This is a genomic window from Rugamonas rivuli, assembly GCF_009380165.1.
Lineage (GTDB): Bacteria > Pseudomonadota > Gammaproteobacteria > Burkholderiales > Burkholderiaceae_D > Rugamonas > Rugamonas rivuli.
The window spans coordinates 738307-850463 of the sequence record NZ_WHUF01000003.1 but is presented as its reverse complement, the minus strand read 5'-3'; the positions used below and the strand labels follow the sequence as shown (position 1 = coordinate 850463).

Annotated in this window: 108 protein-coding genes and 1 other RNA gene (2 of these 109 only partly in view); 63 read left to right on the top strand and 46 right to left on the bottom strand. The window is 63.6% G+C overall.

What is annotated here, in order from left to right; all coding sequences use genetic code 11:
- Positions 1-598: the 5' portion of an aromatic ring-hydroxylating oxygenase subunit alpha gene (locus tag GEV01_RS14190; RefSeq protein ID WP_070267118.1), read on the bottom strand. It extends 503 nt beyond the left edge of the window; 598 of the gene's 1101 nt are visible here — the first part of the coding sequence; it begins with the start codon at positions 596-598; its stop codon lies beyond the left edge, outside the window.
- A gap of 212 nt (positions 599-810) precedes the next feature.
- Positions 811-3741: a heparin/heparin-sulfate lyase HepB gene (hepB, locus tag GEV01_RS14185; RefSeq protein WP_175023048.1), complete on the bottom strand. Its 2931-nt coding sequence runs from the start codon at positions 3739-3741 to the stop codon at positions 811-813.
- Positions 3742-3949: 208 nt separating this feature from the next.
- Between hepB and GEV01_RS14180 the strand changes: the two genes are divergently transcribed.
- The 4 genes from GEV01_RS14180 (at position 3950) to GEV01_RS14165 (ending at position 7825) form a co-directional block, all read left to right on the top strand.
- On the top strand, positions 3950-4207 hold the full coding sequence (locus GEV01_RS14180) for an exodeoxyribonuclease VII small subunit (RefSeq protein WP_152805265.1): 258 nt from the start codon (positions 3950-3952) through the stop codon (positions 4205-4207).
- Positions 4204-5094, top strand: a complete 891-nt coding sequence (locus tag GEV01_RS14175) for a polyprenyl synthetase family protein (RefSeq protein WP_152805263.1) — start codon at positions 4204-4206, stop codon at positions 5092-5094. Before GEV01_RS14180 ends, GEV01_RS14175 begins: the two co-directional genes overlap by 4 nt.
- Complete coding sequence (dxs, locus tag GEV01_RS14170) at positions 5095-6966, top strand: 1-deoxy-D-xylulose-5-phosphate synthase (protein ID WP_152805260.1); 1872 nt, start codon at positions 5095-5097, stop codon at positions 6964-6966.
- 106 nt (positions 6967-7072) lie between these two features.
- Positions 7073-7825, top strand: coding sequence for a M48 family metalloprotease (locus GEV01_RS14165; protein ID WP_152805258.1), 753 nt, complete (start codon positions 7073-7075; stop codon positions 7823-7825).
- A 19-nt stretch (positions 7826-7844) separates the two neighbouring features.
- On the opposite strand, the gene GEV01_RS14160 is transcribed toward GEV01_RS14165, so the two are convergent.
- Complete coding sequence (locus tag GEV01_RS14160) at positions 7845-8399, bottom strand: cob(I)yrinic acid a,c-diamide adenosyltransferase (RefSeq protein WP_152805256.1); 555 nt, start codon at positions 8397-8399, stop codon at positions 7845-7847.
- Positions 8400-8422: 23 nt separating this feature from the next.
- Positions 8423-8977 carry a suppressor of fused domain protein gene (locus tag GEV01_RS14155; protein ID WP_152805254.1) on the bottom strand — a complete coding sequence of 185 codons (555 nt, stop codon included), beginning with the start codon at positions 8975-8977 and terminating at the stop codon, positions 8423-8425.
- Positions 8978-9102: 125 nt separating this feature from the next.
- Here GEV01_RS14155 and GEV01_RS14150 point away from each other — a divergent pair, with 125 nt between their 5' ends.
- The 3 genes from GEV01_RS14150 to glcF are packed head-to-tail and all read left to right on the top strand — an operon-like array spanning position 9103 to position 12924.
- On the top strand, positions 9103-10602 hold the full coding sequence (locus GEV01_RS14150; protein ID WP_152805252.1) for an FAD-linked oxidase C-terminal domain-containing protein: 1500 nt from the start codon (positions 9103-9105) through the stop codon (positions 10600-10602).
- Between the two features lie 9 nt (positions 10603-10611).
- Complete coding sequence (gene glcE / locus GEV01_RS14145) at positions 10612-11697, top strand: glycolate oxidase subunit GlcE (RefSeq protein ID WP_152805250.1); 1086 nt, start codon at positions 10612-10614, stop codon at positions 11695-11697.
- Between the two features lie 3 nt (positions 11698-11700).
- Positions 11701-12924, top strand: coding sequence for a glycolate oxidase subunit GlcF (gene glcF, locus GEV01_RS14140; protein ID WP_152805248.1), 1224 nt, complete (start codon positions 11701-11703; stop codon positions 12922-12924).
- On the opposite strand, the gene GEV01_RS14135 is transcribed toward glcF, so the two are convergent.
- From GEV01_RS14135 to GEV01_RS14120, 4 genes are all read right to left on the bottom strand, one after another.
- Positions 12907-15411, bottom strand: a complete 2505-nt coding sequence (locus tag GEV01_RS14135; RefSeq protein ID WP_235914354.1) for a putative bifunctional diguanylate cyclase/phosphodiesterase — start codon at positions 15409-15411, stop codon at positions 12907-12909. The two genes, glcF and GEV01_RS14135, sit on opposite strands and share 18 nt — an antisense overlap.
- A gap of 172 nt (positions 15412-15583) precedes the next feature.
- A complete protein-coding gene (locus GEV01_RS14130) occupies positions 15584-16069 on the bottom strand; it encodes a glutathione peroxidase (protein WP_152805243.1) in 486 nt (161 codons plus the stop codon).
- Positions 16070-16073: 4 nt separating this feature from the next.
- Positions 16074-17210, bottom strand: coding sequence for a PilT/PilU family type 4a pilus ATPase (locus GEV01_RS14125; protein ID WP_070267129.1), 1137 nt, complete (start codon positions 17208-17210; stop codon positions 16074-16076).
- An 11-nt stretch (positions 17211-17221) separates the two neighbouring features.
- Positions 17222-18265: a type IV pilus twitching motility protein PilT gene (locus GEV01_RS14120; protein WP_152805241.1), complete on the bottom strand. Its 1044-nt coding sequence runs from the start codon at positions 18263-18265 to the stop codon at positions 17222-17224.
- Between the two features lie 79 nt (positions 18266-18344).
- Here GEV01_RS14120 and GEV01_RS14115 point away from each other — a divergent pair, with 79 nt between their 5' ends.
- From GEV01_RS14115 to GEV01_RS14105, 3 genes are read left to right on the top strand one after another with little or no spacing between them, the layout of a single operon-like run.
- Positions 18345-19049, top strand: coding sequence for a YggS family pyridoxal phosphate-dependent enzyme (locus GEV01_RS14115; protein ID WP_152805239.1), 705 nt, complete (start codon positions 18345-18347; stop codon positions 19047-19049).
- A gap of 2 nt (positions 19050-19051) precedes the next feature.
- Entirely contained in the window at positions 19052-19876 is an 825-nt protein-coding gene (gene proC, locus GEV01_RS14110) for a pyrroline-5-carboxylate reductase (protein WP_152805236.1), read from the top strand.
- A gap of 13 nt (positions 19877-19889) precedes the next feature.
- Complete coding sequence (locus tag GEV01_RS14105; protein WP_152805235.1) at positions 19890-20855, top strand: alpha/beta hydrolase family esterase; 966 nt, start codon at positions 19890-19892, stop codon at positions 20853-20855.
- A 9-nt stretch (positions 20856-20864) separates the two neighbouring features.
- Here GEV01_RS14105 and GEV01_RS14100 read toward each other — a convergent pair whose 3' ends face one another.
- Both GEV01_RS14100 and GEV01_RS14095 read right to left on the bottom strand, forming a co-directional pair.
- On the bottom strand, positions 20865-21998 hold the full coding sequence (locus GEV01_RS14100) for an SO2930 family diheme c-type cytochrome (protein WP_175023069.1): 1134 nt from the start codon (positions 21996-21998) through the stop codon (positions 20865-20867).
- Positions 21998-23245, bottom strand: coding sequence for a parallel beta-helix domain-containing protein (locus GEV01_RS14095; protein WP_152805231.1), 1248 nt, complete (start codon positions 23243-23245; stop codon positions 21998-22000). Before GEV01_RS14095 ends, GEV01_RS14100 begins: the two co-directional genes overlap by 1 nt.
- Before the next feature lie 132 nt (positions 23246-23377).
- On the opposite strand from GEV01_RS14095, the gene GEV01_RS14090 reads away from it, so the two are divergent.
- Together GEV01_RS14090 and GEV01_RS14085 are read left to right on the top strand one after the other, a co-directional pair.
- Entirely contained in the window at positions 23378-23677 is a 300-nt protein-coding gene (locus tag GEV01_RS14090; RefSeq protein WP_152805229.1) for a high-potential iron-sulfur protein, read from the top strand.
- 1 nt (position 23678) lies between these two features.
- Positions 23679-24026: an MmcQ/YjbR family DNA-binding protein gene (locus tag GEV01_RS14085; protein WP_175023046.1), complete on the top strand. Its 348-nt coding sequence runs from the start codon at positions 23679-23681 to the stop codon at positions 24024-24026.
- Positions 24027-24036: 10 nt separating this feature from the next.
- On the opposite strand, the gene GEV01_RS14080 is transcribed toward GEV01_RS14085, so the two are convergent.
- The 3 genes from GEV01_RS14080 to GEV01_RS14070 all read right to left on the bottom strand — a co-directional run bounded on the left by GEV01_RS14080 (position 24037) and on the right by GEV01_RS14070 (position 26342).
- Positions 24037-24384: a DUF883 family protein gene (locus GEV01_RS14080; protein ID WP_152805225.1), complete on the bottom strand. Its 348-nt coding sequence runs from the start codon at positions 24382-24384 to the stop codon at positions 24037-24039.
- Positions 24385-24473: 89 nt separating this feature from the next.
- Positions 24474-25328: a 4-hydroxybenzoate octaprenyltransferase gene (gene ubiA, locus GEV01_RS14075; protein WP_152805223.1), complete on the bottom strand. Its 855-nt coding sequence runs from the start codon at positions 25326-25328 to the stop codon at positions 24474-24476.
- A gap of 78 nt (positions 25329-25406) precedes the next feature.
- On the bottom strand, positions 25407-26342 hold the full coding sequence (locus GEV01_RS14070) for a hydrogen peroxide-inducible genes activator (RefSeq protein ID WP_152805221.1): 936 nt from the start codon (positions 26340-26342) through the stop codon (positions 25407-25409).
- A gap of 109 nt (positions 26343-26451) precedes the next feature.
- Here GEV01_RS14070 and GEV01_RS14065 point away from each other — a divergent pair, with 109 nt between their 5' ends.
- From GEV01_RS14065 to GEV01_RS14015, 11 genes are all read left to right on the top strand, one after another.
- The gene (locus tag GEV01_RS14065) at positions 26452-27636 is read left to right on the top strand and encodes a PilT/PilU family type 4a pilus ATPase (RefSeq protein ID WP_152805219.1); all 1185 of its coding nucleotides are present in this window, start codon (positions 26452-26454) and stop codon (positions 27634-27636) included.
- Between the two features lie 20 nt (positions 27637-27656).
- Positions 27657-28139, top strand: a complete 483-nt coding sequence (gene rfaE2, locus GEV01_RS14060; protein WP_008445281.1) for a D-glycero-beta-D-manno-heptose 1-phosphate adenylyltransferase — start codon at positions 27657-27659, stop codon at positions 28137-28139.
- A gap of 1 nt (position 28140) precedes the next feature.
- A complete protein-coding gene (locus tag GEV01_RS14055) occupies positions 28141-28452 on the top strand; it encodes a hypothetical protein (RefSeq protein WP_152805217.1) in 312 nt (103 codons plus the stop codon).
- A gap of 47 nt (positions 28453-28499) precedes the next feature.
- On the top strand, positions 28500-29003 hold the full coding sequence (locus tag GEV01_RS14050) for a hypothetical protein (RefSeq protein ID WP_328595519.1): 504 nt from the start codon (positions 28500-28502) through the stop codon (positions 29001-29003).
- 15 nt (positions 29004-29018) lie between these two features.
- Complete coding sequence (locus GEV01_RS14045) at positions 29019-30104, top strand: cytochrome c oxidase subunit II (RefSeq protein ID WP_152805213.1); 1086 nt, start codon at positions 29019-29021, stop codon at positions 30102-30104.
- 10 nt (positions 30105-30114) lie between these two features.
- Entirely contained in the window at positions 30115-31842 is a 1728-nt protein-coding gene (gene ctaD / locus GEV01_RS14040) for a cytochrome c oxidase subunit I (protein ID WP_152805211.1), read from the top strand.
- Positions 31832-32425, top strand: coding sequence for a cytochrome c oxidase subunit 3 family protein (locus tag GEV01_RS14035; protein WP_152805209.1), 594 nt, complete (start codon positions 31832-31834; stop codon positions 32423-32425). The genes ctaD (GEV01_RS14040) and GEV01_RS14035 overlap by 11 nt, the downstream gene beginning before the upstream one ends.
- 32 nt (positions 32426-32457) lie before the next feature.
- Positions 32458-33087 carry a heme-copper oxidase subunit III family protein gene (locus GEV01_RS14030; protein WP_235914379.1) on the top strand — a complete coding sequence of 210 codons (630 nt, stop codon included), beginning with the start codon at positions 32458-32460 and terminating at the stop codon, positions 33085-33087.
- 8 nt (positions 33088-33095) lie between these two features.
- Positions 33096-33401: a cytochrome C oxidase subunit IV family protein gene (locus GEV01_RS14025; RefSeq protein WP_152805207.1), complete on the top strand. Its 306-nt coding sequence runs from the start codon at positions 33096-33098 to the stop codon at positions 33399-33401.
- Between the two features lie 28 nt (positions 33402-33429).
- Positions 33430-34173, top strand: a complete 744-nt coding sequence (locus GEV01_RS14020; protein ID WP_152805205.1) for an AraC family transcriptional regulator — start codon at positions 33430-33432, stop codon at positions 34171-34173.
- A gap of 65 nt (positions 34174-34238) precedes the next feature.
- Positions 34239-35195 carry a DMT family transporter gene (locus tag GEV01_RS14015; protein WP_152805203.1) on the top strand — a complete coding sequence of 319 codons (957 nt, stop codon included), beginning with the start codon at positions 34239-34241 and terminating at the stop codon, positions 35193-35195.
- Here the strand turns inward: GEV01_RS14015 and GEV01_RS14010 are convergent.
- Positions 35181-35681 carry a hypothetical protein gene (locus tag GEV01_RS14010; protein ID WP_152805200.1) on the bottom strand — a complete coding sequence of 167 codons (501 nt, stop codon included), beginning with the start codon at positions 35679-35681 and terminating at the stop codon, positions 35181-35183. The two genes, GEV01_RS14015 and GEV01_RS14010, sit on opposite strands and share 15 nt — an antisense overlap.
- A gap of 131 nt (positions 35682-35812) precedes the next feature.
- Here GEV01_RS14010 and GEV01_RS14005 point away from each other — a divergent pair, with 131 nt between their 5' ends.
- The gene (locus GEV01_RS14005) at positions 35813-36163 is read left to right on the top strand and encodes a zinc ribbon domain-containing protein (RefSeq protein WP_152805198.1); all 351 of its coding nucleotides are present in this window, start codon (positions 35813-35815) and stop codon (positions 36161-36163) included.
- Positions 36164-36206: 43 nt separating this feature from the next.
- Here the strand turns inward: GEV01_RS14005 and GEV01_RS14000 are convergent, their stop codons facing one another.
- From GEV01_RS14000 to GEV01_RS13985, 4 genes are all read right to left on the bottom strand, one after another.
- Complete coding sequence (locus GEV01_RS14000) at positions 36207-37043, bottom strand: alpha/beta fold hydrolase (RefSeq protein WP_152805196.1); 837 nt, start codon at positions 37041-37043, stop codon at positions 36207-36209.
- A gap of 79 nt (positions 37044-37122) precedes the next feature.
- Complete coding sequence (locus GEV01_RS13995) at positions 37123-37863, bottom strand: substrate-binding periplasmic protein (protein WP_152805194.1); 741 nt, start codon at positions 37861-37863, stop codon at positions 37123-37125.
- Between the two features lie 4 nt (positions 37864-37867).
- Positions 37868-38338, bottom strand: a complete 471-nt coding sequence (gene trmL / locus GEV01_RS13990; protein WP_008445302.1) for a tRNA (uridine(34)/cytosine(34)/5-carboxymethylaminomethyluridine(34)-2'-O)-methyltransferase TrmL — start codon at positions 38336-38338, stop codon at positions 37868-37870.
- A gap of 21 nt (positions 38339-38359) precedes the next feature.
- Positions 38360-39127, bottom strand: coding sequence for a ComF family protein (locus tag GEV01_RS13985; RefSeq protein WP_152805193.1), 768 nt, complete (start codon positions 39125-39127; stop codon positions 38360-38362).
- Positions 39128-39198: 71 nt separating this feature from the next.
- Here GEV01_RS13985 and GEV01_RS13980 point away from each other — a divergent pair, with 71 nt between their 5' ends.
- The 6 genes from GEV01_RS13980 to GEV01_RS13955 all read left to right on the top strand — a co-directional run bounded on the left by GEV01_RS13980 (position 39199) and on the right by GEV01_RS13955 (position 45113).
- Positions 39199-40125, top strand: coding sequence for a methyltransferase domain-containing protein (locus GEV01_RS13980; protein ID WP_152805191.1), 927 nt, complete (start codon positions 39199-39201; stop codon positions 40123-40125).
- Positions 40126-40520: 395 nt separating this feature from the next.
- Complete coding sequence (coxB, locus tag GEV01_RS13975) at positions 40521-41747, top strand: cytochrome c oxidase subunit II (RefSeq protein ID WP_152805189.1); 1227 nt, start codon at positions 40521-40523, stop codon at positions 41745-41747.
- Positions 41748-41762: 15 nt separating this feature from the next.
- A complete protein-coding gene (gene ctaD, locus GEV01_RS13970; protein ID WP_008445310.1) occupies positions 41763-43352 on the top strand; it encodes a cytochrome c oxidase subunit I in 1590 nt (529 codons plus the stop codon).
- 111 nt (positions 43353-43463) lie between these two features.
- Entirely contained in the window at positions 43464-44021 is a 558-nt protein-coding gene (locus GEV01_RS13965; RefSeq protein WP_328595518.1) for a cytochrome c oxidase assembly protein, read from the top strand.
- Between the two features lie 11 nt (positions 44022-44032).
- The gene (locus tag GEV01_RS13960) at positions 44033-44236 is read left to right on the top strand and encodes a DUF2970 domain-containing protein (RefSeq protein ID WP_008445314.1); all 204 of its coding nucleotides are present in this window, start codon (positions 44033-44035) and stop codon (positions 44234-44236) included.
- Between the two features lie 16 nt (positions 44237-44252).
- Entirely contained in the window at positions 44253-45113 is an 861-nt protein-coding gene (locus GEV01_RS13955; protein ID WP_152805187.1) for a cytochrome c oxidase subunit 3, read from the top strand.
- A gap of 83 nt (positions 45114-45196) precedes the next feature.
- On the opposite strand, the gene GEV01_RS13950 is transcribed toward GEV01_RS13955, so the two are convergent.
- Entirely contained in the window at positions 45197-45400 is a 204-nt protein-coding gene (locus tag GEV01_RS13950) for a twin transmembrane helix small protein (RefSeq protein WP_008445316.1), read from the bottom strand.
- 39 nt (positions 45401-45439) lie between these two features.
- Between GEV01_RS13950 and GEV01_RS13945 the strand changes: the two genes are divergently transcribed.
- The 6 genes from GEV01_RS13945 to GEV01_RS13920 are packed head-to-tail and all read left to right on the top strand — an operon-like array spanning position 45440 to position 50501.
- The gene (locus GEV01_RS13945; RefSeq protein WP_152805184.1) at positions 45440-46171 is read left to right on the top strand and encodes an SURF1 family protein; all 732 of its coding nucleotides are present in this window, start codon (positions 45440-45442) and stop codon (positions 46169-46171) included.
- The gene (locus GEV01_RS13940) at positions 46155-46772 is read left to right on the top strand and encodes an SCO family protein (RefSeq protein WP_328595517.1); all 618 of its coding nucleotides are present in this window, start codon (positions 46155-46157) and stop codon (positions 46770-46772) included. The genes GEV01_RS13945 and GEV01_RS13940 overlap by 17 nt, the downstream gene beginning before the upstream one ends.
- A 5-nt stretch (positions 46773-46777) precedes the next feature.
- The gene (locus GEV01_RS13935) at positions 46778-47944 is read left to right on the top strand and encodes a COX15/CtaA family protein (RefSeq protein WP_175023044.1); all 1167 of its coding nucleotides are present in this window, start codon (positions 46778-46780) and stop codon (positions 47942-47944) included.
- Positions 47945-47961: 17 nt separating this feature from the next.
- On the top strand, positions 47962-48855 hold the full coding sequence (gene cyoE, locus GEV01_RS13930) for a heme o synthase (protein ID WP_152805182.1): 894 nt from the start codon (positions 47962-47964) through the stop codon (positions 48853-48855).
- The gene (locus tag GEV01_RS13925; RefSeq protein WP_008445321.1) at positions 48855-49454 is read left to right on the top strand and encodes an SCO family protein; all 600 of its coding nucleotides are present in this window, start codon (positions 48855-48857) and stop codon (positions 49452-49454) included. Before cyoE ends, GEV01_RS13925 begins: the two co-directional genes overlap by 1 nt.
- Positions 49455-49463: 9 nt before the next feature.
- The gene (locus GEV01_RS13920) at positions 49464-50501 is read left to right on the top strand and encodes an AI-2E family transporter (protein ID WP_152805179.1); all 1038 of its coding nucleotides are present in this window, start codon (positions 49464-49466) and stop codon (positions 50499-50501) included.
- Here the strand turns inward: GEV01_RS13920 and GEV01_RS13915 are convergent.
- From GEV01_RS13915 to nhaR, 6 genes are all read right to left on the bottom strand, one after another.
- Positions 50498-51298, bottom strand: a complete 801-nt coding sequence (locus GEV01_RS13915; RefSeq protein WP_328595516.1) for a substrate-binding periplasmic protein — start codon at positions 51296-51298, stop codon at positions 50498-50500. The two genes, GEV01_RS13920 and GEV01_RS13915, sit on opposite strands and share 4 nt — an antisense overlap.
- 16 nt (positions 51299-51314) lie before the next feature.
- Positions 51315-52652, bottom strand: coding sequence for a hemolysin family protein (locus tag GEV01_RS13910; RefSeq protein WP_152805175.1), 1338 nt, complete (start codon positions 52650-52652; stop codon positions 51315-51317).
- 121 nt (positions 52653-52773) lie between these two features.
- A complete protein-coding gene (locus GEV01_RS13905; RefSeq protein ID WP_152805173.1) occupies positions 52774-53604 on the bottom strand; it encodes a hypothetical protein in 831 nt (276 codons plus the stop codon).
- On the bottom strand, positions 53601-55100 hold the full coding sequence (locus GEV01_RS13900; RefSeq protein WP_152805172.1) for a hypothetical protein: 1500 nt from the start codon (positions 55098-55100) through the stop codon (positions 53601-53603). Before GEV01_RS13900 ends, GEV01_RS13905 begins: the two co-directional genes overlap by 4 nt.
- 12 nt (positions 55101-55112) lie before the next feature.
- Positions 55113-56780, bottom strand: a complete 1668-nt coding sequence (locus GEV01_RS13895) for an OmpA family protein (protein WP_152805170.1) — start codon at positions 56778-56780, stop codon at positions 55113-55115.
- A gap of 272 nt (positions 56781-57052) precedes the next feature.
- Positions 57053-57964: a transcriptional activator NhaR gene (nhaR, locus tag GEV01_RS13890; protein ID WP_152805168.1), complete on the bottom strand. Its 912-nt coding sequence runs from the start codon at positions 57962-57964 to the stop codon at positions 57053-57055.
- A 105-nt stretch (positions 57965-58069) separates the two neighbouring features.
- Between nhaR and GEV01_RS13885 the strand changes: the two genes are divergently transcribed.
- From GEV01_RS13885 to GEV01_RS13835, 11 genes are all read left to right on the top strand, one after another.
- On the top strand, positions 58070-59119 hold the full coding sequence (locus GEV01_RS13885; protein ID WP_070358021.1) for a DUF475 domain-containing protein: 1050 nt from the start codon (positions 58070-58072) through the stop codon (positions 59117-59119).
- A gap of 92 nt (positions 59120-59211) precedes the next feature.
- Positions 59212-59787 carry a TerD family protein gene (locus tag GEV01_RS13880; protein WP_152805166.1) on the top strand — a complete coding sequence of 192 codons (576 nt, stop codon included), beginning with the start codon at positions 59212-59214 and terminating at the stop codon, positions 59785-59787.
- Positions 59788-59817: 30 nt separating this feature from the next.
- Positions 59818-60516, top strand: coding sequence for a TIGR00266 family protein (locus GEV01_RS13875; protein ID WP_152805164.1), 699 nt, complete (start codon positions 59818-59820; stop codon positions 60514-60516).
- A 16-nt stretch (positions 60517-60532) separates the two neighbouring features.
- The gene (locus GEV01_RS13870) at positions 60533-61114 is read left to right on the top strand and encodes a TerD family protein (RefSeq protein ID WP_008445331.1); all 582 of its coding nucleotides are present in this window, start codon (positions 60533-60535) and stop codon (positions 61112-61114) included.
- A 56-nt stretch (positions 61115-61170) separates the two neighbouring features.
- On the top strand, positions 61171-61989 hold the full coding sequence (locus tag GEV01_RS13865) for an HDOD domain-containing protein (protein ID WP_152805162.1): 819 nt from the start codon (positions 61171-61173) through the stop codon (positions 61987-61989).
- A 160-nt stretch (positions 61990-62149) separates the two neighbouring features.
- Complete coding sequence (locus GEV01_RS13860) at positions 62150-62917, top strand: FadR/GntR family transcriptional regulator (RefSeq protein ID WP_070267164.1); 768 nt, start codon at positions 62150-62152, stop codon at positions 62915-62917.
- 142 nt (positions 62918-63059) lie between these two features.
- Positions 63060-63971, top strand: a complete 912-nt coding sequence (gene kdgD, locus GEV01_RS13855) for a 5-dehydro-4-deoxyglucarate dehydratase (protein WP_008445337.1) — start codon at positions 63060-63062, stop codon at positions 63969-63971.
- 66 nt (positions 63972-64037) lie between these two features.
- Complete coding sequence (locus tag GEV01_RS13850; RefSeq protein WP_152805160.1) at positions 64038-65612, top strand: aldehyde dehydrogenase (NADP(+)); 1575 nt, start codon at positions 64038-64040, stop codon at positions 65610-65612.
- Complete coding sequence (locus tag GEV01_RS13845) at positions 65600-66478, top strand: SMP-30/gluconolactonase/LRE family protein (protein WP_152805158.1); 879 nt, start codon at positions 65600-65602, stop codon at positions 66476-66478. The genes GEV01_RS13850 and GEV01_RS13845 overlap by 13 nt, the downstream gene beginning before the upstream one ends.
- Positions 66479-66626: 148 nt before the next feature.
- Complete coding sequence (locus GEV01_RS13840) at positions 66627-66848, top strand: hypothetical protein (protein ID WP_152805149.1); 222 nt, start codon at positions 66627-66629, stop codon at positions 66846-66848.
- Positions 66848-67117, top strand: a complete 270-nt coding sequence (locus tag GEV01_RS13835; RefSeq protein WP_152805147.1) for a hypothetical protein — start codon at positions 66848-66850, stop codon at positions 67115-67117. The genes GEV01_RS13840 and GEV01_RS13835 overlap by 1 nt, the downstream gene beginning before the upstream one ends.
- A 10-nt stretch (positions 67118-67127) precedes the next feature.
- On the opposite strand, the gene GEV01_RS13830 is transcribed toward GEV01_RS13835, so the two are convergent.
- The 8 genes from GEV01_RS13830 to GEV01_RS13795 all read right to left on the bottom strand — a co-directional run bounded on the left by GEV01_RS13830 (position 67128) and on the right by GEV01_RS13795 (position 79227).
- Entirely contained in the window at positions 67128-67616 is a 489-nt protein-coding gene (locus GEV01_RS13830) for a hypothetical protein (RefSeq protein ID WP_152805146.1), read from the bottom strand.
- A 154-nt stretch (positions 67617-67770) separates the two neighbouring features.
- The gene (locus GEV01_RS13825) at positions 67771-68268 is read right to left on the bottom strand and encodes a hypothetical protein (protein WP_152805144.1); all 498 of its coding nucleotides are present in this window, start codon (positions 68266-68268) and stop codon (positions 67771-67773) included.
- An 82-nt stretch (positions 68269-68350) separates the two neighbouring features.
- Positions 68351-70216, bottom strand: coding sequence for a glycoside hydrolase family 28 protein (locus tag GEV01_RS13820; protein WP_152805142.1), 1866 nt, complete (start codon positions 70214-70216; stop codon positions 68351-68353).
- The gene (locus GEV01_RS13815; RefSeq protein ID WP_152805140.1) at positions 70209-72815 is read right to left on the bottom strand and encodes a pectinesterase family protein; all 2607 of its coding nucleotides are present in this window, start codon (positions 72813-72815) and stop codon (positions 70209-70211) included. The genes GEV01_RS13820 and GEV01_RS13815 overlap by 8 nt, the downstream gene beginning before the upstream one ends.
- Positions 72812-73606: a rhamnogalacturonan acetylesterase gene (locus tag GEV01_RS13810; protein WP_152805138.1), complete on the bottom strand. Its 795-nt coding sequence runs from the start codon at positions 73604-73606 to the stop codon at positions 72812-72814. Before GEV01_RS13810 ends, GEV01_RS13815 begins: the two co-directional genes overlap by 4 nt.
- A 51-nt stretch (positions 73607-73657) precedes the next feature.
- Positions 73658-75532, bottom strand: coding sequence for a glycoside hydrolase family 28 protein (locus GEV01_RS13805; RefSeq protein ID WP_152805136.1), 1875 nt, complete (start codon positions 75530-75532; stop codon positions 73658-73660).
- An 11-nt stretch (positions 75533-75543) separates the two neighbouring features.
- Positions 75544-78267 carry a TonB-dependent receptor plug domain-containing protein gene (locus GEV01_RS13800; protein WP_152805135.1) on the bottom strand — a complete coding sequence of 908 codons (2724 nt, stop codon included), beginning with the start codon at positions 78265-78267 and terminating at the stop codon, positions 75544-75546.
- Positions 78268-78483: 216 nt separating this feature from the next.
- Entirely contained in the window at positions 78484-79227 is a 744-nt protein-coding gene (locus GEV01_RS13795; RefSeq protein ID WP_070267173.1) for a FadR/GntR family transcriptional regulator, read from the bottom strand.
- A 282-nt stretch (positions 79228-79509) separates the two neighbouring features.
- Between GEV01_RS13795 and garD the strand changes: the two genes are divergently transcribed.
- Together garD and GEV01_RS13785 are read left to right on the top strand one after the other, a co-directional pair.
- Entirely contained in the window at positions 79510-81072 is a 1563-nt protein-coding gene (gene garD / locus GEV01_RS13790; RefSeq protein WP_152805133.1) for a galactarate dehydratase, read from the top strand.
- A gap of 19 nt (positions 81073-81091) precedes the next feature.
- Entirely contained in the window at positions 81092-81901 is an 810-nt protein-coding gene (locus GEV01_RS13785) for an NAD-dependent epimerase/dehydratase family protein (protein WP_152805131.1), read from the top strand.
- Here GEV01_RS13785 and GEV01_RS13780 read toward each other — a convergent pair.
- The 5 genes from GEV01_RS13780 to lepB form a co-directional block, all read right to left on the bottom strand.
- Positions 81886-82890, bottom strand: a complete 1005-nt coding sequence (locus GEV01_RS13780) for a GlxA family transcriptional regulator (protein WP_152805129.1) — start codon at positions 82888-82890, stop codon at positions 81886-81888. The genes GEV01_RS13785 and GEV01_RS13780 overlap by 16 nt on opposite strands.
- 22 nt (positions 82891-82912) lie before the next feature.
- Positions 82913-83983, bottom strand: coding sequence for a DJ-1/PfpI family protein (locus tag GEV01_RS13775; protein WP_152805127.1), 1071 nt, complete (start codon positions 83981-83983; stop codon positions 82913-82915).
- Between the two features lie 100 nt (positions 83984-84083).
- Positions 84084-86468: a CPBP family intramembrane glutamic endopeptidase gene (locus GEV01_RS13770; protein ID WP_152805125.1), complete on the bottom strand. Its 2385-nt coding sequence runs from the start codon at positions 86466-86468 to the stop codon at positions 84084-84086.
- Positions 86465-87205 (bottom strand): ABC transporter ATP-binding protein, encoded by a 741-nt coding sequence (locus GEV01_RS13765; RefSeq protein ID WP_152805123.1) that lies wholly within the window; start codon positions 87203-87205, stop codon positions 86465-86467. Before GEV01_RS13765 ends, GEV01_RS13770 begins: the two co-directional genes overlap by 4 nt.
- 67 nt (positions 87206-87272) lie before the next feature.
- The gene (lepB, locus tag GEV01_RS13760) at positions 87273-87956 is read right to left on the bottom strand and encodes a signal peptidase I (RefSeq protein WP_152805122.1); all 684 of its coding nucleotides are present in this window, start codon (positions 87954-87956) and stop codon (positions 87273-87275) included.
- Positions 87957-88078: 122 nt separating this feature from the next.
- Between lepB and GEV01_RS13755 the strand changes: the two genes are divergently transcribed.
- Both GEV01_RS13755 and GEV01_RS13750 read left to right on the top strand, forming a co-directional pair.
- The gene (locus GEV01_RS13755) at positions 88079-89194 is read left to right on the top strand and encodes a cytochrome P450 family protein (protein WP_152805120.1); all 1116 of its coding nucleotides are present in this window, start codon (positions 88079-88081) and stop codon (positions 89192-89194) included.
- Positions 89195-89267: 73 nt separating this feature from the next.
- Positions 89268-89501: a hypothetical protein gene (locus GEV01_RS13750; protein WP_152805118.1), complete on the top strand. Its 234-nt coding sequence runs from the start codon at positions 89268-89270 to the stop codon at positions 89499-89501.
- Positions 89502-89503: 2 nt separating this feature from the next.
- On the opposite strand, the gene ggt is transcribed toward GEV01_RS13750, so the two are convergent.
- A complete protein-coding gene (ggt, locus tag GEV01_RS13745) occupies positions 89504-91264 on the bottom strand; it encodes a gamma-glutamyltransferase (protein WP_152805116.1) in 1761 nt (586 codons plus the stop codon).
- 19 nt (positions 91265-91283) lie between these two features.
- Entirely contained in the window at positions 91284-91781 is a 498-nt protein-coding gene (locus GEV01_RS13740; RefSeq protein ID WP_152805114.1) for a hypothetical protein, read from the bottom strand.
- Positions 91782-91924: 143 nt separating this feature from the next.
- Here GEV01_RS13740 and GEV01_RS13735 point away from each other — a divergent pair, with 143 nt between their 5' ends.
- The gene (locus tag GEV01_RS13735) at positions 91925-92188 is read left to right on the top strand and encodes a hypothetical protein (protein ID WP_152805112.1); all 264 of its coding nucleotides are present in this window, start codon (positions 91925-91927) and stop codon (positions 92186-92188) included.
- A gap of 55 nt (positions 92189-92243) precedes the next feature.
- Here GEV01_RS13735 and rpoH read toward each other — a convergent pair whose 3' ends face one another.
- From rpoH to GEV01_RS13710, 5 genes are all read right to left on the bottom strand, one after another.
- A complete protein-coding gene (gene rpoH, locus GEV01_RS13730; protein ID WP_008445389.1) occupies positions 92244-93143 on the bottom strand; it encodes an RNA polymerase sigma factor RpoH in 900 nt (299 codons plus the stop codon).
- Between the two features lie 272 nt (positions 93144-93415).
- Positions 93416-94336 carry a permease-like cell division protein FtsX gene (ftsX, locus tag GEV01_RS13725; protein ID WP_152805110.1) on the bottom strand — a complete coding sequence of 307 codons (921 nt, stop codon included), beginning with the start codon at positions 94334-94336 and terminating at the stop codon, positions 93416-93418.
- Positions 94333-94989 (bottom strand): cell division ATP-binding protein FtsE, encoded by a 657-nt coding sequence (locus GEV01_RS13720; protein WP_152805108.1) that lies wholly within the window; start codon positions 94987-94989, stop codon positions 94333-94335. The genes ftsX and GEV01_RS13720 overlap by 4 nt, the downstream gene beginning before the upstream one ends.
- A gap of 9 nt (positions 94990-94998) precedes the next feature.
- Positions 94999-96033, bottom strand: a complete 1035-nt coding sequence (gene ftsY, locus GEV01_RS13715; protein WP_152805105.1) for a signal recognition particle-docking protein FtsY — start codon at positions 96031-96033, stop codon at positions 94999-95001.
- Positions 96034-96151: 118 nt separating this feature from the next.
- Positions 96152-97096, bottom strand: a complete 945-nt coding sequence (locus tag GEV01_RS13710) for a MerR family transcriptional regulator (protein WP_152805103.1) — start codon at positions 97094-97096, stop codon at positions 96152-96154.
- 1137 nt (positions 97097-98233) lie between these two features.
- Between GEV01_RS13710 and GEV01_RS13705 the strand changes: the two genes are divergently transcribed.
- Both GEV01_RS13705 and GEV01_RS13700 read left to right on the top strand, forming a co-directional pair.
- Positions 98234-99310 carry a porin gene (locus tag GEV01_RS13705; RefSeq protein ID WP_152805101.1) on the top strand — a complete coding sequence of 359 codons (1077 nt, stop codon included), beginning with the start codon at positions 98234-98236 and terminating at the stop codon, positions 99308-99310.
- Positions 99311-99381: 71 nt separating this feature from the next.
- Positions 99382-99954 carry a hypothetical protein gene (locus GEV01_RS13700; RefSeq protein WP_152805099.1) on the top strand — a complete coding sequence of 191 codons (573 nt, stop codon included), beginning with the start codon at positions 99382-99384 and terminating at the stop codon, positions 99952-99954.
- A gap of 20 nt (positions 99955-99974) precedes the next feature.
- Here GEV01_RS13700 and GEV01_RS13695 read toward each other — a convergent pair whose 3' ends face one another.
- Positions 99975-101678 carry a thiamine pyrophosphate-binding protein gene (locus tag GEV01_RS13695; protein ID WP_152805097.1) on the bottom strand — a complete coding sequence of 568 codons (1704 nt, stop codon included), beginning with the start codon at positions 101676-101678 and terminating at the stop codon, positions 99975-99977.
- Between the two features lie 115 nt (positions 101679-101793).
- Between GEV01_RS13695 and rnpB the strand changes: the two genes are divergently transcribed.
- From rnpB to GEV01_RS13650, 9 genes are all read left to right on the top strand, one after another.
- Positions 101794-102127, top strand: an RNA gene (gene rnpB / locus GEV01_RS13690) — RNase P RNA component class A.
- A gap of 66 nt (positions 102128-102193) precedes the next feature.
- Positions 102194-103699: a glycerol kinase GlpK gene (gene glpK, locus GEV01_RS13685; protein ID WP_152805095.1), complete on the top strand. Its 1506-nt coding sequence runs from the start codon at positions 102194-102196 to the stop codon at positions 103697-103699.
- Between the two features lie 447 nt (positions 103700-104146).
- Positions 104147-104911 carry an AraC family transcriptional regulator gene (locus tag GEV01_RS13680; protein WP_070357993.1) on the top strand — a complete coding sequence of 255 codons (765 nt, stop codon included), beginning with the start codon at positions 104147-104149 and terminating at the stop codon, positions 104909-104911.
- 190 nt (positions 104912-105101) lie between these two features.
- Positions 105102-107348: a M9 family metallopeptidase gene (locus GEV01_RS13675; protein WP_152805093.1), complete on the top strand. Its 2247-nt coding sequence runs from the start codon at positions 105102-105104 to the stop codon at positions 107346-107348.
- A 633-nt stretch (positions 107349-107981) separates the two neighbouring features.
- Entirely contained in the window at positions 107982-108410 is a 429-nt protein-coding gene (gene mraZ / locus GEV01_RS13670; RefSeq protein ID WP_008445413.1) for a division/cell wall cluster transcriptional repressor MraZ, read from the top strand.
- Between the two features lie 9 nt (positions 108411-108419).
- Positions 108420-109391 carry a 16S rRNA (cytosine(1402)-N(4))-methyltransferase RsmH gene (rsmH, locus tag GEV01_RS13665; RefSeq protein WP_152805088.1) on the top strand — a complete coding sequence of 324 codons (972 nt, stop codon included), beginning with the start codon at positions 108420-108422 and terminating at the stop codon, positions 109389-109391.
- The gene (gene ftsL / locus GEV01_RS13660) at positions 109388-109663 is read left to right on the top strand and encodes a cell division protein FtsL (RefSeq protein ID WP_008445418.1); all 276 of its coding nucleotides are present in this window, start codon (positions 109388-109390) and stop codon (positions 109661-109663) included. The genes rsmH and ftsL overlap by 4 nt, the downstream gene beginning before the upstream one ends.
- Positions 109660-111435, top strand: a complete 1776-nt coding sequence (locus GEV01_RS13655; protein WP_152805086.1) for a peptidoglycan D,D-transpeptidase FtsI family protein — start codon at positions 109660-109662, stop codon at positions 111433-111435. Before ftsL ends, GEV01_RS13655 begins: the two co-directional genes overlap by 4 nt.
- Positions 111432-112157, top strand: partial view of a UDP-N-acetylmuramoyl-L-alanyl-D-glutamate--2,6-diaminopimelate ligase gene (locus GEV01_RS13650; RefSeq protein WP_328595515.1) — the beginning only. It continues 831 nt past the right edge of the window; only the first 726 of its 1557 coding nucleotides appear in the window; it begins with the start codon at positions 111432-111434; its stop codon lies off the right edge, out of view. The genes GEV01_RS13655 and GEV01_RS13650 overlap by 4 nt, the downstream gene beginning before the upstream one ends.

Sequence of the window (112157 nt, the reverse complement as noted above, 5' to 3'; positions counted from 1 at the left end):
CCAGGCCCGGATGGAAAGGCTCGACGTGATAGTCTTCCAGGTAGACCTCGATGAAGGTCTTCCAGTTGTAGTTGCACTCGTGGACTTCGACGTGGTCGAACATATAGCCGGAGAAATCCAGGTCCTTGGTCACCGACAGGTCTTTGAGCTTGTCCATGACGTCGTAGCCGTTCTGCTCGAACAGCAGGCCGTTCCAGCTTTGCAGCCTGGTCTTCGGCAGGTTCAGGCAGGGCGTTTCCGGGAAGTGCGGCGCACCGATCAGCTCGCCCTTGAGGTCGTAGGTCCAGCGGTGCAGCGGGCAGACGATGTTGTTGGCGTTGCCGCGGCCGTTGAACATCAGCGCCTGGCGGTGGCGGCAGACGTTGGACAGCACTTCCAGCCCGTTTGCGTTGCGCACCAGCATACGCCCTTCATCTTCGGAGACGAGGGTCGCGAAATCGCCGCTGTTCGGCACCATCAGCTCGTGCCCGATATAGCGCGGGCCGGCGTGGAATAATTGCTGCATTTCTCGCTGCAGTAGCGCTTCGTCAAAATAGACGTCAACCGGAAGTTGCGCGTTCGAACGCGCCAGCTTGGCGTGGGTACCCAGATCGGACATCCCAACCCCCCTTAATATGTACATCAAACCAAAGAGAGACAGAATCCGTAAAGACCTGAATTCAATTCGTTGAAAATGGTATTTCGGACAGAACCGGAGATTATACCTCGTTTTGACCTCTCCTGACCTCGCCGGGAAGCGTAAGTTTGATTGTTTAAATGAAAAGGCGGCCCGTGGGCCGCCCGAACTGCTGATTCCCGGCGCGCGGCCGGTTAATTTGGCAGCGGCAAGCTCTGTAACGGCGGCGGAGCTGGTAAAGTCCGGGTGTCAGCCCGGCTCAGCGTGTACTTTCCTCCGGTGCCGGCATCGAAGTACAGCACTCCTTGGCCGCTTTTTACCTCATATTCGACGCCGCCCTGAACATTGTCCTTGTTGACAGACCAGTATCCGGCCGCCAGGTCGGTAACCAGCACCCGCACCGCGCTCTGGGAGGTCGGCAGGATAAAGCCGGCCTTGCTGGCGATGTAGTCCTGCGTCTTGGAGAACAGTACCGCCCGGTTGCCGATCTGCACACCGTTCAGCTCATCCGAGGCGATGGCAGCCGTCGCCAGTGCCGGCAGCGCGCTGTCCGCATCCATCACCTGCATCGTGTTGAGGAAGACGTCCGCTTCGGCATCGGTGGCTGGCGATACTTCGACGCGCCATGCGCCGGGCTCGTCGCTGTTGGCCGGGTTGGACACGACGATGGGGTAGTTGATGCTGGCCCCCGTGATGCGGCTGAACGTGCTGAATTCATTGCCGCTGCCGCCGACTTTGCTGATCGATGCGCCGGCGGGCAAGATGGTGCGGTTAATCAGCTTGCCGTTATAGCCCTTGGCATTGCGCAGGATGGTCACGGTGTCGCCTGCGATGGCGGGCTCCTGCTCGCTGTGCAGCAGCCAGGTCTTCTTCATGCCGGAGCTGTAAGACTTGATCTTGTCGAGCACGACCAATGCCGCCGGATGCTGCTTGTCTTTCAGATTGAGGAACACGAACGAGCGCGTGTAGTTGACCACCTTGGACGTATAGGCTTTGGCGATGTCACCCTTCAAATAGCTGTAGTCCGGCGTGTCGCTGTCGGGACCGATGTGGCTGTCCTGACTGCTTCCGGTGATGTAGCCGTTTTGAGGGGCGAGCAGGGCCGTCAGGGTCGCAGGCTCTACAGCGACGAAGCGCTGGCCGCCGTCGTTCGAATCGGTTTGGGCGAAGGTCTCCGCGCGATCGAAAACCAGCATGGCATTATGCGCGATGGTGCGTTTGTGGTAGTTCGAGTCGTGGAGGCTGCCGTAATTCAAATCCGCCTTCCGATCGCTGGTTTTGCCCTCGTAGATGCCCGAATCGATGGCCAGCGGCCCCTTGTAGTACAGCTGGAAGTGGCCGGCGTCGAGGTGCTGGTGATTGGCGAAACGGACGCTGCCCACTTTCATGGTGGCGATGGCCACCGGCGAGTTCAGCTGGGCGACAACGCTGTCGGTCCACCCGGTTCGGGCGACCATCAATCCTGCGGGATCGGCAAAATATCTGCTTAACGGCAGGGCTTTGGCGGGCGTGGCGCTTTGCCGGGGATTGCTGAACAGGACTTGCCAGATATCGTTGGACTTCAGGCTGCTCGCCGAACCCAGGGCGGACAGCTGCTGCGCAAATTCATGCTTGATATACGGATCGTTGTAATAGACGCCAGACAGCATATAGGCGTTGGGCTCGGTCCAATATGCGAGGAAATTCGTATAAACGGATTGATAGCTGTCGCCGTCGCGCATCAGCTGTCCGTCGGGGCGGCGGATGTACAGCCATTGATACGGGACCGATTGCTGGCTGGCGTCGAAGACATCGCCGGCGCCCATGCGGCGGAAGATCCACGATGCAAACATGTCCCATGAGTAGCGATAAGGGCCATACGAGTCGCCTTGATGATGGGTGCCCGCTGCGTACGCGAAGTTGCGCGGTGCGACAAAGTCCTGGAAGAAGCGGCCGGCGGTAATCTGATAGATTTGCGGGGCTTCGTCGTAGAACGCCACGCCGGCGCTCAGTTGATCGCGCATCAGCTGGGCTTCGCTGCCGTGGCCGACCACTGCTCCCTGCTTGCTTGCGTCCGCGAAGCCGAATTCCATTTGCGGGGCCAGCGCCATGAAGCGTTCGATGAATGCGGTCTTTTGTTCCGTGCCGAGCAGCGGGTAAGCCCAGTCGTAGACCATGGCCATGAGCGTAATGCCCTCGCCGATGGTGCGGCTATCCGGTGATTTGCAGACCTCCCAATACGCGTTCATCATATTGATCGCCTGCTGGCCACTGGTCGTGTTGCTGTCGACAAGATAGCTCAAGGCCTTGGCCTGGATGGCGGGGCGGGCCGTGCCGACGCAGTAACTGTCCAGTGCTTTCTGGACGTCCTTGGGATCGGTTGGCGGCGGCGGCTGTGTCGGCAGCACGCCATTGGGATTTGCCGCGGCATTGTCCCGCAGACGGCGCCAGGCTGCCTTCAGTTGCGCGTACTCTATTCCCGGCGCGGTGTTCGATTCCGTTTCGAGCTCGCGCAGCAGGGGCAGGTCGGTGCTGCGTACAAACAGGCGCGGATGTTCGGCCGGTGGCAGTACCGTGGGCGCCGGATAAGGATTGGCGGGCATGGAGTTGTACACCGTGGGATTTTCACCCAGGCCACGGGGCACGAAATCCAGGCGCCTGGTCACCAGCAGCCGATCCAGCCCCAATCCTGATTTCGCATACTTGATCCTCAGCTTATGTGGCCCGGCTTTCAGGTCTTTGGCGGGAATGGAAAACCACTGCCAGGCTGGTGACGCCCGGACCCAGTATTGCGTGTAGGCGCTGCCGTCGTCGATCGCCAGATGAAAGGAGTCGCGCCAGTCGCCGAGGGCCCATACGCGCAACCAGATTTTATGAGTTCCGGTGCTCTTCACGTCGATGGTGTAGGTAAGCTCATCGGCGGAGCTGGCGCTGGGCAGGTCTTGATTGGGTTTGCCAGTGACCATCAGGTATTGCGTGGATGGTTCGAGCGCCGGATTGTTGCTGCTCTCCCATAGCGTTGGCGCGGTGCCGGGCTCCGCTTCGAAAATCACCTCCGTGGGGAAGGTCGCCGCGTGCGCCAGCTGCGACAAGCCTAAGCCGAACAACAGCGCGGGAAATATTGAAAATCGGAGCAAGGAAGGCATGGGTTTTCCTGATTGTAAAAGAATTAATTGTAACATCTACAACGTTGCGGATATGCCATTCAGTCGTTTTAGCCCCCGCCGCATTCTCTTTAGTCTCACCGGATCAGGTGGTTTGCTCTAAAATATAGGGTTACACTGCGTCCTCGCTAGTTGTATGGTGTTTTTGGCATTTCGCACGCCTGTATTGCTTGGAAAAATTCGACCAACTATGTCTAAGAAATTAACTGCCGACGCGACCGCCGCCGCCCCCGTCTCGTTTGAAGAAGCGATGGCGGAGCTGGCGCAGCTGGTTGCCCAAATGGAGGCAGGCCAACTGCCGCTGGAAGCTTCGGTGGCCGCCTATGCGCGCGGCTCGGAGCTGGTGAAATTCTGCGCCGCCCAGCTGGAAAAAGTGGAATCCCAGGTCAAGGTGCTGGAGGGCGACATGCTCAAGCCCTTCGCGGAAGCCGCCGAGGCCGAACAATGAACGGCGCCTTCGACGACTGGATGAAAACCGTGCAGGCGGCATCGGAAAACGATTTATCCGGTTTCCTGCCTGCGCCCGCCGTGGTCCCGGCCAAGCTGCACGCGGCGATGCGCTACGCGCTGCTGGGTGGCGGCAAGCGCGTGCGTCCGCTGCTGGTGTACGCGGCCGGCGCCCTGTTCGGCGCCGACGCGGCCATCCTGAGCCGCGCGGCGGCGGCGGTGGAAATGATCCACGCCTACTCGCTGGTGCACGACGACATGCCGTGCATGGACGACGATGAACTGCGCCGCGGCAAGCCGACGGTGCATGTGGCCTACGACGAAGCGACCGCGCTGCTGGTCGGCGACGCGCTGCAATCGCAGGCCTTCCTGGTGTTGTCGGAAGCGGACAGCATTCCCGCGGCGCGCCAGGTGGCGATGCTGCGCCTGCTGGCGCACGCCTCCGGCTCGGCCGGCATGTGCGGCGGCCAGGCAATCGATCTCGACAGCGTCGGCCTGAGCCTGACGCTGGAGCAGCTGGAGCAGATGCACCAGCTGAAAACCGGTGCGCTGCTGCGCGCCGCGGTGGTACTGGGTGCGCTGGCCGGCAAGGATCTGGAACCGGCCGAACTGCAGGCGCTGAACGACTACGCACGTGCCATCGGCCTGGCCTTCCAGGTGGTGGACGACGTGCTCGACGCCACGGCCGATTCGGCCACGCTGGGCAAGACCGCCGGCAAGGACGCCGCCGACAACAAGCCGACCTATGTCTCGATCCTGGGTCTGGAACCGTCGCGCGCGCTGGCGCAAAAATTGCGGCTCGACGCGCACGCAGCGCTCGCGCCGTTTGGAGAAAAAGCTCTGCGGTTACGCGAACTCGCGGATTTGATCGTGCAGCGGAAGGCATAAATGAAATTGCTCGAAAACATAGACTCACCAGCGGATGTGCGCAAACTGGCGCGCACCCAGCTGACCCCGCTCGCGCATGAATTGCGCAGCTACCTGCTGGATTCGGTGTCGAAGACCGGCGGCCATCTGTCGTCCAACCTGGGCACGGTCGAACTGACCGTGGCGCTGCACTACGTGTTCAACACGCCGCACGACCGCATCGTGTGGGACGTGGGCCACCAGACCTACTCGCACAAGATCCTCACCGGCCGCCGCGAGCGCATGCACACGCTGCGCCAGCTCAACGGCATCTCGGGCTTCCCGAAACGCGACGAAAGCGAATACGACACCTTCGGCACCGCCCACTCGTCGACCTCGATCTCGGCGGCGCTGGGCATGGCGCAGGCGGCCAAGATCAAGGGCGAGCACCGCCATGCGATCGCCGTGATCGGCGACGGCTCGATGACGGCCGGCATGGCCTTCGAAGCGCTGAACAACGCCGGCGTGCAGGAAGACGTCAATCTGCTGGTGATCCTGAACGACAACGACATGTCGATCTCGCCGCCGGTGGGTGCGCTGAACCGCTACCTGGCGCGTTTGATGTCGGGGCAGTTCTACGCCGCCGCCAAGAACGTCGGCAAGTCCGTGCTGCCCGGCCCCGTGCTGGAGCTGGCCAAGCGCCTGGAAGAACACGCCAAGGGCATGGTGGTTCCGGCCACGATGTTCGAGGAGTTCGGCTTCAACTACATCGGCCCGATCGACGGCCACGACCTCGAATCGCTGATCCCCACGCTGCAGAACATCAAGCAGCTCAAGGGCCCGCAGTTCCTGCACGTCGTCACCAAGAAGGGCCAGGGCTACAAGCTGGCCGAGGCCGAGCCGACGCTTTACCACGGCCCCGGCAAGTTCAATCCGGCCGAAGGCATCAAGCCGGCCGCCGCGCCGGGCAAGATGAGCTACACCGACGTCTTCGGCAACTGGCTGTGCGACATGGCCGCCGCCGACAAGAAGCTGGTCGGCATCACGCCGGCCATGCGCGAAGGTTCGGGCATGGTGCGCTTCGAGAAGGAGCATCCGGACCGCTACTTCGACGTCGGCATCGCCGAGCAGCACGCCGTCACCTTCGGCGCCGGCCTGGCTTGCGAAGGCCTGAAGCCGGTGGTGGCGATCTACTCCACCTTCCTGCAGCGCGGCTACGACCAGCTGATCCACGACGTGGCGCTGCAAAACCTGGACGTGACCTTCGCGCTGGACCGCGCGGGCCTGGTGGGCGCGGACGGCGCCACCCACGCCGGCAACTACGACCTGGCTTATCTGCGCTGCATCCCGAACATGGTGGTGATGGCGGCATCGGACGAAAACGAATGCCGCCAGATGCTGAGCACCGGCTACCACTACAAGGGACCGGCGGCGATCCGCTACCCGCGCGGCGCCGGCATCGGCGCGGCGATCCAGCCGGAGCTGACGACGATAGAAATCGGCAAGGGCGAAATCAAGCGCAAGGGCCAGAAGATTGCCATTTTGGCCTTCGGCTCGATGGTTGCGCCGGCAGTCGCCGCTGGCGAGGCGCTGGACGCCACGGTGGCCAATATGCGCTTCGTCAAGCCGCTGGACGTGGAACTGGTCAAGCAGCTGGCGGCCGAACACGACTACCTGGTGACGGTGGAAGAGGGCTGCATCATGGGCGGAGCAGGTTCCGCCGTGGCCGAAGCGCTGGCCGCCGAAGGCATCGTCAAGCCTTTGCAGATGCTCGGCCTGCCGGACAAGTTCATCGACCATGGCGACCCGGCCAAGCTGCTGGCCAGCGTGGGCCTGGACGCCGCCGGCATCACCGCCTCGATCCAGGCACGCCACGCCGCAGCCGAGCCGCGCCTGGTGGTCAACAACGGCTAAAACCCGTTGCTGTTACGCTCAAAGCCGCCTCCGGGCGGCTTTTTTCTTGCCTATCGCGAAGGTGCGTCCTATATTGATATAAACAGTTTATTTGGTTTATATCGCCATGAACGCCGCCGCCGCCCTGTTTGCCGGTTTGCTGTTCGCCTGCGGGATGGCGGGTGCGCAGGTGCCGGAGTCGGGCAGGGTGCAGGAGTTGAGCTTCAGCGCCGAGGAAGTGGCCAGCACCGTGGAGGACCGCTATATCGACCGCATGGTCGAACTGGCCGCCGCCGGCCGCCTGGACGATGACCGCGCCTTGCTGGCCCGCCTGCAAACCATAGGCGCAGGCCTGATACGCGCCGCCGTGGCGCTGAAGCCGGAGGCCGTCGCCTGGCAATGGGAATTCCACACCACCAGCGACACCGACGTCGACGCCATTTGCATGGCAGGCGGGAAGATCCTGGTGGGCAGCGCCTTTGTGCGCCAGCTGGCATTGAACGATGGCGAACTGGCGACCCTGCTGGCCCACGAGATCGCCCACGCCGTGGCCGAACATCATCGTGAAACCTTGTCGGAAGCGCTATTCCTGAACCGCTATCCGGCCGTGCCGCTGGAGGTGGTGATGGAGCGGCTGGAGAGCGACGTGTCGGTGCAGATACGGCTGTCCAAGCTATCGAGCCTGCAGGAATCCGAGGCCGACCAATTGGGCATGGTGCTGGCGCACCGTGCCGGCTGGCCGGCAGCCGACATGGTCAGCTTCTACCGCAAGCTGTCCGACGGCGACCAGCTGGCGCTGGTGGCCGGCGCCTATCCGGCCAGCGCCTCGCGCCTCAGCATGGCCAAGGGCATGGCGCTGCTGTTCCAGTCCAGCCGCTAGTCCTGTCGTTCGCGCAGCCTTAGCCGCGTTTGCGCTCGTGCTGCCACAGCACGTCGCTGCCGCCGGCGTAGCGGTTCAACACGCGCGACAGCACAAACATCAGGTCCGACAAACGGTTCACGTACTGGCGCGGATGCTCGTGGATGGTCTCGGCCTTGCCCAGCGTGACGATGGCGCGCTCGGCGCGGCGGCACACGGTGCGGCACACGTGCGCCTGCGAGGCCGCGCGCGAGCCGGCCGGCAGGATGAACTCCGTCAGCGCCGGCAGCGTGGCGTTGTACTTGGCCAGCAGCGTGTCCAGGCGCTCGACGTGCGCCTCGGTGATCATCTGGTAGCCGGGGATGCACAATTCGCCGCCCAGGTCGAACAGGTCGTGCTGGATGGTGATCAGTTCTTCGCGCAGATCGGCCGGCATGTCTTCGCACAGCAGCAGGCCGATGTGCGAGTTCAGTTCGTCGACTTCGCCGATCGAGTCGATGCGCACGCTGTCCTTGTCGGTGCGGCTGCCGTCACCGAGGCCGGTGGTGCCGCCGTCGCCGGTGCGGGTGGCGATTTTGGAGAGTCGGTTGCCCATATTGGCTCCTGGTCGGTGTGAGGTTAGCGCTTCGCCAGGCTGGCGCGGCGCGGATTGAGGTAGTCGTAGCCGGGCGTTTCCCAGAACGCCTGCAGGCCCTTGGTTTCGTACAGGCTCACCTCCTCATCGTACATCGGATACAGGCCGGCGAGGTAAATGGTGCGATCGGGCAGTTCGAACTTGAGCTGGTCGCCTTCCAGGAAAAACGGCTTGTAGACGAAGCAGGCGTTCATCGCGCTGTCGCCCGACATCGGCGCATCGAGCTTGAAGCAGGACTGGTAGGCGAACGAACCGGTCTGGAAAAAATTCTGCGCCAGCAGGGCGGCGGCGCTGCCCCAGGAGGGGTCGGCGGTACGCAGCGAGAACATCAACTCCGGTCTGCCGTGCACCCACTCGGGACGGTTGGCGCTCGACAGGCCGCAGGTGACGGCGGTCAGCATGCCCTTGGTGGGGAAATCGTTAAAGTAGTACACCAGCATGCGAGGGTGGGCCTCCAGCTTGACGCCGGCGACCTGCACCGGCACGCCGAAACGCTGTTCCAGCGCCTCGCGCCAAACCTCTTCAAATAATTTTTCCATAACGGTCCCAGTGATGTAATGAAGCTGCGCCCGGAAGAATACAACAATTTGCTCGGGTATTTCGACTCGGCCGGCGTTTGTGCTTACAATCGATGTCTGATCAAGTGCTTCCAGGTGCCCGCTCCATGAACACTGCCACTCCCGAACGAGCCGTCCTGGCCGATATCGCCGCCCGCCGCGCGCAGGTCGCCGCGGCGCTGCGGCAGGTGCTGCCCGAGCGCGCCGTGCTGTCCGAACCGGAAGACACCCGCCCCTACGAATGCGACGGCCTGGCCGCCTACCGCCAGCTGCCGATGATCGTCGTGCTGCCTGACAGCGAGGCGCAGATCGTCGCCGTACTGCAGGTGTGCCGCGAGCTGAATGTGCCCATCGTGCCGCGCGGCGCCGGTACCGGCCTGTCCGGCGGCGCCATGCCCATCGCAGACGGCGTGGTGCTGTCGACCGCGCGCCTGAACCGCATCGTGCGCATGGACGCCTACTCGCGCAGCGCCGTGGTGCAGCCGGGCGTGCGCAACCTGGCGATCTCGGAAGCGGCGGCGCAGCATGGCCTGTACTACGCGCCCGATCCGTCGTCGCAGATCGCCTGCAGCATCGGCGGCAACGTGGCGGAGAATTCCGGCGGCGTGCACTGCCTCAAATACGGCCTGACCGTGCACAACGTGCTGCGCGTGCGCATGGTGACGCTGGAGGGCGACGTGGTGGAACTGGGCGGCGAAGCGCTCGACGCGCCGGGGCTGGACCTGCTGTCGGTGTTCATCGGCTCCGAGGGCATGCTGGGCATCGTCACCGAGGTCACGGTCAAGCTGGTGCCTAAGCCGGCCACCGCGCGCGTCATCATGGCCTCGTTCGACGAGGTGGTGGCGGGCTGCCACGCGGTGGCGGCGCTGATCGCGGCGGGCATCATCCCGGCCGGGCTGGAAATGATGGACCGGACTTCGTCGCGCATGGTCGAACCGTTCGTGCAGGCCGGCTACGATACGGAGGCCGCCGCTATCCTGCTGTGCGAGGCCGACGGCACCATCGAAGAGGTGGAAGAGGAAATCGCCCGCATGACGGCGGTGCTGAACACGGCCGGCGCCAGCGCCATCGCGGTGTCGCAGACGGAGGCGGAACGGCTCAAGTTCTGGTCCGGCCGCAAGAACGCCTTTCCGGCGGCGGGCCGCATCTCGCCGGACTACTACTGCATGGATGGCACCATCCCGCGCAAGCGCCTGGGGCAGGTGCTGGAAGGGATAGCGCAGATGGAAGTCAAGTACGGCCTGCGCTGCGCCAACGTGTTCCATGCGGGCGACGGCAACCTGCATCCGCTGATCCTCTTCAACGCCAACATCCCCGACGAATTCGAACGCGCAGAAGCCTTCGGCGCCGAGATCCTGGCCCTGTGCGTGGAAGTGGGCGGCACCATCACCGGCGAGCATGGCGTGGGCATCGAGAAGATCAATTCGATGTGCGTGCAGTTCGCGCCGGCCGAGCTGGAGGCATTCTTCTCGGTCAAGCGCGCCTTCGACCCGGCCGGCCTGCTCAATCCCGACAAGGCCATCCCGACACTGAACCGCTGCGCCGAATTCGGCAAGATGCGCGTCAGCGGCGGCATGCTGCCGTTTTCCCATTTGCCGCGTTTTTAACGGAGCGACATGAGCACCGGTTCCCATTCCGACATCGCCGCGCAGTTCGGCGCCCGCATCCGCGCCGCCACGGCCGCCGGCACGCCGCTGCGCTTGCGCGGCGGCGGCACCAAGGACTGGTACGGCCAGGCCTTGCACGGCGAAGTATTCGATACAAGCGCCTACGCCGGCATTGTCGCCTACGAGCCGACCGAGCTGGTGATCACCGCGCGCTGCGGCACGCCGCTGGCCGAGATCGAGGCCCTGCTGGCGCAGCACCATCAGATGCTGGCCTTCGAGCCGCCGCGCCACGGCGCCGCATCCACGATAGGCGGCGTGGTCGCCAGCGCCTTGTCCGGCCCGCGCCGCGCCAGTGCGGGCGCGGTGCGCGATTTCATGCTCGGCGCGGTGCTGATGGACGGTCACGGCGAGGCGCTGCGCTTCGGCGGACAGGTGATGAAGAACGTGGCTGGCTACGACGTCTCGCGCCTGCTGGCCGGTTCGCTGGGCACGCTGGGGCTGATACTGGAAGTGTCGCTCAAGGTGCTGCCGGTGCCGGTGTGCGAGGCCAGCCTGCGCTTCGAGATGAGCGAGATCGACGCGCTGCGCCGCCTGAACGAATGGGCCGGCCAGCCGCTGCCGATATCGGCCAGTTGCTGGCATCAGGGAGTGCTTTCGCTGCGCCTGTCCGGCGCTGAGGCGGCGGTGGTCGCGGCGCAGCGCAAGCTGGGTGGCGCTCCGCTGGCCGACGCTGCGGCGTTCTGGGCTTCGCTGCGCGACCAGACGCACGGTTATTTCGATGGCGGCAGCTTGTGGCGGCTGTCGGTGCCGCCTGCGGCCAGCGCCATCATCCTGCGCGGCGAGCAGCTGATCGAGTGGGGCGGGGCGCAGCGCTGGCTTAAGGCAGATGCCGCCGATGCCGCCGACGCCGAACAGGCGGCCGCCATACGTCGCACCGTGGCGGCGGCCGGTGGTCACGCGACGCTGTTCCGCGGCGCGGACAAGGAGGTCGGCGTATTCCATCCGCTGGCGCCTGCCGTGGCCCGCATCAACCAGAGGCTGAAGCAGGCCTTCGACCCGGCGGGGATCTTCAATCCCGGCCGCATGTACGGATAGCCTATGCAAACCAATCTCGCCGACTTCATCAAGAACACTCCCGAAGGCGCGGAGGCCGACGCCATCCTGCGCGCCTGCGTCCACTGCGGCTTCTGCACCGCCACCTGTCCCACCTACCAGCTGCTGGGCGACGAACTCGATGGCCCGCGCGGCCGCATCTACCTGATCAAGCAGGTGCTGGAAGGCGCACCGGTGACGGCCAAGACGCAAACCCACCTGGATCGCTGCCTGACCTGCCGCAATTGCGAGACCACCTGTCCGTCCGGGGTGCGCTACGGCCGCCTGATCGACATCGGCCGCAAGGTGGTGGAGGAGCGCGTGGAGCGCCCGTTCATCGAGCGTATGAAGCGGCTGGTGTTGAAGGAAGCCTTGCCGCGCAAGGCGGTGTTCACGGCGGCCTTGCGTGCGGGGCAGGTATTCCGTCCGCTGCTGTCGCCCGCCATGCAGGACAAGATTCCGGCGATGCGCGGCGCCGGCGCATGGCCGGCCCGCGAACACGCCCGCAAGATGCTGGTGCTGGAAGGCTGCGCGCAGCCGGCGATGGCGCCCAACATCAACGCCGCCACGGCCCGCGTGCTGGATGCGTTGGGCGTGCAGTTGCTGGTCGCGCCCAAGGCCGGCTGCTGCGGCGCGCTGCGCCACCACCTGAACGACCAGGAAGCGGCGCTGGACGACATGCGCCGCAACGTCGACGCCTGGTGGCCCTACGTGCAGGACGGCGCGGTGGAGGCTATCGTGATGACGGCGTCGGGTTGCGGCGTCACGGTCAAGGAGTATGGGCATTTGCTGGCGCACGACGCCGCCTACGCCGACAAGGCGCAGCGCATCTCGGCGCTGACACGCGACCTGAGCGAGGTGATGCCGGAATTCGAGGAAGCGCTGCGCCGTCGAGCAACTAACAGGGAGCGCGTGGCCTACCATCCGCCATGCACGCTGCAGCACGGCCAGCAGATACGCGGCAAGGTGGAGGGCGTGCTGCGCGCTGTCGGCGTGGACGTGGTGCTGTGCGCGGACAGCCATCTGTGCTGCGGATCGGCGGGCACTTACTCGCTGCTGCAACCGGAATTGTCGCTGCAGCTGCGCGACCGCAAGCTGGCCAACCTGGGCGACACCGGCGCCACCACCATCGTCTCCGCCAACGTAGGCTGCACCGCGCACCTGCAATCGGGCACGGAGACGCCGGTGATCCACTGGATCGAATTGATCGACTCAGCCCTGAACAAATAAGGGCATCTGCGCCGTGCCGCCGGCCGGTTCTGCGTGCAGGCTCAGGATGGGCGGCAGATGCGCGGCGGCCTGCCACACCGGCGCGGTGTCGAAACTGGCGACCCAGGACAGCACGTCGTCCGCCGGCATTGGCCGGGCGATGCCATAGCCTTGCACCAGGTCGCAGCCCAGCCGCATCAGCATGGCGCCGTGCTCGATGGTCTCCACACCCTCGGCGATCACGCCCAAACCAAAGGACTTGGCCAGGCCGATGACGGCGCTGACCAGGTGCAGGTCGTCGCGGTCCACCAGCATATTGCGCACGAAGCTCTGGTCGATCTTCAGCATGTCCGCCGGCAGCCGCTTCAGGTAGGACATCGACGAATAGCCGGTGCCGAAATCGTCCAGCGCGAAGCTGATGCCCAGCGCCTGGCAATCGAGCATGATGCTGCGCACGTGGGCGATGTCGCTCAGCGCCGACGATTCCAGTATCTCCAGCTCCAGCATATGTGGCGGCACGTCCGGGAACTCGGCCAGGATGGCGGTCAGGCGGGCGACGAAATCGGCGCGCTGGAAATGACGGGCGGCGATGTTGACGCTGATGACCCAGCGGGCATCGAACGCGCGCCACACCTGCAACTGCCGCAGCGCTTCGCGCAGCACCCATTCGCCGATATCGACGATGACGTCGCTGTGTTCGACGATGGGCAGGAACTCGGTCGGCCCGACCACGCCGCGCAGTGGATGCTGCCAGCGCAGCAGCGCTTCCATGCCGACGATGCGGCCCTTGCGCATATCCAGTTTCGGCTGATAGTACAGCCGCAGTTCGCCGGCGCGCACGGCGGCGCGCACTTCGGTGCGGCGGTTGTGGTGGGTGCGTACCTGTTCGTCCAGGTCGGCGTCGAAGAAGTGATAGCGGTTGCGGCCCGTGATCTTGGCCTGGTACAGCGCCTGGTCGGCGTGGCGCAGCAGGCTGTCGGCGCTGATCTCGCTGCCGGTGTAGACCGCCACCCCGACGCTGGCCGACATGCTCACCGCTTCGCCGTCGCACACGTAGTCGCGCGACAGCGCCGCCATCAGGCGGTCCAGCGCCTGCTCGACGCCGGCGCGGCCGTTCATCTCCGGCAGCAGCAGCACGAACTCGTCACCGCCCAGGCGGGCCACGTAATGGCGCTGGCCCGCGAAGTCGTGCAGGCGGCTGGCGGCCTGCTTGAGGATCTCGTCGCCGATGTCCTGGCCCAGCGTCTGGTTCACGTGCTGGAAGTGATCGAGGTCGAACAGGCAGACGGCCAGCAGGTAGTCTTCCTCGCGCGCGCGGACGACTTCCTGCTCGAAGCGCGCAGCCAGCGCGGCGCGGTTGGGCAGGCCGGTCAGCACATCGTGGTTGCTCTGCCAGGAGATCTGCTGCATCAGCTGGCGGCGCTCGGTCACGTCGCGGAACACCAGCACCGAGCCTTGCACCTCGTTCTGCGCCGAGCGGATCGCGTTGGCCGTGTATTCGACGGTGACGATCTGGCCGATGCGGTTGCGCAGGCTCTGGTTGCCGACCTTGATCACTTCACCGCCGGCATAGACCGCCGCCATGGACTTGAGCAGCGCATGCTGGCCGAAGTTATTCGCCAACACGAACACCTGGTGCAGCTCCATGCCGAGCGCGCGCGCTTCGGTCCAACCGGTGAGCTGCTGGGCGACGTCGTTGATGGTGGCGATCTTGCCGCTCAGGTCAGTGGTGATGACAGCGTCGCCGATCGAGGCCAGCGTGACTTCGATGCGTTCCTTTTCCACCTGTAGCAGCGCCTGCGCCTGCAGCGTGTGCTCCAGCTGTTCGCTGAGTCTTGCCTGGCTTTGCTGCAGCTTGTGCACCAGCGCCTGCACGCGCTGCGCCATGTTGTTGAAGGTGACGGCCAGCATGCGCGCCTCCAGCGTGCCGGCGACCGGCAGGCGCACGCCGTGGTCGCCGTTCTGGAAGCGGGTGGTGGTGTCGGCCACGCGCCGCAGCATGCGCTTGTTGGCGTAGATGATGATGCCCAGCAGCGTGTAGATGATGGCGATGTTGATCATCGAGATCACCGCCTGCTGGCGCAGCGTGCGCCACACCTGGGCCAGCGGCAGCGTCGGCTCGAAGCCCAGCACCAGCACGGCGCTGCCGATGTAGATGGTGCGGTTGATCGGTTGCAGTCCGTTCAGGGCGCGGAACCAGTCCGGGTAGTCCGTCGCCGGCGGCGCGCTGCGCAGCGCTTCCAGGTGGCCGCCCGCATAGTCCAGCCGTGCGGAGACCAGGTCGGCATCCAGCAGCAGGGCGCTGGCCAGCGTGTTGTCGAGCGCGGCGCGGTCGGGCGTGTTCAGCGCAGGCGTCAGCGCCTTGTGCAGGTAGACGCCCAGTTCGCCCGCATCCTTCTGGTAGCGCGCGTTGGCGTACTCGGTTTCGGAGTCGAACAATAGGGTGTATCGCACGCCCACGACGATGGCGATGACGGCGAAGATGGGCACGAACAAGCGGGAGTACATCCCCATCCGCATCCAGTGCGATAACAGTTTTCCAAACAACGACATAGGCGACTGATTCGATAATTGGAAATGACCAGAGATCATTATTACCGAAAAGTTAACCTAAAGCACGTTTTTTGGAAAACGTTTTCATTCTTTTTTTGGATTGTCGTGGACACGCGCCCGGCGGGGCTTATTCCGCCAGCAGTTTCTCGATGTCGGCGATCAGGTCTTCAGGCTTGGTGGCTGGGGCGTAGCGGTTGTAGACGGTGCCGTCCTTGCGGATCAGGAACTTGGTGAAGTTCCATTTGATGCCCTCGGTACCGAGGATGCCGGGCGCATCTTTTTTAAGTTTAGTAAACAAGGGATGAGCGTTATCCCCGTTAACGTCGATCTTGGCGAACAGCGGAAAGGTGACGCCGTAGTTCTTTTCGCAGAAGGCGCCGATTTCGTCGGCCTGGCCCGGCTCCTGCGCGCCGAACTGGTTGCAGGGGAAGCCCAGCACCACCACGCCCTTGTCCTTGAACTGCTGATACACGGCCTCCAGGCCCTTGTACTGCGGCGTGAAGCCGCACTTGCTGGCGGTGTTGACGATCAGCAGAACCTGGCCCTTGTACTGGCCCAGGTTGACGGGGGCGCCGGTCAGGCTGTCGGCGTTGATATCGTAGATTGCGGTCATGGTGTTAGACGAGTCCCAGATGTTCGGTTCCGGCGGAGAGATCCCGGTTTTTGGCGGCCTTGCCTTCAAGCTTGATGGCGAGCCGCAGGTCGTTGACGGAGTCGGCGTTGCGCAGCGCGTCCTCGTAGGTGATGATGTCGGCCTCGTGCAGATCGAACAGCGACTGGTCGAAGGTTTGCATGCCCAGTTCGCGCGATTTTTTCATCAGCTCCTTGATCTCGTGGACTTCGCCCTTGAAGATCAGGTCCGAGATCAGCGGCGAATTGAGCATGATCTCGATCGCCACGGCGCGGCCCTTGGATTCCTTGCGCGGGATCAGGCGCTGCGAAATCATGCCCTTCAGGTTCAGCGACAGGTCCATCAGCAATTGCTGGCGGCGTTCCTCGGGGAAGAAGTTGATGATGCGGTCCAGCGCCTGGTTGGCGCTGTTGGCGTGCAGGGTGGCCAGGCACAGGTGGCCGGTTTCGGCGAAGGCGATCGCGTGGTCCATGGTTTCGCGGTCGCGGATCTCGCCGATCTGGATCACGTCCGGCGCCTGGCGCAGCGTGTTCTTCAGCGCCACGGCCCAGTCTTCGGTATCCACGCCCACTTCGCGCTGGGTCATGATGCAGTTCTTGTGCGGGTGGACGTATTCGACCGGGTCTTCGATGGTGATGATGTGGCCGTAGCTGTTCTCGTTGCGGTAGCCGACCATGGCCGCCAGCGTGGTCGACTTGCCGGAACCGGTGGCGCCGACCATGATGACCAGGCCGCGCTTGGACATGACGACATCCTTGAGCACCTCGGGCAGGCCGAGGTCTTCGAGTTTGGGGATTTCGCTGGTGATGGTCCGCAGCACCATGCCGACCGAGCTCATCTGCACGAACGCCGACACGCGGAAGCGGCCCAGGTCGCCGGGGCTGATGGCGAAGTTGGCTTCCTTGGTCAGTTCGAACGAGGCGGTCTGCTTGTCGTTCATGATGGAGCGCGCCAGGTCCATGGTGTGGGCGGCGGTGAGCACCTGCGACGACACCGGCGTCATCTTGCCGTCGATCTTGATGGCGGGCGGGAAGCCGGCGGTGATGAACAGATCCGAGCCCTTCTTGCTGGTCATCAGACGCAGCAGGTCGAACATGAATTTGGAGGCCTGATCGCGTTCCATGGTATGTCCTTTTAGCCGGGGAAGTTGTCGGGCGTCTTGGCGGCGTTGCGGGCGGCGGCGGCGCTGATGACGTTGCGGCGCACCAAGTCCGTCAGGTTCTGGTCCAGCGTCTGCATGCCGACGTTGCTGCCGGTCTGGATCGCCGAGTACATCTGCGCGATCTTGGCTTCGCGGATCAGGTTGCGGATCGCCGGCGTCGCCACCATGATCTCGTGCGCGGCCACGCGGCCGTTGCCGTCCTTGGTCTTCAACAGCGTCTGCGAAATCACCGCTTGCAGCGATTCGGACAGCATCGCCCGCACCATCTCCTTCTCATCGGCCGGGAACACGTCGACGATACGGTCGATGGTCTTGGCCGCCGACGAGGTGTGCAAGGTGCCGAACACCAGGTGGCCCGTCTCCGCGGCCGACAGCGCCAGGCGGATGGTCTCCAGATCGCGCAGCTCGCCGACCAGGATGCAGTCCGGATCCTCCCGCAGCGCCGAACGCAGCGCGTTGTTGAACGACAGCGTGTGCGGTCCCACTTCGCGCTGGTTGATCAGGCATTTCTTCGATTCGTGCACGAACTCGATCGGGTCTTCGATCGTCAGGATGTGGCCGTACTCGTTTTCGTTGAGGTGGTTGACCATCGCCGCCAAGGTGGTCGACTTGCCGGAGCCGGTCGGCCCCGTCACCAGCACCAGCCCGCGCGGCTTGAGCGCGAAGTCGGCGAAGATCTTGGGCGCGTTCAAATCCTCCAGGCTGAGGATCTTCGATGGAATCGTCCGCAGCACTGCCGAGGCGCCACGGTCCTGGTTGAAGGCGTTGACGCGGAAGCGCGCCAGACCCGGGATCGCGAACGAGAAGTCGCATTCCAGCATCTCTTCGTAGGCCTTGCGCTGGCCGTCGTTCATGATGTCATAGATCATGCCGTGCACGTCCTTGTGCTCCAGCGGCGGCAGGTTGATGCGGCGCACGTCGCCGTGCACCCGTATCATCGGCGGCAGCCCGGCCGACAGGTGCAGGTCCGAAGCCTTGTTCTTGACGGAGAATGCGAGAAGTTCGGAGATGTCCATTTATAATCCCTGTGCCTGACGTTGGTGAAGTGCCGCTGCGGCGCTAACCGTTGTTTCTAACGATTTTTACTCGATGATTATGTCCCTGATCCCCCAGAACTTGCAAGCAATCACCTCGACTATTGTTGCCACAGCCCAAGATGTTGGCCGTGCGCCGCAATCGGTGCAGCTGCTGGCCGTTTCCAAGACCTTCGGGCCGGAGGCGGTGCTGGAAGCGGTGCAGGCCGGCCAGCGGGCTTTCGGCGAAAACTATCTGCAGGAGGGCGTGGACAAGATCAAGGCCTTGCAGGCGGCCGGGGCGCCGGCGCTGGAGTGGCATTTCATCGGCCCGATCCAGAGCAACAAGACCCGGCCCATCGCCGAGCACTTCGACTGGGTGCACACGGTCGAGCGTGAAAAGATCGCGCAGCGTCTGTCCGAACAGCGCCCGGAAGGCATGGCGCCGTTGCAGATCTGCCTGCAGGTGAATATCAGCGGGGAAGCCAGCAAGAGCGGCGTGGCCCCGGATGAGTTGGCGGCGCTGGCCCACAAGGTCGCGGCGCTGCCGAATCTGACCTTACGCGGCCTGATGGCGATCCCCGAGCCGGCCGAAGACTTTGCACAGCAGCGCGCGGCCTTCGCCCAGCTGCGCGTGCTGTACGAACAGCTGCGCGCCGACGGTCTGGCGCTGGACACGCTGTCGATGGGCATGTCGGCCGATATGCGCGCCGCCATCGTCGAAGGTGCAACCATCGTGCGCGTCGGCAGCGCCATTTTTGGTTCACGAAACTACAACAAGGCTTGAACATGAAGATAGCATTTATCGGCGGCGGCAATATGGCCTCCGCCCTGATCGCGGGACTGGCCAACAAGCTGACCGCAGGCGCCAACATCCACGTGGCCGATCCGAACGCGGATGCGCTGACGCGATTGCATCAGCAGTTTGGCGTGACCACGGCCAGCGGCGCCGATGCCGCCGTGTCGTCGGCGGACGTGATCGTGCTGGCGGTCAAACCGCAAAGCATGCGCGAAGTGGCGGCCCAGCTGCTGCCGCTGATCGATCCGGCGAAGCAGCCGCTGATCGTGTCGATCGCGGCCGGCATACGCGGCGCGGACCTGTCGCGCTGGCTGGGCGGCTACGGCGCCATCGTGCGCTGCATGCCCAACACGCCTGCGCTGATCGGCATGGGCATCACCGGCATGGCGGCGACGGCCGGCGTATCCGCCGCACAGAAGAAGGCTGCGGACGATATCCTGCGCGCCGTCGGCCCGACCGTGTGGCTGGACGACGAGTCGCAGATTGATGCGGTGACGGCGGTGTCGGGCAGCGGTCCTGCCTATGTGTTCTACTTCATCGAGGCGATGCAGCAGGCCGCGCTGGACATGGGCCTGAACGCGGAGCAGGGCAGGCAGCTGGCGCTGGCGACGTTCGCCGGCGCGTCGCAACTGGCGGTGCAGTCTAGCGAGCCGGTGTCGCTGCTGCGCGAGCGTGTGACGTCGAAGGGCGGCACCACCTACGCGGCGCTGACCAGCATGGAGCAGAGCGGCGTCAAGTCGGCTATCATCACTGCGATGAAAGCCGCTGCGCACCGCGGCAAGGAAATGGGCGACGAGCTGGGTTCCGCAAACTAAAACGAAGGGCTGCATGATGACGGTAACACGCTACCTCCCACTGATTGCAGCCATTACCGCGTTACAGGCGGGCGCCGCAACCATCGTTGACGAGACGGTGCAGCGCCCGGAAGGCGCGCGCCACTATCTGCTGGCGCAGCCGGCGACGCCGGTGGCGGGCAAGCTGCCGCTGGTGATCCTGCTGCACGGCCACGCGGCGTCGGCCAACCTCACTTTCGGCAAGGGCAAGATCGACGATCCGGCCGCCGCCTGGCTGGCCGTGGCCGACCGCGAGGGCTTGCTGGTGATCGCGCCCGATGGTGCGAAAGGCAGCGACGACAAGCAGGGCTGGAACGACTGCCGCGCCGATGCGCCCACCAATCCCAAGACCGACGATGTCGGCTTCATCGCCGCGATGATCGACCAGGCGGTCGCGCAGCACAACGCGGATCCGTCGCGTGTGTACCTGTCTGGCGCTTCGAATGGCGGCGGCATGGTGTACCGCGCGGCGATCGAAATGGGGCCGCGCCTGGCGGCGGTGGCCGTGTCGAGCATGCTGATGCCGACCAAGAATCTGTGCGCGGCGCCCAAGCGCGCCTTGCCGGTGCTGGTGGCGCATGGGACGGAGGACAAGATCGCTCCGTATGCGGGCGGCGAAGTCGGCCACTTCCTGCTGACGGGGCGTGGCTCGGGCCTGAGCGCGGAGGATTCAGTGAAGTACTGGCGCGAGCTGGCGCAGCTGCCGTCCACGCCGACGATCACCAAGCTGCCGCATCGCGACGCTTCCGACAAGACGGCGCTGGTGCGCTACGTGTGGGGCAGCGATCCGAAAGGCACGCAGGTCGAATTCCTGAAGATGGAAAACGCCGGCCACGTACAGCCGAGCATCACGCACAACCTGTCATGGCTGGTGCAGGCGGTGCTCGGCAAACAGAACGGCGATGTGGAATTTGCCGACGAAACCTGGGCCTTTTTCAAGGACAAGCGTGCAGCGCCCTAGTAGCTTGGCCTAGCTGGCGCCGCCGCAGCCTTGCTTCATCGCGGCGATCCACGCCCGTATCAGCTCCACACCTTCCTTGTGCACCGAACCCCGTCCCAGTTCCGGCATCATGACGCCGGTCTGGTCGGAGCTTAAGCGGTAGACCATGATCGAGTCCTCCGGCTGGCCCGGCGCGATGCCGTAGTTATGGCCGCCGGTACCTGCACCCGCCGCCACCGGCGGTTTGCACAGTCCCAGATGCAGATCGGCCGGCGCCCCCATGTTCAGATGCAGGGCCGTGGTGTTGGCCGCGCCCTTGTCGTTGTGGCAGTGGGCGCAGTTGATGTCGAGGTAGGCGCGGGCGCGCGCGTTCAGCGTCTGGCCCTTGTCCAGCCAGTTGGCGTTGTGCGGCGCCGCCGTCGAGGCATTGGCCGGCACGCCGCTCAGGTAGCCGATGCGGGCCAGGTAATCGAGCTGGTTGCTGGTCACGCCATCGTAGCTGTAGCTGCGGTTCATATGCCGCGCTTTCGGACCTATCGGCTGGAACTGGCGCGACTTCACATCCGCCACGTGGCAGGACGCGCACTGGTTCACGTTCGGCACCACGTAGGTCAGCGGCTTGCGGCTGCGGTCTTCATGCACGACTTCCAGCGGCACCTGGTCGCCGGTGCGCGACAGCACGGCCTCGGTCTGCTCGGCATTCCACACATAGGGCAGGGCGATCCAGCCGTCGGCGCGGCGCACCAGCAGCCGGGTTTCGATCAGGCGCACATTGGCCAGATCGAGCTTGTCGCTGCCGGACTTGCTGGTGTCGTAGGTCGCCAGCACCGCCTTGGCGGGGCCGTCGGCCTTGGGGTAGTAGAAGGTCTTGCTGATGATGGTCCCGACCGGGAACTCGAAGGAGGTATCGGCGTTGTAGACGGCGCTCTGGCCCTTCGGCATCCAGACGGTGCGCAGCTTGTGCGCGTAGTCGGTGAACAGCGGCGTGTTCAGATCGTAGGGGACCACGCCGGCGTTCAGGTTAAGGCGGCCGCCGGAGACGGCCATCAAATGCCAGTCGCTCAACTTGGCCGGATTGCCTTCGGTGATGAAGCTGACCGGCTCCTGCTGATGCGTGCACGCGGCCAGCATCAGCGCGCACGCGATTGCGGAAAATCTCACCATCATGACTGCGCGGCGAGTTGGGCGATCGTCACCGGTGGCAGCTTGGCCAGCTCGCAGCGGAACGGCGCAGACTCCTTGCTGGGGTTCTTGTACTTGTTCGGGCCGTCGGCGTTCAGCACTTCGACGCCGTCCTGGATGCAGATGCGCTGCTCGGCCGGCATCACGCCCTTGACCAGCAGCTTGTTGTCGACATAGCCGTCCCACAGCACGTCGGGCAGGTGGCCGCTGATGCCGTACATGGCGATCTTCAGCGCCTTCAGATCGAGGCCGTCGGGCGAATCGCCGCCGCCCTTGAAGCGGTTGCCGTAGACGTAGATCGCCTTTGGATACGGGTCGTAGCCGGCAGCCACGCCTTTCTCGGTGTAGTAGCCGGTCGAGTGGTAGCTGGAGATGATGACGTTGGCGGTCTGGTTGTCGGTGACGTCGTTGTCGAAGATCTCGACCTTGGAGTTGGAGTTGATGACGATGCCGGAGCCGGCCGGCACGCTGGCCACCGCCGTACCGCGCGCGGCGAAGTTGCCGAGGTTGTTCTTCTCGACCTTGTTCTTGTACACGCGCGTGCTATGGCCGGGCTGCGACAGGTTGGGCATGTTGAACACCAGGATGCCGCCGGTGTTGTTGGTGGCGACGTTGTCGTAGACGTCGGCGTTGATGGTGTTCTCGATCTCGATGCCGGCCACGTTCTGCTCGGCGCGCGAGCGGCGCACGACGACGCCGTTGGACTGGCCGACATAGATGCCGGCGTCGGAGGCGGCGATGGCCACGCAGTCTTCGATCAGCACGTTTTTGGTCTTGACCGGGTAGATGCCGTAGGCGCCGTTGGTCACTTTGGAGCCGCCGGTCCATTGCACCTTGACCTTGCGGATGGTGATGTTGTCGCCGTCGTTGATCTTCAGGCCATCGCCCTTGGAGTCTTCGATGGTCAAGCCTTCGATGGTGAAGTTGCTGGCGTAGACCAGCATGCCTTCCGGCCCAGTGACCTGGCCTTTGAACGAGAGGATGGTCTTGTCCATGCCGGCGCCGCGTATCGTGACGCCGTTGCCGCGCAGGGTCAGGCCGCTAGTGAGATGATAGGTACCGGCCGGTATCTCGACCACGCTGCCGGGTTTGGCGTCGAGCAGCTGCTCCTGCAGTTTTTTCTGGAACGCCGCGCCGGCGCTGGCCTGCTCGGCCGAGACGGGCGCCTCGGACTTGCCGCAGGCGGCGATCGTACAGCAAAGTACAACTGCGGATATGGCCTTGTACATGACGTCCCCTCATTAATTTTGTTAAATGTAGAGTGCTTGGCAACATTGAGTATAGCAGTATGTTTTCGGCCGCAACGGCGTATCATTGCTGGGCCGTCGCCATGTGGCGCGGCAGCGACGGAAAGGAAGAAAATGACGAATCGCCGCATTTTTATTTTGAACGGCTGCGCCGGTCTGGCCGCTGCGACGCTGGGCTGCATGGCCTGGGCCGAGGACCGCGTGGCGCTGAAGGAAGACGAGCCGCTGGCCAAGGAGTTCAACTATGTGATTGACGCCGCCAAGGTAGACGGGCACAAATTCCCCGACTTCAAGGCCGGCGACCGCTGCAGCAAGTGCCAGATCTACGAGGATGGGGCTAACGACATGGGCGGTTGCGCCATCTTCCCCGGCAAGCTGGTGGCGGCCGGCGGCTGGTGCACCTCGTTCGGCTGACATGGATTACGCAGCCTTCAAAGCGCTGGGCCTGGCGCTACCCGAAGTGGAGGAATCGACCTCGTACGGCACGCCGGCGTTGAAGGTCAAAGGCAAGCTGATGGCGCGTCTGAAGGAGGATGGCGAGTCGGTGGCGATACGCACCACGTGGGAAGAGCGCGAGCGCCTGCTGATGGTGGAGCCGGAGACCTACTACATCACCGACCACTATCGCGACCATCCATGGGTGCTGATCCGCCTGCCGCAAGCGCACCGCGACGGCGCGACGCGACGGCTGGCGCAAGCCTGGCTGCTGGCGGCGCCGAAGTCGCTGCTCAAGCGGCATGGCGCCAGCGTGGAGAGTATCTGACTCTCCGTTCTTACTTGCGGGCGATCAGTAGTCCGACAACAACGCCGAGCGCCGCGCCCAGGCCCACCGACTTCCACGGATTGTCATGCACGTAGACGTTGGCCGACTCGGCGGCGCTGCGGCTGCGGGCGATGATGCTGTCTTCCAGTTTGCGCAGGTCGGTCCGGGCGGTGCGCAGCGTGTCGTCGAAACGGGCGCGGTTGTCGGAGCTGGGCGCGGGGTCTTTGGCGCTGTCTTTCAGCCAGTCCTCGGCTTCGCCGATGGCGTGCTTTAATTCATCCATCAGCTTGTCGCGCGCGGCGGCGCTGGCGGCTTGGCTGTCGGCGACGCCTTTTCCGTTCTGTTGAATCTGATCCATGATGACCTCGTTGCGTATCGGGGTGGAAGGGGATAGCCATTGTAGGCAGCGCCGGCGCTGCGGCCTTGCGCTGCCTCAATCGCGTCGGATCAGCGCAGCGCGTAGTCCAGCGCCACGCCCGCGAACACGGCCGCGCCGAGCCAGTTGTTGTGGCGGAAGGCGTAGAAGCAGGGATCGCGTTCGCGGCCGCGTATCAGCGTGTAGTGATAGCAGGCGATGCCCGCCGCCACCGCCACGCCGCCGGCAAACCATACACCCATGCCCAGCTGCCAGCCGCAGGCCAGCAGCAAGCCCAGGTGCACGGCGTAGCACAGCATCACCGCCGCCACGTCGTAGCGGCCGAAGGTGATGGCCGAGGTCTTGATGCCGATCTTCAGGTCGTCGTCGCGGTCGACCATCGCGTATTCGGTGTCGTAGGCCACGGCCCAGAACACGTTACCCAGCAACAGCACCCACGCCACCAGCGGCACCGTGTTCTGGATCGCCGCGAACGCCATCGGGATGCCGAAGCCGAAGGCGATGCCGAGGTAGGCTTGCGGGATCGCGAAGAAGCGCTTGAAGTACGGGTAGGTGCCGGCGATGATGACGGCCGCCACCGACAGCTGCTTGGTCAATGCGTTCAGCGGCAGGATCAGGCAGAACGACAGCACCGCCAGCGCACCGGCAATCGCCAGCGCTTCCTTGCCGCTGATGCGGCCGCTGGTGATGGGGCGCTGCGCCGTGCGTTTGACGAACTTGTCGATATCCTGGTCGGCGTAGTCGTTCATCGCGCAACCGGCAGAGCGCATCAGCAGCGTGCCGAGCGAGAAGATGACTACCAGCGTCAGGTCCGGCTTGCCGTTGGATGCCAGCCACAGCGCGCACAGCGTCGGCCACAACAGCAGCAGGGTGCCGATAGGTTTGTCCAGCCTGACCAGGCGAAAGTAGAGCTCCAGCTTGTTCATGGATAGTGCCGCTTGAATGGAAAGATAGCGATTATCGCAAATCCGGGCGCGGCGGGTGTAACTGGCCCGCCGGCAGGCTTAATCGTCGGCGCAGAGGGTGGTGATGCCGGGCAGGTTGCAGGCGGCGACCACTTCGCACACGGCGTCGATGGCGGCCTTGCGGGTGAAGCTTTTACGCCACACGATGACCACGCGGCGCGACGGTTCCGGCGCGTCGAAGCGGCGGAATTGCAACATGCCTTCCTTGGTGTCCATGTCCGGCACCGAGGCGCGCGGCAGCACGGTCAGGCCGATGCCGCTGGCCACCATGTGACGGATGGTTTCCAGCGACGATCCTTCGAAGGTGCGCTGCATGCCATTGCCCGGCGCGGAGAAGCGGGCCATTTCGGGACATACTTCCAGTACCTGGTCGCGGAAGCAATGGCCGTTGCCCAGCAATAGCATGTTTTCGGTTTTCAGATCGTCGGCGGGGATGCTGCGGCGCTTGGCCCACGGGTGCTGGGCCGGCATCGCCACCACGAAGGGTTCGTCGTACAGCGCCTGCATGGCCATGCCGTGCTCGGGCAGCGGCAGCGCCATGATGGCGGCGTCGAGCTCGCCCTGGCGCAGCATTTCGATCAGGCGCACGGTGAAGTTTTCCTGCAGGATCAGCGGCATCTGCGGGACTTTGTCTATCATGCCCTTGACCAGCGGCGGCAGCAGGTAGGGGCCGATGGTGTAGATCACGCCCAGGCGCAGCGGGCCGGCCAGCGGGTCCTTGTTCTGCTTGGCGAGTTCCTTGATGGCGGCGGTCTGCTCCAGCACGCGCTCGGCCTGGGCGACGATTTGCGCGCCCAGCGGGGTGACGGAGATTTCGGCGCCACCCCGTTCGAACAGCACCACGCCCAGTTCATCTTCCAGTTTCTTGATGGCGACCGATAGCGTAGGCTGCGCGACGTAACAGGCTTCGGCAGCATGTCCGAAGTGTTTCGCTCTTGCAACGGCGACGATATATTTCAGTTCGGTCAGTGTCATGAATGTATTTGAACACAGGCAATGCTGGGATGCAATAATTAACCCGTATTGTAGCGAATGGTGTCGATATAATGCAGCGTATGTTGGTGCCAACCATCGAAAGGCAAGCATGTCCTCCACATTCGGTCCCGAAGAAGCCCAAGCCTATCTGCACAAACTGCTCAAAGTCATGCATCACACGGGCGGTTCGGATTTGTTCATTTCTGCAGATTTCCCGCCGAGTATGAAATCGCAGGGCGCGATGAAGCCGCTGAGCCAGCAAAAGCTGACCGGCAGCGTGACGCGCGCGCTGGCGCTGTCCATCATGAACGACAAGCAGAAGCGCGAGTTCGAGGCCGAGCTGGAATGCAACTTCGCGATCTCGCTGCCGGACGTGTGCCGCTTCCGCGTCAACGTCTTCGTGCAGCAGCAGAACGTGGCGATGGTGATACGCACGATCGCCTCGGAGATTCCGAACTTCGAAAAGCTCGACCTGCCCGAGGTGCTGAAGGAAGTCATCATGACCAAGCGCGGCCTGGTGCTGGTGGTGGGCGGCACCGGTTCCGGCAAGTCGACCACGCTGGCGGCGATGATCGATTACCGCAACGCCAATTCGGCCGGCCACATCATCACGGTGGAAGACCCGGTCGAGTACGTGCACAAGAACAAGGGCTGCCTGATCACGCACCGCGAGGTCGGGGTCGACACGCTGTCGTGGCACAACGCGCTGAAGAACACGCTGCGCCAGGCGCCGGACGTGATCCTGATCGGCGAGATCCGCGACACCGAAACGATGGAACACGCGATCGCGTTTGCCGAGACCGGCCACCTGTGCCTGGGCACGCTGCACGCGAACAACTCCAACCAGACCATGGACCGCATCATCAACTTCTTCCCGGAAGAGCGGCGCAACCAGCTGCTGATGGATTTGTCGTCCAACCTGCGCGCCATCGTCTCGCAGCGGCTGGTGCGCACCGAGGACGGCAAGGGCCGCAAGGCGGCCATCGAAATCCTGCTCAACACGCCGACCATCGCCGAGATGATCTTCAAGGGGAACTTCCAGGCGATCAAGGAAATCATGCACAAATCGCGCGAGCTCGGCATGTGCACTTTCGACCAGGCGCTGTACGAACTTTATAATAAGGGCTATATCGCCTACGAAGAAGCGATCCGCAACGCCGATTCGGCCAATGGCCTGCGCCTGCAGATCAAGCTGCGCGGCGACCGCAAGGAACCCGGCGACAACAGCCCGTCCACCGCCGATTCGCTCAGCATGCAGATCGACGAAGAGCCGGAAGACGAAGAACCCAAATAACCAGTAACCAGAAAACGCTCATGCCTCAATTTGAAACCAAGCTCTGCACCCGTGAACAACTGGCCGCCCGCGTCGCCGCGCTGCCCAAGCCGGTGGTGCTGACCAACGGCGTCTTCGACATCCTGCACCGCGGCCACGTGACCTATCTGGCGCAGGCGCGCGCGCTGGGCGCCTCGCTGGTGGTGGCGGCCAACACCGACGCTTCCGTCAAGCGCCTGGGCAAGGGCGACGACCGTCCGCTCAACAACTGCGCCGACCGCATGGCGGTGCTGGCTGCGCTGGAATCGGTCAGCCTGGTGGTGGAGTTCGACGAGGACACGGCGCTGGAAGTGGTGCAGCAGGCGCGGCCGGAAATCTACGCCAAGGGCGGCGACTATCAGATGGACGCCATCCCGGAAGGCAAGGCCGTGCTGGCCTACGGCGGCCAGGCCATCGCCATCGACTTCGAGCACGACCGCTCGACCACCAAGCTGCTGACCAAGGTGCGCGCGCAGCGTCCCTGATATGCGTCTCCTGATCGCCGCGTTCGCGGCGCTGGTTTTCCTCGGCGTGCTGTGGGGCCCCGCGTTCGCGGTGGCGCTGCGCTACTGGCGGCGCGGCGAGGCGCGCGCTTTTCGCCAATTGCGCTTCCTCTATCCGGCACAATTGATCGCGACGGTGGCGCTGGCTTTTACCGCCGATCTGCTCGGCATGCGCCATCCGGCGGCGCTGGCGGCCGCCAGCACCGTGTGCGTCAGCCTGGCCGGGGCCGGTTTTCTGGCCCTGCGACTGTCGTTTTCCAGCCATATTAATCGCGTGCGTGCTGACAGGGCTTGAAAAAGCTCCTAAACTGAACAATGCAATGGCGTCTCCAGGAGGATATCGTGGAACTGCATCTGCAATCGCATTATTGGCAGGCCCGCCTGCCGGACTGGGCGGCCGCCGCGGTCGCCGGTTTCGGCGCCGGCGGCGTGTTGATGTTGTTGGAACTCACCTGGTCTTCTCTGATCAGTACTACCGATCCCTGGCTTGCCACCCGCATGATCGCCGCCCTGGTGATGGGCTGGGACGTGCTGCAAAACAGCGGCTACAGCCTGGGCGTGACGGTCGCGGCGCTGGTGGTGCACTATGCGCTGGGCGTGGCGTTCGGCGTCATGCTGGCCGCCATCATGGCGCCTTTCCGTCTCGATTCCAGCATCGGCCTGGCGCTGGCGACCGGCGCGGCATTCGGCCTGCTGCTGTATGGGCTGAACTTTTACGGCATGGCCGGTGTCTATACGTGGTTCGTCGCGCTGCGAGGCTGGCCGACGGCAATCGCCCATCTGATCTTCGGGGCGAGCGCGGCTTTCATTTATGTCAAACTTGAAAGACCGAGCAGACCGCGTTAGCTCCTGAAAGCCGCTATGGCACTGGCACTGGTACTGACATTGATCGTTGTTGCCGCCCTCGGATTTCATTACCTGAGTCCGTGGTGGCTCACGCCCATCGCCTCCAACTGGCAGCAGATGGACGACGCCCTGCTGCTGACCTTTGCCATCACCGGCGTGGCTTTTGTCGTCATCAACCTGTTCGTCGCGTATGCGGTGGTGCGCTTCAGGCACCGGGACGGCGTGCGCGCGGCGGCCACGCACGGCAGCACGCGGCTGGAGTGGTGGCTGGTCGGCACCACCTCGGTGGCCATCTTCGCCATGCTGGCGCCGGGCTTGTCGGTGTACGCCAAGCTGATCGACCCGCCGCGCGATGCCATGGTGTTCGAAGTGCTGGGCCAGCAATGGCAATGGCATTACCGGCTGCCGGGCAGGGACGGCAAGCTGGGCAGCACCGACGTGCGCTTCATCAGCAGCGCCAATCCTTACGGCCTCAACCCCGCCGATCCCAGCGGCCAGGACGATCTGCTGGTGGACGGCACTGAGGTGCACATCCCCATCGGCCGGCCGGTGCGGGTGCTGCTGCGCGCGCAGGATGTGCTGCACGACTTCTATGTACCGGAGTTCCGCACGCGGATGAACATGGTGCCCGGCATGGTGACGTCGTTCTGGTTCACGCCCACGCGCACCGGCAAGTTCGAGGTGATGTGCGCGCAGCTGTGCGGCATTGGCCATTTCAATATGCGCAGCTATGTCGTGGTGGACGAGGCGCCCGCCTATCAAGCCTGGCTGGCGGCGCAGCTGACCTTTGCCGGGACGGCGGCGGCCGGCGCGAAGGACGCGGGCAAGCAGGGACGCCTGCTGGCGCAGGCGCGCGGCTGCGCGGCCTGCCACAGCGTCGACGGCAACCCCGGCGTGGGGCCGACCTGGAAAGGCTTGTTCGGCAAGAGCGAGACCATGAACGACGGCGCCGCCGTGCACGTGGACGAGGCCTATCTGCGCGAATCGATCACCAGTCCGGCTGCGCGCATCGTCAAGGGCTACCAGCCCATCATGCCGACGCAGCAGCTGAGCCCGGAGGAAGTGGCGCAGCTGGTCGACTACATCAAGACCATCAGGTAGGGAGGCGGGCATGGGCTACGACGGCGGGCACCCCCACAGCTTCTGGACCCGCTATGTGTGGAGCCAGGACCACAAAGTGATCGCGATCCAGTACACCATCACGGCGCTGACGATCGGGCTGGTGGGGCTGGTGCTGTCGGACCTGATGCGCCTGCAGCTGGGCTTTCCCGGCAAGTTCTCCTTCATCGACGCCGGCCGCTATTACCAGTTCATGACCATGCACGGCATGATCATGGTGGTGTATCTGCTGACGGCGCTGTTCCTGGGCGGCTTCGGCAATTACCTGATCCCGCTGATGGTGGGCGCGCGCGACATGGTGTTCCCCTTCCTGAACATGCTCAGCTACTGGTTCTACCTGCTGGCGGTGCTGATACTGGCGGGCAGCTTCTTCGTGCCGGGCGGCCCGACCGGCGCCGGCTGGACGCTGTATCCGCCGCAGGCCATCCTGCCCGGCACGCCGGGCACGGAGTGGGGCATCGTCGTGATGCTGGTGTCGCTGGTGGTGTTCATCGTGGCCGCCACCATGGGCGGCCTGAACTACGTCACCACGGTGCTGCAGGCGCGCACCGAAGGCATGACGCTGATGCGCATGCCGCTGACGGTGTGGGGCATCTTCACCGCCACCATCCTGGCGCTGCTGGCGTTTCCGGCGCTGTTCGTCAGCGGCGTCATGATGCTGTTCGATAAAACGCTGGGCACCAGTTTCTTCATGCCGGCCGTGGTCTCGATGGGGCAGCACCTGTCGCACCAGGGCGGCAGTCCGCTGCTGTTCCAGCACCTGTTCTGGTTCTTCGGCCACCCGGAGGTGTACATCGTGGCGCTGCCGGCGTTCGGCATCATCTCCGACCTGATCAGCGTGCATGCGCGCAAGCAGATCTTCGGCTACAAGATGATGGTGTGGGCCATCGTCGGGATCGGCGGGCTCAGTTTCGTCGTCTGGGCGCACCACATGTACGTCAGCGGCATGCACCCGTATTTCGGCTTCTTCTTCGCCACCACCACGCTGATCATCGCCGTGCCGACCGCGCTCAAGGTCTACAACTGGACGCTGACGCTGTGGCGCGGCGACATACACCTGACCGTGCCGATGCTGTTCGCCGTCGGCTTCATCAGCACCTTCGTCATCGGCGGGCTGACCGGACTGTTCCTGGGGAATGTCAGCGTCGATATTCCGCTGTCGAACACCTATTTCGTGGTCGCGCACTTTCACATGGTGATGGGGGTGTCGCCGGTGCTGGCGGTGTTCGGCGGCCTGTATCACTGGTTCCCCAAGGTCAGCGGGCGCATGTACGACACCATGCTGGGGGAGCTGCACTTCTGGATCACCTTTGTCGGCACCTACCTGATCTTCTTCCCCATGCACTACCTGGGCTTGCTGGGCATGCCGAGACGCTACTACGCCTACGACAACTATGCCTTCATCCCCGAATCGGCGCAGACGCTGAACGCGTTCATCACCATCGTCGCGCTGTTCGTCGGCGCGTCGCAACTGCTGTTCGTGCTGAACCTGTGCTGGAGCGTCCGCCGTGGCCGCGAGGCGGGCGGCAATCCGTGGCGCGCGGCCAGCCTGGAATGGCAGACGCCGCACACGCCGCCGGGGCACGGCAATTGGGGCGAGCAGCTGCCGGTGGTGTATCACGGCGCCTACGAGTATGGCCGGCAGGATGGCGACAGCGACTATGTGCCGCAGGATCAGGCGCCGGACGAGGCGACGGCCGGGAGGCGCCATGAATCCTAGCCTGACCCTGATAGCCGACCATGCCAGGCTGCCGGAGCGCCGCACCGGCCTGTGGGTATTCATGGGCGTGGTCGGCATGTTGTTCTTCCTGTTCAGCGCCGCCTACGTGATGCGCATGGCGATGCCCGACTGGCGCCCGCTGTCTTTCGTGCCCTGGCAGCTGTGGTTGAGCACGGCGTTGCTGATCGCCGCCAGCGTGGCATGGCGGCAGGCCTGGGGCGCTGCGCGCGTCGGCGCCGCCGCCTCGCTGCGGCTGGCATATGGCGTGGCCTGCACCTGCTCGCTGGCCTTCCTGGCGTCGCAGCTGTGGGCCTGGCGCCAGATGGATGACGCCGGCCTGACGCTGGACGCCAGCCCGGCCAACAGTTTCTTTTACCTCATCACCGGCCTGCACGGGCTGCATATGATGGGCGGGCTGGTGGTGGCGGCCTGGGCGCGTCCGGGGCCGGGCCGCGACGGCGCCACGATACAGCTGTGCGCGCGCTACTGGCATTTCCTGCTGGGCCTGTGGCTGGCCATGTTCGCGCTGCTGTTCCGGGTGACGCCGGAACTGGTCAGGCAAATCTGCGGAGGTGGACCGTGAACAAGCAAGACGAGACGGCGGGCTGGCAAGGCATGGTGGCGGACTGGTCGGGCGACCGCGCCGCCTTCCGCGTCCCCTGGGGCAAGGCGATGATGTGGATCTTCCTGCTCAGCGACACCTTCATCTTCGGCAGCTTCCTGACCGGCTACATGTCGGTGCGCGTGGCCAGCACGGCGGCCTGGCCCAATCCCAGCGAAGTGTTTGCGCTGACGATAGGCGGCGCCAAGCTGCCGCTGATACTGATCGCCATCATGACCTTCATCCTGATCACCAGCAGCGGCACGATGGCGATGGCGGTCAACTACGCCTACCGCCGCGAGCGCGCCCGCTGCGCCGCACTGATGCTGCTGACCGCCGCGCTGGGCGCGACCTTCGTCAGCATGCAAGCCTTCGAGTGGAGCAAGCTGATCGCGGAAGGCGTGCGGCCGTGGGCCAACCCTCATGGCGCGGCGCAGTTCGGCGCCTGCTTCTTCATGATCACCGGCTTCCACGGCCTGCACGTGACGGCCGGCGCGATCTACCTGAGCATCGTCGCGCTGCGCGTGCGGCGCGGCCACTACGAGCGCGGCGGCAATTACGACATCGTCGAGATCGCCGGTTTGTACTGGCACTTCGTCGACCTGGTCTGGGTGTTCATCTTTGCGCTGTTTTATCTCTGGTAGGAGCTGCCATGGAAGCCGCCACCCATCCGATCGGCTTGTACCTGAAGGTCTGGCTGCTGCTGTTCGTGCTCAGCACGTTTTCCTACCTGGTCGATTTCTTCCACGCCGAAAGCTATCTGCGCTGGACGCTGATCCTGCTGCTGATGATGGCCAAGGCCGGGCTGATCGTGGCGGTATTCATGCACCTGCGCTGGGAGCGTGCGGCGCTGATCTACGTGGTGCTGGCGCCGCCGCTGTGCCTGCTGGTGCTGGCCGGCTTGATGTGGATGGAATCGGACTACACCTTCGTCACCCGCCTGCTGTATTTCCGCTGACGGCGCAGACTGCTACACTGGCGGCACCATGCCGACCGAACTCGATCTCCGCAGCTACGTCGCCGAACCTCTGGCCGGCGTGCACAGCTTCGCCCAGCTGGTGTTGCCGATCCAGGGCCGGGTCATCATGGACATCAAGGGTTCCGGCGCCATCGTCCATCCGCAGCGCGCCGCCTTCGTCGAGCCGGGGCTGGTGCATGAGGCTTCCGCCACCGGACCGAACCAGTCGCTGATACTGGACTTCGACCTCGCCGCCGTGCCGGACGCCACCGCGGCGCGGCTGGCCGAACGGCCGTATGCGCCGATCAGCGCGCCGGCCGCCAAGCTGATCGAATTCATCGGCCTGCTGCGCGCCCAGTCCGGCGCCAGCCGGCAGACGCTGGACCACTGGCTGCCGTTGCTGCTGGAAACGCTGGCGCAGCAGGAAATCCGTCCCGCCTCGCGCCTGTCCGCCGCGCTGGGCCGCATCGAAGCCAACCCCGGCCAGCCGTGGAGCACCGACACCATGGCCAAGGCCGCGTACATGAGCGTCAGCAGCCTGCACCGTGTGTTCCGCGACGAGATGCAGACCACGCCGCAGGCCTGGCTGACCGACATGCGCCTGCGCTGGGCCTGCCGCCAGCTGGCCGAAACCGACTTGCCCATCGCGCAACTGGCCACACTGGCCGGTTACGCCGACCAGAGCGCCTTGACGCACGCGATGCGCCGCGCGATGGACGTCACGCCGCTGGCCTACCGCAAGCGCGAACGGCAGAACCAGACAAAAATCTGACAGCCCCGCACAATCCCTGAGCCCGGCCCGCGCCGACAATCAAGGCCTCAAGGACAGGAGGCGGTATGTGGTATGGCGTGTTGTGCGGTCTGGCGGCCGGATCGATGTGGGGCATGGTGTTTGTGATGCCGAAGTGGCTGGCGGAATTCTCACCGTTCGAGCTGATGTTCGGGCGCTACGTGGCCTATGCGCTGATTTCGCTGGTGCTGCTGGCGCCGCGCTTGGGCGGCCTGCTGCGCCGGCTGACGCGCGCCGACTATCTGCTGCTGTTGCGTTACGCGCTGGCCGGCAATGTCGTCTACTACCTGCTGCTGTCGTGCGGCGTGCAGATGGCCGGCGTGTCGGCCGCCTCGCTGATCATCGGCATGCTGCCGTTGACGATCTCGCTGCTGGGCCGGAGCGATCACGGCTCGGTGTCGCTGCGCGTGCTGGCCTGGCCGCTGGCGCTGGTGGCGGTGGGCATGGTGTGCATCAACGTCGAAGTGTTCGGCGGCGCGGCCGGGCAGGGTGCCTGGACCAGCGTGGCGACCGGGATGTTGTGCGCCGTTGGCGCGCTGGCCAGCTGGACCTGGTATGCCGTCGACAACACGCGCTTCCTCAAACGCAATCCGCGCTTCAGCAGCGGCGACTGGTCCGGCCTGTTCGGCATCGCCAGCGGCCTGGTGGCTTTGGCGATGGGGCTGGTGGTGTTCGGCTTCGGCGGCGCGGAGCGGGTCGCCGCACCGCCGCGCGACTGGCTGCGTTTCTGGCTGCTGATCACGCTGGTGGCTGCCGGCGCCTCGGTGATCGGCAACCAGCTGTGGAACATGGCATGCCGCCGCGTGCCGGTGACGCTGTCCGGACAGCTGCTGCTGTTCGAGATCCTGTTCGGCTTGCTGTACGGCTACCTCTACCAGCACCGGGCGCCGCGCCCGCTGGAAGTGCTGGCCATCGTACTGCTGATCGGCGGTGTGGCGTGGTCGGTGTGGCTGCACGCGGAGCGGCGGCCCGCCCGGCGCGGAATCCAGTCAGGTATCTTCTGATTCCTCCATTTCAGAGGCCGGACATAGAGCCAGCAGCCGTGTCACCTCCGCTAAAAACGCTGCCGTATTGAAGCTCTTCGGTTTCCGCTTCATCGTGGCGACGCGCGCGATGGCCTCCAGCAGAATGACCGAAAAGCGTTGAAACTGCTCGGTCGCTGAAAGGTCTTTCACATCGGGCCAATTCAGCTGACCTACCGAAATGACCAGCTTCGACTTTGGACGGTAACTGGTGTACTGGCTCATCGATGTGAATATATGCCCCCATCCTTCCAGATCGGCGATTTCAAACCCGAGGACAAAAATGTCAATCGAGTCGCCGAAGTGCAAGTCTTGCAGCGCCGCTTCGAAATAGTCTTCGATTTTTGTCATACTCAACTTCCAAACGCCGGTTTCCGGCGGCGGCCCGCCGTAATAGACCGGATCATTTTGCGAGCCGCGGGCCAACTTGACTTCAACCCCACGCGTTATCTTCAATTTCAATTGCACTGCTGAATACTCCTAACCTGGCGAAAATATAAGGATTTTGAACGCTTAAATGATGAGCATTGTGAGTGTTCGAGAGATTTCAATTCATTCGCTTCGTTAAGATGCTTCCTTTTGGAAATGCGGAGAGTTGAATGGCCTTTTGTCGATACTGCGGAAAACCGATACCGGACGCTGCCCCCACCTGTTCGCATTGCGGCGGTGTTCAGGCAGTTCAATCTCAGTCCGCTCGGGCCGGCAAAAGCAAGCTTAACTTCACGCCTGTCAGCACGCTGTTCTGCGTACTGGCGAGCCTGGTGCTTTACTTGAGCGAAGAGTCGGTAGATCAGGACATGATTAACTTCCTGATAGGGATCGCAGCCATTGGCATAGTCTGCGGAATAATCTGCGTCAAGATCGAGGAAAAAAAGGACAGGGCGGCAAACATAGTCTTCATACTTGCGTCCATTCTCTTGCTGATCACGGCCCTCGCGCGCGGGGCATGAGCAGCAAGCATCGCGTTTGGCTGCCGGCCCCTCACGTCCGTATTTACTGAACGACGCCAATGAAATCACGATAGGCGCTCAATGCCTCCGGTTTGGTCATCGCGTTCATATGCCCGGCTTCGCGGATCGCTTCAAAGCGTTTGTGCGGGATGTTCAGGCTGTCGAACAGTTCACGCGAGTTTGCCAGCGGCGTCTGCACGTCGTTGACGCCGTTCATGATTAACAGCGGCCCCTGGAACGCCCGCAGTGCAGTGCGGTTGTCGGTGGAGGACAGCTCCGGGTCGATATTGATCTGGACGAAGGGCTTGGCGAACCAGGGCACCTGATTCTCGACATAGTCCCGTGCGCTGGTGCCCGTGCCTTCCAGTACCAGCGCATCCAGCGGACGCTTGCCGGCCAGTCCGGCGGCAACGAAGCTGCCGAATGAATGGCCGTGAACCACCAGCCGACCCTTGGTGGTGGCGCGCGCATGGTCGTACAGGGCCAGCGTCTCCTTCTCCAATTCCGCCAGGCCGAACGCCGATTCCGGCGCGTCGCTGCGGCCGAAGTCGTGGTAGTCGTAGCTGATGATATTGGCGTTCAGTTCGGTAAATGGCTTGGCGAAGTAGCCGCCGGCGACGTCGAGCCGTATGCCGGAACCCATGAAGTACAGCACGGTAAATTGCGCATCCGGTTTGTGGATATACACGCCGCGACTGATGGCGCCATCTGGATGCTTGAATTCGATATTGTCGACCTGATAGTCGGGCGCCGATTTCTTCAGCAGCGCCAGCTTGCCGGCATCTTTCGGTATGAATTGCCTGGAGCTGACGTTGAGGGTGGAGCAGCCACTGAAGGCGACGACAAATACCAGACTAAGCAGCAGACGCGAAATTCTCATGTGTATTCAATGGCATCGTTGAAGGACGGCCAGAATAGCAGCTTGTGTTGACGGAAAGTACACGCATTGTCACACTGCGTCAGCGCGGCATTTCCTTCTCGTAGCCGTACTGCGTGTAGATGCGGCGGATGGTGCCGTCGCGGTACATGGTTTGCAGGATGTCGTTCAGCCGCGCCACTTCGGCCTTGGCCATGTTCTTGTGGCAGGCCAGGTACATGTCGGCGCGGGCGAAGGCCAGCACCGGCTCGAAGTCGTCTATGCCCAGCTCCCGCTGCAGGAACATGCCCGACATCCGCCCCACCGACCACAGCTTGATGCGGCGCTTTTGCAGCTTGGGCGGATTCAATCTGTCGTTGGGCACGGTCTCCACGCGCAGCTTGTGTTCGCGCAGGAAGGTGACGGAGGCGTCGCCGATGAAAGTGCCGATCTGGTAGTTGGCGGCTTCATCGAGGCTGTCGAGCCGGATGTGGTCTTCGCGCAGCGCGAACAGCACCCACTCATTGTGGCCGATCGGGCCGACCCACTGGTAGCTGTCCTCGCGCTCCGGCACGCGGGCCGTGGTGTACAGGCAGGAATTGGGCGTGGTCATGGTCAGCACCATCGCCCGCGCCCACGGCGCGACGATGGGTTGCGTGGTCGGCACGCCGGCGCGCTGCATCAGGTCGGCGACGATTTCCGCCGACAGTCCGACCACCTTGCCGCTGCCTTTGTCCACCCAGCTGAACGGCGGGTAGTCTTCCGTGTACAGCTTCACCGGTTCCGCCGCCTGCGCGCTGCCCAGCAAGAGCATCAGGCACGGCAGGGCGGAACGCAGGGTCATGGCCTTATGCCCCGCCGGCGTAGCCGTTCTGGCGCCAGGCTTCGAACACCACCACGGCGACGGTGTTCGACAGGTTCAGGCTGCGGTTGTCGGGACGCATCGGCAGGCGGATGCGCTGGGCCGGCGGGAAGGTTTCGCGGAAGGCGGGATCGAGGCCGCGCGTCTCGGAACCGAAGACAAACACGTCGCCCGGCTTGAAGGCGGCGTCGGCAAACGGCGACGAGCCGTGCGTGGTCATCGCGTACATGCGGGCCGGGTCCGGCTGCACCTCGGCCAGGAAGGCTTGCCAATCCTTGTGCACTTTCATCTGCGCGTATTCGTGGTAGTCCAGGCCGGCGCGCTTGAGCTTGGAGTCTTCCAGCGGGAAGCCCAGCGGCTCGATCAGGTGCAGTTGCGCGCCGGTGTTGGCGCACAGCCGGATCACGTTGCCGGTGTTCGGGGGAATTTCGGGTTGGACTAGTACGACGTGAAACAAAGTGGTTCTCCTCTATCAAATTCAATGCGGCGGCGTGCGGGCAAACACCAGGTTGCTCACGCGCGCGGCGCCGTGGCGCTTCAGCGTTGCCGCCAGTTCGTCCAGCGTGCGGCCGCTGGTCATGACGTCGTCGACGACGCCGATGTGGCGGCCCTGCACCAGCGCGGCGTCCGGAATGGCGAAGGCGCCGGCGATGTTGTGGCGCCGCTGCTCGGGGGCGACGCTGCTCTGTGCCGCGGTCTCGTGCACGCGGCACACCAGACGCGGATGCAGCGCCACGCCCAGGCTGCGCGCCAGCGGCCGCGCGATCTCCAGGGCTTGATTGTAGCCGCGTTCGGCCAGCCGGCGGCGTCCCAGCGGCACCGGACAGAGCAGGGCGGGCAGCGTGAAACCGGGCTGCTGCAGTACGGCGTCGCGCAGCAGGCGGGCAAACAGTGTTGCCAGCGCGAGACGGTGGCCGAATTTCAGCTGCAATACCAGCTGGTCCAGCGGCATGGCGTAGTCGGCGGCGACCAGCGTGACGTCGAAGGCCGGCGCTTCGGCGCGGCAGGCGCCGCACAGCTGGCCCGACGGCATGCCGGGCAGCGGGTTGGCGCAGCGCGGGCAGCGGACCACGGCGGCGGCGCTGCCGAAGAATTGTGCGGCGCAATCGGGGCACAGCAACTCGCCGCCGGCGGCCGCGCACAGCGCGCACGAGGCCGGCAACAGGCGGCGCAGCAAGGCCCCGCCGCCGCGCCGCAGCAGGGCGGCCGGCGTGCCGTGCATGCCGATACTCGGAGTAGCCAGCATCAACGCTCCAGGACGCGTTTGCGTTCAACCATGTACACTGCCGACATTATCGCATTACACCGAACGACATCATGCAAGTCCCCGCAAATCCCCCGAAGTTAAGCGCCCCGATCGACCAGGAGCGCGTGCGCGCGCTGTTTGCCCGTCCCGAGCGCGTTGCGCCGTCCGATTTTCTGCGCCGCGAGGTCGCCTCGCGCATGTTCGAACGGCTGGAACTGGTCAAGCTGGCGCCCCAGCGCGTGCTGGACGCCGGCTGCGGCGCCGGTGCCGATCTGCCACTGTTGCAGAAATCTTATCCCGCCGCGCACATCCTCGGCCTCGACGCGGCCCCCGCCATGCTGCGCGCCGCGCAAGGGCCGGCGGCGAAGACCTCGTCGCTGAACCAGCTGCTGAGCAAGCTGCTGCCGGCCAAGACCGGCGTCGACCTGCTGTGCGGCGATTTTGCCGAACTGCCGCTGGGACCGAACTCCTTGGATCTGGTCTGGTCCAACCTGGCGTTGCACTGGCATCCGCAGCCGGACCGCGTATTCGCCGAGTGGCGCCGCGTGCTGCGCGTGAACAGCCTGCTGATGTTTTCCTGCTTCGGCCCGGACACCTTGCGCGAACTGCGCGCCGCCTTCGCCGAGGCCGACCTGGCCCAGCACGCGCTGCCTTTCGTCGACATGCACGATTTCGGCGACCAGCTGGTGGAGGCGGGCTTTTCGACGCCGGTGCTGGACATGGAAGTCATCACCGTCACCTACGACACGCCGCAGGCGCTGCTGGCCGATGTGCGCGCGCTGGGCGGCAATCCGCTGGGCACGCTGAGCCGGGGTTTGATGGGGAAACAGGCCTGGCAGCGCATGCTGGCCACGCTGGAAAAAGGCCGTCGTCCGGACGGCAAGCTGGGCCTGACTTTCGAGGTGATTTACGGCCATGCCTTCCGTCCGGCGCCCAAAATGACGTCGAAAGGCGAGGCCATCATCCGATTTGATTTACCACGAAAGCCGCGCCAGTAGCGGGTTTGCGGGCACACTGTGGTGCCACGGGCTACGCCATAGTTGCGATTTGGATTATTTCTTGAGCGGGGCGTTGTTGTTATATATAATCATTGACTAATTTTGCCAGCATGTCACGTCGCCAGCTATAAACCAGCGACGGGAGCGATGAGCAGGCAAAAACGAGCACGAACGAGCATTTGAATTAAGCAGAATCAGGCTTTTGCGTTGTCCCTGGGCAGTATCTGGGGATGAAGCGGAAAGCCTCAAGGTCCCGCCGGGGTCGCGTCAGAAGATTTTTTTCGGACGAGACTGGCATGGGGCCTGAAGTTGTTTAAGGAGCGGCGCCGGTTCAGTTCACCGAAATCCGGAGTCGTTAAAAAAATATTTTAATTTCTTGGGTGGTTGGGGAAAACATGAAACATGCGAAGCGACTTCAATCGTTGATGCTCGGGCTGTCGGTAACGGCGGCAAGTATCCCAGCGTGGGCGGCTGACACGGCGGCAACTGCGGCAGGCACCTACGCCGCGGCAACCGGCGGCACCGGCGGCCCCGTGGCCGGCGAGCTTAATCTGCAACCTCCAGCGACCCGGATCGCGTCCGAAATCTACGACCTGCACACCTGGATGATGCTGGTCTGCCTGGTCATCTTCGTCGCCGTGTTCGGCGTGATGTTCTACTCCATCTTCAAGCACCGCAAGTCGCTGGGCCACAAACCGGCCACCTTCCACGAATCGACCACGGTTGAAATCGCCTGGACCGTGGTGCCGTTCCTGATCGTCATCGGCATGGCGCTGCCCGCCACCCGCACCGTGGTCGGCATGAAAGACACCTCCAACGCCGACATCACCATCAAAGTCACCGGCATGCAGTGGAAGTGGGGCTACGACTACCTGAAGGGCGAAGGCGAGGGCATTTCCTTCCTGTCCAACCTGTCGACCCCGCGCGCGCAAGTGGGCGCCCCGGGCTTCGAACCGACCGAGAAGCGCGGCGACAACTACCTGATGGAAGTCGACAACGATGTCGTCGTTCCAGTGCACAAGAAAATCCGCATCGTCACCACCGCCAACGACGTGATCCACTCGTGGTCCATCCCGGCCTTCGGCGTCAAGCAGGATGCGATCCCTGGCTTCGTGCGCGACGCCTGGTTCAAGGCCGAGCACACCGGCACCTATCGCGGCTATTGCTCCGAACTGTGCGGCAAGGAACACGCTTTCATGCCTATCGTGGTCAAGGTCGTTACCGACGCCGAGTACAAGGTCTGGGTCGACGGCAAGAAAAAAGAAATGGCCGCGCTGGCTGATGATCCAAGCAAAACCTGGACTATCGACGAACTGAAAACCAAGGGCGAAAAAGTCTACACCACCAACTGCGTGGTCTGCCACCAGGCCAACGGCAAGGGCGTGCCTGGCACCTTCGCGCCGCTGGACGGCTCGGAAACGGTCAACGGTCCTAAAGCCGAACAGATCAACGTTCTGCTGCACGGTAAGAAGAGCGGCAAATTCAGCGCTGAAATGCCGGCATGGAAGCAACTGTCGGATACGGATATTGCGGCTGTCATCACCTACACCCGTAACAGCTGGTCGAACAAGGCCGCCGAAAACATCGTTCAACCAGCCGAAGTTGTGGCTGCACGTAAGTAATCAGGAGCGTTACAAATGAGCACTAGCACCTTGGATCACGCACACGATCACGATCACGCTCACGACCATCCCCATGGTCTGTCGCGCTGGTTGTTCGCCACCAATCACAAAGACATCGGTACGCTGTACCTGTGGTTCTCGTTCATCATGCTACTGTCCGGCGGCGTGCTGGCACTGATGATCCGCACCGAGCTGTTCAAGCCGGGCCTGCAGTTCTTCCAGCCTGAATTCTTCAACCAGCTGACCACCATGCACGGCCTGGTGATGGTGTTCGGCGCCATCATGCCGGCCTTCGTCGGCTTCGCCAACTGGATGATCCCGCTGCAAGTGGGCGCGTCGGACATGGCCTTCGCCCGCATGAACAACTTCTCGTTCTGGCTGCTGCCACCGGCGGCCATCCTGCTGGCGACCTCGTTCCTGGTCCCTGGCGGCGCCACCGCCGCCGGCTGGACGCTGTACGCGCCCCTGTCGACCCAGATGGGCCCAGGCATGGACATGGCGATTTTCGCCATGCACCTGATGGGCGCCTCGTCGATCATGGGTTCGATCAACATCATCGTCACCATCCTGAACATGCGCGCGCCTGGCATGACCCTGATGAAAATGCCGATGTTCTGCTGGACCTGGCTGATCACCGCCTACCTGCTGATCGCCGTGATGCCGGTTCTGGCCGGCGCGATCACCATGACGCTGACCGACCGCCACTTCGGCACCTCCTTCTTTAACGCTGCCGGCGGCGGCGACCCGGTGATGTATCAGCACATCTTCTGGTTCTTCGGCCATCCTGAGGTCTACATCATGATTCTGCCGGCCTTCGGCATCGTCTCGCAGATCCTGCCGGCCTTCGCCCGCAAGCAGCTGTTCGGCTACGCTTCGATGGTCTACGCGACCGCATCGATCGCGATCCTGTCCTTCATCGTCTGGGCCCACCACATGTTCACCACCGGCATGCCGGTGACGTCGCAGCTGTTCTTCATGTACGCCACCATGCTGATCGCAGTGCCGACCGGCGTGAAAGTGTTCAACTGGATCGCCACGATGTGGAAGGGTTCGATGACCTTCGAAACCCCGATGCTGTTCGCCGTCGGCTTCATCTTCGTGTTCACCATCGGCGGCTTCACCGGCCTGATCCTGGCTGTGACCCCGATCGACATCCAGCTGCAAGACACCTACTACGTGGTGGCGCACTTCCACTACGTGCTGGTGGCGGGTTCGCTGTTCGCGCTGTTCGCCGGCTTCTACTACTGGTCGCCGAAGTGGACCGGCCACATGTACAACGAAGCCATGGGCAAGACCCACTTCTGGCTGTCGCTGATCACCTTCAACATCACCTTCTTCCCGATGCACTTCCTGGGTCTGGCGGGGATGCCGCGCCGCTACGCCGACTACTCGGCGCAGTTCACCGACTTCAACATGATCGCCACCATCGGTGCTTTCGGTTTCGGTCTGTCGCAGGTGTTCTTCCTGTTCTTCGTGATCCTGCCGACCATCCGTGGCGGCAAGAAAGCCGAAGCCAAGCCATGGGATGGCGCTGAAGGCCTGGAGTGGACCGTGCCGTCGCCGGCGCCGTTCCACACCTTCGAAACGCCACCGCAGTTCAAATAATCATGGGCGAACAGAAGAAGCCGAATAACGCGAGGACCGGCCTGCTGCTGGCCGGTCTGGCCCTGTTCTTTTTCCTGTCCGTGTACGTCAAGCGGATGTGGCTGAGCTGACGTGAGCGAAGACAAGGAAACTGGCGGGCTGAACCGCACGCTGCTGGGCAAGCTGATCGTGGTGGCGGTGCTGATGTTCGGGTTTGCGTACGCGCTCAACCCGTTCTACCGCCAGATCTGCGAAGCGCTGGGCATCAATGTGCTGACGCAGAAGGATGGCACGGTCAGCGCCGATACCAATACGCAGATCGACACCACGCGCAGCGTGACGATCGAGTTTGACGGCAATGCGCAAGGCCCGTGGCGCTTCCGTCCGGTGACGCACAGCATGACCGTGCATCCGGGCGAGCTGGCGACGGTGATGTACGAGGTGGTCAACACCCAGAACCGCGAAGTCAGCGCGCAGGCGATACCGAGTTATGCACCGCAAAGCGCGATGCCGCATTTTAAAAAGGTCGAGTGCTTCTGCTTCAAGCAGCAGACCATGAAGCCGAATGAAGCGCGGCAGATGCCGGTGGTGTTCTTCATCGATCCGGCGCTGCCGAAGGATGTGAAGACCATCACGCTGTCGTACACCTTCTTCGAGGTGGGCGGTCTGGACAAGACCGCATCCAAGTAAGGGTGGGCGCAATGGAAGAAGATAAGAAGCAAGCGTCGTTCATGTATTCGATGAAAGCGGTGTTCTGGTCGTTCTTCGGCCTGCGCCGCAAAAGCGATTTCGACACCGATTCGGCCAAGCTGAACCCGGTACACATCATCATCGCGGCCTTGATTGGCGTGGCTTGTTTTATTGGACTGCTGATCACTATCGTTAAGGTTGTAGTTTCAAAATAAATTTAGGGAGATGAAGATGAGTTCACATAACGCCTCGGCACCGTACTACTTCGTGCCTGGTCCATCCAAATGGCCGCTGTTCGCAGGCATGTCCCTGCTGACCACCATGATCGGCGCTTCGGCCTGGGTCAATGATGTGTCGTGGGGCCCGATCGTGAACTATATCGGCCTGGCCTGCATCATCGCCGTGCTGTACTTCTGGTTCGGCGACGCCATCAAGGAATCCGAAGCCGGCCAGTACGGCCAGCGCGTCGACCATTCCTATCGCTGGTCGATGGGCTGGTTCATCTTCTCGGAGGTGATGTTCTTCGGCGCCTTCTTCGGCGCGCTGTTCTATGCGCGTTCGATCACCATGCCGTGGCTGGGCGACCTGGACCACAAATTCATCTGGCCTGATTTCGCGGCGCACTGGGGCAACGTCGGCCCGGCCGGCACGGTGCAGGAATTCACGACCATGGGTCCGTTCCCCATCCCGACCATCAACACCGCGCTGCTGCTGACCTCGGGCCTGACGCTGACCATCTCGCACCATGCGCTGCGCGCCGGCCATCGCGCGCAGACCGCGTTCTGGCTGTTCGCCACCGTGGCGCTGGGCGCGATCTTCATGGGCTTCCAGGCTTACGAATACCACCACGCGTACACCGAACTGAACCTGAAGCTGACCTCGGGCATCTACGGTTCCACCTTCTTCATGCTGACCGGCTTCCACGGCTTCCACGTGACGATGGGCGCGATCATGCTGTCGGTGGTGCTGTTCCGTGTGCTCAAGGGCCACTTCACGCCGGACCACCACTTCGCCTTCGAAGGCGCGGCCTGGTACTGGCACTTTGTGGACGTGGTCTGGCTCGGCCTGTACGTGGTCGTTTACTGGCTGTAACAAGGCTATAATGCCGCAGCGATGCTGCTGCGGCGCTGGAGAACAAGCCGCATCGGGTCGACACCGGATGCGGCTTTTTTATTTCAGCCGCGGATGCCGGTAGGCTGGATGTAGCCGAGCTTGTGGGCGATCAGCAGGGCGGCGAACAGGGCGATCGACAGGCCGACCCGCACCGCCAGCGCGCGCACGGTGTTGTTGCTCTTGCCCTTGTCGCGCATCAGGAAATAAAAGGCGGATGCCAGGCTGCCGATAATCAGGATAAACGCAATGGCGACAGCAATTTTCATGGCAGGACCGGTGGTGGGTTTGATGAGGGTTCCATTGTAATGGGTATTGCGTTCCGTTTTAAACTCGTCCCTTTCGCCGCGACCGTGCTGGTGGTGGCGCTGGGCATACAGCTGGGTAACTGGCAGCAGCGCCGCGCCGCGCACAAGATCGTGTTGCAGGCCAAGCTGGCGCAGGGCAACGCCAGCGCGCCGCTGCCGCTGGACGGCACGCCGCTGGCGGCCGACGCGGTGGAGTTCCGCCGCGTTTCCATGACTGGCGAATTTGTCGCCGGCTGGCCGGTGTACCTGGATAACCGTCCCTACAAGAACAGCTCCGGTTTTTATCTGCTGATGCCGTTTAAAATTGCGGGATCGGGCATGCATGTGCTGGTGGCGCGGGGCTGGCTGCCGCGCAACCCGGCCGAGCGCGCCAAGCTGCCGGCGTATGCGACGCCGTCCGGCACGGTCACGCTGGAAGGCGTGGCGCGGCTGGACGCCGGCCATGTGCTGGAACTGGCCAAGACGCCGGTGCTGACGCCCAAGGCCATCGTGCAGAACGCCGACCCGTTGCAGGTGGCCAGGGACAGCGGCTTGACCATGCAGCCCTTCGTGGTCGAACAGACCTCGGCGGCACGGCCCGCCGGCGACGACGCGCAGATGGTGCGCGACTGGCCGGCGCCGGCGCTGGGCGTGGAAAAACATCAGGGCTATGCCTTCCAGTGGTACGCACTGTCGGCGATGGCTGTTATCTTCTTTGTGGTGAACGGATTCAGACGTGGAAAACAAAAGTAATCAAAGCAGTGGTCGCTGGAAACTGCTGGCCGTGCTGGCCGTGTGCGCGGCGCCGCTGGTGGGTTCCTACCTGACGTACTACGTGATCAAGCCCAAGGGCGGCGTCACCAATTTCGGCGCGCTGATCGATCCGCGCGACCATCCGATCCCGGCCATGGCCAGCACCTCGCTGGACGGCAAGCCGCTGACGCTGGACAACTACAAGGGCAAGTGGATCATGCTCAAGGTCGGTCCGTCCGACTGCAAGCAGGATTGCCAGGACCAGCTGTTCGCCATGCGCCAGCTGCGCACCATGCAGGGCAAGGAGATGGAGCGCATCGAGCGCGTGTGGATGATCACCGACGACCAGCCGCTCGATACGGTGCTGATGCGCGTCAACGACGGCACCCGCATGCTGCGCGCGCCGGCCGCCGTCATCGACAAGTGGCTGCCGCTGGAGCAGGCTGCCGGCGACCGCGTGTCCGACCACGTCTACCTGATCGACCCGCTGGGCAACCTGATGATGCGCTTCCCGAAAGGCGCGGTCTCCAGCGACACCGAGAAGGTGAAGAAGGTCCACAAGGACATCAGCAAGCTGCTGAAGGCTTCGGCGATAGGCTGACCATCATGCACTCGACCACCCTCGCTCAAATGGCCGTGACGGCGCTGCTGGTGGCGCTGCTGCCGGCGTCGCTGGTGTGGACTTCGTCCGACGCCAACAAATACCGCAAGCTGGTCTGGGTCTGCGTATTCCTGACCTTCGACCTGATCGTGTTCGGCGCCTTCACGCGCCTGACCGATTCCGGCCTCGGCTGCCCGGACTGGCCGGGCTGCTATGGCGCCGCCAATCCCTTCCTCGCGCACGAGCAGATCACGGCGGCCGAAGCGCTGCTGCCGACCGGCCCGGTCACGGTGGTCAAGGCCTGGATCGAGATGATCCACCGCTACCTGGCGATGGCGATCGGCGTGCTGATCGTGGCGATGATGGCGCAGGCCTGGTATCAATGGCGCAAGTCCAAAGGCACGCGCGCCGAGTACGCGCCGTGGCTGCCGACCGCGCTGTTCCTGTTCATCTGCGTGCAGGGCGCGTTCGGCGCCTGGACCGTGACGCTGAAGCTGCAACCGGTGATCGTCACCACCCACCTGCTGCTGGGCATGGGCATGTTGTCCTTGCTGGCGTGGTACGGCGGCCGCCAGAACCAGCTGATCGCGCCGGTGCGCACGGTGACGGCCTCGCCGCCGGCGATGCGCAACATCCGCCTGCTGGCGGGCGCGTCGGGTTTGCTGCTGCTGGTGCAACTGGCGCTGGGCGCCTGGACCAGCACCAACTACGCCACCTTGGCCTGCACCGATTTCCCGCTGTGCGGCGGCAAGCTGGTGCCGGACATGGATTTCGAACACGGCTTCACGCTGTGGCGCGAGCTGGGCAAGACCGCCGCCGGCCACTACCTGCCGTTCGCGGCGCTGACGGCTATCCACTGGGTGCACCGTAATTTCGGCATCATCGTCGCGCTGGTGGCCGGCTACACGGCCTGGCGCGCGTGGGAGCATGCGGCGCTGCATAAGACTGCACGCTACATCGCGCTGGCGCTGGCGGCGCAGATCGCCACCGGCGTCGCCACCATCTACCTCAGCTTCCCGCTGATGATCGCGGTGCTGCACAACGCCGGGGCGGCACTGCTGGTCCTGCTGCTGACCATGTTAAACTACAAGGCTAAGTACCAGTACGATATTGCAAAAAAGGCAGCCTCGGGCGCGGCATCCGCGCACACTTCCGCTGCCCGGCAAAAGTAGGCATCACTAAGCATCTAATGACCACACACACCGCCACATCCAAATCCGCCAGCCGCGCCTCTCAATACTGGGCGCTGACCAAGCCCCGCGTCACCCAGCTGGCCGTCTTCTGCGCCGTGATCGGCATGTTCCTCGCCAGCGACGGCATGCCGGACTGGCGCCTGCTGGTGGCCGCCACCGTCGGCATCTGGCTGCTGGCCGGCGCGGCCTTCGCCGTCAACTGCCTGGCCGAGCGCGAGATCGACGCCCGCATGGCGCGCACCGCCCGCCGCCCGATGGCGATGGGCGAGATCACCGTCATGCAGACCGTGATTTTCGCCGCCGTGATCGGCGGCGCCGGCATGTGGATCCTGTATGCGCTGGTGAACCCGCTGACCATGTGGCTGACCTTCGTCACCTTCGTCGGCTACGCCATCATCTACACCATGATTTTGAAACCGGCCACGCCGCAGAACATCGTCATCGGCGGCCTGTCCGGCGCGATGCCGCCGGCGCTGGGCTGGGCGGCCGTCGCCAACGACGTGCCGATGCAAGCCTGGCTGCTGGTGCTGATCATCTTCATCTGGACGCCGCCGCACTTCTGGGCGCTGGCCATGTACCGCCGCGACGATTACGCCAAGTCCGGCCTGCCGATGCTGCCGGTCACGCACGGCATGAAGTTCACGCAGTTCCACGTCTGGCTGTATTCGATCGCGCTGGCCGCCACCACCTTGCTGCCGTACGCTGTGCATATGAGCGGCCTGATCTACCTGGCCAGCGCCATCGTGCTGAACGCCGTCTTCCTGCACCACGCATGGAAGATCTACCGCCATTACACCGACCTGATCGCCCGCAAGGCCTTCACCTGGTCGATCATCTACCTGTCGCTGCTGTTCGTGGCGCTGCTGGTGGACCACTACTTTAAATTCTGATGAAAAAACTGCTCGCCTTCGGCCTGATCGTCCTTTCCGTATTGCTGGCCGCGTGCGAGCGCCGGGCCGCCGCGCCGCGCCTGGAGTTCAAGAACACCGACCTGACCGGCCTGCCATACGCCAAGGACTTCGCGCTGACCGACCACAACGGCAAGCCGCGCACGCTGGCTGACTTCAAGGGCAAGGTGGTGGTGCTGTTCTTCGGCTATACCCAATGCCCGGACGTTTGCCCGACCACGATGGCCGAGATGTCGGCCGCGATGAAGGAACTGGGCGCCGACGCCGCCCAGGTGCAGGTGCTGTTCGTCACCGTCGATCCCGAGCGCGACACCCGGCAGCTGCTGTCCGAATACGTGCCGGCTTTCGACAAGCGCTTCCTCGGCCTGTACGGCACGGCCGAGCAGACCGCCGCCGTCGGCAAGGAGTTCAAGGTGTTCTACGCCAAGGTGCCGGGCAAGACGCCGGGCAGCTATTCGATGGACCACACCGCCGCCAGCTATGTGTTCGACAAGCAGGGCAAGATCCGCCTGCTGGCGCGCAGCGGGCAGGGACCGGCGCCGCTGGTGCACGACCTCAAGCTGCTGCTGGCCCAGTCCTGACGCGCGCGCATGCAACAGCGCTTCCAACCCTATACCCGCCTTGCCGCCATCGTCCTGCTGGTGATCGGCTGCCTGACCGTGTTGCGGCCTTTCCTGGCCGCGATACTGTTCGCCGCCGCCATCACCATCTCCAGCTGGCCGCTGTACCTGCGCCTGCTGTCGCGCTGCCGGGAGCGCCGCTCGCTGGCCGCCGCCGTCATGAGCGTCGGCCTGACACTGCTGATCATCGTGCCGCTGGCGCTGGTGACGTGGAATATCGCCGATAACGCCAGCGAGTTCTACGATCAAATCAAGACCAGCCTGGGCAGCGGCACATTGGCGCCGCCGGCCTGGCTGAAGGATATTCCGGTGGTGGGCGAGGCGGCCCACACCTATCTGCAGAAACTGCTGGGTAGCCGCGAGGAATTGCTCAGCGTCGCCAAGAACCTGCTGGAGCCCGCGCGCCGCCTGTTGCTGGGCGGCGGCATGGTGCTGGGCAGCGGCGTGGCCCAGGTCAGCCTGGCGGTGTTCGTCAGCTTCTTCCTGTACCGCGACGGCAAGGCCATGCTGGCGGCGCTGGCGGTCGGCATGGACAAGCTGATCGGCGCGCAGGGCGCGGCCGTGGCCGACACCGTCAGCCGCACCGTGCGCGGCGTGATGTACGGCCTGCTGGGCACGGCGCTGGCGCAGGCCGGCGTGGCCGCAGTCGGTTTCCTGGTCGCCGGCGTGCCGGCCGTGGCGATGTTGTCGGTGGCGACCTTCCTGCTGTCGCTGGTGCCGGTCGGCCCGCCGCTGATCTGGGGCGGCGCGGCGATCTGGCTGTTCAATGAAGGCCGCACCGGCTGGGGCGTCTTCATGCTGGTGTGGGGCATGTTCGTCATCAGCGGCGTCGACAACGTGGTCAAGCCCATGTTGATCAGCCGCGGCAGCAGCCTGCCGTTCATCCTGGTGTTGCTGGGCGTGATGGGCGGCGTGCTGGCCTTCGGCTTCGTCGGCCTGTTCATCGGCCCGACCCTGCTGGCGGTTGGCCTGGGCCTGCTGCGCAACTGGACCGGCGTAGCCGCCTAGAAGTTGATCATCTGTCCGGCGCGCTCGGCGTCGGTATGGCGCTCGAAGATGCGGCGCAGCGTGCCGTCCTCGCGCATGGCGCGGATCGCGTGGCTGAAGCGGGCCACCGTGGCCTCGTCGATATTCTGGCGCGAGACGATCAGCCCGGAGACCATGTTCTCGCGCGGCGCCCAATCCATCACGCTGTAGGTGCCCGCCAGCTGCTCCTGCCTGACCAGCGGATACCAGGTGGTCGGCGTGGCCATTACCGCATCCACCCGTCCCAGCTTGAACAGGCGCATCATCGACAGATGGTCGGCCGTTTCAAACACGCGGCCCTGGGCGCGCAGCTTGCTCAGCCAGTCCTCGTAGGCGCGGCCGTGCTTGTAGCTTTTGACGACGGCGATCTTGTATTGGGGATCGGCAAGGAAGCTTGCCATATTGTGCAGCCGTCCGCTCAGCTCCTTGTGCAGCAGCACGAAATTGCGACCCGTCATATAGGGCACGAAGCGGCCGATTTTCTCGCGTTCGGGCAGGAGCAGGGCGGAGACCGACATGTCGAGGTTGCCGCCGCTGAGGCCGGCCCAGATGCGCACCCGGGAATCGACGCTGGCCTCGATGGTGCAGCCGAGCCGGCGGGCCAGTTCGTCGACCACGTCCTTGTCGATGCCGGTCCAGCCGCCGTCGGCGGCGCGGTAGAACAGGGCGCCGTCCTCGTAGAAGGCGACGCGCAGCTGCTTGCAGCCGTTGCGCGGTTCGGCCCCGCCGAGGCCGGCGATGCCGAGCAGGGTACAACATAGGATCAGGCGGCTGAGCACATCTCCTCCTACCGGGTTAGTCCTGGTCGGCGTTGTCCTCGGTGTCATCCTTGGGAATGACCTTGACCAGCAGGATACGCGGGCCATTCATTTTCTTGGCGACGATGTCGAAACCGCGGAAACTGATGCGTTGACCCTGTTTCGGGATATCGCCCAGCTTCAGCATGATCAGGCCGCCTACCGATTCTACCTCTTCCAGGCCCAACTCCTCGTTTTCGATGTCGATGCCCAGCGTGCGTTCCAGCGAGAAGATCGGCAGGCTGGCCTTGCCGACCAGGGTGCCGTCGGGCTGCTTGAGCCAGTCGTTCTCGTTGAGGCGGAACTCGTCGTGGATTTCGCCGACCATCGCGCCGAGCAGGTTGTCGAGCGTGATGAAGCCCAGCGGACGCTTGCCTTTTTCGCCGATCAGCGCGAAGTGGGGCGCGCCGTCGCGGAAGCGGCGGAACTGTTCCAGCGCCGGCGTGCGGGCCGAAATCGTCTCCACCGGGCGCAGGAAAGGCACCAGGTCGGTGACCGGCTTGCCGGACTGCTGGGCGAAGAACAAATCCTTCAGGTGCACCACGCCCAGCACCGTCTCGCCATCCTTGTCGTAGTAGGGATAGCGGCTGAAGCGGTTGCGCAACATGGTTTGCAGATTGTCGTTGAGCGGGCGGTTGGCGTACAGACCGATCACCTCGTTAATCGGGCGCATCAGGTCGGACACCGACAGGTCGCTGAAATCGAGCGAGTGGGCCAGGATGTTGCGTTCGTCCTTGTTGAACTTTTCGCCAGGCTGGCTGGTGCGCAGGATCAGCTTGAGTTCATCGACCGAGTAGTGGCTGTCGTGGCCGCCCTTGCCGGACAGGCCTGCCAGGCCCAGCACCATGTTGGCGCTGGCGTTGAGCACCCAGATGAAGGGATACATGGCCCAGTAGAAGCCGTACAGCGGCAGCGCGCTCCACAGGCCGATCACTTCCGGCATGCGGATCGCCAGCGACTTCGGCGCCAGCTCGCCCACCACGATGTGCAGGAAGGAGATCACGCAGAAGGCGAACACGAAGGCGATGCCGTGGACGATTTCCGGCGAGGTGACGCCGATGGCCGTCAGCAGCGGTTCCAGCAGGCCGGCGAAGGCCGGTTCGCCGACCCAGCCCAGGCCCAGCGAGGCCAGCGTGATGCCCAGCTGGCAGGCCGACAGGTAGGCGTCGAGTTCGCCGTGCACCTTGCCGAGTATGCGTCCCTTGAGTCCCTGGGTCTTGGCGATGGCGCGCACGCGCGTCTTGCGCAGTGTGACGATGCCGAATTCGGCCGCCACGAAGAATCCATTGAGCGCGACCAGGAAGATGGCGAGCACGACAAGCATGAGGTTTTGCATAAGGGCCGAGCGGCGATTCAGGTAGTGAAAAGAGGTATCTTAAACGACAGCGCGTTTATGCATCGCAAAATATGCCGTGCAGAGGGGAGAGCACCGGTCGATGCCGGCGCGGAGGTGGGTATTAACGTACGGGATTGAGCAAAGCAGGTTGGCCGAATTCCACCAATTTGGCATTGGATTTGCTGAAATACTCGCTCCAGAAAGCGTTCAGCGATTGCATGGTCTTGGGATCGCGATAGTTTTTGGTGTGCACGGCGTCGTCAACCAGCAGACCGGCACCGATTACGTAGGTGCGTGCGCCGCCAAAGTCGGCTAGCAGGTGGTTGTCTTCGACCGTGCGCATTTCCCTGGCTGGCACCACATTACGCACCGATTTGCCCTGTTCCGCGTAGAAGTTGCTGACCGACGAATTCTCCAGCATGTCGGACACGATCAGTACTACCTTTTCCTGTGCCTGGGACTGCTTGATGACGCTGGCGATGGATTTCAGGCTGGCGAAGATATCGGATTTGGCGATATTGCTGCTGGTGCCTTGATACGCCGCGCGCAGCGCCTGACCGGCCGCCTGTGCCGCCTGCTGCGGCTGGCGTTGCATGCACAGGTCCAGCTTGACCAGCGCGGGCTTGCCGATGTCGTTGCGAGTCTCACTAGGCAGTTGTGCGTCCAGCGTTCCCGCCGTCAGCAGCTCGGTGTAGTGGCCTTGTGTATAGGCTGAGAACACCACTACGCTGAAGCGGTTGCCGGCCGCCAGAAAAGGCTTGATGTTGTTGGCGACCAGCTGTTGCAGCGCCGGACTGAGGGGAGTGGTCTGGTCTATTACCACCAGCAATTCGCGGGCGGTCGGCGGAAACGGTGGCAGCGACTTGTCCTGGCAGCTTTGGACGGCATTGGTATTGGCGGCCAGGGCCGCGCCGGACAGGCAGAGTTGCAGCAGCAGGGCGCTCCATTTCACAGCAGGTCCTCCAGTTCGGCGTTGCGGGCCTGGCGGGCTTTTTCTTCTTTCTGCAGCTTCAGCGCGGCGACCACTTCCGCGTTCAATCCCTCTGGCAAGGTCGCCAACAGGGCCAGCTTGGCCGGTTTGTCGTCTCCCAAGGCGTTCAGCTGTTGCAGCACCTCGGCGGCCGAGCCGGCTTGCTGAGCTGGAACTGGGGCGGACGCTTCGGCCTGTGCCTTGACCGCCTGTGCGTGATGGCGTTCGTGTTGACGCTCAGCCTGGTCGGCGATCCGGGTTTCCTGGACATAGTCTCGGAAGGTCTTGCTTAAATGCTGGCCCGAGGTGCCGACATGGCTGTTCCTGGCCATGATCTTCTGCTGCAGTACGGCCAGGCGCGCTTGCGCGGTATCGGCGACGCGGCGGTATGCTTCACGCACCGCTGTATAGCTGGAATAGCGGCCGCCCCCGATGTCGCGGAACGCTTCGGCACTGTTTTGGCCTGCAAAGCCCCAGCGATAGCCAAAGATCACACCCAGCAACTGCAGGAAGACGAAGACAAACGCCAGCACAATGAAGGTTGCCCAGCCGCCATGACGGTCAATGTCGGCTTCTTCGATGGCGACTTTCTTGTCCGCGTTGTGGTTGGCGGCGACATCGGCATCGGGCAGGGTTACGCCGGGCTTGCTCATATCGAGGCTGTCGCTGGCGGCCTGGTTGCCGTTGTCGATTTGCTTGTTGACTTGGGTGACGCGCGCCACCAGTTCCTTTTCCAAAACCTGGCCGCGCACATAGGTGGCTGCACCGGCAATCAGCAGCACGATCACCAGCGTGGCGATCGATACCAGATAAGTCGGGTGCGCGCCGACGCGATTGCACAATTGCGTGTAGGCGGGCAAGCCGTCGTCGCTGTTCTGCGGACGGGCCAGCGGAATGGTGCCGGTCGACAGCTTGGACTCGCGTTTGTCTTCTACCCATTCGCGGCGAGCGTTCTTGATGCGGCCGGATTTGTACAACTCGTGACCGGCAAAGTGGGTGAACGCCACCAGGATGACTGAAATGAGGAAGGCGATGCCGTAGGCGCCGGTCTGTTGCAGGTTCTCGCTGGCTCCCGGAATCGTGTAGCCGGCCAATACGTAGGAGAAGCCCAGCGCTTCGACAAACACCATCGACACTGTCAGCAGCCAGATCCAGCCTGGCGTGCTGCGGCGGCCGTTGTCGCCCGCCTTGGTCAGGTAGGTGATCTTTTCGTTGAAGTCGTGCTCGTCCTGGACGTGCACGAAGTTCTTGTATTCCTGGCACAGCGTGCGCTCGCCGGAAAACCAGCCAGGGTAGGCGATATCCTCGTTGGCGTCGCGCGCTAGCGTGGCGATGCGGCCGATCAGCGGGAAATTGACCCAGGTGTTAAACCACCACCACTTGACTTGCTGCCACAAGACGGCGACGACGGTCAGGGCCAGCAGAACGCTGACGATGCTCCAGGCCAGTGCTGGATAAGTACTGATAAATTCCTTCATGAGTTCATCCCTTTATTTTTGATATAGCGTTGGTTTGAAGTCCGCTGACATGAGCCGCGCGCCGCGCGCATAAATCAGCCGCCCGCCCTTGGCCGACGTGCCGCCATCGCTGCCGAACACCACGTCTGCGCACGACAGGCCGCCTTTGCCGTTGAAGAACATCCGGTATAACAGGCCTTTGTTGCCGAGGTAGGTATTCACTTCGGGATTCAAGGCCAATGCCGCGGTCGGGTTGGCGTTCTTGACGGGGTTGTAGTTGGTGTACACCTTGAATTCAGGCAGGTTCGCGGCCGCGCCATTGCTGGCCAAAACCGTCAGTTTGTTCAGCACGACCTGATGTCCGTTGACCTGCTCGGTCCAGGTCTTGCCGTACAGGCCAGGCAGGTATTCGCTGGTGCGATAGCTCTTGCCGTCCTGCAGAGCCTTGACGCCGTGGGCCACGCGGGGCCGGTCACGTGAGCAGTCGGCCATGATGGGCGGTTCGTCGGCGTAGGCGTTGCTGATGAGCCGGAACGTGCCGCTGGACTTTGAACTGAGCTGGCCGATGTCGGCAGCGGCGATGGTGGACAGCGGGGTACCGCCGAAATCGATGCCATCGGGGATAGTGGTGGCGTTAGCTGCAGCCGCCTCCGGCGCTTTGCCGACGATGGCGGCCGCTGTTTTTCCTGGCGTGACTTTGACCGGCGCCGGCTTCACTACAGGCGGCGTGGCAGGGGAGGCCATCGCCACTTGTGGTGACGGCGCATCGCTGCCACGGTAAAACTCGTAACGCGGCTTGCGTTCGGTCAGGTAGCGGTCGAAGTTGGCTGTATCGGCGATCTCCACAATTTCCACGCGCCGGTTTTGCGCGCGGCCTTCCTCGCTGCCGTTGTCGGCAATTGGATAGGCCTCTCCTGCACCTTGGAAAAATAGCGACTCCTTTGGTATTCCGCGTTTTTCCATATATGCCGCCACGGCCTGGGCGCGGCGCTCCGACAGGTCAGCGTTCAACCGTGAACTGCCGGTATCGTCGGTGTGACCGATTAACAAGATCTTGCGCTTGCTGACTTGAGAAATATAACTGGCTTTCTCTTGCGGATCGTTGATGTTATTGGCGATGAGCCGGGCGTTATAAGAATCGGCGATTGCCGAGAAATAGCGCTGTGCCTGCTCGGTTAATTGATCGGAATTTGTTTCGAAATGTCCGCCTTTGCCTGATTGTTCTCGCATTTCAACAATCATGCCGACGGCATTCTTTTTAATGGCATCGGCATTGGACACGGCGTTCAAGCGCTGGTCGTCGATCACGCTACCATCGGCGCTGACGGTCGATGTCTTCAGGTTTAAATCATATTGCTTGGCGATCTTGGACAGCTCACATCGGCGCTGGTCCATATCGCGCCCGATTAAGCCGCCGATGGTAGCGCCGGCCAATGCGCCCACTACGCGTGCGCTGTTCGAGTGCTTGACCTGGTTGCCGAGTATCGCGCCGGCAATGGCGCCGACGGCGACGCCGATATTTCTCGCATTGTTCGAGCAAGGATCCTTGCTGGCGAAAGTTTGCTGGAACGACGGCTGGCCGGTGCGCGGGTCGGTTGCGCAGCCGCTGGCCATGGTCGTGCAGACTGCGGCGCACAGCAGCTTGGCAGTCAGGTGCGGTGGAAGGCGCCGCAAACGGCGCTGCGAGGCGGCTGCTTTCAAGGGTATCTCCGTTACTGGTTAGATAAATTTGTTGCGTTTAATCAACATAATGGCATATCTGCCGTTGCTTGGCTAATAATTTTTATTTTATGAAAGTTGTTTAATAAAATTAAAAAATATTCTGCAACATATTTATGAATTTCATCCCAATAATCGGAATTCCGATACTCAATTCTCTCCAAATATAACCATTCTTTAGAGCGCGAATAATGCTCTCATTTTAAGTTTGAGAGGATTCGCACATTTGAGGAAGGACAGTCTTATTAATAAGATTAGTCGGCGATGGCGAAGGGGCCGCTATGGACTGCCGACAGGATGGCCTCGATCGCCGGGTGGGTGATTTTGCGGGCGTTGGAGATGGCGTAGAACTGTTCGCGCAGCTCCGGGGCGTCGCCCACCAGCACCGCGCCGAACTGCTCTTCGATGTCCTGCGCCAGCGCCGACGGCGCGAAGAACAGCCCCAGGCCGTTGCGGCCGAAGGTGTTGAGCATGGCGTTGTCCTCGAACTCGCCGACGATGTCCGGCCGCACCTTGTGCTGCACGAACCAGGCGTCGATGCGGCCGCGCAGCGCGTTGTTGCGGGTCGGTAGCAGCAGCGGGGCGCCGTGCAGGCTGGCCGGAAAGTTGCGGCGGTATTTGCGCGCCAGCTTGGGCACGCCGAACAGCTTCATGTCGCTTTCGCCCAGCAAGTGACTGAACACTTTCAGGCTGCCGCCGGCGCGCACGGTGCGGTCGGTCAGCACTACATCCAGCTTGCCCAGCGCCAGGTCGGCCAGCAGCGATTCGAATTCATCCTCCATGCACACCAGCCGCACTTGCAGTTCCAGCTGCTGCGTGGCCTGCAGCAGGCGGTAGGCGATCAGCTTGGGCAGCGAGTCGGAAATGCCGACCGTCAGCCGCATCTTGTTGGCTTCCGTTTCGTCCAGCGCGTCCTGCAGCTGGTCGCCCAGCAGGAAGATCTGGTCGCAATAAGTGAGCGCCAACTTGCCCGCTTCGGTCGGCACCAGACGCCGCCCCTGCGGCTCCAGCAGCTGCTTGCCTATCGATTGCTCCAGCGATGCGAGTTGCATGCTGATGGTCTGCACGGCCAGCCCGAGACGCTCCGCCGCGCGCGTGACGCCGCCTTCTTTTGCCACCATCCAGAAGAAGTACAGATGCCGAAAATTGAGTCCGCTGGTTTTCATAATCTTCTGCTTTTACGAAGTAATACTTCAATTATCTTCTATTTTTAAAAACACCGTTGTTCTCTACACTGCATCCCATCGATTCATAACCAAGAGAGAAAAAGAATGAAACACTTCAAAGTGTCATTCCTCGTCACGTTCCTCTGCCTTGCGGCAGCGGGCTGGTGGGGCTACGAACTGAGCGGATGGGGCGGCGCCCTGTCCGCCGTGGGTATCGCCGCGATCCTGGCCGCGATGGAAGTGTCGCTGTCGTTCGATAACGCGGTGGTCAACGCCTCCGTGCTGAAGACCTGGGATGCCTACTGGCAGAAGCTGTTCCTCGGCGTCGGCATCATCATCGCGGTGTTCGGCATGCGCTTGCTGTTCCCGCTGGTGATCGTGGCGGTGGCTGCGGACATCGGCATCATGGACGTGTGGCACCTGGCGCTGAACGACCCGAAAACGTATTCGATGCACCTGACGAATCACCACGCGGAAGTGGCGGCATTCGGCGGCATGTTCCTGCTGCTGGTGTTCCTGAACTTCCTGTTCGATGACGAGAAAGAAGTCCACTGGCTGGGCAACGTCGAGAAGAAACTCGGCTCGCTGGGCAAGGTCTCCTCGATCTCGGTAATGATTGCGCTGGCTGTCCTACTGGGCTCTATGGGCCTGGTAGGCGAGGCGCAGAAGCTGGTGGTGCTGGTGTCCGGCCTGTGGGGCATCCTGATCTACGTCGGCGTCGATGCGGTCAGCAACCTGCTGGAGAAGGAAGAAGAAGGCAGCAATGTCGGCGATCTGGTGAAGAAGGGCGGTATCGGTGGTTTCCTGTACCTGGAAGTGCTCGATGCTTCGTTCAGCTTCGACGGCGTGATCGGCGCGTTCGCCATCACCACCGACGTCGTGATCATCATGCTGGGCCTGGCGATAGGCGCGATGTTCGTCCGCTCGCTGACGGTCTACCTGGTGAAGAAGGGCACGCTCGATGAATTCGTCTTCCTGGAGCACGGTGCGCACTATGCGATCGGTATCCTGGCCGCGATCATGTTGGCAAGTATGAAGTTCCACATTCCGGAGCTGTTCACCGGTCTGATTGGCGTGGCCTTCATCGGCGCCTCGCTGTGGTCCTCGGTGCGCCATCGCCGCCAGAAGGAAGCCGCTGTCGCCATCGCTGCATAAAGTATTCAAGAATTCGGCGGACCGTTAATTACGGACACGGTTCGCCGCCTGTAGTACCCAAAGTCCGGTTCTCTTTTTAGGAGCATCACATCATGGCAATCAGTCTGCAAAAAGGCGGCAACGTCAACCTGAGCAAAGAAGCACCAGGCCTGTCGAAAATTGTGGTTGGTCTGGGTTGGGATGTACGCAGCACCGACGGCAAGGACTTCGACCTGGACGGCTCGGCCTTCCTGCTGAAAGTGGACGGCAAGGTCCGCGCCGACAACGACTTCATCTTCTACAACAACCTGAAATCGTCGGACCAGTCGGTGGCCCACTCGGGCGACAACCGCACCGGCGCCGGCGACGGCGACGACGAAACCGTCACCATCGACCTGACCCGCGTGCCGGCCGACGTGGAACGCATCGCGATCTGCGCCACCATCCACGAAGGCGACGAGCGCCGCCAGAACTTCGGCATGGTGCAGAAGGCCTTCATCCGCTGCCTGAACGGCGCCGGCAACGGCGAGATCGCCCGCTACGACCTGTCGGAAGACGGTTCGACCGAGTCGGCGATGATCTTCGGCGAGGTGTATCGCAACGGCGCCGATTGGAAGTTCAAGGCCGTAGGCCAGGGCTTCAAGGGCGGCCTGGGCCCGCTGGCTTCGTCGTTCGGCGTGCGCGTTTAATTTTTAAACTGTAGAAGAAAGGACTCCATCATGCCTAAATTTTCGATCACCGGCGACATCGATCCCTTCCTGCACGTCTCGCTGGCTCACGGTGAAAAAATCTACTGTGAGTCGGATGCGATGGTGATGATGGAAGCGGCGCTCGATTTGAAGGGCAAGGTAACCGGCGGCATCGGCGCGGCCATCATGCGCCGCTTTGCCAACGGCGAGTCCTTCTTCCAGCAGCACATCGAAGCAGTGCGCGGCGAGGGCGATTGCCTGCTGGCGCCGCGCCTGCCGGGAGCGATGCAGGTGCTCGACGTCGGCCAGCATCAGTACATGCTGAGCGACGGCGCCTTCGTCGCCGCCACCTCCGGCGTCGAGCTGAAGGTGCGTACCCAAAGCCTGGGCAATGCGCTGTTCGCGCAGAGCGGCGGCTTTTTCATCACCGAGACGGCGGGCACCGGTCAGGTCGCGGTATCGGGCTTCGGCTCGATCTCGCAACTGGATGTGACGCCGGGCCGCGACGTGATTATCGATAACTCGCATGTGGTGGCATGGGACAGCGCGCTGCGCTACGAAATCTCCGTCACCACCGGCGGCAACAGCGGCTTTCTGAGCAATCTGGTCAACAGCCAGACCAGCGGCGAAGGCATGGTGCTGCGTTTCTCCGGCCAGGGAAAAATCCTGATCTGCTCGCGCAACGGCGCGGCGTTCCAGGCCTGGGCGCAGCGCGGCGTCGCAACGTAATTCATAGGAGTCAAACATGACTGTCAGTTTAAGCAAGGGCCAGAAGATCTCTCTGGCCAAGGAATCGGGCGGCGCATTGGGCCGCGTGACGATGGGCCTGGGTTGGGATGCGATCAAGTCCAAGGGCTTCCTGGGCTTCGGCTCGAAAACCGAAGCGGTCGATCTGGACGCTTCGTGCGTGATGTTCAACGAGTCCGGCGCACCGGTCGATGTGATCTGGTTCCGCCAGCTGAAGAGCCGTGACGGCAGCATCCAGCATACCGGCGACAACCGCACCGGCGCCGGCGACGGCGACGATGAGCAGATCAACGTCGATCTGGACGCCGTGCCTTCGACGGTCAAGAGCCTGGTGTTCACGGTGAACAGTTTCACCGGCCAGACTTTCGCGCAGGTGGAAAACGCCTACTGCCGCCTGCTGGATGCCAGCGGCGGCAAAGAGGTGGCGCGCTTCAACCTGTCGGTGCAGGGGCCGCACTCGGCGCAGATCATGGCCAAGTTGTATCGCCACAACGGCGAGTGGAAGATGCACGCCATCGGCGAAAACGGCAAGGGCCGTACCTTCGACGAACTGCTGCCGCAAATCGCCGCCCATCTGTAATCCATTTCGGTGTTTTTTGGGAGCCATGGAGACGGCGTTAGCGCTATAATGTTTCCATGGAAAAACTAAAAGACTACGCCGAGATTGTTGCCCAGGCCTCGAAAGGGGAATTGGTTTTTCCGACCAGCGTCAATGCCGCCCTGCGGCTGCAACTGGCGCTGGCCGATCCCGACTGCGACATGGAAGACGTGATCCGCAAGGTGCTGGGCGAGCCGCTGCTGGCCGCGCGCACCGTGGCGCTGGCCAATGCGGCGGTGTTCAACCGCGGCGGCGCTCCCGTCACCAGCGTGCGCTCGGCGGTGCAGCGGGTCGGTTTCCGCAATCTGTACACGATGGCCGCCGCGATGGTGGTGCGCCAGTTCGGCAGCCGCATTCGCGACGCCGCCTTGCGCGCCCAGGCCGAACAGCTGTGGCGCCATTCCGCCCACGTGGCCGCGCTGGCCCATGTGATCGCCCGCAAGCTGACCCGCACCGACGCCGATACCGCGCTGTTCGCCGGCATCGTCCATGAGGCGGGCGGCTTCTACCTGTTGTCGCGCGCTGACGACATTCCCGGCCTGCTCGACGACCCGGAAGAGTGGATGGGCGCGGCGCAGGAAATCATCACCCGTGAAATCATGAAGAAGATGGCGATACCGGAACCGGTCAGCCAGGCCATCGTCTCGCTGCGCGGCGCCACGCTGACGCCGCCACCGCTGGGCCTGCGCGATACGCTGCTGATCGCCAAGCATCTGGCCCCGATACGCTCGCCGCTGTCGCCGGAGCGCGAGCACGCCAGCCTGTCCGGTTTCTTCGACGACAATGCCGCACTGGAGCAGATCCTGTTCGAATCGGCCGACGAAGCCGCCTCCATGAGCGCCGCGCTGCTGGCCTGACCTGTGGCTAGAGTGTTACTTCTGAACTAGTCTTCATGCACTAATTGTGACAAAAATAGTGTCTAAGGCACAATTGTTGTCAAAAGTCTGGCAAACTGCGGTTCGTGCGACACGCCAGAAGCGTGTATGCTAACAGTCGTCATACAACAGTTAAAATAACATGAACCAGACCGCCGCCGCACCCATGCCCGCTCCTTCCGTCCTCGCGCCGAAAAAGAAGCACCGCAACCTCGCCCAGGGCGTGGTTGAGGCCTTCACCGGCAGCATCCAGGCCGGCACGCTGAAGCCGGGCGAAAAGCTGCCGACCGAGTCGGTCATCATGGAAATGCACGGTGTCAGCCGCACCGTGGTGCGCGAGGCGATCTCGCACCTGCAGGCGGCCGGGCTGGTGCAGACCCGCCACGGCATCGGCACCTTCGTGCTGGAGCCGCAGCCGGCCAACCTGCGCATTTCGGCCGACACCATCCGCACCATCGGCGACGTGCTGGCCATCCTGGAGCTGCGCATCAGCCTGGAGACCGAAGCGGCCTGGCTGGCGGCCACCCGCCGCACGGAAGAGCAGGTGCAGGAGATGGGCGCGGTGCTTAAGCGCATCCAGCATTCGCAGGGCCGTCCCGGCTCGGTCGAGTCGGACGTGGCCTTCCACCTGCTGATCGCGCAAGCCACCGGCAACCGCTATTTCGTCGACATCCTGAGCGACCTGGGCAACACCATCATCCCGCGTGCACGCGTCAATTCGGCACAGCTGGCGCATGACGATCCGGCCGTGTACCTGGAGCGCCTCAACCGCGAGCACGACGACATCTACAACGCCATCCTGCGCAAGGATGCCGAGGCGGCCCGCGCCGCCATGCGCACCCACCTGAGCAACAGCCGCGAGCGCCTGCGCCGTGCGCAAGAAGGCATCGCCGCCGGCCAGACCGCATAAAAGCCACGAGAGCAGGGCGATCCGGCAGATTTTGCTAAATCGCTTGCTCACTAACGCATATAGTTGTACGATGTCATACAACAGATGGCGAAGAGCTGTCACTTTCCTTCCTGAGATGCGCCCGTCGATTATTGGAGACCTTATGCAACCGAATGACCTTAAAAAAATTCTTTCCTCCGGCCTGCTGTCGTTCCCGGTGACTGACTTCGATGCCGAAGGCAACTTCCGCAAGTCGACCTATATCGAGCGCCTGGAATGGCTGGCTCCCTACGGCGCGAGTGCGCTGTTCGCCGCCGGCGGCACCGGCGAGTTCTTCTCGCTGACGGCCAACGAATACACCGACATCATCAAGACCGCCGTCGACACCTGCGCCGGCCAGGTGCCTATCCTGGCCGGCGTCGGCGGCCCGACCCGCGTGGCCGCAGCCTACGCCAAGGAAGCCGAGCGCGTTGGCGCACAAGGCCTGCTGCTGCTGCCGCACTACCTGACCGAAGCAAGCCAGGACGGCTTGATCGAACACGTGGCCGAAGTCTGCAAGGCCACCAACCTGGGCGTGGTGGTCTACAACCGCGCCAACTGCCGCCTGACGCCGGACTCGCTGGCCAAGCTGGCCGACCGCTGCCCGAACCTGATCGGCTTCAAGGACGGCGTCGGCGACATCGAGCTGATGGTCTCGATCTGGCGCAAGATGGGCGACCGTTTCAGCTACCTGGGCGGCCTGCCGACCGCAGAAGTTTACGCGGCCGCGTACAAAGCGCTCGGTACCCCGGTATACTCGTCGGCGGTATTCAACTTCATGCCGAAACTGGCGATGGACTTTTACCATGCGGTCGCGTCGGATAACCACGCCGAACAAAACCGCATGCTGGACGAGTTCTTCCTGCCTTACCTTGAGATTCGCAATCGCAAGGCCGGCTACGCAGTGAGTATCGTTAAAGCAGGCGCACGTCTGGTGGGGCACGATGCAGGTCCGGTGCGCGCACCGCTGACCGATCTGACACCGGAAGAATGCGACATGCTCGATAAGCTGATCCGCAAGCAGGGCGCACAATAAGTCCTGCGGCACAAAAATATAAAACAAGCGCGGCTGGTCCGCGCTTTTCATACATAAGGAGTCAATATGCAGATTGCAGGTGAAATGGTTATCGGCCGCAGCGCGGTCCTTGGTAAAGAAGGCACGATGAAGGCGATCGACCCATCGCGCAACGTGGAAATCGAACCGGCCTTCGGCCTGGCTGGCGCCGCCGATTTGCAGCGCGCCTGCGAACTGGCCGACCAGGCTTTCGACATCTACCGCGCCACCGGCCTGGAAGCGCGCGCGAAGTTCCTGGAAACCATCGCCGACCGCATCATGGACATCGGCCCTGCGCTGATCGAGCGCGCGATGCAGGAAAGCGGTTTGCCGCAAGCCCGCCTGGAAGGTGAGCGCGGCCGCACCTGCAATCAACTGCGCCTGTTCGCGAAAGTCGTGCGCGACGGCCGCTTCCAATCCGCCACGCTGGACAGCGCGCTGCCGGAACGCACGCCGCCGCGCAGCGATCTGCGTCTGCGTAAAATCGGCCTGGGCCCGGTCGCCGTGTTCGGCGCATCCAACTTCCCGCTGGCGTTCTCGGTGGCTGGTGGCGATACCGCGTCGGCGCTGGCCGCAGGCTGCCCGGTCGTGGTCAAGGCCCACTCGGCCCACCTGGGTACTTCGGAACTGGTCGGCAAGGCTGTCGCCAAGGCCGCTGAAGAATGCGGCATGCCGGAAGGCGTGTTCTCGATGCTGATCGGCTCCGGCCAGACTATCGGCCAGAACCTGGTCAGCCATCCGGCCATCAAGGCCGTGGGCTTCACCGGTTCGCGTTCGGGCGGCCTGGCGCTGATGCGTACCGCCGCCGCGCGCAAGGAACCGATTCCGGTCTATGCTGAAATGAGCTCGATCAATCCGGTGTTCCTGCTGCCGGGCGCTCTGGATAACGCCAAGCTGCCACAGGCCTTCGCCGATTCGCTGACCCTGGGTTCGGGCCAGTTCTGCACCAACCCTGGCCTGCTGGTCGGCCTGAAGAGCGACAAGCTGCAAGCCTTCGTCGCTGCCGTTGCGGGCACGCTGGGCGCGAAGGGTGCGACCACCATGCTGACCCCTGGCATCCACAAGGCCTACGTCACCGGCGTCAGCGGCCTGGCTGCTGTCGACGGCGTGCAGCAGGTCGCCGCCGGCCAGGGCACCGATGCGCCATGCGCAGCGCAAGCCTTCCTGTATCAGGTGGATGCGAAGTCCTTCCTGACCAACACCGCGCTGGAAGGCGAGATCTTCGGACCGACTTCGCTGCTGGTTGTCTGCGACGATGAAGCGCAGATGCTGGCCGTGGCCGAACACGTCGAAGGCCAGCTGACCGCCGCCGTCCACGCCACCGCCGACGACCGCCAACTGGCCGCGCGCCTGATGCCTACGCTGGAACGCAAAGTGGGCCGCATCCTGTTCAACGGTTTCGGCACCGGCGTGGAAGTGTCGCATGCGATGGTGCACGGTGGTCCGTTCCCGTCGACTTCCGACAGCCGCACGACTTCTGTCGGCGCTTCGGCCATCGACCGCTTCCTGCGTCCTGTTTGCTATCAGGACGTGCCTTCGTACCTGCTGCCTGAGTCGCTGGCTGACGCCAACCCGCAAAACCTTCCACGCATCGTCAACGGCGATCTGGCATGGAACGGCTAAGCGATATCGCTTGCACGGTGGGCGAAAGCCCAACGTGGAGTGCGGCGGAATCGGCCTGGTACTGGGTCGATATTCCCGCCAAGCGCGTGTGGCGGCTGGATGGCGTCACCGGTGCGTCGCGCTATTGGACCACTACCGAAATGGTCGCGTGTGTCGCGGCCAAGGCGGGCGGTGGGCTGATCGCGGGCATGGAGACAGGCATCTTCAGTCTTGAGCTGGGCGAGGCGGAAGCCGCAGCGCAGATCAAGCTGGCGGCGCCCGCCGCCGGCCTGGGTGCGGGCATGCGTTTCAACGACGGCCGTTGCGACCGTCAGGGGCGTTTCTGGAGCGGCACCATGTTCATGGACATGTCGGCCGCGCGCGCTATCGGTGAGCTGTATCGCTACGACGTGGCGCGTGGCATTTCGGCGCCGGTGGTGTCGGAGCTGATCACGCAGAACGGCCTGGCGTTTTCGCCGGACGGCCGCACCATGTACCTGTCGGATTCGCATCCGGCGCGACGCATGGTGTGGGCGTTCGATTACGACATTGATGATGGCGTGCCATCCGGCCGCCGCGTGTTCGCGGACATGTCGGCGTATGCGGGCCGTCCCGACGGTGCGGCCATCGACAGCGACGGTTGCTACTGGATCTGCGGTAACGACGGCGGCTGCGTGCTGCGCTTCACGCCGGACGGCAAGCTGGATCGCCGCATCGACGTGCCGATGCTGAAGCCTGCCATGTGTGCCTTCGGCGGCAAGGATCTCGACACGCTGCTGGTGACGTCCATCGTCTCCGGCAAGCCGGAGGACGCGGAGTGGGGCGGAGCGGTAGTGCTGCTGCGGCCTGGCGTCAAAGGCGTGGCCGAAACGCCGTTAGGCCTGTAATGACGGGGCAGATGCTGAACAGGCGTCTGCCCTTTTTTGATTATTTCCACCTCACATCCTCGTCAGTCCGTTTGGCTTTTCTCAAACAAACCGACAGAAAAAAGCGCAGTATAATTTTTTATCACATGTGCTGCGATGGAGGTGTGTCATGAGAAGTATGACTGTGGAAATGTCCCCAGAAGTCGATGATGCGCTCAATATGATTGCGTGCGCTAGAGGAATCAGCAAGGGAGAAGCAATGCTGCGCGCTTTTGCTTTGCTGAAGGTGGCTTATGACGAGAAGCAGAAGGGCGATGGTTCCTCGCTTGGTCTGGTTCGCCGTTTGCCGGACAACACGCTGCAAGCTGTAGGTATTGTGACGGGGATATGATGTCCTCGCCTGAACAACACGACATTGACATCCCCGGAAGTGTGTTTCGCGATCATCCCAGCGTCGAAGTTTCCGCCAGCGATCGATTGAAATTCGCCAAGCAGATATTGCTGGGGCTCGCGATTATCTCCTCGGGCATCATTGCCGGATATGCCTGCTACCCGGCTAACAGTGCGTTGGCACAGCTATCCGAGTTGGTGAAGATCGGTGCTCTGCCTATCGTCACGCTGGTGATCTCGTTTTATTTTCCTAACGGCTCCAAGAAATGACAGTCGCAAGTCACTGCTTCTTCAGCACCAGCTTGAACTGCGTCACCCATTTATCCTTGATGTTCATTTCGCTGAAGGCTTCATACGCGTCGGCGCCTGATGGTGTCCAGCGGACGCGGTAGGTGAGGGCGTGGCCGTCGGCGACGTATTGCGTGGCGGGGAATTCGAGGCCGGTGGCGGTGGGTGTCATCGTGCCGCGGCTGTAGCCGCCGCCGTTTTCCACGTACAGAAAAGCCACCTGCTTCGCGGCCGAATCGTAGTAGTAGATCGTCTCGCCGACATAGTCCGGCTTGCCCGGCGTGCGCACCGTGTGGACATCGCTCAGCACATTGCCATCGTACTTCCACTGGAAGCAATGCTCATCGCTCTGCTTCCCTTCGGGGAAATCACCCTTCCAGCAATGCCCTGCCAGAAAGGCCATCGGCTTGAGCGCTTCGACAGGCGCGGCCTGCGCGGCGATGGTAGTGGAGGACAACAACAGCATGAGCAGTGGACGCATGGCGGACCTCGAACGTGGAAGTCAGGCCAGTATAGGCGAATCCACGCAGCGATAGGCGGCCGGTTGTGCCGATACCACGTCCGCCGAACCCCATGTTGCGGCGTTCCGGCCGGGGGCAACCGGAACGCCGCCGCACTCAAGCCCGAAGGCGAGCTCAGTCCGTTACGTGAATCTCGTGATAAGCGCCGTCGGCGAAATAAATGATCTCGCAGCTGGCTTCGCCGAAGCACAAGCCGATCGACTCGTTGGCGATGCTGAGCGGCGCACAGCTTTCGCCGCCATGGCATACCGGCTGGTAGCTGCCCGGATGGACCAGCGACAGGCGCGGCGGATTGGCCTTGATATCCTTGAAGGTCTTGACGATGCTGGCCGTGCCATCGGCCGGCGCACCCGGTACCACGGCCAAGCCGTAGGCGCCGCCTTGGCCGTTCTGCACCAGCACCGCAGTATCGGCATTGCCCTGATGCTGGAACTGGCCGGACAGCGTGAGGCTTGCATCAGGCGCAGCGACGGAGGCGACCAGCGGCGTCCATCCCTGCGGCAGTTGCTGGATGATAGCCGTGCCGCCATGGGCGTAGCCGGTGGACGACAAGGCGAGCAGCAGGCTTGCTGCCAGCCCTGCACGTTTCAACTTCTCAGTAACTGGACACATGGGCATGTCGAACCTTCACGATGTTTTTATTGCATCGAACTGATTCTATTTTTCGCCGCATGCGTGGTCAATCAATAAATCATTACAATTTTGTAATGGTGGTGTTGTGGACCTTGCCGCCGATGGTTACATTCTTCAACGTCAGGCCTTTGACGTTGTAGAGGAACCAGGGCTGTTCCATGTTGGCGGGCAGGCCGAAGTCGCTGTCGGTGATGGTGACGTCGGTGACGGGAACCACGGGCGGCATCGGCAACGGGCCGTTGTAGTCCGATGCTACCGGCCCCAGTATCACAATCGCCTGATAGCACGATACGACCTTGCCATCCTTGGTCTTCACGTTGCCGACCTTGACGTTCGAGATGTGGACGTTGCTGACCACCGGCGGCCGCGTACGGACGTTGTCGCTGACCGGCGTGTAGTCGCAATCGAAGGTGACGATGGCGCCGGCCGCCGTGGCGACAGTCTTCGATTGTATCGGCGACCCGGGCAGCGATGCATAGAACGAAGGGCTGGTCTGCACACCGTTGGGTATCGAGATATCGCGCACGTAGAAGTTGCGCAGGTAGCCGCCGCGATTCAGGTTGGTCTTCAGGCGGATCGCGGTGTTGAGCGGATTGGTGGCCCAGTTGATGTTCTGGAAAACCAGGTTCTGCGCGTAGACGTTCTGGATGCCACCCGCCATCTCGCTGCCCAGCGTGACGGCGCCATGGCCGCTCTGCATGGTGCAGTTCTGGATCACGATGTTCTGCGACGGACCATACTGCGTATCGAGATCCTTGCCGGCCTTGATGGCGATGCAGTCGTCGCCGGTGTCGAAGGTGCAGCCGTCGATCAGCACATGGTCGCAGGCTTCGGGGTCGAAGCCGTCGCTGTTCGGACCCAGGCTTTCGCAGTGCACCTTGCGGATGACGATGTTGCGGCAGTGGACAGGGTGGTGCTGCCAGAACGGCGTATGCGTGACGTGATAGCCCTGGAGCAGGACATTGGTGCAGCCGATCAGCTGTATCATCGGCGGCCGCAGATAGTGGCCCATCCCGAACACGCGCTTGGACAGCGGCACGCCCGCTTCCGACAGCGCCGGCAGATACTGGGCGTCTGCGCGCCAGCGGGCGCCTTCACCTTGTATCAGCAGGCGTTCCGCCTCGGCCAGCTGCGGCGCGATGGTGGATAGCGACTCGGCATTCAACGGGTTCTCGGTATTCTCCGACATCTTCCCCTTGGTGAAATTGGGCGTCGAGCCTTGTGCCACTGCGTTCAGCGTTTTGAGTTTGCCTTTCCAGGTCCACCAGCAATCACCTTGTTCGTTGAACGGCACGCCGCCCTGGCCGTTCAGGGTGCTGGTCCAGTCGTCGCCGGTGAGGGCGATGTTGTCCTGGCCGTAGGCGTAGATCATCGACGAGAAATTCAGGCAGTCGTTGCTCTGCCAGCGCGAGATGGACAGCTTGCCGTGCTTGCCGCAGTCGATGTCGCCGTACTTGGCGTAGTCGGCCGGGTTGTTGCTGAAGTAGATTTGCGCGCCCGCGCTCAGGTGCAGGTTCACGTTAGACAGCAGCACGATGGGGCCGGCGCAGTACCAGTTCCCGGCGGGGACCAGCACGCGGCCGCCGCCCGCTTCGTGGCAGGCGGCGATGGCGGCCTTGATGGCGGCGTAGCAGTCGGGCGAACCAGCGGCTGGCGTGTCGACCACGTCCTGTTCTTCGAACGAGATCCAGGCCTTCACCTTGGCCATGGTGCAGATCTGCGCGCCGTAGGCGGTGACGATGAAATTCTGCTTGCGGAACTTGAGCGGCTTGGAGACGCGGTCGATGATGGCCTGCGCCTGCAGCCACGGATCGGGCGCGGTGGCGGCGCGGGCCTGGACGCCAAGCGTGAGGCCTGCTGCTGCGGGCAGTGCTTTCATCAGGCTGCGGCGCTGGGTGTTGATCGTCATGCTGTGTTCCTTATTCATCCGAATTGTTGAACTCACCGAGGAAGATGTCCGGCGGCGATGGCTTTGTGGTGTAGCCGAGATCCTTGACGGGATCGATGCCGGCGTTAATCAGGTTGTTCCAGTGGTCGTCGGAGTTGTATTGGACAGGGCGGTAGGCCAGCGTGCCTTTCTTGTTCCAGTCGGACCAGGGCGATGTGCGGTTGATGTGCGGGCCGATGCGGGAATTGAGCACGACCATTTTGCCGACCGCTTCCAGCGATGTTCTTGCGACGGTGCCTTTGGGCGCCTGATAGCCGTTGGCCGGGCCGAAGGTGCAGGCGTAGCCGTCGACCGGCACCGTGGCGTAGGGCGTGCAGCGCGAGCTGTGGAACCATTGACGCAGCAGGTGGAACGTGCCCGCGCGCGCGTTGGCCGAACCGTCGTGCGTGAAGCGGCAGTGGTCGAAGACGAAGCCGTAGCGGGTCTTGATGTGGGTGTCCGGCGCGGCGGCGTAGGAGAGGCCTCGGTCGCCCAGCGATTTGATCTCGGTCTGGTGGAAGTAGGCGGTGCTGTCGCCGAAGATGAAATCGACGTCGCCTTCGATGTAGGATTTGTTGAAGAAGCTGCGCGAGGTGCTGCCGGTCTGCGGAGACTTCAGGTAGAGCGTGTCCTGGAATCCGATCAGGCGGATGTTTTCGAATTGCGCTTTGTCGGCGCCATCCACCTGCAAGGCCAGCGCCTGGTGATGGACGTTGTTGATGTTCGGGAGCGATTCGGCGCGGGCATTGCCGGTGTCCTTGTTGTAGGCGTTTTCAAAGGTCAGGTTTCGGGCCTGGAAGCCTTGGTTCTGCACCCAGACGGTGGCGGTGCCGAAGGTGCCGATCTGCGTGCGATCCTTGATGGATGCGTACATGGCCTGCACGGCGGCGGGTGCGGCGGCGAACTGCGCGCTGTACTGTGCTGCGTAGGCTGTGCCGGTGTTGGATGCGTCCAGTTTGGCGGTGATCCTTGTGGCGCTTGGGTCTTTGCCTTCGCCGTAGAGGGTGATCGGCGCGGCGGCAGCGGGGATGTAGACCAGCTCCCGGTAGGTACCGGGTTTGATCAACATGTAAAGGCGTTTGGCAGGATGGTCCTTGCTGTCGATGACGGCGCGGTTCACGGCTTCCTGCACGGCGTTGAATGTTTTGATTCCGTCGGCTTTGGTGGATTGGTCGACGGTGTAGTCGGGTGTGTAGGCTTTGCCGGTCGCCAGCGGATCGGCCAGCGGATCCCACGGGTCGATGGTTTCGTGGCCGGCGGTGCCGACGTATTTGAGTACTTCGCTGTAGGCGAACTGTTTGGATTGTTCGATGCTGAGCTGCGGACGCGCGGCGGCCGAAGTCGCGGCGGGGAAGGCGGTGAAACGGTCCGCGCAAACGGCTGTCGGCATGCTGCTTATCTCGCCGGTGAGGCTGGCGAATTCGATCTTTCTGTCCGGCTTGCCGGCGATGCTGGCATCGCGCAGCGTGGCTTGCAGCGGGTGCTGCTCGTCATGTCCCTGCATGACGATGCGGCCTGGCGTTACGCTGTGCACACCGTCGAAAGCGATGTTGGTATAGACAGGAATGAGCGTGCCCTCTGCACGCGGGTTGTAGCGGGTGCTGATGTCGATCAGCGTTTTGACATCTCGCAGGCAGACGTTCCGGTAACTGACCTGATCCACCACGCCGCCTCGCGAGACGTCGCTCTTGATGCGCAGGCCGGACGTGGTGCCGTCCATGCTCAAGTCATCGACCAGCACGCGGCGCACGCCGCCATTGGTCTCGCTGCCGATGGACATGCCATGGCCGCTGTAGAAATGATTGTGCAGGATGGAGATGTTTTCCGTCGGCCCGTTGCCGCCGGCCTTGATGGCGACGTTGTCATCGCCGGTGCGGATATGGCTGTAGGCGATGGTGATGTTGCGCGATGAGATGGGATCGATGCCGTCGGTATTGCGCGCCGTGGCTGGCGTGTCGATGCGCATGCCCCATGCGGTGAAGCCGTCCACGTTATTCAGCGCGACGTGGAAGTTGGGCGAGTTCCGCAGCGTGATCTTGTGCAGTGTGAAGTCCTGCGATCCGGTGACTTCGATCAGGCGCGGCACGTTCTGGCGGGCGTCCTCCTTCTGCGCGCGGCGGGCCAGCTGCCACCACGATTCGCTGGCACCATCGACTACGTGGCCGCCCTGGCCGTCGATTGTGCCGGCGCCGAAGATGCCGCTTCCCTTGGTCCTGTCGGCGGTGATGAAGGGTTTGCAGCCTTTGCCGATTTTGTCGACGGTGCCGCAGGCGCCTGTGCCGCGATCGAACAGCTTTGGATTTGTGCTGGCGTACAGCGTGGCGCCGGTATCGATCAGCAGGCTGACGCCACTGCGCAGCGCGAGCGGGCCGGATACGAAGCTGCGCTGTTCATTGTTGGCCGTCAGCCTCACGGCTTGTCCGGATGCGCAGTGGTCGATGGCGTTCTGGATGCGGGCGGTGTCGTCCTTGGCATCGGCAGCTGTTAGCACCGCACAGGACAGCGGTTCGACCGGCTCGACGACTGTGCGCGCGTCCTGGGCGCTTACGCCAGAAGCGGCCAACAGGAAGGTGATGCCCGCAGGGGAGAGCTGTTTCATAACTGCTCGCTCTCCGGCTTGAACTGGCTGGCCGTTTCAGGCAAGGCGCGCTTCATTTCTTCCATCACCATGCGCGAGAAGTAGGCCGCGCCCTTGGCGCCGACGTGTGTGCGGTCGAAGGCAGATTTGGCTGCGCCAGCCACTTCCACCTTGCCCGCAGCCAGCGCAGCCTCGGTGATCTTGTCGGGACGCGGCGCCACGGCTAGCGTGTCGGCTTCGTCCTCGCCCATGGCCTGTACGGCGGCGTAGCTTTCTGCGTTCAGGTCCAGCAGCGCGACGTGCTGCGCGGCGGCGGTGGCGCGTATCGTGTCCGCCCACGGCAGCAGATTGTTTTCCAGGACCTTGTTGGTGAAGCTGCGGCGCGTCAGTGGCGTTACCAGCACGGGGATGCCGCCCAGCGCTTTCACTTCCTGCACATAGCGCGCCATGTTGACGGGGAATTCGGTCTTCAGGTCGGTCGAGCGGCCAGGCTTGCCCGGCTGGTCGTTATGGCCGAACTGGATCAGCACATAGGTGCTGCGGTAGGCGGCGGCTCCGCGCAGCAGGCCTTCCACCTCGTCCCAGCGGCCTTCGGCGCGGAAGCTGCCGGAGCTGCGCCCGCCCTTGGCCAGATTGAGGCAGGTATTGGCGCGATTGACGCGCGCGCAGAAAGCATCGCCGTAGCCGCTGTTGTTGGCCATCGTCGAATCGCCGACCAATAGGATGCGGATAGGTTTGGCGGGCGTTTCGGCCGCGGTGCTGGCGCCGGTCAGCATCAGCATGACGGCGATGGTGAGGCTCTGAAAGTTCATGACGGTATCCGAAAAAAAAGCGCCGGCCGCATCGCGGTCCGGCGCCTGAACTCAGGCGGAGAAACTCTGAGTGACAGCCTTGCCGGCGATCTTGACGTTCTTCAGCTTCAAGCCCTTGACGTTGTAGAGATACAGAGGCTTGTCCGCATTGACCGGCGTGCCCAGATCGCAGTCGCTGACTTCGATGTCGGACACCGGCAGCACCACCGGCTTGCCCGGGCCGTTGTAGTCCGAGGCCACCGGCCCCAGGATCACGATGGCCTGGTAGCAGGAGTAGCTGCCCGCCTTGGTCTCGACGTTGGCGCAGGTGACGTTTGAGATCCGCACGTGGCTGACGCTCGGCGGACGGATACGCACGTTGTCGTTGATCGGATCGTAGCCGCAGTCGATGGTGATGATGCCGCCCGCCGACGTGGCCACCGACTTGGTCGGGATCAGCGAACCAGGCAGCGTGGAATAGAAGGCCGGCGTGGTGCGGATGCCGTTCGGGATATGCACGTTACGCACATGCATATTGCGCAGGTAGCCGCCACGGCTCATATTGGTCTTCAGGCGGATCGCGATGTTCAGCGGATCGGTCTTCCAGTAGCTGTTCTCGAACACCAGGTTCTGCGCGTAGATGTTCTCGATCCCGCCGGACATGATGCTACCCAGCGTGAGCGCGCCGTGGCCGCTCTGCATTTTGCAGTTCTGGATCACGATGTTCTTCGCGGGGCCGAACTGGATGTCCGGACCCTTGCCCGAATCGATGGCGATGCAGTCGTCGCCGGTGTTGAAGTGGCAGTCCTCGATCAGCACATTGGTGCACGACTCAGGATCGAAGCCATCGCTGTTCGGCCCCATGCTGTTGGCATAGATACGCTTCACATGCATGTTGTGGCAGTTGACCGGATTGTGCTGCCAGAACGGCGTGTTGGTGGTCTGGTAGCCTTCGAACAGCACGTTGGTGCAGCTGATGAACTGCACCATGTGCGGACGCAGGTAGTGGCCGACGCCGAAGATGCGCTTCTCCACCGGCACGCGGGCTTCCGCCAGCGAACGCAGGAAGTAGGAGTCGGTGCGCCACTTGTCGTTGGGGCCTTGTATGAACAGGGCTTCCGCTTCGCTCAGGTGCGGCGCGATCTCGCGCAGCGAGGTCGGGTTGACCGGATTGACGTGCACTTCGGTCTTGCCCTTGGTGTGCTTGACGTAGTTGCCCGCGCCGGCGGCGATGTCGCCGGCCCAATTCGGCTTCTCGCGGCCCTTCCACGACCACCAGCAATCGGGATCGCCGTCGAAGGCCACGCCGGCCTGGCCGTCCAGGATGCTGGTCCAGTCCTCGCCGGTCAGGGCGATGTTGTCCTGGCCGTGTGCGTACACCATCGACGAGTAGTTCAGCAGGTCGTTGCCTTCCCAACGCGTGATCGACAGCTTGCCGTTCTTGCCGCAGTCGTAGGCGCCGTACTTGGCGTAGTCCGCCGGGTTGTTGCTGAAGTAGACGTGGGCGCCGGCCTTCAGGTGCACGTTCACGTTCGACAGCAGCACGATAGGGCCGGCGCACAGCCAGTTCCCGGCCGGGATCACCACGCGGCCGCCGCCGGCTTTGTGGCAGGCCGCGATGGCCGCCGCTATCGCCGGGTAGCAGTCGTGCGAACCTGCCACCGGGGTTTGCAGCGTGTCCGATTCGGTGAACGAGGTCCACGCCGTCACCGGCTTGACCTCGCAGGTGGCGGCGCCGAAGGCCGTCACCACGAAGTCCTGGTCGCGGAACTTCAACGGCTTCTTGAAGCGGTCGATGATGGCCTGCGCTTCCTTCCACGGATCGGCCGCCTTGGCGTTGGCCGCCAGCGCTGCCGGGACGGTGGCGCCGGCGACGCCGGCGGCCGACAGGGCTTGCAGGAAGCGGCGGCGGCCGAAGCCCCCGCCTTTCTGTTCGACTGTATGCATCTTTGCTCTCATCAGAAGGTGTAGGTGGCGCGGACGTTGAAGGCGCGGCCGATCGGGCTGGCGGCGCTGCTCAGATAACCGAAGCTATACAGGCTGCTGTTGGTGACTGGCGGGTTCACGTTGAACAGATTGGTGATGCCGGCCGTGACCTGGGTGTTCTTGAAACCGTTGTAGGTCGTGGTCCAGTTCCATACCTTGTACGAGTTGATGTTGCGCCAGTACTGCTGCGCCACCAGGTTCTGGTCGGTGTACTTGGAGTTGTAGTTCTGGGTCAGCTGGGTGTTCCAGTTGCCGGCGGCCCAGTTCAGTTTCAGCGTGTGCTTCCAGCGGTAGGTGATGATAGGGAAGCTGGACGTAGTGCCGTTGCTGGCCAGGCCGAACTGGCCGATGTTCGATACGTACGGGCTGCCTTTGTCCAGCTGGTTGTCGAACTGGGTCAGGTAGGTGCCGTCGATGGATACCTTGAAGTCGCCGACGGACGTGCGCGGGAAGGCGTACGATGCGGAGACGTCGACACCGGCCGCCTTTTGGCCGCCCAGGTTCATCGTGGTGTTCTTGATGTAGTTGATGGTGCCGTCGGCGTTACGCACGAAGAAGGATGCGTACTTGACCGGATCGAGGAAGTAGACCTGCTCCGGCAGATTCGCCAGCATGTCGGTCATCTTGATGTTCCAGTAGTCGATCGATACCATCGACGACTTGGTCGGCTCGAACACGGTACCCAGCGTGAAGCCTTTCGATTTTTCCGGCACCAGCGCGGCGTTGGAGCCGGTCTGCTTCGGCAGCGTGGTATTGCAGACGGTCGATGCGACCAGGCCTGGCAGCGCTTTGCCGGTGCCGGCCACGCCTGGCGTGCCGCCAGGGCAGAGCACAGGATCATCCCACTTGGCCGAGGTCAGGCCGGTGGCGCCGGCCAGGCGGTAGCCGTAGCGGTCGAACAGTGTCGGTGCGCGGAAGCCGGTGTTGGCCGAACCACGGAACATCAGCTGCTTGGACGGCTCGTAGCGGAAGCTGACCTTGGGATTGATGGTGTTGCCGAAGTCGCTGAAATGGTCGTCACGCACGGCGACGTTCAGTTCCAGCTTCTTGGTGACCGGGATATTCAATTCCGCGAACAGCGCGGCGACATTGCGCGCGCCTTCTCCGTGCGACGGCGTCGCGCTGGCGTACGTGACTTCGGCGCTGATCGGCAGCTTGGTGTCTTCGGTGGTGTCGCGGTGGAAGTCCGCGCCCAGTGCCAGCGCCATCGAGCCGCCTTCCAGTTCCATCAGCGAGCGGCTGGCGGTCAGGTCGACGCCGGTGAAGGTGGATTTGGAGGTGCGGTTCTTGGCGCCGTCGACCTTGATGGTGTCGAGGTAGGCCTTGCCGTCGGCATCCTGCAGGCCGAATGGATTGAGCGTGCCGCTTTTCAGGCCGTCCAGCAGGCCCTGGCCTTTGACGTAGCCGGAGTAGTAGTAATTGTCGCGTTTCGAAACGCCGATCACCAGGCCGGCCTTGTAGTCCCAGCCGGCCAGCGTGCCTTCGTCGCTGATGGCCAGGCGCTGGTTCAACTGCACGTCCTTGGTGGTGGCCAGGCCCAGGTCGGCCACGGCCCAGGTCAGGATCAGCGGTGCGTTGTTCAGGCCAGCGACTGCAGGTACGCCGCCGCTTTTACCCGGATACCATTTGCTGGTGGAAGGCAGCGTGGCGCTGACGCCGTTGACGGCCAGCGCGTTGGTCGGGTTCTTGGTGCCAAGGATGAATTCCTCGCCGCGCGAGTAGTCGACGGTGACGACGTGGTCTTCGCTGATCTTCTTGGCGGCGCGGGCGTAGAACGTGACCTGCTGGTTGGCGTACAGCGCGGTGCCGTACTCGTTGTTGTCGAGGATACAGGTACCCTTCTGGCCGACGATGGAGTAGGGCGCCAGACAACCGCTTGCGCCGTATGGGTTCTGCGCGGTCTTGTTGGTGGAAGTGGTGAAGTTGGCCGGCGTGGCATTGCCGCCGGTGCCCAGCGTTGGCGGACGGCCGATGCTGGTCAACAGGTCGGCGGAACTCAGGTCGGCGCGGTCTTTTGCGGCCAGGCGGGTGCGCTGGTGGGCGTCGATGGTGCCGTAGAAGCTCCAGCCGTCGCGTTCCAGGTTGCCCTTGCCCCAGGTGATGCTGGCGCGCTGTTCGTCGCCGCCGCCGTGCTTCTGCGGTTGTACTTCCTGGCCGGTCAGCGACAGGCCTTCGAAGGAGGTCTTGGTGATGAAGTTGACCACGCCGCCGATCGCATCGGATCCGTAGATCGACGAAGCGCCGTCGCGCAGGATCTCGACGCGGGACAGGGCGCTCATCGGAATCACGTCCAGGTTGGCGTAGCCGTCGGCGATGGCTTCGTTGGCCATGCGGCGGCCGTTCAGCAGCACCAGGGTGCGGTTCACGCCCAGGCCGCGCAGGTTGATGTTGGTGCCCGAGCCGGCATTGGACGGCGCCAGCGATGCGGACTGCGGCAGCGACATCATGATGTCGGCCAGCGTGGTGATGCCCTGCTTGATGAAGTCCTCGGCCTTGACGGTGCTGACCGGCAGCGAGGCTTCGGTGGCCAGGCGCTTGATGCTGGACCCGGTCACTTCGACGCGGGTCATTGCCGCTTCTCCGCTCTGTTGTGCGGCCGCCTGGTTGGCCAGCGTGAGCACGGCCACGGTGATGGCCGACAGCAGCAGGCGGGGTTGGGCGTAACGGTTCTGGACCGAGTGATCGGACGTGTTCATGCTAGTCTCCTTCGTCTTTTTGAATAAAGTTATGCGCCGTGCTGGTAAAGCACTGGACGTGAGTGGAGCACCTCGCGTGCTCCGTGCCGTTGAGACGAGGGCCGCCATGCAGGCAGGCCGAGGTCCAGTACGGTCGATAACTTATTGCTTTGTTCGCGGACTGGCATCGAGGCCAGTCCTGCGGTGCTACGGTGCTGCGTACTGCTGTTTAAATCCTTAACCGCGCGAAAAGGTGCGGGTCACGCGTTCCAGGTGGGCGCGCATGGCTTTGCGCGCCGCCGCCGGATCGTGGGCGGCGATCGCCTCCAGGATGCGGCGGTGGTCCTTCAGCGTTTCCTGACGCAGTTCCTCGGTCTGGAAGTGTTCCTTGAGTTTGTGCCACAGGCGGCCGCGCTGGTCCCACAGGTAGTTCAGCGATCCCACCAGCGCGCTGTTGCCGGTGGCGCGGGCTATGGCGAGGTGGAAGTTGCGGTCGGCCTGCTCGTTGCTTGAATAATTGTCGTGGTTCTGTTCCATCTCGACGACGGCCTTGAGGATGGCATCAATGGCGCCGTCGGTGGCGACGCGGGCGGCGATGGCGGCGATTTCGGATTCGATCAGGCGACGTGCGGACAGCACCTCGAACGGGCCGGGGCCTGCTTCCGGCAGATCGGCAGCCGATGGTTCCGGCACTTCGCTGACGTAGACGCCGGAGCCGCCGCGCACTTCGATCACGCCGCCCAGTTCCAGCGCGATCAGCGCTTCGCGCAGCGAGGCGCGGCTGACGCTCAACTTGGTGGCCAGATCGCGCTCGGACGGCAAGCGCTCGCCGCCGGCGATCTTCTCTTCGCGTATCAGTTCCTGGATACGGTCTGCCACCACGCGGTACAAGCGCGGTTCGTGGGCGGTGCTATCGGCAGGGGCGGAAGTCTTTTTCAGCATCTGTGTCTCGTATTCGTAGGGTGGCGTCAATATCGCCATCTGGTCAGGCCATTCTAAGGTGGTCAGACCAAATACGCAATGTGGACTAGCCAAATTAATTTTTAGCTGTCATACTAAAATCGTCATGCAGCTGCGGGAAGAGGGAGTTTACAGGGCTGTAGCCCCGCAAACAAGCCGTTTCAGCCTGTGGTGCCACGGCCACAAACTGTGGTTGTCCGGCCAGTCGGGAAGTGGCCTGACCACTTTGCAGTGCACAAAAAAACGCGAAAAAACAACGTTCGCCGGGACGCCGATCCCGGAACAGGAAGACAGGGAACACACATGCCGACACCGACGATCACAGGGACGCCGCGCTACATCCTCATGCACGACAACGATAACGTCGCCATAGTCGTCAACGACGGCGGGCTGCCGGCCGGCGCGGTCTTCGCCAGCGGCCTGGCGCTGCTGGAGGCTGTCCCGCAAGGCCACAAGGTGGCGCTGTGCGATATCGCCAAGGGCGATCCGGTGCGTCGCTACAACGTCACCATCGGCTACGCGGCGTGCGACATCGCCGCCGGCAGCTGGGTCGCCGAACCGCAGGTGGAGATGCCGGCTGCGCGCGAATTGGTCAACCTGCCGATATCGACCAACCTGCCGCCGCCGGCCGAGCCGCTGGAAGGCTATACGTTTGAAGGCTTCCGCAATCCCGATGGTAGCGTCGGCACGCGCAACATCCTGGCCATCACCACCACCGTGCAGTGCGTGGCGGGTGTGGTGGAGTTCGCGGTCAAGCGCATCAAGGACGAGCTGCTGCCGAAGTATCCGAACGTCGACGACGTGGTGGGGCTGGAGCACACCTACGGCTGCGGCGTGGCGATCGATGCGCCGGGCGCGATGGTGCCGATCCGTACGCTGCGCAATATCAGCCTGAATCCGAATTTCGGCGGACAGGCCATGGTGGTCAGCCTCGGTTGCGAGAAGCTGCAGCCGGCACGCCTGTTCCCCAAAGGCTCGATTCCGATCCAGAACGGTGGCGGCGCCGATCCTGCGCTGGTGTGTTTGCAGGATGCGGGCCATGTGGGCTTCATGTCGATGATAGCTTCGATCATGAAGCAGGCGGAGATCAACCTGGCCGCGCTGAATAAGCGCCGCCGCGAAACCGTACCCGCTTCCGAACTGGTGGTGGGCGTGCAGTGCGGCGGCAGCGATGCCTTCTCCGGTGTCACCGCCAATCCAGCCGTGGGCTATGCCACCGATCTGCTGGTGCGCGCCGGCGCCACGGTGATGTTCTCCGAAGTGACCGAAGTGCGCGACGGGATCGATCAACTGACTTCGCGCGCGGCCACGCCGGAAGTGGCGGAAGCGATGATCCGCGAGATGGAGTGGTACGACAATTACCTCAAGCGCGGCGGCGTAGACCGCAGCGCCAACACCACGCCGGGCAACAAGAAGGGCGGCTTGTCGAACATCGTCGAGAAGGCGATGGGCTCCATCGTCAAATCCGGCAGCAGCCCGATTTCCGGCGTGCTATCGCCGGGCGAGAAGCTGACGCAGAAAGGCCTGATCTACGCAGCCACGCCGGCCAGCGATTTCATTTGCGGCACGTTGCAGGTGGCGGCGGGCATGAACCTGCACGTCTTCACCACCGGGCGCGGCACGCCGTATGGCCTGGCCGAGGTACCGGTCATCAAGGTCGCCACGCGCAACGAACTGGCCGAGCGCTGGCACGATCTGATGGACATCAACGCCGGCCGCATCGCCAGCGGCGACGCGACGATCGCGGACGTGGGCTGGGAGATGTTCCAGCTGCTGCTGGATGTCGCCAGCGGACGCCGTACCTGGGCGGAGAAATGGAAACTGCATAACGCACTGGTGCTGTTTAACCCGGCGCCGGTGACTTGATAAAAACCGAGACAGAAAAATGACTAAACCATTTAAACGATTACTGCTGACCGGCGCTGCCGGCGGCCTGGGTAAAATCCTGCGCGAGCGCATCCAGCCTTGGGCCGATGTGGTGCGCTTGTCCGATATCGGCGACATGGGTGCGGCGTGCGAGGGTGAGGAAGTCGTCCAGTGTGACCTGGCCGACAAGGCCGCCGTATTCAAGCTGCTGGAGGGTGTGGATGCGGTGCTGCACTTCGGCGGCATCTCGACCGAGAATACGTTCGAGAACATCATGGCTGCCAATATCGCCGGTACCTACAACCTGTATGAGGCGGCGCACAAGCACGGCGTCAAGCGCGTGGTGTTCGCCAGTTCGAACCACACCATCGGCTACTACAAGACCACGGATTACATCGACGCCGACAGCCCGATGCGGCCGGACAGCCTGTACGGCGTGAGCAAGTGCTTCGGCGAGTCGCTGTCGCGCTACTACTACGACCGCACCGGCATCGAGACGGTGTGCCTGCGCATCGGCTCTTCGTTCCCTGAACCGGTCAATCCGCGCATGCTGGTGACGTGGTTCAGCTACGACGACCTGGTGGAGTCCTTGCGCTGCGCGCTGTTCACGCCGCGCGTGGGCCATACGATTTTGTTCGGCGCTTCGGCCAATCCGGGCAGCTGGTGGGATAACAGCAAGGCCGCGCATCTGGGCTTCAAGCCTAAGGACAGTTCGGCGCAGTTTGCGGCGAACTTCCCGGAGAGCGGTGCCTATCCGCCGAAAGACGACGTCGCCACCATTTACCAGGGCGGCGGATTCCTGATGTCCGGGCCTCAGTACAAAGACTGAACGGCGGTGCCGTGGCCGGAGAAGCGGCTGCGGTACTGCCCGGGGCTCACGCCCAGCTGGCGCTGGAATACGCGCCGCAGGTTCTGCTCTTCCACATAGCCGGTGTTGGCCGCGATGGTCTTCAGCGGCAGCGCGGTTTTTTCCAGTGCGCTGCATGCGGCCTCCAGCCGCATCGCTTCCACCATTCTTGCCGGCGTGCGCCCCAGTTGCGCGGCGTAGCTGCGGGCGAAGGTGCGCGGCGTCATGCCTGCTTGTTCGGCCAGCCGCTCCACCGTCAACGTTTCGCGCAGGTTGGCCGCCACCCACGCGTGCAGCTCGTCGAAGCGGCCGCCTTGCTGCGCCTGCGCCGCCAGCGGCACGCTGAATTGCGATTGGCCGCCGGTGCGCTTGATGAACATCACCAGCTGGCGTGCGGTTTCGATGGCGACGTGATGGCCGTAGTCTTCTTCGATCAGCGCCAGCGTCAGGTCGATGCCGGCGCTGACGCCGGCCGATGTCCAGATCGAACCATCCTTGATGAAGATTTTGTCGGCGTCGATGTCGATATTCGGATGCAGCTTGTGCAGGCGCTCCACCCATTCCCAATGCGTGGCGACGCGCTTGCCGTCCAGTTGCCCGGCGGCGGCAAGCAGGAAGGCGCCAGTGCAGACGGAGCACAGGCGGCGTACCTTGGGCGTCTGGCGGACTATCCAGTCCACCAGCGCCGGCGGCGCGTAATACTCCTGGCCCTTGCAGCCGCCCACCGCGATCAGCGTGTCGATGGCCAGGCCTTCCAGCGTGGCGATGGCGACCGTCATTACCGGCAGGCCTGCGCTGGTGCTAATCAGGCCGCCGTCGGCCGAGGCGACGATGGTTTCATACAGCGCGGGGCCGTTGCCGCTGTGGCGTTTGCTGGCCGTGACGAGCGCCTGCAAAGGGCCGCTCAGGTCCAGCAGGTTCATGTCGTCATAGGCGAGCAGCACGACGCGCAGGGTTTGTTTCGATGACATGGCGGTAATCGCGGTATGGGCTTCAGTGGTAGGAAGGATACTCGAATTCCAGCGCGACCAGCTTGGCGGTGTTTTGGCCGTAGCGCTGCGCAACGCCTGCCAGGGCGATATCCAGCGCCTTGTTGGGCAGCGTGGCTTCTGCGACGGGCGGCAGCAGTTCGGGGACGTCGGCGGCGCCCTGCACGCGGTCCGGCACGATGGTCAGGCCGGAGCGGGTGCGCAGCGGCTCGGCGCTGGCGGCCACGGTGTAGACCTTGCTGCGCTTGGAGCGCGACCAGGCGTCGGCGGTGTAGGCCAGCGTGATCTCATCCACGCCAGGCGCCACGGTCACGCCCAGGTTGTCGACCGAGTGGAACCAATGATTGGTGTAGCCGGCGATGTAGGCGCTCAGGTTGGTGCCCAGGCGCGGGCGGAAGATGTCGCTGTCGTGCTCCGTGCTCCAGCCGTCGGCGCCGACCTGTCGGGCGACATCGTTGGCACGCTCACGGCCGGCGATGGCTTCCACCAGTGCCAGCGTGATGGGCATGGAGGCGCTGACGCCGGCGCTGGAGATGACTTTGCCGTCGGCGACGTAGCGGGTGTTGCTGATCCACTGCGTGTCCGGGTAGTGCTCCTTGCGGTAGGACTCGGTGGCCCAGTGCCCGGTGGCGCGGCGGCCTTTGAACAGGCCCGCGTTGGCAACCACCAGCGCGCCGTCGCAGATGCTGACGACGGTGGCGCCTTTCGCGCCTTGCGCGGCGACCCATGCGACCAGGGTGGTGTCGGCTGGCCGGCTGACGGCCGGGACGATCACGTAATCGGCGCCTTGCGGATAGCGTTGGTCGAATTCGGCCGTGGTGGCGTCGGCTTGCAGCGTCAGCGTCGGGCGCATGGACAGCGGGCCGGCCTTGGTGGTGACGCTCAGCAGCTGCACCGCGCCGGAGCGGGCCAGCACGCCGTAGGGGATGACGAAGTCGGTCAGTTCGGTGCCGCTATTTTCTCCGACGACGGCGACCACCGGCATGGCGCGGCCGAAGCGGTCCTGGTAGGCGGGCACTTCGCCCGCTGTGGCCAGGTGGCCGACCAGTAAAAGAAGGTAGATCAGTTTGCGCATCGCGTCAGCCCTGTCGAATGGAGATGGCAGGGATTATCGGAGCTGCGCAGCGTGGCAGGATGACATAAAACAGTCAATTCCTGCCACGCCGGTTTTTATCTCAGCGCCAGAACTGCCAGGACAGGATGACGGCGTTGTACACTGCATGCACCAGCATCGGGCCGAGCAGGGTTTTGCTGCGCTCATAGGTCCAGGCGGTGCACAGGCCAAGCACGAAGACCGGCAGTATCGACAGCGGCGGGTGCACGACGGCGAAGATGGCGGCGCTCATCGCCATGGCGGGCAGCGCGGGCATGGAGCGGCGCAGGCCGCCGTAGATCAGGCCACGGAAGATGAACTCTTCGCACAGCGGCGCCGCCAGCACGGCCAGGGCCATCAGCCAGCCGCGCGAGCCGGTCGATGCGGACATCTGCTTGGCGATCTCCGGCCAAACGGATGTGTGCTGAAGGCCGGCCATGTACGCCAGCCCAACGGCGCAGGCGATGGCGGCGGCCAGCGCGCCGTAGCGCAGCGTCGCCGCGATATCGCCGCCGCGCAGCATGGCCGGCACGCCGCTGGTCTTGTTGCGCCAGTAGACGAAGCGTATCAGCACATACACCAGCAGGCCGGCGCCGGCGAAGGCCATGGTCGCGGCCTTGAGCGTCGGGGTGTCCGTTCCTTGCATGATCAGCAGCGCGATCAGGCCCTGCATGATGAAGAAGGCGGTGGCGGCGATCAGGCCGTCGGCGGTGGAGACGCGCGGCGGCGGTGCGGCGGCCGGGTCGAGCAGGTAGGGCAGGGCGTCGCGCGCCTTCTGCCACAGCGCCAGCGCCATCGATGCGACCAGCACCATCACCACCAGTTTTTGCGACCACACGTTGCTATAGATCGACCAGGTGTAGAAGCTGGCCAGCAGCATGTAGAGGTAGACGTAGGTCGGCCGCACGCGGGCGCGCGCTTCGACCGCCTGCGGGTCGCAGGCGAACACGCCGAGCGAGACGGCGATCACCGAGTAGATCGGGATGCCGGCGAAGACGATCAGCAGCAGCGCCAGCATGCGCCATTCGAAGTGCGTGGTGTACCAGGCGCTGATGCCGATGACGACCAGCGGATAGATCATCGTCAGCGCGCCCCATAGCTGGGCCTTTTCCTTCAATACGCTTTCGATCGAGCGCGGCACGGTGTACAGCAGCCACAGGACCTGGCCTTCGTTGTTCAGCGTCTGGAAGGCCGACAGCATCAGCACGTAGACGCCGATACCGAAGGCGATGGCGGCGGTGGTGGTGTGGTGCTGGCCCAGCTCCGCGAAGCTGTTCAGCTTACCGTTGAAGATCATCTGGCTGACCACGATCACCACCGGCAGCAACAGCGTCTGCACGAGGAAGTTGCGGTCGCGGCTCAGCAGCCGCAGCTCGCGGCGCTTGATCGGCGACAGCGCGTTGGCCAGGCGTGCGCGCAGTCCGACGCTTGCGGTGGCATCGGCGGCGGCAGGTTGTTTGCGCCGCACGCTTTCGCGCGCGCCGGAGTTGACCACGCCGTGGCGCAGCTGGTAACGCATCAGCGCCACGCCGGCCCACATCAGCACAGCGGTTTCCAGCAGCAGGATGGCGACCATCAGCACTGCCGCGCCCAGGTCGGGCGCTTGCATCGCTTGCAGCACCACGCCCGGTGGCGTCCATGCTGTCCAGGCGGGGAAGCCGCGCGCCAGGTCCATCACGAAGCCGCTGGCGCCGGGCATGCCGAGCGCCATGATGAAGTAGATCAGGGGCATGCTGAACAAGCCGGTGATGGCCTGCAGGTTGCGCAGCTGGGATGCGGGTAGCCACATGCGCAATCCGGTGTCGGCCAGCGTGTGCAGCAGCGCGGCCAGCGGCAGCAGCAGGGCCATGGCCAGCAGTGCCGCCAGCGGCGCGTACCACCCCAGGCCCGAGTACCAGCCGATGACGGCGAGCGGCGGCAGCAGCGCGAACATGCCGCTGAAGTTGGCGGCGCTGCGTTCCAGCAGGCGGCCCCACAACAGCGTGGAGCGTTCGACCGGCATCGTCACCAGCCATTCCATGTCCCAATCGGGCTGCGCCAGTTCCTTGCTGCCCAGCGGGAGCAGGACGGCGATCCCGAACAGCAGCGTCACCACCATCGTCAGGCCGCGCGCCAGCTCGGGGCGGAAGGGTGCGGCGTGCAGTTCGGCGGCGGCCCGTTCCAGGTCGTCAAAGCGTTCGCCTTCTTTGCCGACCACGTGGCAGGCGCTGTGGGCGGACAGGCTGCAATCCATGTTGAGCACCACGTTGCGCGACACGTTGAAGAAGGTGAACAGCATGAACACGACCATCACCAGGGTCAGCACCCACAGGCTGCTCTTTTTGCCGATGCCGTTGCGTCCCTGCTTCTTGCGGAACTTGCTGAACAGGTGGTTGGCGACCATGTTGCGCTGGCGGGTCAGGCGCATCTTCATCATCAGCCAGATGGCGCGCCCTTGCGTCAGCGGTTGCGTGGCTTGCTGCGTCATGCGCTGGGCTCCGCTGCGGCTTCGTCGGTGATCTTCAGGAACACGTCCTCCAGCGAACCGCTGGCCGAGGCTTCGGCGCGGATTTCGTCGAGCGTGCCGGTGGCTACCAGCTGGCCGTGGTGGATGATGCCGACCCGGTCGCACAGCTTTTCCGCCATGTCCAGCAGGTGGGTGGAGACGAAGATGGTGACGCCGCGCGCGGCCGCCGCCAGCAGGCGCTCCTGCACGTCGCGCGAGGCGCGCGGATCGAGGCCGTTGATCGGTTCATCGAGGATCAGCACCACCGGATCGTGGATCAGCGCGCAGGCCAGGCCGAGGCGCTTCTTCATGCCCAGCGAGTAGTTGACGGCGTAGTCTTCGGCCGCTTCCTGCAAGCCGAATTCGGCCAGCAGGCGCGCGCCGCGCTCGGCCGCTTCGGCGCGCGAATAGCCGTGCATCTCGGCGACGAATTGCAGGATCTCGCGGCCGCGCAGGTAGTCGTAGAAGATGGGCGTGTCGGGCAGGTAGCCGACGCGGCGTTTGACTTCGGCCGGCTCGGTGTGGCAATCGAGGCCGTCGATGCGGACCTGGCCGGCGCTGGGCACCAGGATGCCCATCATCATGCGGATGGTGGTGGTCTTGCCGGCGCCATTGGGGCCGAGGAAGCCGAAGACTTCGCCGCGCTTGACGGTCAGGTTCAGGGGTTTGACGGCATCGAAGCCGCCGTAGACTTTGGACAGTCCCTGGAATTCAATCATGTTTTTCCCGACAATGTTATGAGAATCTATATTCATCATAGCATCGCCGGGATGCGGCGGGGAGGGCTTACGGCGTGGGTTGGTAGAGGCTCATGCCGAAGCGTTCGGTGCGCGGATGCCAGTTGCCGGTGATGTCGGCCGAGGCCAGCACGCGCTCGGCGCGGCCGATCAGCAGCGCGCGCGGCACCAGGCCGATGTAGCGCGAGTCTTCGCTGTTGTCGCGGTTATCGCCCAACATCATGTACTGCCCTGCGGGCACGGTGACGGGCGCGAAATCGCGGCGAGCCTGCACCTCCGGCATCAGCTGGATGCTGTGGGCGCGGGCGTCGGCGATGGTTTCGCCGATGTGCAGGGCGGCCAGGTCGCCCAGGCCCTTGACGGTTTCGGTGCCGCGGCCGAGCGTGGCGTAGCCGGCCGGCTGGCCGTTGATGACCAGGCGTTCGTTGCGCATCTCGACGCGGTCGCCCGGCAGTGCGATCACGCGCTTGATCAGGCGCGTGCCGTCCTTGGGCGAGGAGAAGGTGACGATGTCGCCGCGCTGCGGCTCGCCGGTGGTGCCGATGACGACGTCGGTCAGCGGTACCTTGACGTTGTAGGCCAGGCGGTTGACGAACACCACGTCGCCTTCCAGCAGGTTGGGGTGCATGGATGCGGATGGTATCGGATTCCAGTCGGCGATGGCGGTGCGGAAGATCCCGAACAGCATCAGGAAGAGTAAGAAGCCTTTGTTGGCGCGTGCCCAGTTTTTCATTGCGTTCCCCGCAGTGGTATCGATGATTCAGTTTGTTGTCCGATTCTTAAACATGGCTTAGCCGCGGCCTTACTTCGGCGCAGGCCTAACTATCGCGCGGGAATTGGTGGCATTCTGGTCACATGACGACCTCTTACACTCCCCCAAAAAACGCGTTGGATGCGGTCACGCATGCCAACCCTTATCCATATTACGACGGTTTGCTGGCGCGGCAAGGACTGCAGTTCGATGCAGGGCTCGGGCTGTGGATCGCCGCCGGCGCCGACGATGTGATGGCGGTGATGCGGCATCCGGAGTGCCGCGTGCGGCCGGCGGCCGAGCCGGTGCCTGCGGCGATTGCGGGCGGCGCGGCGGGGCAGGTGTTCGGCGCGCTGGTGCGCATGAACGACGGTGAGCGTCATGCGCAACCCAAGCTGGCGTTGCAGCGGGCGCTGGCCGGCGTGAGCGCGCAGGCCGCGCGGCAGCGCGCGGCGCAGATCGGCCGGCGCTTGTGGCGCGACGATGGGCTGGCATCGTGGATGTTTGAAGTGCCGGTGTCGGCGATGGCGAGCCTGCTGGGGTTTGCGGATCACCAGTTGCCTGCGGTGTCGGCGTGGATGGGCGAGTTCGTGGCCTGCCTGTCGCCGTACAGCGATGCGGCGCAGATCGAGCGCGCGCATGCGGCGGCGCAGGCGCTGCTGGCCAGCTTCAAGGCGCTGATGCGCGAGGCGTCATCGTCTGCTGTGCCGGGCAGTTTGCTGGCGCAGGTGGTCGCCGAGGCGGAGGCGGTGGGTTGGAACGAGTCGCACGCTTTACTCGCTAATCTGGTCGGCCTGCTGTCGCAGACTTACGAAGCCACCGCTGGCCTGATCGGCAACAGCGTGCTGACGCTGGCGCGTCAGCCGGAGGAGGAGCGCAGCGGCGTGGAGGATGCGGCCGCGCTGGTGCAGGCGGTCAGCCGTCTCGATCCGCCGATCCAGAACACGCGCCGCTTCGTGGCGAGCGACTGCGAGATCGGCGGCGTGCCAGTGCTGGCGGGGCAAACGATATTGCTGGTGCTGGCGGCGGCCAATCGCGATCCGCGCGGCCAGGGCCGTGAATTCGGCTTCGGACATGGCGTGCACGCATGCCCGGGGCAGGCGCTGGCCTGCGCGTTTGCCACCGGTGCGATCGAGGCATTGATGGCCGAACTGGCGGTGCGGACATTGAACTGGACGTATCGCCGTTCACTCAACGCCCGCATACCGGTCTTCAGCTGAGACAATTTGTCCCGATGTATGGAATTTGCTTTTAAGTAGTATGCCTGCTGAAAATAGCCAGGAAATACTCAAAATGATGGAATGGATCCCTGTAGTCTTCGTGACGTTCAAGTTTCTCGTGCTTGGCACGGGCATGTTCTTCGCCATCAAGTGGCATTACGATCAAGGGCGGAAGACGAAGGAAAAGCGCGCGGTGCTGCGCGCCGGCGGCCAGGTGGCCGCTGCCTTCGTGCTATCGCTGCTGGGCCTGGGGCTCGTCACCTTCGTCCTGATCAGGATGCTCGGTATGGACCTGACCTTCCCGTGACGCTAGTGCGCCGGCTTCTGCACCAGCGCGCTGCCGGCGCCGTGGCGGTGGCCTTCGCTGACGGCGGTGACGGTGCCGTCCGGGTTGAACACCAGCGCGTTGGCGGCGCCGATTTCTTCCGGCTTGTTCCAGTGCTGGCCGGTCTTCTCCAGCGCCTTGGCCTGGCTGCTGCCGGCGAAGCCAGGCTCGACGTCGGTGGCCATGCCGTTGCGTTCTGACAGGCGCGGCGCGTTCAGCGCATCCGGCATGCTCATGCCCAGGTCGACGTAGTTGAAGATGGTCTGCAGCACGGTGGTGATGATGGTGCCGCCGCCGGGACTGCCGATCGAGAAGGCCGGCTTGCCGTTCTTGAAGGCCAGCGTCGGCGACATGCTGCTGCGCGGACGCTTGCCCGCTTCCGGCACGTTGGGCGCGGGACCTGAGAAGTCGAAGTCGGTCATCTCGTTGTTCAGCAGGAAGCCGTAGCCGGGCACGACGATGCCGCTGCCGCCCCAGGCTTCGATGGTGTAGGTGTAGGCGACGATGTTGCCGTCCTTGTCCGATACCGTCAGGTGGGTGGTGTGTGCGCCTTCGGCCAGCAGCTTGTTGGCGTTGGGACGCAGCGGCACGCTGAGGTCGTTCTGGAAGGGATACGGATCGCCGGCCGGCGCCTGCACGCTGGCCTGGTTCGGGTTGATCAGCTCGCGGCGGCGGGCGGCGTAGTCCTTGTTCAGCAGGCCGGCCACCGGCGCTTCGACGAATTCGGGATCGGCCAGGTAGGCGTTGCGGTCGGCGAAGGCCAGGCGGCTCGCTTCCAGGTACAGGTGTTCGGCCTTTTCTTTCGGCATGGCCTTGAGGTCGTAGCCTTCGAGGATGTTCAGCGCTTCGGCGATGGCGATGCCGCCGCTGCTCGGCAGGGGCATGCCGTACAAATCGTAGCCGCGATAAGTGCTGTGCACCGGCTGGCGCAGGCGCGCTTCGTAGTTGGACAGGTCGGCCATGGTCATCTGGCCGGCGCGCACTTGCACGCCGCTGGCGACCTTGGGCTGGTTGACGGCGTCGACCACGGCGCGGCCTATCTTGCCTTCATAGAAAACCTTGACGCCGCCTGCCGCCAGTTCGCGGTAAGCCTTGGCCAGGCCTGGGTTGCGCAGCACGGTACCGGGAGCGATGGCGTTGCCGTTCTTCAGGTACAGCGCGGCCGTGTCGGGGAACAGCTTGAACTTGTCGAGGTTGCCTTCGACCAGGTGCGAGAAATTGTCGTTGACGGTGAAGCCGTTGGCGGCCACGCGGATGGCCGGCGCCAGCACCTGCTTGAACGACATCGAGCCGTAGCGGTCCAGCGCTTCATGCCAGCCGCGCACGGTGCCGGGCACGCCGACCGCCATGCCGCTGGCGAGCACGGTATCGAAGTTCATCTCCTTGCCGTCCTGCTGGAACACGGTGGGCGTGAAGTTGGCCGGCGCGGTTTCGCGGTGGTCGATGGTGATGACGCGCTTGTCCTTGGCCAGGTAGATGACCATGAAGCCGCCACCGCCGATGCCGCAGCTGAACGGATCGGTCACGCCCAGCGTTGCCGCCGCCGCGACGGCGGCGTCGATGGCGTTGCCGCCCTGGTTGAGGATGGCCAGCGCCGCCTGCGAGGCCGGCTCACTGATGGTGGCGACGGCGCCGCCGCTGCCCGTGGCGACCGGGGTCTTGGCCCAGGCCGCCGATGGCAACAGCAGCGTGACGATGATGGTGGAGACGAGGACGGTGCGGGCGGGGCGGCGGAGCTGGGTCATGTGGGCGCGGGGTCTCGGGTTAGGATGAAGGTGCGTTGCTCACCCTCAAGCTTACCCGATAATCCGGCGCGGCTTCATTCTTGGCAGGGACTGCCTGTGGTTCGACCCCGGTCAGCGTGAACGTCAGGCCGTTTTGCGTGACGCTGGGACTGGCGTTGGGCATGCTGTCCGACAGCACGAAGTTGCTGGTGCTACCGTCGGCGGCCGTCAGCGCGAAGCTGTAGCTGATGTAGCCGGCCCAGACGCAGACGGCGCCGGTGCGGCATCGGCTGTCGTTGACGCGCTCCAGCTTGAGGCTGGGCGCGCTGGCGGTGGAGCCGCTGATGCCGGGCGTGGCGGCGGGCGTGATGGCGACGCTGGCGCCCTGGGTCAGCACGTAGTCCTGCGCGAAAGCTTGTTGCGCCGGTGCGGCGCCGGCGCGGCCGACGGCGGATGCGGAGCCGCAGGCATGCAGCAAGGCCATGGCCGCGATCAGCAGCGGCAGGATGATCAGTTGCCGCAGTAGGGTGGTTTTCATAATTACCTCTTCCTTCGAAGTAGACGGCAAGCTTAGCAAAAAGATCACTGTGGCGTCGCACGAAACGCGGATTTACCGCGCCACGTCAAACTTATGGTTGCGTGCCGTAGAATGGGGGCCCTGAATCACATTGATCGAACAAAATGAAAAAGACCGGCATGGCGAAAAGCGACGCTAAAAAATTGATGGGCCAGATGTCCGCCCCTGGCGCCGCCAGTTTCGGCAAGGTGGCCGAAGTGGTCGACAAGCGTGAACAGCGCAAGCGCGACCAGGCGCTGGGGCTGGTGCCGTTCGCGGTCAAGCTGAACGGCGACCTGGTGCAGCAGCTGCATGCCAAGGCCAAGGAACGCGAAATCGACCTGAACCAGCTGGTCGGCGAGTTGCTGGCGCAGAGCCTGGCAACGTAAAACAAAAAAAGCCGCACGGTGCAAACCGGGCGGCTTTTCTTTAACCCACGGTGGCTTATACGTAAGCGGCCAATGCGCCCTTCATTTTCTTCAGCGCGGCGACTTCGATCTGGCGAATGCGCTCGGCGGAGACGCCGAATTCTTCCGCCAGCGTGTGCAGCGTGGCGCCGGAGCCGTCGTCATTGGCCAGCCAGCGGGCTTCGACGATGCGGCGCGAACGGGCGTCCAGCTTGCCCAGCGCTTCTTCCAGACCTTCCGATTGCAGACGCGTCACTTGCTCCGCTTCCAGCACGCGGGTCGGCTCGCTGGCTTCGGACGACAGGTAGGCGATCGGTGCGAACTTGTCGTCTTCGTCGTCATTCGGCGATTCCAGCGCGATGTCGCGGCCGCTCAGGCGGGTTTCCATCTCGATCACTTCTTCGCGCTTGACGTCCAGCAGCTTGGCCAGGCTGTCAATTTGCGTCGGCGTCATCGCGTCCAGGCCGGTCTTGTGGCTGCGCAGGTTGAAGAACAGCTTGCGCTGGGCCTTGGTGGTGGCCACTTTGACCAGGCGCCAGTTCTTCAGGATGTACTCATGCATCTCGGCCTTGATCCAGTGCATGGCGTACGACACCAGGCGCACGCCCTGGTCGGGGTCGAAGCGCTTGACGGCTTTCATCAGGCCGATATTGCCTTCCTGGATCAGGTCGGCGTGCGGCAGGCCGTAGCCCAGATAGCCGCGCGCGATCGATACCACCAGGCGCAGGTGCGACAGCACCAGCTCCTGGGCGGCGCCCAGGTCGTTCTTTTCCTGCAGGCGCTTGGCCAGCGAGACTTCATCGTCGTGCGTCAACATCGGCAGGCGGTTGACGGCCGAAATGTAGGCGTCCAGGTTGCCCAGGTTGCCAGTGAACCCGAGTCCCAGGGCGCTATTGGTGGCTGGTACCAATGCGGTCGGTGCGGACATCATAGTCATTTTCATTCCTTCGCTCGATGATATTGCTTAGTCTCAATGTTTCAGAATTTCTGTAGAGAACTGTTTTGCTCTTCAGTACACATATATTAGCACTCTCCTTCGATGAGTGCCAATCGCTGGATATTTATCGCCGCGATAGTAAAAATACTATGAGGTTTTTAAGCATCATGTCTTCTGTTATATCAAGCATGCGCGCCGGAGCTTAGGGCTGACTTAATGGTAGACGGGCGGGAAGGGCGTTTCCGTGCGGGACCACACGGAAACGCGGGGGATCAGTTCAGGCGGGACAGGTGGCGCTGCACGGACAGCAGGGCGCCGATGAGGCCGAGGCCGGCGGACAGGGCCAGCAGGCCGCCCATGGCCAGCGGCGGAAGCGGCGCCAGCTGGAATTCGGAGGCATACAATCTTGCGAATTCGGCAATCGCGAGGTTGAGCGGCTGCAGCGCCAGCGACACCGCGCCCAGCGCCACGCCGCCCGCGCACAGGCCCAGCAGCGCGCCGGTGTAGTAGAAGGGGCGGTGGATGAAGCTGTCGGTGGCGCCAATCAGCTTGGATACCAGGATTTCCTCGCGCTGGGTCATCACCTGCAGGCGGATGGTGTTGAAGATCACCGCCACCACCACCGTGCCCAGCGTGGCCGCCAGCAGCAGCAGAGCCAGGCGCAGCACGTTGAGCAGGGCCGCCAGGCGCTTGACCCAGGCCGAATCGACCTGCACCGTGTCGACGCCGGGCAGGGCGCGGATCTGTTCGGCCAGCTGGTCGACGTCGCCGCCGGCCTGGGCGTTGCGGAAGGCGTCGAGCTTGAGCACATAGCTGTCGGGCAGCGGGTTTTCGCCCAGCGTGGTCAGCACGTCGGCCAGGCCGCTCTTGTCCTTGAGCTGGTCGAGCGCCTTTTCACGCGGGGTGAAGACGATCTTGGCCTGCTTGTCACGCACCGTCTGGCGCAGCGACACGGCCAGCGCCTCGGCCTGCTCGCGCGGGGTGTCCTGCTTGAGGAAGATGCTGATTTCGGGATCGACCGACAGCTGCTCCGACATGGGCCGCACATTGTCGAGCAGGGTCAGGCCGGCGAACGGCAGGGCCAGCGCGATCGCCACGACCAATATGTTGAACAAAAAGCCGGCCGGCGAGCGGCGCAGGTGCACCAGGGCCGCGGCCAGCGCGTAACGGTGTTGGCGGAACCAGAGCGTCATGCCGCTACCTCCAGTTGACCTTGCTTGAGGTGGATCACGCGCGCGGCGGCGTCCAGCATCTGCTCGTCGTGGCTGGAAATCAGGCAGGTGACGCCGACCGAGTGGAAGGCCTTGAGCGCGTCGAGCACCTTGTCGGCGCTGGCGCGGTCGAGGTTGGCGGTGGGTTCGTCGGCCAGGATCACCTGCGGCCGGTTGACGATGGCGCGCGCGATCGATACCCGCTGCTGCTCGCCGCCGGACAGGGCCAGCGGCTGGGCGTCGGCGCGTTCGAGCAGGCCGACCTTGTCGAGCGCGGCGCGGGCGCGCTGCTCGGCCTGGGCGCGCGAGGCGCCCGTCACCAGCAGCGGCAGCATGACGTTGGCCAGGATGGAACGGTCGGTCAGCAGGCGCTGCTGCTGGAAGATCAGGCCGAGGTTGCGGCGCAGGAAGGGCACGGCGGCCGGCTTGATGCGGGCGATGTCCTGGCCGTTGACGATGACCTGGCCGGCGCTGGGGCGCTCCATGGCGGCGATCATCTTCAGCAGCGTGGACTTGCCCGCGCCCGAAGGGCCGGCCAGGAACACCAGCTCGCCCTTGGCGACGGTCAGCGAGATATCGCGCAGCGCCGTGGTGTCGGCTCCATAGTGTTTCGAGACGTTACGGAATTCGATCATGGAGAGGGCTTATCCCAGCAGGGCGTCGACGAACTCGGCGGCGACGAAGGGTTGCAGGTCTTCGATCTTCTCGCCGATGCCGATGAAGTAGACCGGCACCGGACGCACGCGGGCGATGGCGGCCAGCACGCCGCCCTTGGCGGTGCCGTCCAGCTTGGTGATCACCAGGCCGGTCAGCTGCAGGGCGTCGTCGAAGGCCTTGACCTGGGCCAGCGCATTCTGGCCGGTGTTGCCGTCGATGACCAGCAGCGTTTCGTGCGGCGCGCCGTCGAGGCCCTTGCCGATCACGCGCTTGATCTTTTTCAGCTCTTCCATCAGGTGCAGCTGGGTCGGCAGGCGGCCGGCGGTGTCGATCATCACCACGTCCAGGCCCTTGGCCTTGCCGGACTGGACGGCGTCGAAGGACACCGCAGCCGGGTCGCCCGACGCTTGCGAGATGACGGTGATGTTGTTGCGCTGGCCCCAGACCATCAGCTGTTCGCGGGCGGCGGCGCGGAAGGTGTCGCCGGCGGCCAGCAGCACGGACTGGCCGTGCGACTGCATGTGCTTGGCCAGCTTGCCGATGGTGGTGGTCTTGCCGGCGCCGTTGACGCCGGCGATCATCATCACGGTCGGCTGGTGGCGGCCCAGCTCGAACGGGCGTTGCAGCGGCGTCAGCAGCTCGATCATCAGCAGCTTGAGCGCGGCCTTGACGGCGGCGGCGTCGAGCAGCTTGTCGTCCTTGACCTTTTGTTTCAGCGCATCGAGCAGGTATTCGGTGGCGTCGATGCCGGCGTCGGACATCAGCAGCGCCGCTTCCAGCTCTTCATAGAGCGCGTCGTCGATCTTGGCGCCGACGAACAGGATGGACAGGTTGCTCGACGTCTTGGACAGGCCGGCCTTCAGGCGCGACATCCACGACAGTTTGGGCGCGGGTTCCTCGATGGGCAGCAGATCGGGCAGGTCGGACGCTACGGCTGCTGGGGACGGGACTGGTGCCGCGGCTGGCGCGGGCGCCACTGGCACTTCGGGGGCGACGGGTTTTTTCTTGAAGAAACTAAACATGGATATGTGGTTGGGGGCGCTTCAAGCTGATGTCCGGCAGCGCCGGACACGGGGAAATGCGGGTATTTTACCAGAGCGCGGCGCGGCGGCCTCTTTATGCTACCGGAATGACAAGATTTCAGCCGGCGGCGGCGGCGTGGCGCAAGCGCCATTCGGCGATGGCGCCGCTGATGTCGGACAGCGCATACACCCGCACATGGGATGGGCGCCGGCGGCGCAGCGCGGCGTTGCCGCCGCCGGCCCACAGTTCGACGCCGCCGCCGAGGCGGGTGTGCAGCTCGGTCAGGCCGTCGAGCGCCTGGCGGGCGTTCATCGCCACCGAGAAGGACAGGGCGATGATGTCGACCCGCTGCACGCGCGCCGCCTCGACGATGTCGAGCAGCGGCGTCTGCACGCCCAGCGAGATGCAGTGCGCGCCCTCGGCCACGCACATCGCTTCGGCCATCAGCAGGCCCAGGCCGTGGCGTTCCTGCGGCAGCGTGGTCAGCATGATGCGCGGTGCGCCCAGGTTGCTGGCGTTGGCCTGCGGCATGGCGAAGATGGCGCTGCGCATCACCACCGTCAGCGACTCGGTATATAAGTGTTCTTCGAACGTGGCGAGGGAGCCGCCGGCCCAGGCTTCGCCGATCAGGCTGGTCAGCGGCGCCACCAGCTCGATCACGAAACTCTTCAGGCCCATCATCAGCAGCGCCTGCGACAGCTTGCGGCGCAGCGCTTCCATCTGGTGGCTCTTGCACAGGTCCAGATAGCTTTGCAGCTCCGGCGGCGGCACGGTGGCGCCGTGCTGGCTGACGGCGGCCTGGCCGGTGAGGGCGCGCAGCTCGTCGGTGCTGTACTGGATCACCTTGCCGGGACGGTAGCCCAGGTCGATCAAGCGCTTGACCAGGCGCAGCTTGTGCACTTGCTCGATCGGATAGACGCGTTCGCCGTTGGGGTCGCGCAGGGGCTGGGGAAAGTCGTAACGCCGTTCCCACACGCGCAGGGTTTCCTTGGCGACGCCGGTGTCGCGCTCAACGTCGCTGATCGTGCTCGGAACTGTTTGTGAGGAAACTTTAGTAGTCATCAGGCATACGCGGCCGCCATTTTTTTGACAGTCGCAAGGGTTGGCACAGGGTCCGGGTGCACAGTGCGCTGGCGGCCGGGCCGTGACAACGCGACCTGCATTTTACATTCGATTTGCGCCCGAAAGTATCGCGTCTCCATTGTGTTTTGCCTCGCGCAAGCCATAGAAAAGAGCTTGTCCACGACACACAGTTGACATCCAGAACTAATGAACTGAATATCGGTTTTGCCCCACCGATGTCCTGGACAAAATAATTTGTCGCCGTGAAAAAAATATCGGGCGGCTGTTGTAGGCAGCGCAAATTCCGGGGCGGCGGGGGCGCTGGATTGCTCTGGATCAAGTTCAGCCCACCTGCCAGCCGCATGCATGGAATTCATGTGACGGATGAGCGTTTCTCACCGCATTCCCTACGAATTTGCAAGTAGAGATGGTGGTTTTGTCTCCAATATGCAACAGGTAGCAATTTCTTACAAATTGCTGATGCACTGCAACACCTTGCGCGCGCGACAAAATTTCCTACACAAATAAAGCGCTAACACTAGGAGCAAAGTTGGTTTCCGGGCTATTTTGCCGTTTGAAACTGCCAAACAAAGTCCTGAGTTGTAAGCTTATTACCATTGAGTCGAGGCGGGCGACGGGGCGCTTCAGTATAAAATGGCGTCAGAAATAGCAAAGTGGCTATTTTTACTTGGTCCGACAACGATGTAGTCACGCATGCATAGATCTTGCATTTGTTACTCGGGCAGCCCGCACAACGGGGTGCTGCAATGGATGCATCGGGCGGAAATACCGGGCTAGTTGGCTGACTCGGCAGGAAATATTGCGATGCGGTAAAATGCGGGTGTTTTGAATTTCTGGCAAGAGTGACTGTGGTTAACATGAACGCTTTTACACTTGGCAGACCAGCAAAGCATCAGTATAGTGCCGCCTCCGGCGCAATTTGCGTCGCGATAAAGCCGGCGTCGATTTAATCGGCCGCAATTTAAGTGAACGCGTCCCGCACCTGGGACCGCATCGTGGCAGCTGGGGAGTTTGCCCTCACGCACAGACGGCGCTGCAGATGGCGCCGATAAGCACCGAACACGCCGCAATACTAGCTTTACCTTTTTACAGCAACACAACTGAAGGAAACACGTAATGAAAAAATCCCTTATCGCCATGGCCGTCCTGGGCGCAATGAGCTCCGCAGCGTTCGCTCAATCGAACGTCACGATCTACGGTATCGTCGATGCCGGTATCGTTAGCGAGCGCGGCGGCGTTGCCAACACCACCAAAGTAACCAGCGGCGTAGGCTCGGCCTCCCGTCTGGGTTTCAAAGGTACGGAAGATCTGGGCGGTGGTCTGAGCGCTGTCTTCGTGCTGGAATCGGGCATCAAAGCTGACACCGGCGAGTCCGATGTTGCTGGTTCGATCGCTAACCGTCAATCGTACGTTGGTCTGAAATCGACCACCGCTGGTCAACTGACCCTGGGTCGCCAGTACACCCCGTACTACGAAACCCTGCGCGACGTGGCTGACCCGTTCGCTCTGGGCTACGCTGGTACTGCTAAAAACCTGTTCGGCGTGGCTGGCAACAACACCCGCAACAGCAACGCTATCGTTTACCAGTCGCCATCGCTGGCTGGTTTCCAAGGCGAGATCTCCTACTCGGTAGGCGAGCAAGCTGGCGACGCATCGGCACAACGTCAAATCGGCGGCTGGGCTGGCTACTCGAACGGTCCTCTGAACGTTCGCGTTGCTTACAACGCACGTAACAACGACACCGTTGCTCCTAAACTGAGCACCGACGTTGGCCACAACACCCTGATCGCTGCTAACTACGACTTCGTCGTTGTTAAAGCTTACGCTGCTTTCAGCAAAGACAAGGGCACCAACAGCTCGCCACTGGCTAACGCTTCGAACCCATTCGGCTACGCAGTTGCTCCAGCGGCTACCCGCGACAGCAACGTTGCTCTGATCGGCGCTACCGCTCCTATCGGCGCGAACGGCACCCTGATGGCTTCGTACACCCGCAAGAACGACAAAGAAGTCGCTAACCACGATGCAGATCAGTGGGCAGTTGGCTACTCGTACGCTCTGTCGAAGCGCACCAGCACCTACGTTGCTTACGCTAAGATCAAAAACAAAAACGGCGCTAGCTACACCGTTGGTAACAACAGCGAAGCCGGTTCGGGCGACAAGGCTTTCAATCTGGGCCTGCGTCACTCCTTCTAATCTGATCTGATCAGTTAGAATCCACAACGGCTGCCTGGTGCAGCCGTTGTTCATTTCTGAAAGCCGTTACGATGATGACTACCCGACGTGCCGCCCTGGCCAGCGCCATCTTGCTGGCGTCCTGCGCGGTGATCGCCGCGCCGAAGATGGCGCGCAAGCCGGCGGCGCCGGCCGGCACCCTGCCGCGCTACGGCATGCTGGTGTATTCCGACCTGTGCGTGCATGCGGACAGCGGCGAGTTCGGCGGCCAGCGCATCACGCTGCAACGGTTTTCAGAAGTGGACACGGTGTTGTATGAGTACACGGCCGGCGGCTTGAGCTGGCCGGTGGTGGCCAGCGAGGTGACGATCGATCCGCGCGGCAAGCAGCTGTACTTCATGGTGCAGCCGCCGGACGAGGACGAGCGCGTCATCAGCGGCAAGCTGGCCGACGGCGGCAAGACGCTGGTGCTGGATGGCGGCTACTGCGGCGACCAGTCGGTGCCGATGCGCTTGTCGCTGGTGACGGACTTCGGCCGCAAGGCCGGCGCCTGCCGCGCCTGTCCGGTGCCGAAGAAGAAAAAAGAAATGGAAGAAGCGCCGGAGGCGCCAGAATCGCCGGCGCCGATGATCGAGGCCGGCAAGACTACTACCGCCGGCCTGTGAGCCGGCGGTTTTTTTGACGCTTACTTCGCGGCCTTGGCCGCTTGCGCGTTCTTGCGGATGGTTTCCAGCGTGGCGCCCGGGGTGATCAGGTTGCCGTCGTAGCGCAGCTCGATCACGGCCGGCAGCTGCTTGCTGTTGGCGTAGGCCAGCGCGCGCTCCAGCGCCGGCGCGAAGTCCGCCGTCGCTTCCACCACTTCACCATGGCCGCCATAGGCCACCGCCAGCGCGGCGAAGTCCGGGTTGTGCAGCTGCGTGCCGGACACGCGGCCAGGGTAGTGCAGCTCCTGGTGCATGCGGATGGTGCCGAACATGCCGTTATTGAACACGATGATGACCACGCCCGCGCGGTACTGCACGGCGGTGGCTAGCTCCTGGCCGTTCATCATGTACTCGCCGTCGCCGGCGAAGGTGATCACGGTGCGCTCCGGGGCTATGATCTTGGCGGCCACGCCGGCCGGCACGCTGTAGCCCATGGCGCCGCTGGTCGGCGCCAGCTGGGTGCGCATGCCGCCGTAGCGGTGGAAGCGGTGCGCCCAGGTGGCGTAGTTGCCGGCGCCGTTGGTGATGATGGTGTCGTGCGGCGTGATGCGGTCGATCTGCTGCACCACCTGCCACAGGTCCAGCGGCGCTTTGCCGTCCTGGAAGATGGGCGGCTGCTGCTGCCATGCGGCCAGGTCGGCCTTGGCTTCGGCCACGGTGCCGCGCCACGCGGCGCTGTCGACCGGCGCCATCGCGGCCAGCATTGCCGCCACTTGCGGCATGCCGCTGTTGATCATCAGCTCGGCCTGGTAGACGCTGCCCAGTTCCTCGGCATCGGCGTGCACGTGGATCAGGCGCTGGGCCGGCACCGGCGCGGCGATCAGCGCGTAGCCGCCGGTGGTCATCTCGCCCAGGCGCGGGCCGATGGCCAGGATCACGTCGGCTTCGCGCACGCGCGCGGCCAGCTTGGGATTGATGCCGATGCCGACGTCGCCGATGTAATTCGGATGGTCGTTGTCGAGCAAGTCCTGGAAGCGGAAGGCGCACGATACCGGCAGGTGGTTGGCGTCGGCGAAGGCTTGCAGGTCGGCGCAGGCTTGCGCGTTCCAGCCGCCGCCGCCCAGCAGGACCAGCGGCTTCTTGGCGCCGGCCAGCAGCGAGCGCACCTGGTCGATCTGCGCGGCCGACGGCGAGGCTTGCACCGGCTGGTAGCCGCGGGTGTCGGCCACGCTGGCAACGGCGGTCAGCATGTCTTCCGGCAGCGCCAGTACCACCGGGCCGGGACGGCCGCTGGTGGCGATCTGGAAGGCGCGGGCGATGTATTCCGGCACGCGGTCGGCGCGGTCGATCTGCGCCACCCACTTGGCCATCTGGCCGTACATGCGGCGGTAGTCGATTTCCTGGAAGGCTTCGCGGTCGACGAAGTCGTTGCCGACCTGGCCGATGAACAGGATCATCGGGGTCGAATCCTGGAAGGCGGTGTGCACGCCGATCGAAGCGTTGGTGGCGCCCGGGCCGCGCGTGACGAAGCAGATGCCGGGCTTGCCGGTCATCTTGCCGTAGGCGTCGGCCATGAAGGCGGCGCCGCCTTCCTGGCGGTTGATGATGAAGCGGATGTCGGAGTCGTGCAAGGCGTCGAGCACGTCGAGGTAGCTTTCGCCGGGCACGCCGAAGGCGGTGTCCACGCCGTGGATCTTCAGGGCGTCGACCAGGATCTGGCCGCCGGTGCGGGATGGTTGCGTCATGTCTGGCCTTATCGGTATAGGTATCCTGCATTCTACGGCCGGGAAAAGGCTGCGGCTTTTCTAATGGCGACACCAAATTTCAGATTTGCAGGGGCGGGCTGTTACAATAGCGGTTGAAGCAAGCCAGACAGCCGCTGGCCAGCGCGTAATGCCTGGCGGGAGGAAGGTCCGGACTCCATAGAGCGGGGTGACGGTTAACGGCCGTCCGCTGAAAGCCTTTCGGGGTATAAGGCGAGGAATAGGGCCACAGAGACGAGCGTATTAAGTTACGGTGAAACGCGGTAACCTCCACCTGGTGCAATTCCAAATAGGCACGCGATGATGCTGCTCGCGGAGCGTGCGGGTAGGAAGCTTGAGCGCTGGAGTAATCCAGCGCCTAGAGGAATGGCTGTCATAGCGCAGGTTCGCCTGCGCCGTAACAAAATCCGGCCTATCGGCTTGCTTCAACTAATAACGATGTTCGCGGCTGCCGCGGGACCGACGCGCACGCCGCGGCACCCCCGGGGACTTTGCCGATGAAAAAATACATACTGGCCTTGGATCAAGGCACTACCAGCTCGCGCGCCATCCTGTTCGACCATCAGGGCCGCATCTGCGGCAGCGCGGCGCAGGAATTCCCTCAACATTTCCCTCAGCCCGGCTGGGTCGAGCACGACCCCAACGAGATCTGGAACAGCCAGCTCACGGTGGCGCGCAAGGTCTTGCACGACAACCATGTCGACGGCGGCCAGATCCTGGCGATCGGCATCGCCAACCAGCGCGAGACCACCGTGGTGTGGGACCGCAAGAGCGGCGAACCCATCGCGCCGGCCATCGTCTGGCAGGACCGCCGCACGGCCGACACCTGCGAGGCGCTGCGCGCCGACGGCAAGGCCAAGAAAATCACCGACATCACCGGCCTGGAGCTGGACGCCTATTTTTCCGCCACCAAGCTCAAGTGGCTGCTCGACCACGTGCCGGGCGCGCGCGAGCGGGCGCGGCACGGCGCGCTGGCCTTCGGCACCATCGACAGCTGGCTGACCTACAAGCTGACCGGCCGCCATGTGACGGACGTCAGCAACGCCGCCCGCACCATGCTGTTCAACATACACCTGATGCGCTGGGACCACGATCTGCTGCAACTGTTCGACATCCCCGAGGAGATGCTGCCGCAGGTGGTGTCGTCGAGCGAGGAGGTGGGCCATACCAGGGCCGCGCTGTTCGGCGCCGAGATCCCGGTGGCCGGCATCGCCGGCGACCAGCAGGCCGCCACCTTCGGCCAGGCTTGCCTGAAGCCTGGCATGGTCAAGAATACTTACGGCACCGGCTGCTTCATGATGATGCATCTGGGCCGGCATCCGGTGGCGTCGCATAACCGGCTGCTGACTACGGTGGGCTGGCGCGTCGACGGCGCCACCGATTACCTGCTGGAGGGTAGTGTCTTCATGGGCGGCGCCACGGTGCAGTGGCTGCGCGACGGGCTGGGCATCATTCAGCAGTCGGGCGATGTCGAGGCGCTGGCCGCCAGCGTGCCGGACAACGGCGGCGTGTTCATGGTGCCGGCGTTTGTCGGGCTGGGCGCGCCGCATTGGGATCCGTATGCGCGCGGCGCGCTGGTCGGTCTGAGCCGGGGCAGCAACCGCGGCCACATCGCCCGCGCCGCGCTGGAGGCGATCGCCTATCAAAGCGCGGAGCTGATGGCGGCGATGCAGAAAGATGTCGAGGCCTCGCACCGCGACATTCCGCTGACCGAAGTGCGCGCCGACGGCGGCGCGGCCCGCAACGATCTGCTGATGCAGTTCCAGGCCGATCTGCTGGGCGTGCCGGTGGTGCGGCCCACCGTGACCGAGACCACGGCGCTGGGCGCGGCCTATCTGGCCGGGCTGGCGGTGGGCTACTGGGAGACGCAGGAAGAGATCGCCGCGCAGTGGTCGTGCGATCGCCGCTTCGAGCCCGCCATGTCGGCCGATCGCCGCGCCGAACTGCTGGGGCAGTGGGGCCGCGCGGTCGAGCGCTCGCGTGGTTGGGACACTGCGCGGTAGCGATCCGCGAAAAACAGTCTTCAGTCCATGGTCGCCGCAGTAGGCCCCATGTGCCTTCGGGCAGGAACAGCGTTTTCCATTGGTAGCCGCGCGGTACGGCTGGCGATGCTTCGCTTGGGGTTGCGAGCCATAGCCGGATCGCGGCATCGCCGGTTTCGCGCAGCCGCTCCATCAGTGCGAGCAGGGTGGCGGGGGAGACCTGCACGCTCATTCTGGCAAACGTACTTTTCTCCTTACTGGAATCTACTGAATTCTGCTTCTGCCTACTGAGTTAGACCGGCGCAGTAGCTGGAAGTTCAATTCAGTAGATTTCAGGAGAAGATTCAGTAGGTTTGCCAGAAGGAGAATGGGGTTGCACCCCCTGTGTCTATTCTCACGGCAAGGTTCCCGCGCGCGAAAGGATGAGGTAAGATGGAATATCTTGCCACCTAAGCAACTGGAGGAGCGATGCAAAATGTCGAGTTGAATGCGATCGAAATCCTGTTCGATGAACTGAGCGATGTCGCGTTTTTCGTCAAGGACCGGGACGGCCGCTACCTGGCCGCCAACCGCACGCTTGTGCGGCGCTGCGGCCTGCGCACCAAGCAGGAAATCGTCGGCAAGACGGTGCTGGAAGTGCATCCGCGCCATCTGGCGCAGACCTATATGGCGCAAGACCGCGAGGTGATCGAGGCCGGCCACACCATCAACAAGCACCTGGAACTGCACCTGTATCCCAATCGCCGCCACGGCTGGTGCCTGACCCACAAGACGCCGCTGCGCAACGATGCCGGCGCCATCGTCGGCCTGGTCGGCACCTCGCACGACCTCGGGCTGGCAGACGACTTGCATCCTGTGTACCGCCAGATCGCCAGCATCGCCCAGCACATCCGCGATCACTACCGCGAGCCGCTGTGCCTGAACCAGCTGGCGCAGGACGCCGGCCTGCCGCTGGCGCGCGTGGAGCGCCTGTTCCAGCGGGTGTTCCACTACAGCCCGCGCCAGCTGCTGCTGCAGTCGCGGCTGGACGGCGCGCTGGCGCTGATCGAGGCCGACCCGGCCCGCAGCATCGCCGACATCGCCAACGATTGCGGTTATTCGGACCACAGCGCCTTCAGCCGGCAGTTCAAGGCGCTGACCGGCATGACGCCGATGCAGTACCGCGCGCAGCAGCATGGCGAGCGCCCACAAGCTGCGCCGAGCATGGCGTCGTGGGCGGAACTGCGCGCCTGACCTCAAAACTGTGGTATTTCGGCGCAAGCACTGTGCCGATCCCACGTCCCCGGCTGTTTAAATATAGCGAACCGCCGCGCACCCATCGGTGCGCGCAATGCCTTGCAAACTCATCAAGCTAGTATCACCCAGCCGACCCGCCCACAAGGCGCGCGGCGAATACTTATAACTATCTTGAAGAGAGGCAGACATGTCGTTATCGAGGAATATCCTGTATCTAGGCGGCCTATGCGCCGTCAGCCTGGCCGTTGCCGCCCATGCCGACAACGGCGGCGATCCCGCCGCAGACAAACACGGCCGCCTGAAACAGGCGCCCATGCCGCACCAGCGCCAAACCCTGCCGCCATCGGTCGAGCAGCAGAAGTACCAGCTGGCGCCGACCACCAAGCCGCGCTACGACCTGCTGCCGCGCCAGCAGCGCAACAGCCTGACGCCGCTGAGCGCCACGCCGGAATGCAAGGACATGACCAAGCTGGCCACCTACAGCGGCGCCGCGCTGGCCGACTACCTGGTCAGCCTGCCGGACTTTGAATGCACCTACGGCCTGTTCTCGCTGACGCCGGCGCAGGGCGCGACGGTCTACTCGGACGCCAACCTGAGCGCCATCGCCAGCCGCTTCACGCAGGAAGCCGGCAGCTACAACGCCAGCAATATGGCGCTGGTCAACCTGGCGCTGTACCTGCGCGCCGGCTACTACCTGGCCGAAGGCGGCACCATCGCCCAGCCGGCGCAATCGGTGAAGACGACGCTGCGCACGCCGATCAAGCAGCTGGCCGAGAGCACCCGGCTGTACGCGCCCAACGCGGTGGCCTACACCACGGCCGGCGAAACGCTGCGCCTGATCACCAATATGCATGACGAAGCCTTCTACCTGCCCAGCATGAAAGCCCTGGTGCAGCGCTACACCAACAGCGCGAACACGCCGAACGCGGTCGATGGCCTGCGCAACGCCAGTGCCAGCGGCGGCTTCACGTCGGCGCTGACGGTGCTGTTCTATTCCCACTTCCGTCCCGACGCCGCGCCGGTAGTGCAGAACGACCTGTCGTATGCGACCGCGCTGAACAACTTCGTAATCTCCAACAAGACCGCGCTGCTGGGCGGCGACTACAGCTACCAGCTCAACGATGCGACCAACGAGGCATTCCGCTTCATGCAGTATCCGGCGCTCAAGGCCGGCGTCAAGCCTATGGTGTTGAACATGCTGGCCACCACCAGCCTGACCAGCGCCGACAGCGACCTGTGGCTGGCCGCCGCCAGCGCCGTCAAGTACTACGACAACGAGAACTGCGCCCAGTACGGCACCTGCGACTTCACCACCAAGCTGGCCAACGCCATCCTCAAGTACAGCAAGTCGTGCAGCCCGACGCTGCGCATCCGTGCCCAGGACATGACGCCGGCGCAAATGCAGGACAGCTGCGACAAGCTGGCGACCGAGGAAAACTATGCGCACGAGATGTTGAAGACCAAGCGCATCCCTGTCGCCAACGACAACAACACCTCGCTGGAACTGGTGGTGTTCGACGACTACACCAACTACAGCAAGTACGCCTCCATCATCTACGGCATCAGCACCGACAACGGCGGCATGTACCTGGAAGGCGAGCCTGACGTGCCCGGCAACCAGGCCCGCTTCATCGCCCACGAAGCTTCGTGGCTGCGTCCGACCTTCCAGGTGTGGAACCTGGAGCACGAGTATGTGCACTACCTGGACGGCCGCTTCGACATGCTGGGCGATTTCGGCCAGGCCACGTCGGTGCCGACCGTGTGGTGGATCGAAGGCATCGCCGAGTACCTGTCGCTGAAGAATAACAACCAGGTCGCGATCGACATCACCAAGACCGGCACCTACCGCCTGAGCCAGATCTTCGGCAACACCTACAGCATGAACGACTATGTGATCCGCGCCTATCGCTGGGGTTACATGGCTACCCGCTTCATGATGGAGCGCCACCGCGCCGACGTCGATGCCGTGCTGGGCATGTTCCGCATCGGCGACTACAGCGGCTACCAGAGCTTTATGGCCCGCATCGGCACCAGCTACGACGCCGAGTTCGCCGACTGGGTCAACAGCGCCACCACGGCCGGCCAGCCGCCCATGCCTGAACCGCAACTGCCGGCCTGCGCCTCGACCAGCTACCTGGGCAAGAACTGCGGCATCGGCGGCCTGGGTTCGTCCACCGCGGCTTACGTCTACCTGATGGTGCCGGCCGGCGCCACCAATGTGAAGATCTTCAGCCGCGGCGGCAGCGGCGACGCCGACATGTACGTGGCGCTGGACCGCTACCCGACCGTCGCATCGTACGACATGGTGTCGGCCGCGGCCGGCAACTCGGAAAACGTCAGCATCGCCAATCCGGTGGCCGGCCACTGGTACTACATCATGCTGAAGGCTAAAACCAGCTTCAGCGGCGTGACGGTGTACGCGACCTACGATTGACTTCGCTGAAGCGGTCTTAGAAAGCGCTTAAAACGGCAGCCGCCCGGCTGCCGTTTCCCGATTTCCGGCCACGGATTTCGTATAATGCGGCGTGGCGGTGCGGCGGCTGACTTGTCTATACAAGTTGCCCTGCGCCGTGGCGCTGTCCCCGCTCGACCCCAGGTTTTCCCATCCAGCTGAGTGCGCCGCCGGCGCGACTTGCCGCAAGAAATCCCCCCGCTGCCGCCCGTTCGCCCCTGTTGTCGTTTTAATACTGCAATGTTGGCGTCTTGCAACTATATGCATTTAATTCAATTATTTTATACGCTCTTTTTCCCCGTTTTAGTGCGTTCAAACACATGTGCACAGATGAGGTAGCACATTCACTGTTTGTCATAAGTACTTAATTTACCTAACTATTTTATTTCTACCCGGCTTCAAGGAATCGCGCTAAGTCCTTAATTTCATTACTAAAATCGCTGTTTCGTTTGCCTGAAAGCGCTTGACCACTATTCTTGCTTCCTCTAAAGTGGGCATCTGTGTGAAAAAGTGTCTTTTTGTGGGAAATTTCACCCGACTTAGCGGCGGGGGAGATGAAAACCGGAAAGCGCCGATCATGCTCCGCTAACCCTACTGAGGTCAAAAGGTAATCCCGTGTTTCAAGGCGCGTCCGCAATCAATCTCGATGCCAAAGGCAGGATGTCTATCCCTGCCAAGCACCGTGACGCGCTCTCGATCCAGTGCGAAGGCCGCCTCACGCTGACCCGCCATCCCGACGGCTGCGTCATGTTGTTCCCCCGCCCGGTGTGGGAACAGCACCGCCAACAGATCTCCCAATGGCCGTTGCAGGCCCGCGCCTGGCAGCGCATCTTCCTCGGCTACGCCACCGACGTCGAAATGGACACGGCCGGCCGCATCCTGATCGCCCCCGAACTGCGCAGCGCCGTCGGCCTGGAGCGCGAGGTCATGATGATGGGCATGGGTTCTCATTTCGAAATCTGGGATGCCGCCAAGATGGCGCAACAAGAGCAGCAGGCGATTGAAGCCGGCACCCCCGATGTTCTCGCTAATTTCTCTTTCTAAGGCTCCGTGATGACCACTACATCGGTGCCGGAATTTCAGCATCGGACGGTGCTGCTTGACGAAGCTGTCGACGCGCTGGCGCTGGATGGCGCGCGCGCCGACGGCGTCTACGTCGACGGCACGTTCGGCCGCGGCGGCCACTCGCGCCTGATCCTGTCCAAACTGGGCGCCAAGGCGCGCCTGATCGCCTTCGACAAAGACCTGCAGGCGATCGCCACCGCCGAGCAGATTACCGACCCGCGTTTTACCATCGTCCACGACAGCTTCGCCACCATGCATGCGGCGCTGGCCGAGCGCGGCGTGGCGCAGGCCGACGGCATTTTGCTCGACCTGGGCATCTCGTCGCCGCAGGTGGACGACGCCGCGCGCGGCTTCAGCTTCCGCAACGACGGCCCGCTCGACATGCGCATGGATACCACGCGCGGCATGTCGGCGGCGGAGTGGCTCGCCACAGAAACTGAACAGACACTGGAAAAGGTGATCAAGGAATATGGGGAAGAACGGTTTGCTTTTCAGATTGCAAAGGCGATTGTTGCTCGCAGGGCAGTCGAGCCAATTTCAACCACACGACAGCTTGCCGGCATCGTGGCAGGCGCGGTCAAGACTCGGGAAAAGGGCAAGGACCCGGCCACCCGTACCTTTCAGGCTATCCGGATTTTCATCAATAAAGAGCTTGAAGACCTCGAGATCGGTCTGACCCAGGCCTGGAACAGCCTGGCGCCGGGCGGCATCATCGCCATCATCAGCTTCCACTCGCTGGAAGACCGCATGGTCAAGCGCTTCTTCGCTTCCAAGGCCAATGTCGAGCAGCCGGACCGCCGCCTGCCGATCCGCGCGGTCGACCTGCCGCAGCCGGAACTGAAGCTGCTGGCCAAGCTCAAGCCGTCCGACGCCGAAGTCGACGCCAACCCGCGCGCCCGTTCGGCCGTGATGCGGGTCGCGCGCCGCCTGCCTGCGGTTGCGGCGAAAGGCTCGGCATGAGCGGCAAGATCAACCTGGTGCTGACGGCGCTGCTGGTGGCCTGCGGGCTGTCGCTGGTGAACGCGCAATACCAGGCGCGCCACCTGTTCATCGAACTGGAACGCACGCAGTCGCAGGCGCGCCAGCTCGACATCGAATGGGCGCAGCTGCAGCTGGACCAGTCGACGCTGGGCAAGCACGCCCGCATCGAGGAGATCGCCCGCCGCGACCTGAACATGACGCCGCTGACCGCCGCGCGCACCCAGTACCTGACGCCGGAAGGATCGAAATGAGCCGCGCCAGCAATACGAACACGTCGCGCGTAGCCCGTTCCAAGGGCGTGCCGTTCTCCAAGAACCCGGTGCTGGCGGTACGCCTGCCGGTCTGGCGTTCGCGCGTGGTGCTGTTCGTATTGTTTGCCGCCTTCGCCGGCCTGGGCGCGCGCGCCCTGTGGCTGCAAGGCTTGTCGACCCAGTTCCTGCAAAAGCAGGGCGAGATCCGCTACGCCCGCACGCTGGACCTGCCGGCCACGCGCGGCAAGATCACCGACCGCGATGGCCAGGTGCTGGCGTCGTCGGTACCGGTCAAGGCCATCTGGGCGATTCCGGACGATGTCCAGGAAGCGCCGCCGGCCAAACTGAAAGAGCTGGCCAAGCTGCTCGACATGAGCAACGCCGACCTGCAAAAGAAACTCGATTCCGACCGCGGCTTCGTCTACCTGAAGCGCCAGGTAGAGCAGGACGTGGCCGACCAGATCACCAAGCTGGGTATCGAAGGCATCCAGACCCGCAAGGAATACAAGCGCTTCTACCCGCAGGGCGAAGTGACGACCCACGTCGTCGGCTTCACCAACGTCGAAGACGCCGGCCAGGAATCGATGGAGCTGGCGCAGCAGAAAACCCTGGTGGGCCAGCCGGGCAGCCGCCGCGTCATCAAGGACCGCCTGGGCCACATCGTCGAGGACATCGAATCGGTGCGCGAGCCGCACGACGGCAAGGACTTGACGCTGTCGATCGACAGCAAGCTTCAGTACATCGCTTTCACGCAGGTGAAGGAATCGGTGGAGAAGTTCCACGCCAAGGCCGGCGCCGCCATCGTGCTGGACGTGCACACCGGCGAAGTGCTGGCGCTGGCCAACTGGCCGACCTACAACCCCAACGACCGCACCAAGCTGACCGGCGAACAGCTGCGCAACCGCGTGATGACCGACACCTTCGAGCCGGGTTCCTCGCTCAAGCCGTTCACCGTCGGCCTGGCGCTGGACGAGAAGCGCATCACGCCGCACACCATGTTCGACACCGGCGCCGGCGCCATGGTGATCGCCGACCACGTGGTCCACGACACCCACCCGCACTACCTGATCGACGTCCAGACCATCATCCAGAAGTCGTCCAACATCGGCACCTCGAAGATCGCGCTGAGCATGCCGCCGCAGGAAATGTGGGAGATGTTCACCAAGGTCGGTTTCGGCCAGCAGCCCAAGTGGGGCTTCCCCGGCGCCGTGGCAGGCCGCGTGCGTCCATACAAATCGTGGCGTCCGATCGAGCAGGCCAATATGAGCTTCGGCCAGGGCATCTCGGTATCGCTGATCCAGTTGGCGCGCGCCTACATGATCTTCGCCCGCGACGGCGACATCATCCCGCTGTCGTTCCAGAAAGTGACGGAAGCGCCGCACGGCACGCCGGTGATCAGCGCCAAGACCGCCGCCGAGATGCGCGAGATGCTGGAGATGGTCACGCTGCCTGGCGGCTCGGCCGTCAAGGCCCAGGTGCAGGGCTACCGCGTGGGCGGCAAGACCGGTACCGCGCAGAAGTTCCTCAACGGCCGCTACTCGCAGACCAAATACATCGGCAACTTCGTCGGCATGGCGCCGATGTCGAACCCGCGCTTCATCATCGCCGTCATGATCGACGAACCGGGCGGACCGGTGCACGTCGGCGGCGACGTGGCAGGCCCCGTGTTCTCCGCGCTGGCCGCCAACGCGCTGCGCGCCAAGAACATCACGCCCGATTCAACCCTTACCCATATCATCATTCCTGATAATGCAGCACAGGAGAAAATGTGACGACTTCTAACTTCGACCCCTTGGCCGTTGCCGCCGCAATCCGCAAGCTGACGCCGTCCGCGCAGCTGGCTTCGGATTCGCGCCGCATCAAGCCGGGCGATGTGTTTTTTGCCTACCCGGGCGATGCCGGCGACGGCCGCAGCTTCATTGAAAGCGCCATCGAGCAGGGCGCCGCGCTGGTGGTGTTCGACCCCGCCGGTTTCACCTGGAACGACAGCTGGGCCGTGCCTTACCTCACCGTCGAACAGCTCAAGCGCCACGCCGGCGTGATCGCCCACGCTTTTTATGATCAGCCGGATGCGGCCATGTTCACCGTCGGCGTCACCGGCACCAACGGCAAGACCTCCAGCGCCGTCTGGCTGGGCCACGCGCTGTCGCGCGGCGCCGAGCCGGCCGCCGTCATCGGCACGCTGGGCGTGGGCCTGTTCCGCGCACGCGGCGATGTCGAATACGACGTCACCGGCTACACCACGCCGGACGCGGTGCTGCTGGCGCGCACGCTGGCGGGCCTGCGCGAGCAGGGCGCCGCCGCGCTGGCGATCGAAGTATCGTCCATCGGACTTGAGCAGGGCCGCGTGGCCGGCATGCATTTCGATGTCGCGCTGTTCACCAACCTGACCCGCGACCACCTGGACTACCACGGCACGATGGAGGCCTACGAGGCCGCCAAGACCAAGCTGTTCGACTGGCCCGGCCTGAAGACGGCGGTGGTCAACCTGGAC

Excerpts from the sequence above, each read along its gene's own strand:
- hepB (WP_175023048.1), bottom strand. The coding sequence starts at position 3,741 with ATGCCTTCCTTGCTCCGATTTTCAATATTTCCCGCGCTGTTGTTCGGC.
- GEV01_RS14180 (WP_152805265.1), top strand. The coding sequence starts at position 3,950 with ATGTCTAAGAAATTAACTGCCGACGCGACCGCCGCCGCCCCCGTCTCG.
- GEV01_RS14175 (WP_152805263.1), top strand. The coding sequence starts at position 4,204 with ATGAACGGCGCCTTCGACGACTGGATGAAAACCGTGCAGGCGGCATCG.
- dxs (WP_152805260.1), top strand. The coding sequence starts at position 5,095 with ATGAAATTGCTCGAAAACATAGACTCACCAGCGGATGTGCGCAAACTG.
- GEV01_RS14165 (WP_152805258.1), top strand. The coding sequence starts at position 7,073 with ATGAACGCCGCCGCCGCCCTGTTTGCCGGTTTGCTGTTCGCCTGCGGG.
- GEV01_RS14160 (WP_152805256.1), bottom strand. The coding sequence starts at position 8,399 with ATGGGCAACCGACTCTCCAAAATCGCCACCCGCACCGGCGACGGCGGC.
- GEV01_RS14155 (WP_152805254.1), bottom strand. The coding sequence starts at position 8,977 with ATGGAAAAATTATTTGAAGAGGTTTGGCGCGAGGCGCTGGAACAGCGT.
- GEV01_RS14150 (WP_152805252.1), top strand. The coding sequence starts at position 9,103 with ATGAACACTGCCACTCCCGAACGAGCCGTCCTGGCCGATATCGCCGCC.
- glcE (WP_152805250.1), top strand. The coding sequence starts at position 10,612 with ATGAGCACCGGTTCCCATTCCGACATCGCCGCGCAGTTCGGCGCCCGC.
- glcF (WP_152805248.1), top strand. The coding sequence starts at position 11,701 with ATGCAAACCAATCTCGCCGACTTCATCAAGAACACTCCCGAAGGCGCG.
- GEV01_RS14135 (WP_235914354.1), bottom strand. The coding sequence starts at position 15,411 with ATGTACTCCCGCTTGTTCGTGCCCATCTTCGCCGTCATCGCCATCGTC.
- GEV01_RS14130 (WP_152805243.1), bottom strand. The coding sequence starts at position 16,069 with ATGACCGCAATCTACGATATCAACGCCGACAGCCTGACCGGCGCCCCC.
- GEV01_RS14125 (WP_070267129.1), bottom strand. The coding sequence starts at position 17,210 with ATGGAACGCGATCAGGCCTCCAAATTCATGTTCGACCTGCTGCGTCTG.
- GEV01_RS14120 (WP_152805241.1), bottom strand. The coding sequence starts at position 18,265 with ATGGACATCTCCGAACTTCTCGCATTCTCCGTCAAGAACAAGGCTTCG.
- GEV01_RS14115 (WP_152805239.1), top strand. The coding sequence starts at position 18,345 with ATGTCCCTGATCCCCCAGAACTTGCAAGCAATCACCTCGACTATTGTT.
- proC (WP_152805236.1), top strand. The coding sequence starts at position 19,052 with ATGAAGATAGCATTTATCGGCGGCGGCAATATGGCCTCCGCCCTGATC.
- GEV01_RS14105 (WP_152805235.1), top strand. The coding sequence starts at position 19,890 with ATGATGACGGTAACACGCTACCTCCCACTGATTGCAGCCATTACCGCG.
- GEV01_RS14100 (WP_175023069.1), bottom strand. The coding sequence starts at position 21,998 with ATGGTGAGATTTTCCGCAATCGCGTGCGCGCTGATGCTGGCCGCGTGC.
- GEV01_RS14095 (WP_152805231.1), bottom strand. The coding sequence starts at position 23,245 with ATGTACAAGGCCATATCCGCAGTTGTACTTTGCTGTACGATCGCCGCC.
- GEV01_RS14090 (WP_152805229.1), top strand. The coding sequence starts at position 23,378 with ATGACGAATCGCCGCATTTTTATTTTGAACGGCTGCGCCGGTCTGGCC.
- GEV01_RS14085 (WP_175023046.1), top strand. The coding sequence starts at position 23,679 with ATGGATTACGCAGCCTTCAAAGCGCTGGGCCTGGCGCTACCCGAAGTG.
- GEV01_RS14080 (WP_152805225.1), bottom strand. The coding sequence starts at position 24,384 with ATGGATCAGATTCAACAGAACGGAAAAGGCGTCGCCGACAGCCAAGCC.
- ubiA (WP_152805223.1), bottom strand. The coding sequence starts at position 25,328 with ATGAACAAGCTGGAGCTCTACTTTCGCCTGGTCAGGCTGGACAAACCT.
- GEV01_RS14070 (WP_152805221.1), bottom strand. The coding sequence starts at position 26,342 with ATGACACTGACCGAACTGAAATATATCGTCGCCGTTGCAAGAGCGAAA.
- GEV01_RS14065 (WP_152805219.1), top strand. The coding sequence starts at position 26,452 with ATGTCCTCCACATTCGGTCCCGAAGAAGCCCAAGCCTATCTGCACAAA.
- rfaE2 (WP_008445281.1), top strand. The coding sequence starts at position 27,657 with ATGCCTCAATTTGAAACCAAGCTCTGCACCCGTGAACAACTGGCCGCC.
- GEV01_RS14055 (WP_152805217.1), top strand. The coding sequence starts at position 28,141 with ATGCGTCTCCTGATCGCCGCGTTCGCGGCGCTGGTTTTCCTCGGCGTG.
- GEV01_RS14045 (WP_152805213.1), top strand. The coding sequence starts at position 29,019 with ATGGCACTGGCACTGGTACTGACATTGATCGTTGTTGCCGCCCTCGGA.
- ctaD (WP_152805211.1), top strand. The coding sequence starts at position 30,115 with ATGGGCTACGACGGCGGGCACCCCCACAGCTTCTGGACCCGCTATGTG.
- GEV01_RS14035 (WP_152805209.1), top strand. The coding sequence starts at position 31,832 with ATGAATCCTAGCCTGACCCTGATAGCCGACCATGCCAGGCTGCCGGAG.
- GEV01_RS14030 (WP_235914379.1), top strand. The coding sequence starts at position 32,458 with ATGGTGGCGGACTGGTCGGGCGACCGCGCCGCCTTCCGCGTCCCCTGG.
- GEV01_RS14025 (WP_152805207.1), top strand. The coding sequence starts at position 33,096 with ATGGAAGCCGCCACCCATCCGATCGGCTTGTACCTGAAGGTCTGGCTG.
- GEV01_RS14020 (WP_152805205.1), top strand. The coding sequence starts at position 33,430 with ATGCCGACCGAACTCGATCTCCGCAGCTACGTCGCCGAACCTCTGGCC.
- GEV01_RS14015 (WP_152805203.1), top strand. The coding sequence starts at position 34,239 with ATGTGGTATGGCGTGTTGTGCGGTCTGGCGGCCGGATCGATGTGGGGC.
- GEV01_RS14005 (WP_152805198.1), top strand. The coding sequence starts at position 35,813 with ATGGCCTTTTGTCGATACTGCGGAAAACCGATACCGGACGCTGCCCCC.
- GEV01_RS14000 (WP_152805196.1), bottom strand. The coding sequence starts at position 37,043 with ATGAGAATTTCGCGTCTGCTGCTTAGTCTGGTATTTGTCGTCGCCTTC.
- GEV01_RS13995 (WP_152805194.1), bottom strand. The coding sequence starts at position 37,863 with ATGACCCTGCGTTCCGCCCTGCCGTGCCTGATGCTCTTGCTGGGCAGC.
- GEV01_RS13985 (WP_152805193.1), bottom strand. The coding sequence starts at position 39,127 with ATGCTGGCTACTCCGAGTATCGGCATGCACGGCACGCCGGCCGCCCTG.
- GEV01_RS13980 (WP_152805191.1), top strand. The coding sequence starts at position 39,199 with ATGCAAGTCCCCGCAAATCCCCCGAAGTTAAGCGCCCCGATCGACCAG.
- coxB (WP_152805189.1), top strand. The coding sequence starts at position 40,521 with ATGAAACATGCGAAGCGACTTCAATCGTTGATGCTCGGGCTGTCGGTA.
- ctaD (WP_008445310.1), top strand. The coding sequence starts at position 41,763 with ATGAGCACTAGCACCTTGGATCACGCACACGATCACGATCACGCTCAC.
- GEV01_RS13960 (WP_008445314.1), top strand. The coding sequence starts at position 44,033 with ATGGAAGAAGATAAGAAGCAAGCGTCGTTCATGTATTCGATGAAAGCG.
- GEV01_RS13955 (WP_152805187.1), top strand. The coding sequence starts at position 44,253 with ATGAGTTCACATAACGCCTCGGCACCGTACTACTTCGTGCCTGGTCCA.
- GEV01_RS13950 (WP_008445316.1), bottom strand. The coding sequence starts at position 45,400 with ATGAAAATTGCTGTCGCCATTGCGTTTATCCTGATTATCGGCAGCCTG.
- GEV01_RS13945 (WP_152805184.1), top strand. The coding sequence starts at position 45,440 with ATGGGTATTGCGTTCCGTTTTAAACTCGTCCCTTTCGCCGCGACCGTG.
- GEV01_RS13935 (WP_175023044.1), top strand. The coding sequence starts at position 46,778 with ATGCACTCGACCACCCTCGCTCAAATGGCCGTGACGGCGCTGCTGGTG.
- cyoE (WP_152805182.1), top strand. The coding sequence starts at position 47,962 with ATGACCACACACACCGCCACATCCAAATCCGCCAGCCGCGCCTCTCAA.
- GEV01_RS13925 (WP_008445321.1), top strand. The coding sequence starts at position 48,855 with ATGAAAAAACTGCTCGCCTTCGGCCTGATCGTCCTTTCCGTATTGCTG.
- GEV01_RS13920 (WP_152805179.1), top strand. The coding sequence starts at position 49,464 with ATGCAACAGCGCTTCCAACCCTATACCCGCCTTGCCGCCATCGTCCTG.
- GEV01_RS13910 (WP_152805175.1), bottom strand. The coding sequence starts at position 52,652 with ATGCAAAACCTCATGCTTGTCGTGCTCGCCATCTTCCTGGTCGCGCTC.
- GEV01_RS13900 (WP_152805172.1), bottom strand. The coding sequence starts at position 55,100 with ATGAAGGAATTTATCAGTACTTATCCAGCACTGGCCTGGAGCATCGTC.
- nhaR (WP_152805168.1), bottom strand. The coding sequence starts at position 57,964 with ATGAAAACCAGCGGACTCAATTTTCGGCATCTGTACTTCTTCTGGATG.
- GEV01_RS13885 (WP_070358021.1), top strand. The coding sequence starts at position 58,070 with ATGAAACACTTCAAAGTGTCATTCCTCGTCACGTTCCTCTGCCTTGCG.
- GEV01_RS13880 (WP_152805166.1), top strand. The coding sequence starts at position 59,212 with ATGGCAATCAGTCTGCAAAAAGGCGGCAACGTCAACCTGAGCAAAGAA.
- GEV01_RS13875 (WP_152805164.1), top strand. The coding sequence starts at position 59,818 with ATGCCTAAATTTTCGATCACCGGCGACATCGATCCCTTCCTGCACGTC.
- GEV01_RS13870 (WP_008445331.1), top strand. The coding sequence starts at position 60,533 with ATGACTGTCAGTTTAAGCAAGGGCCAGAAGATCTCTCTGGCCAAGGAA.
- GEV01_RS13865 (WP_152805162.1), top strand. The coding sequence starts at position 61,171 with ATGGAAAAACTAAAAGACTACGCCGAGATTGTTGCCCAGGCCTCGAAA.
- GEV01_RS13860 (WP_070267164.1), top strand. The coding sequence starts at position 62,150 with ATGAACCAGACCGCCGCCGCACCCATGCCCGCTCCTTCCGTCCTCGCG.
- kdgD (WP_008445337.1), top strand. The coding sequence starts at position 63,060 with ATGCAACCGAATGACCTTAAAAAAATTCTTTCCTCCGGCCTGCTGTCG.
- GEV01_RS13850 (WP_152805160.1), top strand. The coding sequence starts at position 64,038 with ATGCAGATTGCAGGTGAAATGGTTATCGGCCGCAGCGCGGTCCTTGGT.
- GEV01_RS13845 (WP_152805158.1), top strand. The coding sequence starts at position 65,600 with ATGGAACGGCTAAGCGATATCGCTTGCACGGTGGGCGAAAGCCCAACG.
- GEV01_RS13840 (WP_152805149.1), top strand. The coding sequence starts at position 66,627 with ATGAGAAGTATGACTGTGGAAATGTCCCCAGAAGTCGATGATGCGCTC.
- GEV01_RS13835 (WP_152805147.1), top strand. The coding sequence starts at position 66,848 with ATGTCCTCGCCTGAACAACACGACATTGACATCCCCGGAAGTGTGTTT.
- GEV01_RS13830 (WP_152805146.1), bottom strand. The coding sequence starts at position 67,616 with ATGCGTCCACTGCTCATGCTGTTGTTGTCCTCCACTACCATCGCCGCG.
- GEV01_RS13825 (WP_152805144.1), bottom strand. The coding sequence starts at position 68,268 with ATGTGTCCAGTTACTGAGAAGTTGAAACGTGCAGGGCTGGCAGCAAGC.
- GEV01_RS13820 (WP_152805142.1), bottom strand. The coding sequence starts at position 70,216 with ATGAATAAGGAACACAGCATGACGATCAACACCCAGCGCCGCAGCCTG.
- GEV01_RS13815 (WP_152805140.1), bottom strand. The coding sequence starts at position 72,815 with ATGAAACAGCTCTCCCCTGCGGGCATCACCTTCCTGTTGGCCGCTTCT.
- GEV01_RS13810 (WP_152805138.1), bottom strand. The coding sequence starts at position 73,606 with ATGAACTTTCAGAGCCTCACCATCGCCGTCATGCTGATGCTGACCGGC.
- GEV01_RS13805 (WP_152805136.1), bottom strand. The coding sequence starts at position 75,532 with ATGCATACAGTCGAACAGAAAGGCGGGGGCTTCGGCCGCCGCCGCTTC.
- GEV01_RS13800 (WP_152805135.1), bottom strand. The coding sequence starts at position 78,267 with ATGAACACGTCCGATCACTCGGTCCAGAACCGTTACGCCCAACCCCGC.
- GEV01_RS13795 (WP_070267173.1), bottom strand. The coding sequence starts at position 79,227 with ATGGCGATATTGACGCCACCCTACGAATACGAGACACAGATGCTGAAA.
- garD (WP_152805133.1), top strand. The coding sequence starts at position 79,510 with ATGCCGACACCGACGATCACAGGGACGCCGCGCTACATCCTCATGCAC.
- GEV01_RS13785 (WP_152805131.1), top strand. The coding sequence starts at position 81,092 with ATGACTAAACCATTTAAACGATTACTGCTGACCGGCGCTGCCGGCGGC.
- GEV01_RS13780 (WP_152805129.1), bottom strand. The coding sequence starts at position 82,890 with ATGTCATCGAAACAAACCCTGCGCGTCGTGCTGCTCGCCTATGACGAC.
- GEV01_RS13775 (WP_152805127.1), bottom strand. The coding sequence starts at position 83,983 with ATGCGCAAACTGATCTACCTTCTTTTACTGGTCGGCCACCTGGCCACA.
- GEV01_RS13770 (WP_152805125.1), bottom strand. The coding sequence starts at position 86,468 with ATGACGCAGCAAGCCACGCAACCGCTGACGCAAGGGCGCGCCATCTGG.
- GEV01_RS13765 (WP_152805123.1), bottom strand. The coding sequence starts at position 87,205 with ATGATTGAATTCCAGGGACTGTCCAAAGTCTACGGCGGCTTCGATGCC.
- lepB (WP_152805122.1), bottom strand. The coding sequence starts at position 87,956 with ATGAAAAACTGGGCACGCGCCAACAAAGGCTTCTTACTCTTCCTGATG.
- GEV01_RS13755 (WP_152805120.1), top strand. The coding sequence starts at position 88,079 with ATGACGACCTCTTACACTCCCCCAAAAAACGCGTTGGATGCGGTCACG.
- GEV01_RS13750 (WP_152805118.1), top strand. The coding sequence starts at position 89,268 with ATGATGGAATGGATCCCTGTAGTCTTCGTGACGTTCAAGTTTCTCGTG.
- ggt (WP_152805116.1), bottom strand. The coding sequence starts at position 91,264 with ATGACCCAGCTCCGCCGCCCCGCCCGCACCGTCCTCGTCTCCACCATC.
- GEV01_RS13740 (WP_152805114.1), bottom strand. The coding sequence starts at position 91,781 with ATGAAAACCACCCTACTGCGGCAACTGATCATCCTGCCGCTGCTGATC.
- GEV01_RS13735 (WP_152805112.1), top strand. The coding sequence starts at position 91,925 with ATGAAAAAGACCGGCATGGCGAAAAGCGACGCTAAAAAATTGATGGGC.
- rpoH (WP_008445389.1), bottom strand. The coding sequence starts at position 93,143 with ATGACTATGATGTCCGCACCGACCGCATTGGTACCAGCCACCAATAGC.
- ftsX (WP_152805110.1), bottom strand. The coding sequence starts at position 94,336 with ATGACGCTCTGGTTCCGCCAACACCGTTACGCGCTGGCCGCGGCCCTG.
- GEV01_RS13720 (WP_152805108.1), bottom strand. The coding sequence starts at position 94,989 with ATGATCGAATTCCGTAACGTCTCGAAACACTATGGAGCCGACACCACG.
- ftsY (WP_152805105.1), bottom strand. The coding sequence starts at position 96,033 with ATGTTTAGTTTCTTCAAGAAAAAACCCGTCGCCCCCGAAGTGCCAGTG.
- GEV01_RS13710 (WP_152805103.1), bottom strand. The coding sequence starts at position 97,096 with ATGACTACTAAAGTTTCCTCACAAACAGTTCCGAGCACGATCAGCGAC.
- GEV01_RS13705 (WP_152805101.1), top strand. The coding sequence starts at position 98,234 with ATGAAAAAATCCCTTATCGCCATGGCCGTCCTGGGCGCAATGAGCTCC.
- GEV01_RS13700 (WP_152805099.1), top strand. The coding sequence starts at position 99,382 with ATGATGACTACCCGACGTGCCGCCCTGGCCAGCGCCATCTTGCTGGCG.
- GEV01_RS13695 (WP_152805097.1), bottom strand. The coding sequence starts at position 101,678 with ATGACGCAACCATCCCGCACCGGCGGCCAGATCCTGGTCGACGCCCTG.
- glpK (WP_152805095.1), top strand. The coding sequence starts at position 102,194 with ATGAAAAAATACATACTGGCCTTGGATCAAGGCACTACCAGCTCGCGC.
- GEV01_RS13680 (WP_070357993.1), top strand. The coding sequence starts at position 104,147 with ATGCAAAATGTCGAGTTGAATGCGATCGAAATCCTGTTCGATGAACTG.
- GEV01_RS13675 (WP_152805093.1), top strand. The coding sequence starts at position 105,102 with ATGTCGTTATCGAGGAATATCCTGTATCTAGGCGGCCTATGCGCCGTC.
- rsmH (WP_152805088.1), top strand. The coding sequence starts at position 108,420 with ATGACCACTACATCGGTGCCGGAATTTCAGCATCGGACGGTGCTGCTT.
- ftsL (WP_008445418.1), top strand. The coding sequence starts at position 109,388 with ATGAGCGGCAAGATCAACCTGGTGCTGACGGCGCTGCTGGTGGCCTGC.
- GEV01_RS13655 (WP_152805086.1), top strand. The coding sequence starts at position 109,660 with ATGAGCCGCGCCAGCAATACGAACACGTCGCGCGTAGCCCGTTCCAAG.